Below are 112349 nucleotides of genomic sequence, written 5' to 3'. Positions count from 1 at the left end.
TGCCCGAGCATGGCGGCGTAGCTCATGCCGTGCCGGACGATGCAGCCGTTGTTGGAGACGGGCATGTCGCGTCCGCAGATCGGGCACCACTGGTCAGGGCTGTCGGGCGGCGACGGCGGAATGGCGCCACTGCCGGGGCAGGCCCGGCGCTTCAGCGCGGCCATAAGCACTGCCCCGAATGGCCGGCGGGAAGGAAGCAGTCACGCTTGCCGCGGCGCAGATGCTCGGGCTGTGGTGTTGGGTTGGGCCGGTTGACTCCGTGCACCGCGTATCCCATGCCGCAGTCGCATCCGTACGGGCAGTTCGGGGTGGGGTAACTCTTTGGCGCGAGTTGCGCTTGTGCCGCTTCCGGTTGTGCGCGTGTGGTTTTTAACTCAGCGACAAGCTCGCGGTGTAGTTGGTCGCCGTTGCCGAACTCAACGGCGTACTGCGAGCGTGAGATCAGATCAGGGTTTGCGACTGCGTCGCCTATAGTCCCCGCTCCCAGGATGTCGCCGTGCTTCAGACCCAACAGCTCTAGCTCGGTCGCGGTGAACTGCCACGTGCCATCACTCATTGCTTCTGCTCCGTTCTGTCGCCCGCTCGGGAACGCGAAGGATCGGTGCACGCTGGACGATTGCCGGGCACCTCGTCGAACAAGGTCGCTGCGGGCATGGCGCGGTTGCACCAGATGACCTCAACGCGTGCCTGTTTCGTCCCACCCTGGCCGGTGATGGTAGGTATTTCGATGCGCGACCAGCCGGCGAGCGCGCTGTCGTAGAGGTCGCTGGCATAACCGCTGAGCACCACCGATGCCCGGGCATCGAGTAAAGCCTTGATCAGCGCCGTGTGGCTGGCGTCGTCGCGCATATCGACCCGGTAGCCGCTGTTGGTGCGCGTCGATCCGAGATAGGGTGGGTCGACGTACAGGCATACTTGTTCGATTGCGCCGTACTTCTGCACCACCTCGATGCCCGGGCGGCATTCCAGGCTGACGTGATGCAACCGCTCGGCCGCCGACGCCATCCGGTCGACGTAGGCATCGAGGTAGCCAGGCATCGACTTCGACGAGCCTTTCGGGTCGACGAAGTAGCGCCACCCGGTTTTGCGGAGTGTGCCGCTGCGGCCCTGGGTGATCTTCAACCATGTCAGCCGCGCTACGTTGAGGTCGTTGAGGTCGTTGAGGTCGTTGAGGTCGTCGAGGTCGACGAGGTCGACGTCGAACGCCGTTAGGTGCTCGTTGCGTGCGTGCGGGGTCAGTGTGCATACCCGCATCAGTTCCTCTGGTTTGTTTCGGAGTACGCGCCAGAAGGTCATCAGGTGGCCGTCGAGGTCGTTGACGGTTTCCATGCGGCTGCGCGGCTTCGCGAGCAGCACGGCCAGGCTCCCCGCGAACGGTTCCACATAGTGTGCGTGTGGCGGCAGAAACGCGGCGATCCGTTCAGCGAGGAGGGTTTTGCCACCGAAATAGGTCATCGGCGGCGCGGTCATGCGCTGACCCCGAGTGATTCGGCCACGACACCCCGTACCGCCTGCCCCCCGGCGGCCCTGTCCCGCACCACCTGGCGCACCGACACCTTCAGCTCCGACGCGATCCTGGATGCCGGCAGACCCAGCCTGGTCAGCTCAACAACCCGCAGCTGCCGTTGCGCTATGTCTTCGGCAATATCCGCGCGCGACAACCGCGGCGGCCCGCTGCGGAAAGTGACCGCCCGCGGGTCGTCGATACTTTCTTCGTCCCAGTCCATGGGCAGCGGCCACCCCCGGCGCAAACCCTCATTCGTGGCCCTGGTGCTGCCGCCGGGGACCATTTGCAGCTCGCAGAACAGGGCGGCGGCCCGGCGGGCGGTACCGGCGCGCACCGTCAACAGAGCAGAGTCCATCAGGCGAGAGATGTTGCCCGAACACGATGCCCGGCCGCCCGTATAGCCCATCCGGCGGCCCAGATCGTCGCGGGAGTAGCCGAAAGCCACCAACGACTGCAACCGGCGGGCGGTGCCCACGGAATCCACCAAGTCCCCCTCAGCGACGACCGCCAGCCTGGATTCGGGAACAGGGACCGCCAGAATCTTGTCCGCGACGGTGCGGGTGATCCGCTGGGACGGCCCGGCGCCGCGGTCGCGGCGTCCACGCAGGATGTAGTGCAGTCGTTTGCGATCAACCCCGGCCATAGTGGCCAATCCCCGCAGGCTGACACCGGCAGCTACCAGAGCACGGATGTGCGCGCGCGCCGGCGCAGCATCGACGTAGCTGCATTCGTAGCCGACGCGCGACCGGCGGTTCATGTCGCACCGGTGGCAATAGCCGCGGCGCAGCGGGAAGTACTCGAGTCCGCATTTCTCGCACGGCTTCATCCGGCCAGGTTCGATAGGTCCGCTGGAAATGCGTTGCGTATGGTCATCCATGGGTCAACCCCACTGCCCGTGTTTGCCGGCGATGAGGCCAGCGCATAGGCCAAGGGTGCGCCAGGCCGAGCATCCCGCGCGGCAGTCTGTGGCGATCATGCTGCAACTCCACGCTGCCGCGGCGCCAGCGGACTTGAGCGCGCGTGGAGCTTCACTCGGCAGCCGAAGACCAACCCACTCCCCCGGTCGATGCGGGCAGCAACTCGACGTTGCAACGGTCGTGGTTGGCGACCATGATCGCGGCGACACCAGCCAACTCCATATCTGCTGTGAGGCAACCGAATCCGAAGAAACAGCGGCGCCCAAGTCGTTACGGGCGCATCGGCGTCGACGCGTGGCGCGGCGGTGGTCGACTGTGGCAGCGCAAAGGGTGGACGCCGCTCGGCGGGACCTGTTCACGCGACCTCACGCACCGGTGGTTGAGCACCGAGGATTTCGGTGAGCTGGGGCGGCAGGTCGCGGTACTGCTGTGCGATGAAGGTGCGTTGGCCGAGGAGGTGATGCAGTCCGGCGATGGCCTCGGCGCGTTGCACGGTAATGGTGTGTGGCCGCTGCGTCGGCCGGTGGAGCCGTCCACCGAGTTCGCGTGAGAGCCAGAGCTGAGGCCATCCCCGTGCGAGCATGTCATCGATCAGCCGCCAGCTGCGCTCAGCGTTCACTCTGGTTGAGGGGCCGGCGGCGAGCAAGACCGCCGCGACGGTCAGTGCGCGGATCTGGTTGTCGACAGTTATCGGGATTCGCCGGCGGTCGCCAGTGACGATTGAGGTGATCAGCGCTGTGGGTTGCCCGCAAGCCTTGGCGATCACCTCGTGGTGAGGCACTTCGGCGGCAAGTGTGACCAGGTGTGATCGCGCCTCATCGGCCAGCACCAACTCCGAACGACGAGCAGACATCTCCGCTCCTGTGCGGCCAGTGTCCCATCGCCAACCGGCGAGGGTTTCCAGCATGCGAATCCGTGCTTGAGGTAACGCGTTGTGCCGCCACAGTTTTCGTTGTTGAGCGCACCACTGGTAGATCTCGACGGAACCGTCGGTGAGGGTTTCGTGGTGCGAATAGGGGACCCGGCAATGACCGTGTCGGACAGAGAATTGTTGCAGCGCCTCGTAATGCAGCGCCCAAATAGTTTCAGATCGGTGCCATTGCAATGCTCCCGCTGCTGCGGGGGTGGGTGAGATAACGCAGATTTCGTCGAGCAAGGTCTGTGTCAACGTTCCGGTGACCCGGCGCCGCCGCACCCCGGCTAACCATTGGCCGAGTTCCAGATCGTCCTCGACGACGTCGGCCGGCGGATTGGCGTGTCCCTTCCAGGCGACGTATTCGGCCAGCAGATTGAGAGCGGCCGCATCGCGGGAAGACAAGGGATTCCAGTTCCAGCCGCTGATGTCCTCGAGTTGCTGAATCTGCCAGCCATCCAGGCGCCCCTGGCTGTGCGCCCTGCGCTGGCGGGCACACCAGCGCCCCACCGTACCAACCGAGGATCCACGAGCAGAATCCCGCAACACGGTGCGGGCGATCTGGGGGCAGTCCAGGCGCAAACCGCCCTGGGCAGTGGCGAGGTCACGCACTTGACGGCACTGATCTTCCCACCGGTGGCCGCTGATATCCCACACCCAGCCGGGCACATCGTGGAGTCGCACGGCCCGATCGGCTGCCAGTGTCCCCCACCTGTAGGCGCGGCGCTGACCTTCACACCATTGCCCCAGCGAGGTCGACCGCGCCGGTAAATGACCGTGGCCGGTCACGTAGCGGTGCAGCTCGGCGAGCGAGTCCTCCCAAGTGCGCGAAGACAAGTCCACCAGCCGCGCGTGAATGCCGTGCGGATCCCGTAGCGACCACACATCGACATCGAGCAATCGCCGCCCCACCGGCCGGCCGTTCTGGCCCTGTGATCGCCTGCCGGTGCCGGCGGCCAGCTCCACGGCGAACCGTTCGTCCATGGACCGCAAGCCCCGCAGAATGCGCCACACCGCCCGAAACGAGCCCGTCGACAACACGGTGTCGTCGTCGACTCCCGCAGGGATAACCACCGGAATCAGCACGACGCCGGTTTCTTTGCCCTCGGACCGTCGCAGTAACCGGCCGACAGCCTGCACGACGTCGACATCGGAGTACTTGGGATCAGCAAACAACACCCCGTCGACAGAAGGGATATCCACCCCTGCCCCCAGGCAACGGGCGCTGGTAATGACAACCAGCTCCCCGCACCCTGCGGAGCGCAACAGCGACAACGCCTCGGCGCGCCGGCGCGCCGGATCGGATCCAGCGACCGTCCGCGCCACCACAGTGCGCCCGTCCGCCAGGCGCAGCCCGTCCACGGCCTCGGCGAATCGGCGAGCCCTACAGACCCGGCTATGGAAACTCAATACGCGACTCACGCCCTGCTCGGCGGCTTTGATCACCGCGGCCACCGGGTCCGGCGACTGCTGATGTCCCGGCGATTCGTAGACCATGACGCGATAGTCGGCGAGCAGCTGACGCCTGATCGCTGCCGCAAAATCCAGCGTGTAGGCCACCGGGCCGAACACCGCTTCGTCTCGCATCGACAACCCACCTTGGCGGGAGTCCGTGGTCACGGGTGTGGCCGTCATGAACAGCCGCGACCGCACGAAACCGTCGCCGAACACTGCGCGGAAACCCTCCGAGGACCACCCAGCTAGCGTGTGGGCCTCATCTGCCACCAACAGATCGGCGACCATCCCGCACGCCTGAACCGCCTCTACCACAACCGATACCGAGTGATACGTCGAGAAGATCACGATCGGGCGCCGCGGACTGCGGTGAGCAACACGGGCCGCTAGCACCGCGGGGCTGGTGCTCACACGGGCCCGAAGCTGCGCCCACCACGGTGCATCAGCCTGCGCACTGGTACGGGTGCGACCCCATTCTCCCTCGGCGGTCGAGGGATCCGAGCAGGCGATCAGGGCCTCAAACGTCCATCCCCGCGCGGAGCGCCACTCGGCCAGGGTCTGGGTCACTAACGCCAATGACGGCACCACAACTACGGTCAGCGCAGCGTGACACCGCTCGGCGTACCAGCAACCCACCAACGTTTTGCCGGTACCGCACGCCATGACCAACTGCGCACGCCGATGCCCGGTCAAGGTGCGCTCCAAAGCGGCCAGGGCTTCCCGCTGATGGGCGCGCGGCCTGACCACGGCGCCGTGCTCCCCGTCGCCGGTTACCGTCGCAGCCTCGCTGCCCGCCGCGGCTGCCATTTCAGGATGCTGGTTAGCGCTGCTCATGCCGATGCCTCCTGGGCGTAATTGTCGACTGCGGCGTTGAAGTAATCGTCGGACTCCGTGTCGGCCAAACACCAATACACGCAGCCTGATTGGGCTGATTCCAACTGCTCGGTGAGCTTGCCCGCGGCGACTGCGGCGGTGATGCTCTCGGCGTTGGGGTAGTGAACGCGCTCGATGAGGCCCCGGCGTTCCAATGCCCGCAACTGCGGGTACACCGGTGGCCCCAGCGGGCCCGGGGTTGTCCAGCACCAGGCCGGGCAATGGTCATAGAAGCCACCGGATCTACCCGTCCAGTCGCGGCACTGCCCGCCGTGTGGGCCATTGCACCGGTGACCCTGATCGGCCATCCGCACCAGGATCTCCGGTGTGGGCAGCGGCTGACCGGCCTCACCAAGTATCGCGAGCAACCGCCGATGAACATCGGCGGTGTCGGCGCGGGTCATGACCACCCCGAGCACGCAGCACCCAGCCCGCCGAGCGGGATCTCAGCAACAAACCGCAATGCGCACCCGGCAACAGCATTGGCGGCGACGAAGACCTGTTGTCGCTGCCCGGCAGCCAGCGCGGCACACAGCCTGTGGTGCCAACATCGCAAATAGCCACACCCTTCATGGGCTGACACCAGCGGATCGGCGGGCATGCAGCGGGTGCTGCTGATGAGCACCGCCTCAACAGCCAGCCGATCGCGCGCCGCGCACGCCGGGGTCCCCGCAAGGTCAATAGTCAATCTCAAGGCCATCGCGGCGACCTGCACAGCCTCCACGCACGCGTGCTCAATCAGGTTGGCACGCACCGCATCCTTGAGTTCGTCAAGTTCCTCCTCGAGCACCGACGCGGCCTCATACAGAGAATGCAGCGGTGCGGGAAACAAGACACGAGAGCGCCGCAACTCGGCGAAGACATTCGCGGCCGCGGCCGCACGCGCTCGTGCGAGCCGATCGCCGGCGCAGATGTCCGTCGGTGCCGCTAAAGCCCCCATGTCAGGCCGCCCTTCGATCGAGCTGTCATTGCGGCTGCGCCAAAGTCGCTCAAGCCGCGGTAGCGAAGTGTCATGCGACGTCGTCCTGAGTTAGTGCCCCGGCCGAAAGGCCGCGGAGGTCGTGACGGTCGAGCAGGGAACGGGCCATCAACCTGGCCGCCCACCACAAAATCCGGCCGATCGCGCACCGACAGGACGCATTCGCGGACAAAATCCAGCCCGGCATGCGCCAACACCGCAGCCACCGAGCCCTGGATGTCGCACTCATGAATGCCGCGGTGCCGATAAGAATGCAGTGCCGCCACAATCCGATCGACCTGCGCATCGATAGTCGCGCCACCGACACCAGATTCGCCGACCGGATCGACTCTGGACACACCCGCGGTACCGATCTCCGCACAGCGACCGATCAGCGGCTCGTCGTTCATGCCGAGGCCCGCGACGCGACAGCGTGACCGAACAGGTCGGTCGCGGCGCCGGCCCGCACCGACCAGCCCCGCTCGCACAATTGCTGGCGCAGCGGCTGCTGTGGCTCGAATACCGCCATCGCGGCGTCGGCATCAACGGCCAGCGCCGGCCCGTACCACGCGTAGGGCAGCCCAGCAGGGTCGACAACGATCCAGCCCTGACCAGCCACTGCCGCGCCGGCCCCGCCGGTGCTCGTGATCCGCGATGACATCACGATCACTCCCCTTCCGAAATCACATGAAACAAGTTGCAACAGAACGTCAGCCGCTTCGCTGATCAGCAGAGACCGTCACAAAGCCCGATCGCATCTGATCGACACCTCAGCCGGGCAACCCCGCTGTCCCCGGCGTCGTTGGCACGATCCGACCCGGCAATCCCGCGGCGCGCCAACTGCGCATCAGCAACCACCGCGTCGCCATCGATGGGAGGAATCACCCCACACACCTGGGCGAGGGTCAGCCGCCCCAGCAGGGCGCGCCGCTCCAGGGCGTTCTCGCCGGCCCCCGCGCCGTCGTGGCGACTGCGCAGCGTCGGACCGAACGGATCGTGCCCCCTAGGATCAATGCGCCACCGACGCGTCAGATCGTGAACACTCACTGCAGACGCGAACCCCGCGTGCCGCTCCTGACACCGGCACACCAGGGCGCCGCGATGCGCCCGTTTAGGGCAACCGGCTTCAAACCGCTCGACCGCGGCCAGTAACGACGGGTGAACCGGTGTACGCAAAGCCACCGCGCAACTCACCCGCGGATCACACAGCCACCGCGCCTCGACCTGCTCACCACAGTCAGTGACCAGGTCGGCAAGATCGTTAATCTCGTTGCGGGCCAGCAGATGACGTGGCTTTCGCTCGACGCTCCATTCGGGGCGCTCCACATAGAGAAACACCGCCGCCCGCCCATCGAAACCGAGCGGAAGGAACCTCATGACGCGATTGCCGACCGACCGCAGCACCTGCCCATGTCGCGACACCAAAGCCGTCTCGGGCTGTTCAGTGTCCAACAGCCACTGCAATCCGATCAGCAACACCGGCAAATGCGCGGTGATGTCCACAGCGCGGCCGCGAGGCTGCCCGCTCATGATGCCGGCCGATAGGCCAGAGCAAAAACGTCGGGCTTGCACGGCCACGCCGCCCCGCCCGGTAGCCGCACGATGAAGTCCCCGAGAACGGCGCGCACGTCACCGATCGGTGTAGGAATCACCAGGAAACCTTCCACGTCGGATCCGGTCTCAGGATCGACGCCGTGAAGAAAGCAGCAACGCTCAGGCAGACCCAGCCACTCGACGATGCTGACCGCCGACGCCGAAGTGAACTGCAGCGCATCAGCTTCGATCGTCGCAATATACTTCTGAGGTTTCATGATGCGACTCCTGTCGGATCGGCCGAACGTGTGGGGTTGCCCGCCCCAACACCACGAGACAGTGATGCGCCGCCGCGACCGGGGCCACTGACCACCGACCCCGCAGCAGAACCGCCGAACCTGCGGCTGGCGACAATGCTGACCGCGTGGGAAAACAGCGCGACCACCTGCGCACAGTCCGTCGCGTCGTCGTTGAAGCCGGTCAACGTCGTGCCCGGCGGCAGCGCCGCGCGCAACGCGCGGATCAACAGTGTGTAGGGAACATCCATGCCGGATTGCCCCCACGCTGCGCTGATGCACTGGTAGATGCCGTACGACCGGCGCCGCCAGTGCCGGTGCGCCTCGCGGCGCCCCCCCAGCAGCGCCGAGATGACCGCTTCACTGATGTGCGGACTCCACTGGGGAGCCACGGCATCCACGCGAATCCCGGCCACGTCATAGGCCGCCTCCAAGCAGAACCGAAGATCCTGAATACTTTTGCCCGACAGGTCCTGTGGGGCAACGGTCACCAAAGCGCCGGCGATGTGCACCGTCCAACCGGCGAACTCGACGACGACCCGCCCACCTCGACGGTCGTCCGGCGACTCCTCCTGCCGCACAACCACTTCGCGATGCCGGCTCATCGCACACCCACGTGCAGCGCGTTCGGGGATGTCGCGAGCAGGTGACCAACAGCCGCCGTCTGGCGCCATTCCACCCGCACCCGCAGCTCACGGCCCACGGCGAAACTATCCGCATAGCGCACCGCAGGCAGCCGCTGGATGATCGCCCCCACCGCATCCGAGTCGACCGCCGGATCGATCACATACCAGGTGAAAATCTCAGTAGGAGTGCAGATGCGGCGCCACGTGACCGCGGCTGCAGTTTCAGCAGACAGCGCGCGGGCCAGGCGGCGCTCCCGGTGCCGCTGCAGCACATCCCAGATCGTCCACCGAGCCGACCAACGCCCAAGGCGCTGCAACCTATTCACCAGCAACCCCACTATTCGTTTCAGGGCACCACTGATCGGCCAGCACCAGACGGATCGCTGACTGCACGACACCAAAAGCCAGCTGAGGCAACATATGACCGGCGCCAGGCACGCACACATGGGAGGCGCCGGCAATGCCCGCGGCCACCTCCAGCCCATGCGCCGGAGGTGTCAGCACATCGGACTCGCCGCTGATCACCACGGTGCGCGCACGCACCCTCCCCAACATGGGGTACTGGTCGTAATCGCTAAGAGCAGGCAGGAAACCAAAAATCGTGCTCACCGAGGTGTCCGCCAACGCGTGAGCGACCACCTGCGCGAGCGCACCGCCGCCCCCCGCCGTCTGGGCCCACCGCACCTGGGATAGGCCCACGCACAACGGCTGCGCCAACATCCGCAGAGCCCCGACCGGAGTGCGACGGCCCACCCGGCACAGCAGACGCAGGCCCGGCACGGCCAACGCCCGCCCTAAACCACGCTGGCGTAACCGCCCCGCCGCGGCGCCGACGAGGACCAGCCCCGTCGGCACCACCGGCTGATACAGACGACCCATATAGGTGAGAGCGACCATCGCCCCCATCGAATGCCCGACCAGCGTTACCTCGCCCCGGACGCACAGCGTTTGCAGAATCTCCGCCAAATCCTCGGCCAGGCGCTCAATCCGATACGACGCCGCCGACCCGCCGTGCGAAAACCCATGCCCGCGATGGTCATAGCTGATCACACGCAGCCCGCTACCGTAAAACCGCAACAGCGCATCACCATGGCCCATCCACGACGCACCCGACAAACAAAAACCATGCAGAAACACCACGGTGCGCGGCGCACCCCGCTCACCGGCATCGGCGACCCTCAACTGCACGCCATCGGAGGCAACAACGCGCACAACCCGCCTGCTACACACCGGAACATGTTGCGCCACAGCCGGTGAGACACAACCCTGCGACGTCGCCGCACCAGAAACCTTTGCCACTGGAGTGCAAACCCCCCGCGCGGCACCGGACTGGACCCTGCGTCGCCCCATGCCCATGATGGTCATGCGGACCTCGACTCAGCCGGCAACGAACGCGCGTTGCGCGCCCCACCACCAAACGAGCGAGCGCTGACCAAAATCCGCTCTCCCGGTACTCGCCGATTGCGGTTGTAGGAGACCATGATCGCGATCGCCACCCGCACCGGCGCGGTACCGCTGGTAGTGACCGCGAGCTCATGAGCCATGGTCTTCAACTGGATCGGCACCGATCCCAGCAGCGTGTCCGTGAGCCGCTCGATGTCCACCCGCCCCCGCAGATGATGCAGAACCAACCCGAGACCATGCACGATGGGCGCATCAAAGGCGTCAAGGCGGGTGTCCCACACGTCGGTGATCAACGACAGCGTGGCCGCCACCAGCTCGGTTCCACCCAGCGCCGCCAGTTTCTCCAGGGTCGCCGTGCACCGCACATTGCCTTCCCGGGGCGCGCAATCGATGCTGAGCTGATGTTGTGCCACAACAGCTTCCAGAGCCACGACCGCCGGGTCGCCGGCCCGCTTGCGGGCCCGCCAATGGTCCCACGTCGAGGGACGGCGCCGCTCCCGGTTCAACCGGTCGAACAACACCGCCTCATGGGCCACCGACAACCCCTCGTGAACCGAGGCCACCAACGGCGGTACCGGGACACACAACTTCGCCGCCTCCCACCGATGCTGACCGTCGATGACCGCGTAACGCGCCCCCTCAACGAGGCCGCGGTCGGACACTTCGATGACACCAGCCAGCTTGCGATCCCACTGTTCAGCCATCCTGCGTACCCGAGCGACATCCACGGGACGCTGATAGCTGTCGTCGACGAACAACTCCTGCGCGTGCAGCACAGACACGTATCCGCCGAGCCCGGCAGCAGACGATCCGTTCACAGCGACTCCTATCCACGTAACGGGCTGGACACCAACACATCTGGTGATTCACCTTGTGCACGCAAGACGCTCACCGGACACCTTCTTGACCCGCGAACTCGCCTGCTTCAGGAACCCAGAGCAACTGCGCCCAATGACGATCAACATCGGCAAACGAGCGATGCGCCCCCGCGGTCAGACATTGCGGAATCACCGAACCGCATAATTGCCAACTCATTTCGCACGGCTGACCGCCAGGCGTCCACCCCAGCACACCCAGCGAGCCCCCACCGCGGGCGAGTGCCCGCCACAGCTGCGCAGCGACCGCACGGCTCTGATCCGGGTCAATCTGAGTGCCCCACGCCAACACGATCAGGTCGTGTTCGGCAGCCAACCGCAGCACACCCCCAAGCCCCAACACACCGGGAGCGGCAGCCGCAGCATGCGAGCTCGCTGCCGGCATGCCAAGGTCAGCCAGGGTGACCCCGGAATATCCCCAACAGCGCGCCAGTTTCGCCGCCCGCCGCAAGGTGGTGCTCCCCGCACGCGCCAGCGCGTGCGAACCGCCCGGCCCGACCACCGCAAGGCGTGGTCCCGCGCCCCAATTCTTTAGCTCCCAATCAGATCGCGCGGCACCTCTGGCTGTCCGCACACCGCGTGATGGCAGCACATCGAGCAGCATCAGAAATCTCCTCGGACCGACGAATGGGGCAGCGCCCAATAGATCAACCGCCGTCCACGAAACCGCACCGCACGCACCTGTTTTGCCGTCTCCAGGCGCCGCAACTCGCCGTACACCGCTTCGCGGCTCAGCAGCGGAAAGTCACCGCGCAACCGGGTCAGCAACTCCGCAGCGGTCATCGCCCGGTCACACTCGCCGAGCACGCCGAGCACAGCAGCCCGCAACGGTGACTCACCCATGGCGGCCGCCCATCACAGCCTGCAGACCGATCGCCTCGCGCGAGCGTGTCAGTGTGAATAGGTTCTGCCGGCTCAAGTACTCCCGCCCGCACTGAGGCAGATCGCGCAGCCGCCAGGCCAACTCGGCGCCCGCCGTCCCGTCAGGGCGCATGCCGGCCGGAAACACCGCAGCCACTTCCCCGGGAATATCGGCAACGAACCCACAGCCGGCAACAGGTGAGCCGAGATCGGTTATCTGCCAACCTAATTCACATACCAAGCTCGACAGCAGCCAATAACACTGACGCAAGGCGCGGGGCTGGGTGCCAAGCGCAGGATCGGGAATCTGCTCAGTGCGCTCGACGACGGGCTCACGACGGCCACACACCGCAGTCCAGAACCACGACAAATACTCCACGTCCTGCGGTCCGCGGCGGGCCAAGCCCGCGACACGCTGAGCCAGGCGCACCGCTGCCGCGTGCTGCGTGCCGCACGCACCCCAATCGTCACGTGACGGTACGGGCTGCGGGTGGCGGACCTCAACGATCCGATGCCGGGGAGTCTGCACCGACAACACCACCACCGCCCCGTCAGCACTGACGGCCACCCGGGTGGGGCGCCACCCCTGATCAATCAACGCCACGCCGTCCCAACACGTGCGCATCAATTCGCTGTCCCGGGAGCCACCCCTGTGCGCTGGCCGCGCCGCTGCGGAGTTCATGCTGAAACGGGGGCCGCCGCCGCGGCCTCGGGCTGATGCCAGAAACGATCACCTGGACCCGCCCGCCGCACCGTCCACCCGTCGGCGATCATCGCCCGAAACCGTGCCGGGGTGCGGCCAAACGTCTGGGCCGCTGTCGGCCAGGCGTATTGTCCCTCGACCTGGCCGTCGGCATCGATCAGCAGCCAATCCCCCTCGGCGCCGCGGCGACCGCGATGCCTGCGTTCCCAGTAGTGGCGCACCCACGGATCCCCCGACGGCGGCAAGTCGACGAGCTGGCCCCGATCATGCTGCTCCGGCGTATCGGCGGGCAGCTCCTTCGAATCAGACTGCGCGCAGGCGGGGCACAGCTGCTCGTAGCGGTGAGCGGCCGGGCTATTCCCGCATCCGGCTACATCGTGAGAATCCGAGCTGTGTGTGTCGGAGCGTGCAGCGTGGCTGGTGCCATCCTCGACGATGCGGAACCACCCCCAGCACTGGCGGCAGCGATCCAGGTCGCCAGCAATGCGGCGCAACTGATCAACAGCCTCATCAAGGCGGCCCTTATCCCGCGGCTGCATACCCGGCAGATACACCCCGGCCCACACACCGAACTTGTCACCGGCCTCAATGGCGTCGCGCGCACACCGAGACCGGCGAGACAGCGGGCATGCGGCGCACAGCGCCCGGGCGAGCTCGATGTCATCGGGATGAGTCGAAAAGTAAATCTCGGTGCTGCCGACACACGGGTCGACGGAAGTGGTTGCGGTCATCTGTGTTCTCCCCTCACAGCGTGGACAGCCCTAGAATAGACACGAGGAAAGCACGATTACAAGATGAGCGTGAAAATAATGATGTTCTGTGTGGACGAAACCACGCTAAGCAGTCGTGCCCTCCCGCCAACAGAAACCCAGCTCACGGCACCAAACCACGCCAGCGGGCCACCACAAATCGCGCCAAGACGACACGCCAGCCGCGAATCGCGTCACGATTACTCGATGGGAATCGTGCGAACAAACGTGATTCGCTATCATGACGTGCATGAATGCGTCATGGCGCGCGGGCGTGTCGTGACGCTGCAGGAAGCCGGCGAAGCGTTCCGTCGACTTCGCCAACGACGCGGGTGGACCCTCGAATACATCGAAGAACGCACCGGGATCAGAAAGATGACCCTCAGCCACCTCGAGCGCGGAAACATGACCCCTCGCCCCTCCACGCTGACTCGCCTGGACCGAGGGATGGGATGGCCAGCCGGCACCTTCTCACGCCTGGCCTCCACCCCGGGCGGCGCCGAGGCCCTCGACGCCACCCTCAACCGCCTCATGGACGACCCCTGGGCCGAATCAACGCCAGCCACGCTGCCCATCCGGCAATCCGACGAAATCGAAGTCCTCGAAAACTACGCCATCGCCTACATCGAAACCCTCGACCAGCTCATCGCTAACCTGCCCGACCCCAGCAGCCCCCGCTCAGCGGCGAGCACCCAGGCCGCCCTCGCCCAATGCGCCAAAGCCCAAGTACTCGTCGCCAACTCCTGGCGAGTCGCCGCAGCCACCGACCCCGCCAGCGCCGAACGACTACTCAAACGACTCCGCGAACTCGAACACAAACGACGCGGACTCCTCGGCCGGATACCCAATACCCTCCCCGCGCGCCTCGAACTAGCCTGCCGACGCGCCGAACTGCCCGACCCATTGATAGCCGCCATGAACGGCATCAGCAGCGAAGAACTCTGGCAGATCCGCACCGAAGGAGTCATCCCCGATGGACTCAACACCCGCATCGCGGCATTCCTGAAAGCGATAGGCACCCATGGACCCTGAGACCCTCGAACTGCTCCGGCGCGCCCACGCCGTCTTCGGCACACCCAGCGCACAACCCACCGTCAACGGCGCCGACAACCCGCCACCACTGGACCAGCGCCTCGCCGGCAACGCCGGACTCCACACCGGCGGCGGCCAACCCCAGTACCGCGCCGAACTCACCCGATTCCGCAACGCCCTAGCGGCATCCGCCGGCAACGACACCGAACTCCGTAAGATCCTCGCCCAACTCGCCGCTGACCACGCCGAAGGCCACCAACGCACCCGGACCGTCCTCGACGCCGCCGGCGCCGACCCCGCCCCAGCCGCCAACACCCCCGCCGGCCAGCGCGAGCTCCTCGCCCGCCAAGCGGCCTACACCCGACAAGGCCACGACGCCCTCCGCCAAGCGCACTCCCGCGCACGCCGCACCACCGCGGCACTGCGCGCCCTGCGGTACCGGCGCAACCGCCCGCACGAACACCGCGTCAGCCCCGAACTGCTCCGCCGACTCCCCCACACCCGGGGCGCCAAGGCTCTCAAGCACGCACTCACCCAGCTCGGCGTCAACTACGTCTGGGGAGGAACCACCCCCGGCAAAGGGCTGGACTGCAGCGGACTCGTCCAATACGCCTGGCGAGAAGCCGGCATCAACCTGCCCCGCACCAGCCAAGCCCAAATGAATTTCGGAGCAGCCGTACCCCGCGCCGACATCCAGCCCGGCGACCTCGTCTTCCCCTCCAGCGCCGCCGGCGGCCACGTCCAGATGTACGCAGGCAACGGAAAAGTCATCGAAGCGCCCTACTCGGGGGCCACCGTCCGAATCACCCAAATGCCAAGCCAAGTCATGGCAATTCGACGACCCCTGTAAAGCACGAGGAAACCCATGGACATCAGCAGCCTATTCACCAACGAAACCGACCCGCCGGCATCAAACCCCGCGACGCCGACAAACAAGGCAACAAAAGACCCCACCGCACCCGCGCTAACACCCGTGCAACGCATACGTGCATTCCGTGACGGTGCTCTGGAATTCCCCGACATCAACAAAGCCGCCGACGAACCTGCAATCGATCCACTCGATGACCAGGTCGACAATGATGACTGCGACGCCTTCTCCGATAACGAGAACGCAAGCGACGACAACATTAACGACGACAACGACACCATCATCGACGATGACGACACAACCCCCCACCATTCCACCGAGCAGTCACGCCATGCCCAATGGATAGAAAAAAGACGCAAACCCTTGGCCATCGGCGGAATCCTCATCGCCGCCGGCGCAATCATCCCCGCAATCCTGCCCAACGACCCCGCACCACCCGCCCGAACCACCGCAACCCACACCACCAGCCGCAGCACCCCGCCGCCACCACCAGCACAAGGCGCCGGCGACACCGCCGTACAGCCCACAGCCGTGGAAGTCGGACGCGACGATTGCGCCATCGGCTCCACCCCTCCCCTGGACGCCTTCAACACCACCCCCGGCGAACACCGCACCGCCTGGATCTGCCAACGCCCCTACGGGGCCCCCGGAACCACCATGACGATCACCCTGCCCACCGCCACCACCATCACCGAGATATCGGCAATCCCCGGGTTCGACGGCAAAGCCCCCGACGGCACCGACACCTGGCCCAAATACCAACTCGTCGCCGCCGTCTCCTGGTACCTCGACTACGGCACACCCACCCAACAGCGCTTCACCACCAAACGCGAAACCCAAGCCGTGACCTTCGACCCCCCCGTCGTCTCCAAAACCATCCGCCTGGTCATCAACGAAACCGTCGACGTCCCCCCAGCCCAGGTCACCTCGCCTAGCAACACAGCCACCACGCCCGGACTATTCAGCGGATTTGACGACTGGAGTCGCCAACTAGGCGGCACGACACCCAACTCCCCCACCCCCGGCGCCGGCCCCGGCCAAAGCAACTCCGCCTTCGCCATGGGCTCGATCCAAATCATCGGACACCCGTCGCGCTAGCCCCCAAGCCCTGTTATATCGATGAACTGGCACAACACCGCCCCCGTTAGCCAGCGGCACCGCAATGACCGACCAGCCAGCGCGATCGTTACGCGCCACCAAGCACGGCGAACCCCCATCACGACACCGATCACCCCAGCTCAGCCGGACTAACAACTACCACCCCGCGCCCCAGGCCCCCCAACCCACGCCAGCGCGCCCCGTCACCATGACCGCACACCCTAACAGGCCACTTTGTTAGAGCCAGTGACCAGCACATACGCACCTAACAAAACGCAAAACGCCTGATTAAAACGCATAACAACCCCACCGCCTACCTCCCGCAACGGCGCACGTTGCAGCCCCCGGCCGGGCAGCGCGATCGCCGAGCACCCCGAGTCCCCACCGCGCCGACCCCCTCCCCCGTACGCTCGGGCAGAATAGGCGGTAGAGCAGCGGCCTATCTCGTTGGCCACGAAGTCGCGGATACGTGCCCCCTGCAGCTTGCGGTAGGGCGGGATCGGGCTTGCAGTGCCACGCCGCGGCGATGCAGATCAAGCGGCGGGGCCCAGCGGTTCCAGGGTCGCGTCGAGTTCGCGCAGCCGCAACGATCATTGCCCGGCCCAGGCGACGACCGGACCTAAGAGGCCATCACCGCGGCACGATCAGTCCGCACATCACCAGCGCACTCGACCACTTCCACGGTCAGCAACCCGCCGCTGTCCCGCTCAAGACGAACCCGAGGGTGGCGTCGTAATCGGCTCAACGTCATCTCCAACGCACTGCGATCACTATCAGACGGACCCCCATAGACCTGAGCTGCCACGTCCGCCCGCGAAATAGGCCCATGCACCGCGATCACCCGAGCGACCGCTTGTAACGCCGGAGAAAGGAACTCAAAAGCCGCATCGGCCTGTTCTCGATACGCGGCCGCCGACGCTGTGTACGGCGCACCCACACGCACGAACCGATCCAAACCCGTGAAGGTCAACACCCCGTCACGCATGACCGCTTGATGTTCACCCCGGCCAGCCGAGGCAGGAGCACGCAAACCGTGCCGCGCATTCTGCAACCGCAGACACCACTGAACAGGATCTGGCAACCGCGAAATATCCACTTTCGACAAATTGATCACGATGACTCCCCCGTCGTGATCAGGCGCGACCGCAGCCCATACATTCCTGACAACGCGCCGTTGAGAAGACCACGCACACTGAGCACTCAACGACCACGCAAAATCCGGAAGCGGCGCGTGGACAGTAATCCGGGCATCCCGATCGATAACGCCGTACACACCCATATTCAGATCACACACAGGATCAGGAGTCCCCTGGAGCAATAGTGACCGTAAAATCGCGTCAACCGTCATGACAAATGCCCGTGATCCCGGTAATAGTCATCAATAAGCTCGTGCAATTCTGCGTCAGCCTCCGGGACCGCTGTGCCAGGCGCGATCACCACCGGCATAACCACAGTCACCGGCGCCGGAACATGCGAAGGCGCGCCAGCCGGCGGCGGCGGCAGATGCACATGCACCGTCGACTTGGGCCGCGAAATCCACGCGAACAGCAACTTGACCACAATCACGGCCGCAAGGCATCCAAGAATCGTTGCCGTCATCGTGTCCCGTCCTTTTCAGCCAGCGCTGGATGAGTCAAAGAAGTCGGCCAACCTGCGGGCCAGATGCCGAACAACCCGGGCACGATCAATGGATTGGCGGCAACGCGTTGCGCTACCCACCGCCGATCGGGCAAGCCGGGAATGCACGATCGGCCACGCGGCGCACTGCAGGATTCGTGGCCGGCTGTCGCTGTGAGCGCAGCGCCCAGCCTCGATCCGCGCGGCCCAAGGGCCCCGAGCGGCACGTGACATGGGCGAGGCACCGCTTAATTGTGGCAACGATCAGCGGATCAGGCCAGTCAACACGTCCTGAGCTGCGCAAATGCCCGTTTCAACGGCCGTGTTGGGCACGGAACGGCGTTGCGGCCTGTGCTGGCAGAGGGAGCACGACAAGCGTAAACGTTGGCTGGCCGTGTGCAGGATCGTTGATGTAGAGCAATGGCGCACACCAACAGCTGACCCCGACAAGTCACACCATGGCTCTAGGTTAGTAGTGCGCAACCCCGTGCCACCATGGTCTATCGAAGGGGTAGATGCACCTAAGACGGTTGGCTATTAATTACCTAACCCAGCTAAGCACAACGGGCTAAATTATTAGACGACACGTACGTTGCAGACGAACGCGCGACGCGACGGTACAGGATCAACTGTGTACATCGAGCCGGTACACTGCTGGGCAGGTACAACAGTTCACAATGACAATCAGCAGTAATAAGTAACAATGCAGGTCAGACGGCGGGACAGCATGCAGGACGAAACGCAGGACACCATGCGGGAACACATGCAGGACGGCTTATTGCGGTGGACTGCGGGATGCGGTGCTGGACGACACGCCGTGCGCCCATGTGACAGCGCAACAAGCAGGTAAGCCAGTACGATCACGCCACGACAATAATCAACATGAACCATCTGCACCGGGCACCAACTAAGCACCTCAAGACAACACAACACCAATGCTCGACAACGCAGGGGAGTGCTATGCCGAAACGCAGAGCAATACCACGTATTGACGGTGCCGCACCAAACACCCACAGAAAGGGCATCTGACGTGCTCGTTATCGGCGTCATCAACCAGAAGGGCGGTTCGGGAAAAACGACCGTCGCCATCAACCTCGCAGCGTCCTACGCATGGATGGGCAGGGTCCTGCTCGTCGACGTCGATCCGCAATCATCGGCAACATTCTGGGCCAACCGGGTGGGGGAGAAAGCCAAGTTCGACATCACCGGCAGCACCGACCCCGAGATCCTGACCCAGATCAGAAAACTGCCGTACGAAATCGTCGTCGTAGACACTCCAGGCTCCTTGGAAGGGGCCGACGTACTCAGCGCAGTCATCCCCAAATGCGACATCGCCGTCATCCCAACCGAACCCTCCGCGCTCGGCTTCGAACCGCTACAACGGACCAAGAAACTCGCCGACGAATGCAACGTCCCATGCCGCGTCGTGATTAGCCGAGTGGACCCCAGAAGTGACGGAACCGACGTGGCTGACATCCGCGAACTCCTCACCGCCGCCGACATTCCGTACCTCACAACCCACATCCGTTCGTACAAGGTTCACTCACGCGGACCCCTCGACGGCAAGGTCGTCACCGACATGGGGTGGGGCCGTTCAGCCCGCCACGCCCGCGACGATTTCCAACACCTCAGCCGAGAAATCGTCGGGTTCAACCGCACCCCCACAGCCAAGAAGGGATAAGTCATGGCCAAGGTCTCAATGACGTCACTGCTCGGTAACGCGGACACGCCCAGTCCCGCCGACACCACCGCACCACCCGCACCCCCCGAACCCGTCACAGTGACGAAACCCAGCGACCCCCCAGCCGCTGAACCCCCACAACGCCGCACGACGGACCCCAACAAGGTCGTCAAAAGACTCGCCACCGTCTACACCCGCCAAACCGTCTACAACTCCCTGAGCCGCTACGTGAAAACCCAACGCGCCCGGGGCGAACTGCTCTCCTACGGCGTCGTCGTCCTACTCGCCGTCGAAAAACACGCCACCGAACTAGCCGACCTCTGGAACCGCACAGAAGAACACACCGGCGGGGGAGGACTGTTCGACATCAAAGTCCGCAAAGCCGCACCAAAAAAGGTCCCCTGGCAACTCCACGGCGCCACCCCACAACAAATCCGAAAACTCGACGACATCGCCCACCAGTGGAACGCCCCCAACCGCTCCGTGCTCGTCGAAGAAGCGCTCGTGCGCTACCTCGGCCGCTGAGAAGCCCAAGAGATCGACACGACCAAGGTGCACGTGCGGGCGTTTGTAGAACACCACGGCACGCATGCGGACAACGGCGCGGGTGCCGTACTTGGCCAAGCAACGGCCGGGAGATACCTCCGGACTCGGAGGCGACGTGTGCGATCGGCCCGACCCGCGTCGACGCGCTCGCACAGACGGCGGCGACCGGCCGCCGGGGGAGGAAGTCATGCGCACATATGGTCGAACACCGCAGTGCGCAAGGGTTATCTGTAATCGCTTTGGGGGTGTGTAGGACTGTTACCCGCGTGCGTTTGGGGGTCGGTTTCCTTTGTTGGGGACAGTGTTATCTGTAGTGGTGTCACCGACGTGTTGTGGGTTCGTGGCGGGAACCGGATCGGCCGGCTGGGCGTCTAAACGGGGTATGGATGCTGAGGAGCGCGAAGCCTTTGTGAATGATGGGTTGGATCCGGACGACACGAGCGTTGTTGCCGCGATTGATTTGGTGCGGTGGGAGTTGTCGTTGCTTCTCGGTCAGGACGATTGACTGCTGAGCTCGTCGGCGAGGGCCTGGACGCGGGTGTTGATGTCGTCGCGGATGATTCGCATGCGCTGGATGCCGTCGATACCGCGTAGGGAGGGTTCGTCGGTATCCCAGCGTTGAATGCGGGTGCCGGGGTGGTCGGCGAGGTGGGCTTGGCTGCCGACGATGATAACCAGGTCGGCATCGTCGATCATCTGGTCGGTCAGTTGGGTGGGCTGATGGTAGGTGATGTCGACGCCAACTTCGGCCAGCACCTGCGCTGAGAGAGCGTTGACCGCGGTCTTGGCGTGCGTGCCGGCCGAGGCGATGTGGATGTTGGGTGCGGAGAGGTGGCGCATGAGTCCGGCGGCCATGACGGATTTTCCGGCGTTACTTACGCAGACGAACAACACAGATATGTCAGCCATAATGGTTGTGTCCCTTGGGGTTTTCGTCGGCTAGTTGGTGACGGGCACGTTGAGTTGGGCCAGCAGCTGGTGGATGCGTTGGTCGATCTGGTCGCGGATCGGGCGGACAGCGTCGAGGCCTTGGCGGGCCGGGTCGGGCAGTTCCCAGTTTTCGTAGCGTTTTCCGGGGAAGATCGGGCAGGCGTCGCCGCAGCCCATGGTGATGACGACGTCGGCGGCTTGCACGATTTCGTCGGTCCAGGGTTTGGGGTATTCGCCGGTGATGTCGATGCCGACTTCACGCATGGCTTCGATGGCGGCGGGGTTGATCTCGTTGCCGGGTTCGGATCCGCCCGACCAGGCGAGCGCGTTGTCGCCGGCGTAGTGGGTGAAGAACCCGAGTGCCATTTGGGAGCGGCCGGCGTTGTGGGTGCAGAGGAACAGCACGGTGGGTTTGCCGTCGCTGATCTTGCCTTCGACCCGTGCGAGGGCGTGCAGGCGTTGGCGGGCGAATCGTTCGGCCAGCAGGGGCAGGAAGTTGGCAATGGTGGCGCGGCTGGCGAATTGGTCATACGAGGAGCCGAGATACCGTTCGATGGTTTCGGTGCCGAACGTGTCGGCGAACTCAGATTCCAGCCGGGTGGCGGCAGTTTTCAGCGCGAGTTGTTGGTCGATGGAAAGGTCACCGCGTAGCTGATGGGTCACGGGGCTGTCGGTCATGGTCGATCATTCCGTTCTCGTCGAGCCGGTGGTGGGCACGTGTTGGGAGGTGTGATGGTGGAACCGTTTCCGCAGGGCTAGCGAGACATAGACCAGGGCGACCAGTACCGGAACCTCGATGAGTGGGCCGACCACCCCGGCCAGGGCTTGGCCGGAGGTGGCCCCGTAGGTGGCTATCGCCACCGCGATGGCGAGTTCGAAGTTGTTGCCGGCGGCGGTGAATGCCAGCGTTGTTGTGCGCTCGTAGCCGAGATCCAGCAGCGTGCCGAGCAGGTAGCCCCCGCCCCACATGATCGCGAAGTAGGCCAACAATGGGAGGGCGATGCGGGCTACGTCCCACGGTTGGTGGGTGATCTGATCGCCTTGCAGGGCAAAGAGAATCACGATGGTGAACAGCAGCCCGTAGAGCGCCCACGGCCCGATCCGCGGCAGGAACTTCGACTCATACCACTGGCGGCCCTTCGTCTTTTCTCCGAGGCGCCGCGAGAGGTAGCCGGCGGCCAGTGGGATGCCGAGGAAGATGAGCACGGATTTGGCGATCTGCCAGGGTGAGGTGTCGATGGTGGTTTGTTGCAGGCCGAGCCAGCCGGGCAGCACCGTGAGGTAGAACCAGCCCAGCACGGCGAACATGATGACCTGGAAGATCGAGTTCAAGGCGACCAGGACGGCGGCGGCTTCACGGTCGCCGCAGGCCAGGTCGTTCCAGATGATGACCATGGCGATGCAGCGGGCCAGGCCGACGATGATCAGGCCGGTGCGGTATTCGGGCAGATCCGGTAGCAGCAGCCAGGCCAGGGCGAACATCAGCGCCGGGCCGAGCACCCAGTTCAACACCAGTGAGGAGAGCAGCAGTTTGCGGTCGCCGGTGACGGTGTCGAGGCGGTCGTAGCGGACTTTAGCCAGCACCGGATACATCATGATCAACAACCCGAGCGCGATCGGCAGTGAAATGCCGTCGATCTGAACCTTGTCCAGCGCGCTGTTCAGGCCGGGGATCCAGCGCCCCAGCAGCAGCCCGGCGACCATCGCCGCGCCGATCCAGACCGGCAGGAACCGATCCAGGGTGGAGAGCTTGCCGACCGGTGTCGACGTCGTGGCGGTGTCGGTCATGCCGGCACCCCAGCCGAGGTGCCGAGCAGGACGGTCAGGCTGGCCAGCGCGTCGGGCACGACCGCGTAGTACACCCACGACGCTCGACGCTCCGATGTCAGCAGGCCGGCGTCGCGCAGGACTTTGAGGTGATGGCTCACCGTGGGCTGGGAGACCTCCACCCCGACCGAGATGTCACAGACGCAGGCCTCGCCGCCGGCGTGGCTGGCGATCGCCGAAAACAGCTGCAGCCGCACCGGATCGGCCAGGGCTTTGAGCTTGACCACCATATCGATGGCCTCAGCTGCTGTGAGGGGTTCGCGCAGCAGGGCCCCGGGTGGGCAGCACGTCTCGTCGTCGACCTGGACCGGTGATTTCGACATACATCAATATTGATACTCATCGAATCCATCGTCAAGTCGGGTGGTCGATCGCGGAGGGCCCACCATCATGGCGATGGTGGGCCCTTGGTGCCGCGAGTTGGGTCAGCAGCAGGACGTGGTCTTGGCCGTTTCAGGCTCGGCCTCTGCGGCAGCGGTGCCGCCACAGCAGACGCCACCACCCTGGTCAGCCTCGCCGCCGGCGAGCAGCTGGGGACTGGTGCCGAACGTCTCGGAGTCGGCCAGCACGGTGTAGACCTCCCATTTCTCGCCGGCCGGGCCGGTGACCCAGACCTTGTCCTGGGTGGCAAAACAACAGGTGGTGCCGATCTCCTCGTCGGTGAACAGGCCTTCGCCGGTCAGTCGGGCGATCTCGGCGTGCACCTTCTCGCTGGACTCGACCTCGACACCGAGGTGGTTGATGGTGCCGCCCTTGCCGGGGTTTTCCAGCAGCACCAGCTTCAGTGCCGGCTCGGTCACCGCGAAGTTGGCGTAGCCGGGCTTCACCTTGGCCGGGGAAATGCCAAACAGTTTGGTGTAGAACGTGATCGCCTCGTCGAGATCGTCGACGTTGAGCGCTAACTGAACACGGGACATGATCCACCTCCACTGAGGATGAGACATATATCGAACTGACGCGTCCCGCTCAGAATGCCACCTTTTCGATATATGTCAAGAATTGTGGCAGGATGGTTGTCATGCCCAAAGCGTTGCCCGTGATCGACATGTCCGCCCCGGTGTGCTGCGCCCCGGTGGCCGCCGGGCCGCTCAGCGACGCCGATGCCCTGGAGGTGGCGATGCGGCTGAAGGCGCTGGCCGACCCGGTACGGGTGAAGATCATGTCGCTGATGTTCAGTTCGCGCCCCGGGGGGGAGACCAGCGCGCATCTGGCCGCGGTGCTCGATCTGGCCGAATCCACCGTGAGTCATCACCTCGGGCAGCTGCGTAAGGCCGGGCTGGTGATCTCCGATCGGCGCGGCATGAACGTTTTTCACCGGGTGAAACCCGAAGCCCTGCAAGCCCTGTGCGTGGTGCTCGACCCGAACTGCTGCACGTAGCCCAAGGGGCGCTGTCGGGGTTGCTTTCGAGGGGTGCGGTCACCGTGGTGAATAGCCCCGCGGCGGGCCGTCACGAGTGGCGCGGCGAAGGGTCGGCGCAGTCGGCCGAGCAGAACCACCAATCCCGGCCGCCGTGGTGGCGGTGAGCGGGTGCGGTCGCCGGGTCGATACGCATGCCGCAGACCGGGTCACGCGGATAACGGGCCGCGGCCAGCGCGATCCGGTGCAGCGGGACCGCGGTGGTGATATTGCGCAGCACCGGCGCACCGATCGGTGTGGTGGGCAACCCGATCCCGGTGGCCGCCGGCACGATCGCGTCGGTCAGCACCGCGTCGCCGGCGCCGGCCAGGGCGGTGATGCGGGCGGCGATATTGACCGCATGCCCAAAGAAATCGCCGCCGCGGCCGATGGCGGGCCCGTGGTGGATGCCGGCCTGTATCGGCAGAAATCCGTCGGCAGCGGCCACCCGGTCGGCCAGGACGGTGATCGTGGCCATCATCTGGCTGGGGGTGGCGGCGGCCAGCATGACCGCATCCCCAATCGTCTTCACCACCTGCACCCCGGGCCCGAGGGCGGCGTGGGCGAGGTCGGCCAGCCGCGCCGCCAACTGGGCGGCCTCCCGATCGCCGCAGGCCTCGGTGAGCACGCTGTAGCCGGCCAAGTCGACGAAGGCCACCGTCACCTCCACCGTGGTGAAGTCAATGGTGGTGTCGGGCAACATCATTGGCCCCGCATCATCTGACGATCGCGGATGCGGCCGATCCACGGCAGGAAGCGGCCCACCGTAGCGGCGTAATCGGTGTAGGCGCGGCCATGGACCCGGCGCAGATAGGGTTCCTCCACCCCACGCACCTGCACCTCGATCCCTACGACCGCGATCACCAGCCCGGCGATCGCCACCAGGTTGCCCACCATCAGCGCCAGGCCGATCAAGGTGACCAGCAGCGCGGTGAAGATCGGGTTGCGCACCAGCGCGAACGGGCCGGTGGTGACCAGCTCGGTGGTTTCGGTGTCGTCGACCCCGATCCGCCACGACGCCCCCAACCCCAACTGCGCGACCAAGGTCAGCACGATCCCGCCGGCCACCACCACGACCCCGAACCCCTGCACCCATCCGCGGTCGAAAACGCCCAGGGCAGACAGGCCGGCCAGGGCGGCGGCCGGTGCCCCGACCCCCACCAGCAGATACCCCACATCGGCGACCGCCAGCGCCCACCACTCCAGCGTCGGCTCGGGGCGCCAACCGCGCCGGTTGCCGCTGTCACCGGTGCGGGCCAGCTGAATCCGGCGCCGCCACGCCCCGATCACCAGCATCAACACCACAAACAAGCCCAGCGCCGCATAGGCCATCGCGCACGCCCCCTTCCCGGCCGGCTTGACCAAACCCACCCCGGCATCGTTGCTTGGCGATGTTGCCCGGCTTGACCGATCAATGATGTGTGACGCTATCATCGTCGTGTGGCGATGAAAAGTGGTGTGGTCGAGGCCCCGGTGTGCGGGAGCTTGGATGCGGCGACGGCGTTGTTTCACAGCCTGTCCGATGGCACCCGGTTGGCGATCCTGCGGCGGCTGGCCGTGGGTGAGGCCCGGGTGGTGGATCTGACCGGCGAGCTGGGGTTGGCGCAGTCGACGGTGTCGGCGCATCTGGCCTGCCTGCGCGACTGCGGCCTGGTCGATTACCGGCCGCAGGGCCGGGCCTCGGTGTACCGGCTGGCCCGCCCGGAGCTGTTGGAGATGTTTCGCGCCGCCGAAGCGGTGCTGGAGGCCACCGGCAACGCGGTCGCGTTGTGCCCCAACTACGGCCACCCCACCACGCGGAAGAAGGCAACACGATGAGCGAAGCGTGCGGCTGCGGCAACGACCGCGACGAGGACGAACGCGAACCCGAACGGCTCTGGGAGGTCAGCGAACTACGCGCCGCCGCCGCGGCCGGGGTGCTGCTGCTGGCCGGCTACGTCGTGGGCTGGACCGACGGGCCGCGGCCGATCGAAATCGGCCTGTACGCGCTGGCGTTGGCGATCGGGGCTGCGACGTTCGTGCCCTCGACCGTGCGGCGGCTGGCCAAAGGCCAGATCGGGGTCGGCACGCTGATGACGATCGCCGCGGTCGGCGCGGTGATCCTCGGCGAGGTCGGCGAGGCCGCCATGCTGGCGTTCCTGTTCTCGATCAGCGAGGGGCTGGAAGAATACTCACTGGCCCGCACCCGCCGCGGCCTGCGCGCATTGCTGTCACTGGTGCCCGATCAGGCCACCGTCCTGCGCGACGGCACCGAAACGGTCGTTGCGCCCAACGAGTTGCGGGTCGGCGATCGGATGCTGGTCAAACCCGGCGAACGGGTCGCCACCGACGGCACCATCGTGTCGGGGCGCACCGCACTGGATGTTTCGGCGATCACCGGCGAATCCGTACCGGTGGAAGCCGGGCCCGGCGGTGAGGTGTTCGCCGGGTCGATCAACGGCACCGGCGTGCTGGAGGTCGAGGTCACCAGCACCGCCGCGGATAACTCCCTGGCCCGCATCGTGGCCATCGTGGAAGCCGAACAATCCCGTAAAGGTGAAGCCCAGCGCCTGGCCGACCGCATCGCCAAACCCCTCGTCCCGGCCATCATGATCGCCGCCGCCGCGATCGCTGCCATCGGGTCAATCCTGGGTGATCCGGTGGTGTGGATCGAACGCGCCCTGGTGGTACTGGTCGCCGCGTCGCCGTGCGCGCTGGCGATTTCGGTGCCGGTCACCGTGGTCGCGGCGATCGGCGCGGCCAGCAAGCTCGGTGTCCTGGTCAAAGGCGGCGCCGCGCTGGAAGCCCTCGGCGCGGTGCGCACCATCGCCCTGGATAAGACCGGCACCCTGACCGCCAACAAACCCACCGTCATCGACGTGGCCACCACCAACGGGGCCACCCGCGAACAGGTGCTCGACGTGGCGGCCGGGTTGGAGGCGCGCAGCGAACATCCCCTGGCCGCAGCGATCCTCGCCGCCACCGATGGCCCGGTCCGCCCGGCCGAGGATGTCGAAGCGGTCACCGGCGCCGGGCTCACCGGCCACCGTGACGGCCGCCGGCTGCGGCTCGGGAGACCCGGCTGGCTCGATGCCGGCCCGCTGGCCGACCAGGTCGCCGCGATGCAGGCCGGCGGCGCCACCGCGGTCCTCGTCGAAGACCACGACCACCTGATCGGCGCGATCGCGGTGCGTGACGAACTGCGCCCCGAAGCCGCCCACGTCGTCGCGGCGCTGCGCCGCGGCGGCTATCGGGTGGCGATGTTGACCGGCGACAACCCAGCGACCGCGACCGCCCTCGCTGAACAGGTCGGGATCGACACCGTGCATGCCGACCTGCGACCCGAAGACAAAGCCGCCCTGATCGCTCAACTGCGCCAACAACAATCGACCGCCATGGTCGGTGACGGCGTCAACGACGCTCCCGCCCTGGCGACTGCCGACCTGGGCATCGCCATGGGGGCGATGGGCACCGACGTGGCCATCGAAACCGCCGACGTCGCCCTCATGGGCGAAGACCTGCGCCACCTCACCCAAGCCCTCGATCACGCCCGCCGGGCCCGGCGCATCATGCTGCAAAACGTCGGACTCTCCTTGGGCTTGATCACCGTACTCATCCCGCTGGCCCTCACCGGAATATTGGGGTTGGCCGCCGTCGTCGCGGTGCACGAACTCGCCGAGATCGTCGTCATCGCCAACGGCGTCCGCGCTGGGCGCACCAAACCCCTCGACGAGGAGATCGCTGCCGCCCAGCCGGCCACCGCACCAGCGCCAACCGCAACGATCCGTTGACCGTCGCGCCCGAACACCGAAAAGATGGTGGTCAGGTGCTGTGGTGGGGTGCTGCCCCGGTCGAGCACGGCGTGCCAGCGTGCCTGGCCATGCAGGGTTGCATTCCGTACCTAGGTACAGGTTTATCGTCGAGCTATGGCGTTCGATGAACCCCCCGGCTGGGTGCCCGAGTCGTGTTCGTTACCGACGGCCGAGCAACCGCTGCGGGTGGCCGAGTTCGACCGGTTGTTCGGTCAAGCAGTGCTGGGTTGGGACCGACCCAGTGCCACCCGGTTGGACCTGGCCCTGGCCGCCGATGCCGAGGACGACGCCCGTGACCTGGCCGCGCGTGAAGTCGGCTGCTGCTCGTTCTTCGGCTTCGAGTTCGACTCGGACGGGTCGAATGTGGTCATGCGCATCGAGGTGCCGCCGTCGCGGGCCGAGGTGCTTGATGCCGTGACCGAGCGGGTCGCAGCAGCTGTGCGGGGCCCACGGTGAACGGGACGGGATTGCGCAGCGGGCAGGTCGCGGCCGCGGCGGGGGTGAACATTGAGACGCTGCGCTATTACGAGCGCCGCGGTCTGCTGCGTGAGCCGCAACGGTCGCTGGGTGGGCATCGGCTGTATCCGCCGGAAACGGTCACCATGATGCGGGTGATCAAAGCCGCCCAGCGTTTGGGCTTCACCCTCGACGAAGTCGCCGAATTGTTGGCCGCCACCCGCCTCGGTGGCCGTTCTGATGTGGGGCTGCAGGCACGGGCCGCGGCCAAGCTGGCCGAGGTCGACGAGAAATTGGTCGAGCTGACCGCGGTGCGCGACACGCTGCGCGCCGCGCTGGCCGCCGGCTGTGACGATCTCCTGGCATGCGTCGAGAGTCCTTGCTGCCCACTGCCATTCACTACCGGGAACGATAGCGCGATGGGAGGTGGCACCCAGGGGTGCTGCAGCCCCTCAACGTCGGGCCCGATCGCCTAGGGTCACCGATCATGGTGGTGCGTTCAATCCTGTTATTCGTGCTGGCCGCGGTAGCCGAGATCGGCGGTGCGTGGCTGGTATGGCAAGGCGTCCGCGAACAACGCGGCTGGCTGTGGGCCGGGCTGGGAGTGATCGCGCTCGGCGTCTACGGGTTTGTCGCTACCCTGCAGCCCGACGCTCACTTCGGCCGGATTCTGGCGGCCTACGGTGGGGTGTTCGTCGCGGGATCGCTGGTCTGGGGCATGGCGCTGGATGGGTTTCGGCCCGATCGCTGGGATGTGATCGGGGCCCTGGTCTGCATGGCCGGGGTGGCGGTGATCATGTACGCACCCCGCGCACACTGACACCCTCTTCACGAGGCGGTGAGGCTGTGATCGAGTTCCTGCCGGACACGACCGGCAATGTCGTCGGGATCAGTTTTCGCGGCAAGCTGTACCGAGGGAGCTACCGCGACGTGCTCGCGCCGCGCATCGAGTCGTTGTTGGAGCGCTTCGCGTCACTGCGGGTGTTGATCCTCATCGACGAATCGTTTAGGGGCTGGAGTGTTCCCGCGGCGTGGGCCAACACGGTTTTCGACGTCAAGCACCGACGGGACTTCGACAAGATCGCCATGGTGGGTGCCCCGACATGGGAGGAATGGTGCGTAAAAGCACCCGCTACGTTGCTGCTGCGCGGCGAACTGCGGACTTTCCCCCGCAGTCAACTCAACCAGGCATGGGAGTGGCTGCACTCATAGCCACCCGTTCGTCGATTCGTCGACTCGGCCACTGCCTCACCTCAGACGACAGTCGACCGACGACGATTGCGGTTCCGCAGACGGGATCGTCGAACTGAGCTCTTCCAGAAATGGCTCGACGACACCAGGCAACGTCGAACGTCAATCCGCGGCATCCGGCGACGTGGGTGAACCATCCGGTGTGGCAGCCAATTTCGCTCGCACCGGCCGCTGCCACCTCGTCAGCGGGTTGCTCGGCAATCGCCGAACTCACCCACCAGCCGCCCTGGCCGAGCAGCAGCGACAACTCCCACCGCACAACAGCAACCGCCATCACCACCTGCTCGTCATCCGGATCAACACCCTCATCCACGAGCGCCGGGCGCTCCTCAGCATCCACACCCCATCGGACAGCCAACCCGCCGCTCCGGTTGCCGACCAGACCCGCACGGCAACGGTGACGCCACTACACATCCCCGCCACCCACGGCGGTCACCAGCGAGAACGTTGACTCGCGCCCGACCGCCGACCGAGAGTTCGAAAACACCGGCAACCGACCATCAAGGACATCCCTACAGATAACACTGTCGCTCACGATCAGAACCAATCCCTTACCCCGTCAGCGACAGTCAAGGACACCGCAATACGGCCAACAGGTAACCCCGCTCCTGTTTTGCCGGGCGCAGCTCGACCATTTCGCCGGGGTTGGGCTGCCGGTGTCATCCTTGCCGGGCGGTGCCGTGCTCACCGGTGGCGCCCAGGCGGTGGATTTCACCGTGGGCGGCGGCCAGGTCGTGTTTGAGCTGTTTGATTTCGGCTTTGAGTGCGCTGATGGTGGTTTCGTAGCCGCGTTTTTGGGTGCGCAGCTGTTCACGCAGCGCTGCGGTGACACTCGAGGGCGTCGCGGCGTTGTCGGGGGCCGCGGTGCTCAGCCGTGGCGCAGGAGTGTTGGCGGCGGCTTTGACCTCGGCCAGCAGGTCGGCGTGGTTGTAGATGGTCTTGCGGGAGACATCGGCGTAGCGGGCCAGGGCGTTGGGGTTGATGGTCAGGCCTTTGCGTTGCATTTCGCGCAGCGCCTTTTTGATCTTGGCGCGGGCTTGGTTGCGGCTCTTGGTCGAAGCACGGCGCAGCCCGTCGAGGGAACGGGGCATACTCACCGCCCGCCGGGGCGTGGGCGCGGTTGGCCGGCCTTGTCGAGAGCCGACTGGTGTGCCCCGCGGGTCTGGATCTGCAGCAGCGGCAACCGAGGCGCGGTCCCCGCGCCGGCCACCGATCCGTGCCCTGGTGTCTGCCCGGGTGTGTTGAGGCGATCGATGATGGCCTGCAGCGAGGCGATTTCGCGGCGCCGCTCGATGATCCAGATGTTGTCGTCGGTCAGCTCGCGTCCGGCGCGTGCCCGGTACTGCTCACGGCGGGTGGCGATCAGTGCTTCGGTGGCGGCCAATTGCGCACGCAACTCGCCCAGATGCGTGGCGTCGGTGGCGAAATGCCCGCACGATAGACAGGCTTCTCTGAACTTGCCAGTCGAGCTCAATGTCTTGGTCATGAGGGGAACACCTTCGGCCGCAGAAGTGGGGTGCCGAGATCGACCAGACCCGCGGAGTTCAGTCGATGGTCGATTTGGGTGAGCTTGTCGTTGGCTCCGGCCAGGCTGACCTGGAGTCCCTCGACTTCTCCGAGCCAGCCGTGCAGCTTGGCCTCGGCAATCCGGTCCTGCAGGTTGTTCCGGATCTCTTCTAGGCGGTGTCGTTGTGCTGGGTCCGGCCGCAGCAGTGAGCAGCGGACACAGGCGTGCTCGTGAATGCACGGTGTGCCGAACGCCCGTCCGCACGTCCCAACGGATACTTTGCGCTTCTCGAAGTGGACGAGGAAGTCGTCCCATTCGTCGTCGGTCGGGGTCCGATATTCTTCGCTGGGTCGGGTTGCCCGCCGGCGGGCGATGAAAGCTCGATGGGCTTCGATTGCTTCCATCGGGTAGACGGCTTTGTATCCCATCGTGGTTTCAATTGTCTTGTGTCCGCAGATGATTTGGGCAATATGGGGTGGCAGACCGCTCATGATTGCGTCGGTGACAAAGATCCGTCTGAAATCGTGCGGCACGAAGGTGAGTGGTTCGCCGGTGGCGTCGGTGAGTCCACTGGCGGCGAGAGCGTCAACGAGCAGTTTCCGGATGCCCATGGCGGTGAAGGGCCGGTTTTCGTTGCCGACAGTACGCTGGAACAGCAGCGGCATCGGTGGATTCCAGATCCGCTCACGCAGGTCATAGGACGGCACGACGGGTATTACTGCGGCTGACCCTCGTAGTCGAGTGATGATGCCGCTGAGCACGTCGGCGAGTTCAGGGCTGACCAGCAGGAGCCGTTCGGCGTCGGTCTTGGACGGAGCGATCTGCAGGAGCGGTACCAGCTCGCCGGTCGACGGCAATCGATATTGAATGATGCTGTGATGGCTGAGCTCGAGCAGCTCTTCGCAACGAATACCGGTCAGGCGCAACACTTCAATGGTTGCGTGCGCCCAGAATGCGTCGTCTGCTTCGCAGGATAGGTTGCGGCGTTTGCCAGTTGCGGTCTCTTCAGCCCAGAACTGTCGGCCCTTCGACTTCGCGACGATGGCTCTGCGGAGCAGGCCGTCAGTGCCCGCAATCACCTCCCCGGGCTGGGTTTGTTGTGCGGCACTGAGATGTTGCTCGGCGGTGCGGTGACGTTCGACTGCGTTGCGCACCAGCGTCAGCAGGACAGGAAGCCGCTCGCGGGTCCGATGGTCCATGCGTGCCTTGCGGTGTTTGCGCTCCTTGACGCGGCTGATCTCGGCGTTGCTGATCGGGCATGGCGCCGCCCACTGGGCCCAGCGGGCGGGGTCGTCGACAGCCCAGTGCGCGATGTCGAGGTAGAAGGCTCGCACCTTCATCATTTCGTCCTTGACGTTGAGTCTCGGACTACAGACTTCGATCTTTTCCCCGACCGCATTAGTGACGTTGCGCTTCTTCGTGGCGATGTCCTCCTTCCATTTCCTGGCGGTGTCCAGGGGCAGGTGCAAGTTGTTGATCTCGGGGTGGATGGCCTCGATCCGTGCCCAAAACAGGCCGGCCAGCGTACGACAGGTCATGTCGAGACTGGAGTAGTCGAGCGATGCTTGGCGTTCGCGGAGGTAGTCGACGATTAGGTCGCGCACCGGCTCGCATCGTATGGGGTATCGGTCGACCATCTCCTCGATGGTCAGACGACCGGCCGCCAAACCGAAAGCCCTTAGTGTGTGCGGTGCGTCTTCGGCAAATACGCCGATCGCGCGAAGCCGTAGATAGAAGTCGAGCTTGTTCTGGCCGCCGTGCGCGTGCGCTTCGCGCATGGTGTCGACCAATTCCACGCAATCACCAACGGTAATGTCCGCGATGCGCCCGCCTTTGCAGGCCAACAGGGTCGCGACCCTTGTGGCCGCGACGCGCGCATCGGCGGCGCAGCTGGACTCGCTCATCGAGGCCACGCCTAGCCGTGCGAAGCCGTCCGGGTCTCTGGACTGTGCCATCGCGGGCGCAAGCTTGCCGTGTGTTCGGGTAAGCATCCACTTCATGCTGGGGCGGATGATGTCGCCGCAGAGCAGCATTAACAGCCCCGAGGCCAGATCGCCCGGAATGTAGCTGGCGGCTTGGCCGCGTTTGGCTAACCACTCCACCGGCAGTTGGGTCCAGGCACGGCCGGGATAGTTTTCAACTCCGCTGTTCTGCCAGCGCATTTGCCAGGTTTCGCCGGGAAATGACGCCAGCCAAGCCAGTAGGTTGGTTGCGCCGCGCCGGCGCCCGGCGTTCGTCTGGGCTGTAACCACGACGTACGGTGGCGACGTCAGTCGTCGCAGTGTGTCTTCGGCCGATTGCTCGGTCTCTGGCCAAGCGTGTTCGATCTGGCGGGGCTGGAAACGCTCACGTAGCTCCTTATTGCGTGCACCTACTTGTGCCCGCGGGGTTTTTGGTGCCGAAAGCGATTTTCGAGCAACGTGTTTGGTGCTGATCACCGTCACAGCGACCTCCCGAACAGCACGTTCAACGCCTGCGGGTCATAGCCGGGGGCAGGCGGCGGTGGTGAATCTGACTTGCCGGCCTCACGGGCGTGGTGGGCCAACACACCGGCGATCACCTCGCCAGTGGTGGGTGTCAGATAGCGTTCTGTGGTCGTCAGGTGTGCATGGCCGAGCACCCATTGCACATCGGTCAACGTCAATTGCTCGTCGCGCACCATACGCTGGGCAGCACTGTGACGTAAGTCGTGCAGAGTCCAGTCCGAACCCAACGCGGCATTGGCGCGTTCGAACATGCGGTGGGCAGCGTGATAAGACAAGGGACGCAACGGTTGTCGCCGCGTCCACCACAGGGGCCGCGCTTTTTGGTGCGGCAGGTTGTCCGGCAATTCTGCTTGATAGAGCCGCAACCAAACGAACGCATCGGGCGACGCGGGCAGTTGCTGGATCGCGCGGGATCCCTTACGCACCACAGTGATCAGCTGTTGGCCCGGGTCGATGTCACACTGGCGAGCACCCAGCAGCTCCGATGCTCGGGCTCCGGTCGAGATCCAGAACGACACCAGAGCGCGGTCACGGTTGGACGGCAGTGCCGCGAAAAGTGTGTTGAACCGTTCGTCGGGAATCGCCCGCGGAATCCGGTTCGGCACTTTGGGGCGGTAACGCCCCACCCGGTCGCGGTTCCACGCGTCCATCGGGTTGTGGTGGGCGTTAGCCCGATCGACGCGACGCGCGACATCCAGAGGAAAGGGATTGAGAATAGGCCCCGTACCGGTATCGCGCTGGAAGTCATAAAAGCCACGGAGCACCGTCTCGCTGTGGGCGATCGTTGCCGCTGCATACCCAGGTCCCAGGGCGGGCTTGCCGGTGACGGGGTTCGGCGGCTCAACCGACTCCGTTGTTGCGACATTGCGGCCCGTAACTGTGGCCGTGGCCGTGCGCCGGTGTTTGACAGCGAGCTGAATCCAACAGCTGAAGTCGCGGGCCTCTGTACGAGTCGCGCGGCGCCATCCGACGTCAACGGCGTCGAGGAAGCGCCACCACCGCAGCAGATCCATGCCGTAGGAACGCAACGTCGCCGGTGAGCGGCCGGCGGCCAGCAGCTCGCGCAGAAACATGGACACCGGTTCGACGACGACACCGGAGGCATCGACTAACTGGAATGGCTCACCGGGATCCTCGGTAGCGACGAGTCGACCTCCACGCGACACGACTAGACAGGCCACATCCCTTGCTTGCTTTCGGTCTTCAGGCATGGCCGGCAAGTTATCGGGGCTGATGCATCACGCGGCCAAACGCCACGCGAATCGGTCAGTTAGTTCAGTCAACGGGGCGTTGCCCTTGTCGCAGGTCTTCAGCGGCGGCAGCAGACACACCCCGTTGGGTAGCACCCGGTCGGTGCGCGCGGCCAGCTGAGTCATCTCGTAGATGTCGTGCGGGGCGATATCCACCTCGGCGCCATGTGCACCGATCTTTTTGTGCTTGAGGAATTCTGCTTCGGCGGTGGCTGCCAGGGTGGCCGCATACCGGGCGGTCATCTCCGGGCTCTTATGCCCGAGGTAGCGCTGAACGACGTGAAACGGGACGCCGTCGTTGAGTAGCTCGGTGGCCCGGGTATGGCGCAGCCGATGGGTTTGGGTGAACCGCAGCGGCCGGCCCGCGTGATCGGTCATCGAGTGCATTGCGTCGAGCTTTTCCAGCATCGTGCGGTAGGTGGTGTAGGGCCGCGGCCGCTGGCCGCGGTATTGGTTTTTCAGCCCCAGAAACAGATACCGCGGATTCAGTTGCGGGTAGGTGGCTTTGAGCCAGTCTTGCTGTTCGGTGATGATGTCGACGACGGCCTGCTCCACCAGGATGGTCGGGATGACCCCGTCGACTTTGGTCTGCTGATAGCGCAGCCGGGCCACGAACGCCGCACTGTCGGGTTGGCTGCCCACGGGACGGTCGTGTCCGGGAATCGCCTCAAGCGGGTCGTGGTCGAGCATGAGGATTTCGGAGGCGCGCCGCCCGGTCAGCGCTTGCAGCAGCCACACCCGCGCGGCCTGCGGATCGCCCAGGCCCGGCAGGACGGTCAGATTCCCATCCGCCCGGGTCAGCACCACCTTGGCCTTGGCATCGGCGGCCAGCACGTCCAGGTAGGTCAGCATGCGCTGCAAATCCCCGGTCGAATACCAAGTCAGGTCGCGTTCACCGCGGCGCCGGCGCGGAGCGTTCAGCGGCGACCACAACGCGGTGTGGGTCAGCGTGGCTTGGCGCCACCGGGGGTTGCCGGTGGCGGTGGCCGCTTCGGCGGCGTGATCGTGCATGAACGTGTAGAACGCCTGGGTTTGGGCTTGCAGGCTGGCCACGGTGCCCGCGGTCAAACGGTGCGAGTGGGTGGCGGCCTGCGGGGAGCGCAGATACTCCAGGTAATCGACGAACACCTGCCGCAACCGATCGGGATCGGTACTGAACAGGGGGTCGTCGAGGTGGCCGTGGCTGCGGGTGAACCGGCCCAGCTGCGATCCCAGATTGCGGCACCGGTCGGTGACCGAGGACCAGGTCAGCAGATCGTAGGTCAAGGCGCTGCGCAGCCAGAACCGCAATCCTTCACGCAGCCAGGCCGGTTCGATGCCGCGCAGCCGGACCGTCTTGTCGTGGCTGGGTTCATGATCGCGTTGCGGAATCCGCGGATCAGCACGCAGATCCCAGATGTCATGCGACCACCACGGGGCCTCGGTGCAGCGCACCGCCACGCTCAGGTGCAGATGCTCGATCAGGTGGCCGATGTTGCGCCGCGAACCGGCCGAGGGCAACCGGTGGTTGCGCCGTTCAAACACCAGCGTGGCCTGCCGCATCATCTCGGTCGGGTCCAGCTCAGCGACGCTGACCGGCGAAGACCCGGTGCGACTGGTGTGCTCGGCGATTGCGCCCGGCAGCGCGCGGGCCAGCCAGCCCAGCAGCGACGGCTCGATCTTGCGCAGCTGTTGATCCCAGCACAGCCACACCCACCAGGCGATCTCCTGGCCGAAACGCACCGGCGCACCCATCGGTGTGTAGTCGCGTTCGGTCTCGGCGTATTCGGGGCGGCGGTACTGGCTTGCGAAGACGAACACCTCGTCAAACGGGGCGGTGGCGATCCGGTAGACCGAGCGCCGCCACGGTGTGGGAACCCGAGCCCACTGCGCTTCCCACGGGTGCGCGGCCCCCAGCGGTCCCGCCCCGGTCACCGCCGCCGGCGGATCAGTCGGAGGAATCATGGTGCACGCCTTTCCATCCGGCCACGTAGTTGCGCCACTGAGCCAGGGTGCGCATCTCGGCGTCCTCGGTGACCCACCCGTAGGTCGACAGCGTGGTCTGAATGTCGGCATGACCCAGCCGGCGCATCACCACATGCGGCGGGGCGCCCGAGAGCAGCAGCGCGGTGGCATGGGTGTGGCGCAGCCAGTGCGGCGTCCACTGCCGCGGCAGCGCAGGGCACCGATAGGTCAGGGAATCGACTTTGGCGTAGACGGTTTCGGGTCGCGTCGGGGCGAACCGCTGGCCACGGACCAGGTTGACGAACACAAAATGGGTGTCCAGATCCGGCACCACCAGATCGGCCCCGCGGTCCACCAGATGCCACACATATGCCGAATACAGTGCCTCCAGGTCATCCCCGATATAGATCCGGCGGGCCCGCAGCGTCTTACCGCGCACCCCGCGCGGATGGTCCTGGCGCGCGGCCACATCGATAAACGGTGTGCCCCCGGCGCCGATATGAAAATCCTGGTGCCGCAACGACAACGCCTCACCCAGGCGCATCCCGGTCTCGGCCAGCACCGCGAACAGCAACCGGTCCCGCAACCCCGAGTCCGGCCCCGACCACTGCTGCCCACTCTGGGTGGCGCAGCCGTCGAGGATCGCGCTGACCTGGGCGGGCAACAACACCGGTGTCGCCGCCCGGTTGCCGCGGCGCACCGTGTAGACCGGTCGGTCCTTGACCCGCGGCGACCCCACCCCGGCCAGCATCGGCACATACCGTGACCGGGAGCGCTTGCCGCGACTGATGAACAGCCGCTGATACGGCCCAGCCAGGCCGTGCGCATCGGCATGGAAGCGATAGCACGCCAGCACCGCCGCCGCCCGCAACTGCGTGCTCGCCGGACTCAGCCAGCCTTGCGGTGCTCCGATGCGCGCGGTGCCCGGCAGATCGCCGGTGCGCAGATAAGCCAGAAACTGGCCGAACAATCCCGTGGAGATCTCACGCCAATCCGTGCCGGTGTGTTCCAACACCGTCCACCACGCCGCCAACCCGGCCGCATACGCCTTGACGGTGTTCGGCGAGGCCTCATCATCGCGCAGAAACTGCAAGAACTCCTCAGCCGCCCTGACCGGCAGGCCATCGGCGCCCAGCACCGTGTAGGTGTCGGGCCGATCGGTCACAGCAACCCGCTGTGTGCGTGACATCCCCCCGACCGCCCCCGACCGCTTCTCTAGGCCTGCCGGCGGGCCCGTTCAAACGGCACCACGATCTGCCCACCATCACCGGGCCCCTCGCCGTCGCCATCACCGGCACTCTTGACCCGGGCCACCCGAAGCCGAGCCCGCCCCGGGGCGTCACGCTGACCGGCCAACACATCGGCCATCAGATCCGCCGGGAAAATCAGGTTGTGCGCCATCAACGCCTCGGCCGACGCGGTGCCATAGCAGGCCTCGATCCATTTGCGCAGCAACCGCGGCCGCTCCGGCTTACGCGCATCCCAACCCGGCTCGGTCTTACCCCACGTGTGCCCGGTATCGGTGTTGATCCTGGTATACAGCTGCTTCTGCAATGTCTCCGCCCGCGCATTGTCGATCAGCTTCGACTCGCGCAAGTGCAAAATCAACGCCCCCAACGAGATCCGCCACTTCAACTTCACATCGACCAAATCGTTCAAAGTCGGGGCCACCGGAATCTCCGGTGCGATCGCCTCGGCCGGCGCCAACAACTCCGAGGCGAACCGGGAGGCCTCACGCTCCTCCGCATCGCTCACATCGCCATACCGGTGCAACACCAAATGCCCGATCTCATGGGCGATCGTCCAGCGCGTGCGCTCCCAGGAATCCAGTGCCCGCAACAACACCACCGGTCGCTCCCGGTAGGCACCGGTACGCGCCGAGCACCCCAAATGCTTCTCAGTCAACGCTCCGGCCGGATCCTCATCCTCACTGTCCCAGTCGACACTGCCCGAGATACGAGAATGCTTCATCCGCAACACCACTGGAACGCCGGCAGCCTCCAGCTCGTAGGTCAACGACTTGATCGGCACCCCCGGCTCCACGCCCAACCACTGGCGGGCCTGGGCCGCCGCGGTCACCACATCGGTACCCGCCGGCAGCGGCTCCAGACGCACCGCGGGCAACTTGGCCTGCCCGTTGAGCTGATCGAGCAGATCACCCACCACATTGGCGAACACCGCCAGGTACTCCTTCTCGGTGACCCTGGTGGATTTCGGTGCGCGAAACAGCAAGTCGTGAGCGAACACTCGCGATACCGGGGCAGTGGTGAAAAACGCCGCCGGGAACCGCAACAACGTCGCCAGCCGGTTGAACTCGGTAGCATCCAGCAGCGCGGTTTCGGCCTGCTCCAACCGGGTCTGCCGAGGCGAGCGCCACCCCATGTGATCCATCACCGCCGTGCCCGACAGTCGCCGCAACACCCGGGCCTGGCGGACCCGGACGCCGAACACCTCGACGGTTGTCATCGCCGACCACCTCGTCCCCGGTAGCCTCCGGCCGGTAGCACGCCATCGCCTAAGCCCCCGAATCCTCGCCCGCAGAAGGGTTTTCGGGCCACTGCTCGTCGAAGTCGCGGTCGTCCTCGTCGTCCTCGACGTCCTGCTGAGCAATCTCGGCCGCTGTCTTCGGTCGGATCGCCGCCGGCAGATCGACGAACGCCACAATCCGCTCGTCGGACGTGTCGATCTCCTCGACCATCGCCAGGATGCCTCCGGCCACCGACAACCGGCCCGGGGTCTCCCACCAGTACAGGACCAAATCCCAGTTCTGCCCGATCCCCGGCGGGCCCATCACCCGCTGCGACTCCGGCTCGTCGTCGTCGAGCACCATCTGCCGCCCCGGCTTCGGCGCCGGCATCGCCAACTGCTGCACCACCGCCCCGAGCGCCTCGGCCTCCTTCGGCGACATATGGCGCACCCGCGCGAACGCCATATCTGAATCGCCGAATCGCACCGAAACCCCCGGACCCGACGACATCTGCAGTGTCGAATCCGGCCCGCACGATGCGCTCCGCGACGGTGTGCGCGGCGGGTTGTCGAACCGAGAGCGCGCATCGATCGCGTTCATCGCCAACACCCTGGTCCGCACATCCGAACACAGCGTTCCGCCGTGCAACCTCATCGGATCGGGAAACTCTTCTGCCCACGAGGCCAAGGTCTTGTCGAACGCCAGCCCGATCTCGCCCAGCAGCATGGCCAACGCCACACGATGCTGGACCACCAGCCGCCTCAGCAACTCCAACGGAACCGCCATGGCAGAAATTCTGCATGGTTTTACCTACATCACCGGGTAGGCGCGCCGCGTGTCGGGGTGTCATTCTTGGTGCCTCGTCATAATTGAATTCTACATGTGTAAGACGTCAAATGCACTGCAAACACGGCACTTTCGCGCGATTCGCGTCACCAATTCGAGCTCCAAACCCGCACGTGGCCGCACCCCAGGCGGCGCGCGGAGCCTCAGCCCGATGGCGCATGGGCTGGCCGGCCGGAGCGCACCGCGCAAACACGTGTCGAGTGTGACCGATGGGGCGAATGTGACTCAGGAGGTAATCGGCGTGTCGCTCGGATCGGCAGCGGAAAGGCCGTGTGCACCTTACTGACGACCCACGCCACGGTCACAACCGGCCCGAGCGCCGCTGCCGGTCTGCGCCCGCGGTGAACGTTGACCACATGTGTACAACGCTGGGCCCGTCGCCTGGACGCCCTCTACATGTACCAGTCGTCACAACCAGCATCTATCGCGATCAACCCAAACCCTATTCCAGATAAGTTGGGAATCGACGACGAGGGCGGGAATCCGCGGACGAATAGTCCGGCATCGGTTAGACCTAGGGAGACAACGGCAATGGGATACAAGATCGACTGGACCCGGTTCGGAAAGACCGGCGATGACGACGACCGGGCCAGAAATACGATCGCAGAAAGTTTCGCACACACGCGCAATCGCAGCGAACCAGACTCAATCGACCAGGCGCAGGCTGTGCATGCCTTGACGTGCTCCCCGCCATGAATGGCGGGGATTCCCGTGCGGCTACGCCGCTGTTGGGGTGCTTCCTGCTTCGTCGCCCCGCGCCTCCCGAGTGGTGGGAGGACTTACCGAGGCTCCACCGGCGTTTCGTCTCTCTGCCCGCCCGGCAGCGAGAATGGTCTTGGCGGCGTTGTGGTCGCGGTCGTGGACCACTCGGCACTTCGGGCACGTCCACGACCGAATCTGCAGTGGCAGTTCGTCGAGTCGGTGCCCACAGTCCGAGCAGGTTTTGCTCGATGCCAGCCACCGCGACACGGTGTGCACGGTGCGGCCGTAGCGGTCGGCTTTCTCGTCGATGATCCGCACGAACTGACCCCATCCGGCATCGCTGATTGCCCGTGCCAGACGACGGTTTCTGACCATCCCCACGATGTTGAGGTCTTCGACGTGGATCACTTGATTCTCGCGAACCAACGCCAAAGCCTGCTTGTGGTGATAGTCCCGCCGAGCACGGGCAACCTTGTTGTGCGCGACGGCTACCTTGCGCCGCGACTTGTCCCTGCTGGCCGATCCTTTCTGCCGTCGAGACTTCTCCCGCTCCAACCGCCGCAGCTTCCGCAGCTTGCGACCCAAATGCTTCGGATTGACGACATCGGCCCGACGGCCATCGGTGGTGGCGGTCGTGGCCAACCGAGCGACCCCTACATCCACACCGACCTCCCGGTCCACCACGGGCAGCGGTGAGGCCCCAACGTCGACAACGAAACTGGCGTAGAAATGGCCATCGGGTTCCCGAATGATCGTGACCGACGACGGCGTGCTGGGTAGCTCGCGTGACCAGCGCACCCGCACCTCGCCGACTTTGGCCACGAACAGCCGGCCGTTGGCTTTCAGGCTGAACCCGTTGCGGGTAAGCCGAAACGACTGCCGGTGATCCTTGCGGGATTTGAACCGCGGCCGGCCCACCCGCCGACCCCGACGTTTCCCACTGGTTGAGTCGAAGAAATTGCGCCAGGCGCGGCGGGAGTCGTTGACCGACTGCACCAACGCCACACTCGGCACCTCGCACAACCAGGCTCGCTCGGTAGTGGTCTTGGCCGCGGTGATCACGCAGCGCTGAATCTCGCTGTCGGACAACTTCACCCGAGCCCCATACGCCTCGTCGCGGACTCTCAGCGCGTCGTTGAACACCACCCGGCAGCACCCGAACACCCGCGCCAGCATCTCCTGCTGGGCCGATGTCGGTTCGATGCGATACCGGTAGCGCATCTGCATCCCCCGACTGTAAAGGCCGCCTATGACAACAACCCCGAGCTATCGCCGTGCCCGGCACAGCGTGTCGCTGCTGCACGCCCACGTGGTGTTCGTGACGAAGTACCGGCGACCGGTGTTCACCGACGCCATGCTCACCCACTGCGAAAACATCATGCGCGATGCCTGCACCGAACTGGGCACCGAGTTGGTCGAGTTCAACGGCGAAGCCGACCACGTGCACCTGCTCGTCTCCTACCCGCCCACGCTGGCAGTCTCCACGCTGGTCCAGCGACTCAAGGGCCGCACCGCCCACTCCATCCGCCGCGAATACACCGGCACCTGTGTCCGCGCCCGCATGCGCGGACACCTCTGGTCGCCGTCCTACTTCGCCGTCTCCTGCGGAGGCGCACCCTTGTCGATCATCAAGCAGTACATCGACGGACAAGCCCGACCACTCTGAGCGTCGAGCAACGCCCGCCGACAGACGGGATGGGCTCACCCCGGACTGAAGTCCGGGGCTTGCGCCCAAGATTCCGGTCAACGCACTCAACAACGCGGGTGCGGTCATCATATGGCCTGGGACCGAGACACAAGGGCTGCTGTCAAACGCTGCTACCATCGTGTGATGGCACGTATCATCACCCTTCGCTTGTCGGAGTCGGCCTACGAAGCAGTCAAACGTCACGCTGAAGCCGACGAGCGCTCGATGAACGCCTGGATCGAGGAGTTGCTTGACGCCGAAGACATGCGCCGACGCTGCCTCGCGCACCACCAGTTTTTGACGAACAACCCCGAGGTCGCCGCATTCGCCGAGGACTGGGCCGACCGCAATCTCGACGACCTGGTCGGATGACCGTCCCCCGCCGAGGCGACATCTGGACTCTAGACACCGGCGCTCCAACGCGGGTGCTGATCATGTCCTCCACGGTCTATAACGAGATTCCCACAGAACCGACGGTGATCGCTGTCCCGGTTTTGACCGGCGAGCCAGACACCGGATTCGGAGTCAATCTCGGCGACGGCCATTGGGCCGCAACAGGTCTGATTACCAGCCTCCGGAAATCACGCCTCCAAGCGTTCCAGAACAACGTCGGAGTACAAGCACTCACCGACGTCAACACCATGCTTTTCCGAATCCTCGCGACACCGGAGCGATAACATCGCCGCTCAAGCACCGCGGCATGCTCGACACGAACGCGGGCGACCGGGCGACGGCCCGGAGGCCGGGACGCTGTTGGAGCGCATGCGCGCCGAGGAACGGCAATAACCTGTCTGGATAAACGGTATTGATAAATCGAGCAATAAACGGTAGTGTTAATGGCATGAGCAACGTGATCGCAAGCGCCTACTACAAAAGCAGCACCCTCACCAACCGCGCAGGCATCATCATCGTCAAAGAACGCGGCAAGTACGGCGTCGGAAACTTCCAGCACATCTCCGGAATCGGGGAGCGATACATCATCCGCAAGCGCTTCGCTACAGAAGCTCAGGCACGCGCCGCCGCCAATTGCGCATGGCTCGCCGAACACCACAACGCCATCTGACATGGGGGAACAGCCCGTGGGCCGCCCCGAAGTGGGGCGGCCCGTCAACATACGTCTAGGCGACGAGCTCCTGGCCAAGGTCGACGCCTACGCCGCCGGCGAAGGTATCAAGCGCGCCGAAGCGGTCCGCCAACTGGTACAGCGAGCGCTGCACAGTGCGCAGCGATCGAAGCTAGGTAGCGCGGCGGACCCCGGGTTTTAACCCTGGGGGTGAGCGCGTCAAGTCCCGTGCTTGTGGTGCCCGCTGCCCCGTGTGGTTCGGCGTGTTGGCGTAATTAGATAGGTATTGCCTGTCTAATGTTGTCGGTTGTGGGTGTTACGTTGCGGACGAACGCGAATATCGCGTTCCAGTGCGCGTATCACGTGGTGTGGTGCCCGAAGTACCGCCGCCGAGTGATCGGCGGGCGGATGGAGCAACGCTTGAAAGAGATCATCGCCGAGGTGATCACGGAGAAGGGGGCATGGTTGATCGAGTTGGAGACCATGCCTGATCACGTGCATCTACTGGTGGAGGTGGATCCCCAGTTCGGGGTGCACAAGTTGGTGAAGGCCATCAAGGGCCGCTCCTCGCGGGTGCTGCGTGAAGAGTTCCCGTGGCTGAAATCGCGGTTGCCGTCACTGTGGACCAACTCGTACTTCGTCGCCACCGTCGGTGGTGCACCGTTGTCGGTGATCAAGCGGTACGTCGAGACGCAGAAGGACCGCTGAATATGTTGGCGGGGAGGCGGTTTCGTATCGAGTTCACCGACGAACAAGCCGAATACGCTGAGCGGATCGGTGCAGTGTGTCGGGCGGTGTTCAACACCGGGCTGGAACAACGCCGTGAGTACCGCCGCCGTGGGGCGTGGATGAATTACGGGCCTCAAGCTCATGAGCTGGCCGAGGCCAAGGTCGAGCACCCATGGTTGAAAGACGTTCCAGGGCATTGTCTGCAGCAGACGTTGATGGACCTGGACAGGGCATGCCGTGAGCATGGCACCTTCGGTGTGCGGTGGCGTTCAGCGCGGCGGTGGTCGCCATCGTTCCGGTTTCCCGAAGGGAACAAGATGGCGGTGGAGAAGCTCAACCGCCGCCATTCTCGGGTGAAGCTGCCCAAGCTCGGGTGGGTGAAGTTCCGGCAGACCCGCAGCTTGGATGGTGAAACCATCCGCTCGGCCACCCTCAGCCGTGAGGGCCAGCACTGGTATGTCTCTTTGCTGGTCGAGGACGCGGCCGAGAAGCCGGCAACCCATGCTGCTCCCAGGTCGGCGGTGGGTGTGGACCGCGGGGTGGTGGTGGCGGTGGCCACCAGCGACGGTGAGCTGCTGGACCGGGCGTTCGTCACCACCGGCGAGCAACGCCGCACGGTGGCGTTGCAGCGGACGCTGTCACGAGCCGCGAAGGGCTCGGCTAACCGCAACAAGACTTGTGCAGCCCTGGCGAAGGTGCGGGCTCGGGAGCGTCGCCGGCGGTTGGATTTCTGCCAGAAAACTGCCCACCAGCTAGCGCAGAACAACGCGGTGGTGGTGCTGGAGAAGCTGCCGGCCAAGAACATGACCCGGCGGGCGCAGCCCGTCCCGGACCCGAACAACCCGGGCAGTTTTCTGCCGAACGGCGCCGCTGCCAAGTCGGGCCTGAACAAAGCAATCTTGTCGAAAGGCTGGTACCGGTTCGAGCAAGCGTTACGGTCTGTGTCCCGCTACACCGGGACAGAAGTGGTGAAAGTTCCGGCAGCGTTCACGTCACAACGCTGCTCGGCGTGTGGGCATGTGGACCCGAAATCCCGCGAGAGCCAAGCGGTCTTCCGTTGCACCCACTGCTCACGCCCCGCCGAGCACGCGGACATAAACGCCGCCAAAAACATCCTGGCCGCAGGGCTTGCGGTCACCGCCTGCCGAGAATCTGCGGTGCCCTCGGGTGCTGCAGAGACGCCGACGCAGGAACCAGCAGGAAACCGCGAGGAATTACTGCTCCAACCCGTCTAACAGGTTGGAATCCCCCCGGCTTCAGCCGTGGGGAGGAACGTCAAGAGACACCGCAGCAAGGCGAAGCATTCCAAACGACTTTCGCGTGTCCGTGATGGCATCTACGCTGGGAGGATAGGAAACGAGGGGGCTCTGTATGGATAACACCGCCCAGGAGGTCGGCACGCTGCTGCTGAACATGGCCCTGGACGCTCCTCCGCCTGCTACCGTCCCTGACGCGCTACCGCCAGTAGCGGGTCCCCTCGACGCCGCCTACGCCGCGCTGGTCTCCGCGATCAACAGCGACGACCAACTCAACGACGCCGCCTGCAAAGCGATGTGGCAGGCCAGGCAAACACTCACCTCCCAAGCAATCCTGGAGAAGCTATGACCACCGCAGGCGGCGGCCAGATCACCTTCGCGACCGCACCGTATCTGGGCGGCCAGTTCGCTGATGCGCCGGCACCGCCGGTCGCACCCGATGTGCCGCACCCCCCGATGGGATCGCTCGATGCCGCCTACAACGCACTGGTCAGCGCGGCCAACTCCGACGACGGCGAGAACGACGGCGACGTCGCCGAGCAACAAGGCGACCGCGCCGACCAATACGGCGACATCCTCGGCAAATTCCCCGCCAACGACGAACAATCCCAGCAAATGCTCACGCAAATGAGTCAAGCTGTGCCACAAGCACTGACCGGCATCATGGGCGGTCTGACCGGCATGCTGGGCGGCCTGGCCGCGATCCCTCAATCGATGGCGCAAGCGGGAACCCAGGCCATGCAAACCATGTTGACCTCAGCCACCAACGCCGCCGGCGACGACGGCGAATGGGACGACGACGAGGACGCCGGCTTCGACGACGCGTTCGGCGACGGCGACTTCGGCAGCGGCGGCGGTGGAGGCGACGGCGAAGGCGGAGGCGGGGGAGCAGGAGGCGAAGGCACCACACTGCCCGCCACCTACCTGGCGCCACCGCAGCTGCCGGCAGCCGCCACCTTCCCAGCCGCAGCCGCACCCCCGATCACCCCGGCACCGGCCGCCACACCAGCCGCGCAAACCGGGATGGGCATGCCGATGATGCCGATGGCACCCGGCATGGGCGGCGCCGCCGCCGGCGGCGACAAGAACCAGGTCACCAAGAAAGTGCAACCACCGACCATCGCCAACGCCAAACCCGTCGTGGGCCGCTTCGTCGCCGACCGCCTCGACGCCCCCGTCGTCAACCGGGTACGGCTCGGGCCGAAATCCGCCGCCACCGCACAAAACTCCGCCACCGCCAAAGACAAGGAGGCGAAAACAACATGACCCAAACGCATCCGGGCATCGATGTGGGCATGCCGCCACCCGCCTACGCCCAACCACACACCCCGCAGCAGCCGGCACCACCACCACCGATGCTGCCGCCACACATGCCCCCACCGCGCCGCCGCACCGGCGCGCTGACGCTGACCCTCGCAGCCCTGGCCGTGGTACTGGCCGCCGCAGCGCTGCTCGTCGCGCTACTGCGCCCGGGCCCGGCCCCCGCACCCGCGACAGCGCGACCGACCACTCCCGCAGCACCCACCTTCACCAACGATCAGGTGACAGCAGCCAAGGAGAAAGCCTGCAACGCAGCGAAAACCATCCACGAACGGCTGCTTACCGAAACAAACTGGCCACCGCCGACTGGTCCGGATGACGCGCTGGGGTGGTCGCGCCGGTCGTTGGTCGCGAGTGATTACTTGGCGGCGTCTACGTGGTTGCCGACCCGGGTCGACCCGGCTGCGCCGAGTGAGCTTCGGAACGCGGTAACAGCGTATGCAGCTGGCGCCGCGGATGCTTTCGGTAGTTCGACGGATATCGATCAGTTGGACCGGGCGCATGCGGCGATGACGACGAGTTACGGCCAAATCGAGCGGAGTTGCGCGTAATGGCGGGTGTGATGGGTGGTGCGGACTGGCGTGCGCTGCCGTATGCGACGGTGATCTCGGCGGGTAACGTCTGGAATCCGGGCAGCGAGCATGGCCAGATGCATTCGGCCAAGCGCGATAGCTTCGCCGAGATCCACACGGAGGCTGCGGCCAATCAGCAGCAGATCTTTGAGATGTTGGCAGGCGCTGATGTGGCCGGTGTGTCCGCGGACAATCTGATGCAGGCGCATCAGCGGGCACGGGTCACGCACTCTAACAACGCCGACGGCCATGACGCGAAAGCTCGCGGCTACGCCCAGGCGGCCGACATCTACACCGCGCTGGACTCCAGCGTCCGCAGAATCGTCGTCGATGCTCACCAACAGATCGCGAAGCTCAAAGGCTCTGCGGCGCAACGGGAAGCGGCGAAGGCGGTGATCCTGGCGGAGGCGACGGAAGATTATCAGCGGGTGTATGCCTGCGCTGAGGCCGAGATGTTGGCCGCCGGCCAACAGATGCTGGCTGGTATGGCGCGTGCGCACGGCCGGGAAATGCAGAGCATTCATTCGCACCTCACGCCGCACGGCAAAACACCGAAGGTCACCGCCGCCGGGTTCGGCACCGGGGGACCGCCGCCGGCCGCACCCGCCCCACCCACTCGCACACTCGGACACGAATACGTCGGTCCTTCATCCCCGCCGTTGCCGGATGGAGCTGGCGGTGGCTTGGCCGGACAGCTGGTGTCGCCCCCCGCACCTACAGCGCCCGCGCCTTCAGCGCCGGCTGCTCCGGCCGCCCCAGCAGCACCGCGGGTGCCTGCGGCGCCGATCGTGTCCGGCGCCCCGGGCGTGGCCGGCGGCGCGGCTGCCTCTGCTGAGGCCAAGGCGCCCATCCCAGCTGGTTTCAACCCCGGTGGCGCCGTGTCAGCTGCCCTGTCCGGGGCCGCGCGTGCGGTTCCGACGGTCGTCGCCCCCGTGGTGATTGCACCGCACATCGCGGCGGCAGGTGCGCCGGTCGCGCCGGCGGTGGCGCCGGTGATGGATCACGGTGGTGCGATGGTGTCCCACGCGGCGCCCGCGGCGCCGGTGACGGCTCCGCCTCCCGCTGCTGCGGCCCCCGCTGCCCCGATGACACCGATGACGCCGATGACGCCGGAACCGCATGGGCCGCTGCCGCCGTACGGCTCAGATGTGCGGATGGTCGCAGCCACGGCGCCGGCGTCTCCGCCGTTGGCGCCGACGCCTGGTCCGGTGCTGGGTTCGGCGCCGGCGGCGCCGGTGCCCGGTCCGGCGCTGGTGCGCACCGTGGCCGCGGTGACACCTGCCCCCGTGGCCGGACCGTCTGGTGGGGGAGTGGTGTTGGGTCAGGCCGCGGCGGCATCGGCGGGTGCGGCCGCCGGCAAGGTGGCGGCCGACTCGGTCGAGCAGGCCCGCTGCGATGACTTCGCGGGTGCGATGGCGGCTCAGGAGCCGCGGCTGCGGTGGGTTGCTGCGTCTCGCCCGGATGGGGTGACCATGGTGGCCACCGATCTTGGTGGCGGATGGGTGCCGCCCGGAGTCGGCGTGCCGCGGTCCGCGGACCTGCCGGCGCCCGGAGCGTTGGTGTCATTGCGGGATTTGGTGCGCGGCAGCGGGTTTCACACTGAACTGGCGCCCGGGCACGACACCTCCGGTGTGGCCGGTGTGGAGTTGTCGGATACCCCGCGCAAGTTGGCGCCGGTGTCAGATTTGGGTTGGCAGCTGCGGCAAGCCACCCAGTGGCGTGACGGGCTGCCGCGGGTGGCGCACACCCTGGCCACCGCCTGGGCCAAAGGCGGCGGCGCGTTGCCCGCCGAGCTCGTCGAGCTGCACGGGGCGATGGACGCACAACGGCAGCTGGTGCTGGCCGACTACGCCCGCAGCGACGGCGAAGTCAACGCCCACGAGCTGGGCAACTGGATGCTGCTCGCAGCGATCGACGCCGTGCACAACGATCAGCTGATGCTCGCCGACTACCACTTCCGCTGGTTCGGAACCACCGTTCGGACGTGAATTACGTTGGCGGCACCTATTTTAACACGCTGAGTGCGTCGCTGATAGAAGATATTCTCGGGCGGGCGCGTAACGGAACGTTGACTGTCACCTGGCGAGACGAGGTCTGTCTGCCGATCGGAGCGGGGGGACACACCGGCGGTGCGGTCTACAGTGACGCTGAGCAGCTGGCGCTGCACGCGATCAGGGAAATGCCTTCTGCGGCTTGGGAACCGGGTCGCGGCTTGGGTTGGCGTGAAGCCTTGAGTGCATGGTACGTGGACTCGCGGAATGTTGCGATGCAGCGTTACAGCGAGGCGACGCGTCAGCTTCTCGACCGTGAAGAGCTTGCCGTGAAGTCCCTAGCCGGGATTTTGCGGGTGCGCAGCGTCGCACCAGGTGGGCAGCAGTTGTGGGATCGAGTGGTCCTGGACAACAACGCCGAGATGAATGACCGCAGCCGGATCTTGCAGGCCAACCTGTTCATTCAAGCCCGTGACCGTCTGACCGCCTCGTACCTAGCGGGCCTGGCGGCCGGTGGCGATGATGTGGACTGGCAGGCATGGTTCACCAAGCGGGTGTCGACGTGGCCGGCCGATTCGCCGGCGACCCGTCGAGCCAGGGTCGAACTCGCGGGGCCCTCGTTCTGCACGAGCATGCAGCGGCTCCCGCAATATTGGATCGACTAACGGCAGCGCCGTCACGGTGACGAAAGGCGCCCATCAGTGCGCCCCGAGGGGTCACCGCACAGCAGTGTTCGAGCCCGGCCCCCGTCTTGTCCGGTTCGACTGTCCGGAATCAGGTTTCCGGGAAAGGTGCCCACAGACGGCGTCCAACGCAGGGATAATGCCCACAGTGGGAAAATGGGCTATGGTGATGTGGTGACCGAACTTGCATTCGTGGAAACCGATAGCCGTAGCCGCGCAGTGTTGCCCGGCCGGCCCAACCAACGCTTTTTAGTGCGCGAAAACCCCGATGGCAGCATCCTTTTGCAGCCAGCACAAGTCGTAACCAACGCCCAACATGAATTCGACACCGATCCCGAGCTGCGCGGACTCCTCGCGCGCGCCACCGCATCCCCGACGGTACGTCGCGCACGGGCCCGCAGAACGTGAGCGTGGAGGGCGATTACTCCCAGGTCGCCGACGCCCAGCTCGACGAGCTGGAGAAAGGCCCAGACCCCGACTTGTACAACAGCATCCTGGACACCATCGAGTTGATCTTCCGACTACCCGGACAGGCGCAGTCCCTCTCCACGGCGATCACCACTTCCGACGGTATTCGCATGCGGTTACCGGTCATTGGCCATCCGCCCTACAAGGTGTTCTGGTCCACGGACGGCCCGCGCATCGAGGCCATCTTCCCGCACACATAGCAGCGGGGCAGCAATCGACCGATCGAAGCTAGGTAGCGCGGCGGACCCCGGGTTTTAACCCTGGGGGTGAGCGCGTCAAGTCCCGTGCTTGTGGTGCCCGCTGCCCCGTGTGGTTCGGCGTGTTGGCGTAATTAGATAGGTATTGCCTGTCTAATGTTGTCGGTTGTGGGTGTTACGTTGCGGACGAACGCGAATATCGCGTTCCAGTGCGCGTATCACGTGGTGTGGTGCCCGAAGTACCGCCGCCGAGTGATCGGCGGGCGGATGGAGCAACGCTTGAAAGAGATCATCGCCGAGGTGATCACGGAGAAGGGGGCATGGTTGATCGAGTTGGAGACCATGCCTGATCACGTGCATCTACTGGTGGAGGTGGATCCCCAGTTCGGGGTGCACAAGTTGGTGAAGGCCATCAAGGGCCGCTCCTCGCGGGTGCTGCGTGAAGAGTTCCCGTGGCTGAAATCGCGGTTGCCGTCACTGTGGACCAACTCGTACTTCGTCGCCACCGTCGGTGGTGCACCGTTGTCGGTGATCAAGCGGTACGTCGAGACGCAGAAGGACCGCTGAATATGTTGGCGGGGAGGCGGTTTCGTATCGAGTTCACCGACGAACAAGCCGAATACGCTGAGCGGATCGGTGCAGTGTGTCGGGCGGTGTTCAACACCGGGCTGGAACAACGCCGTGAGTACCGCCGCCGTGGGGCGTGGATGAATTACGGGCCTCAAGCTCATGAGCTGGCCGAGGCCAAGGTCGAGCACCCATGGTTGAAAGACGTTCCAGGGCATTGTCTGCAGCAGACGTTGATGGACCTGGACAGGGCATGCCGTGAGCATGGCACCTTCGGTGTGCGGTGGCGTTCAGCGCGGCGGTGGTCGCCATCGTTCCGGTTTCCCGAAGGGAACAAGATGGCGGTGGAGAAGCTCAACCGCCGCCATTCTCGGGTGAAGCTGCCCAAGCTCGGGTGGGTGAAGTTCCGGCAGACCCGCAGCTTGGATGGTGAAACCATCCGCTCGGCCACCCTCAGCCGTGAGGGCCAGCACTGGTATGTCTCTTTGCTGGTCGAGGACGCGGCCGAGAAGCCGGCAACCCATGCTGCTCCCAGGTCGGCGGTGGGTGTGGACCGCGGGGTGGTGGTGGCGGTGGCCACCAGCGACGGTGAGCTGCTGGACCGGGCGTTCGTCACCACCGGCGAGCAACGCCGCACGGTGGCGTTGCAGCGGACGCTGTCACGAGCCGCGAAGGGCTCGGCTAACCGCAACAAGACTTGTGCAGCCCTGGCGAAGGTGCGGGCTCGGGAGCGTCGCCGGCGGTTGGATTTCTGCCAGAAAACTGCCCACCAGCTAGCGCAGAACAACGCGGTGGTGGTGCTGGAGAAGCTGCCGGCCAAGAACATGACCCGGCGGGCGCAGCCCGTCCCGGACCCGAACAACCCGGGCAGTTTTCTGCCGAACGGCGCCGCTGCCAAGTCGGGCCTGAACAAAGCAATCTTGTCGAAAGGCTGGTACCGGTTCGAGCAAGCGTTACGGTCTGTGTCCCGCTACACCGGGACAGAAGTGGTGAAAGTTCCGGCAGCGTTCACGTCACAACGCTGCTCGGCGTGTGGGCATGTGGACCCGAAATCCCGCGAGAGCCAAGCGGTCTTCCGTTGCACCCACTGCTCACGCCCCGCCGAGCACGCGGACATAAACGCCGCCAAAAACATCCTGGCCGCAGGGCTTGCGGTCACCGCCTGCCGAGAATCTGCGGTGCCCTCGGGTGCTGCAGAGACGCCGACGCAGGAACCAGCAGGAAACCGCGAGGAATTACTGCTCCAACCCGTCTAACAGGTTGGAATCCCCCCGGCTTCAGCCGTGGGGAGGAACGTCAATAGAGCGTATGGAAATCGCGATCGAGCAGACTGAATCGGAATACGCTCAGTTGATCCGGCAACTCGCCGTGAGTTTCGAGTAGTCGCATTCGAAGGCTGGCGGCACGGGTGCGGGTTGCGTCGGCTATAGCCAGGCGGCGTGCGTTGAGCCGGATTGTTTGTTTCCGCGCGCGTTTGATGGTTGGGTGTGCAATCTGGGAATGGTCGTGCGTCCTGTGAAGTATTAAACGAGTTGTGCGACTTGTTGCGTTTTCTGGGGTTCGTTAAAATGGTTGTATGGCGACTTTTGCAGGTGAGCATGCGGATGTGCAGGCCCAGTTGGATGAGTTTTTTGGACTGTTGCAGCGTGCGCGGGAAATTTTTCCCGATAATCCGTTGCCGCCGCCTACGGTGACGTCGGGGGTTGTGCACGACGGTAGGTGGCTTCGGTGACCACTGATTCACCGACGCTGTTCAATGATGGGTCCGGTGCGCACGACACACGCTGGATCGAGGCGAATGACAGTAATGTCACTAACAACATCTTGACGTGGCGGGCACCTGGGTCGGATCCGGGGTTTTCTATTTCGGGTTCTGACGGGTGCTGGGATCGGGTGTTGGCGGCGGCGCGGACTCAGTATGGGGATCCGAACATTACGTGGGGGTATGGGCAGAATCCGCAGGGGCATGGGCTGGAGCGTTACCTCACGTTTGGTGATGGCGCGCGGCTTCCGTCGGATGGAGCTCTGGTCTACCGCGATCATGGTCGCAATTGGCTGGCCTATCCGGATGGGCGTTTTGCGCCGGCGGGTTCTGATTTTTTGCCGACGGCGCCTGCGTTTGCTCCCGCGGGTTACGTGTTGAAGGATGGTCGTTATTTTCCGATCAATTCTCGGGGTGAGCAGATCGGTTCTCAGCAATCCGCTCTGCCGCGTCCTGATGGTTGGCATACGACTGGATCTGTGTCGACTCCGAAGAATAAGAATGGTGATTATTACGAGATCTCTGATCCGGCGACGGGTGCGCGTAAATATTTCGATAAGAATGGTCATCCGATAACCCAGCAGCAGTATGAGAATCCGCAGGCGGCACCCGGGGGATCCGGTGGTGCGCCCGGGGGGTCGCCTGATCCGCGGGCGGTGCTGACTGGCGAGCAGAATTCCGGCGCGGCGGCGGCGGCTGCCAAGAAGTTGGAAAACAGTTTGCAGGACCGTAACGATAAGGCACTTGAGGCTGACCGTCGGCTAGCTGAGGCGTTGCTGGGTGCGCATGCGACCACGGCGGAAGGGGCTGCTGCGCTTAATGCGCTGCAGCGTGACGTCGAGGAGGTCATCAATGGGAAGCCGGATCTCGACACTCCGGCGGGTAAGCAGGAGTTTCAGCGATATATCAACGCCAAGCTTGCCAAGATCGCTGAGATTCTCAGCACTGCGTCGCTGGATGCGCAATCGCAGCGTGAGGCGTTTGCGGCGTTGACTGATGCCATTGTGAACCGTCCGAACCTGCGTGAGACGGAGACGCCGGGTGGTGCGCCTGCCGGGGGCAGTCCGGCCCCGGCGGCCGCGCCCGGTGGTGTGCAGCCCGTCGCGGCGGATGCCGGTGGTGGTGGCGGGGACATCCTCGGCGGTGGTGGTGATCTTGGTGGGGATCTCGGGGGCGGTGATGTGTTGGGTGATGCGTTGGGTGGTGGCCTCGGGGGTGGGGCCAACCCGTTGTTGTCCGGGCTTGGTCCTGCGCTGGGCGGGTTGTCTGGTCTGCCGGGGGCCGCGGCGGGGATCCCGGGTTCGTTGGGTGGTGGCTTGGGGTCCGGGCTTGGGGGCCTTGGCGGGCTGGGGTCGGGCACGGGTGAGGGGTTGGGTGGTCATGGGCGGGGTCGTCATCGTAAGAGCGACCAGGACGAGGATGGGGGCGACGCGGATCTGTCTGATGCGTTCGGCGACTCGAGTCTGTTGCCGGCTGGCAATGAGCACCACGGCGAAGCGTCCCATGACACGCCGACCAGTCCGGTCGCGGGGGCTGGGGCGGCACCGGTAGCTGGGGCGCCCGGTGCGGCCACGCCGGCGGGGGCGGCGCCCGCGCCCGCCGGCGGGGCGGGTCCGACCACGATCACGCTGGCTGATGGAACCCCGGTCACGGTTGATAATCCGCAGTTGGCTGCGGCGCTGAAGGATATTCAGTCTGGTACTAACCCGGCTGAGGCGTTCCGCAATCACCAGATTGTGCTTCCGCCGACGACGGCGCCGCCGGCGACGCCGCTGTCGCCGGGACAACTGCATGTGGGGTCCTACGCCACGTACAGCAACGGTGACATTGTCGTCGCGTTCGGGCCTGATAAGGCGTGGGTTGACGGACGAATGCAACCGATAGCCGCTGCGGCGAAGCCCGGTTTCCTGGGTTGGCAGAATCCTCCGGCGCCGACCGCTGCCGCAGCTCCCGCGTTGCCGGTAGCGTCACTTCCATCGGCTGTCCCGGCTCCGGCTGCTCCGGTTGCTGGGGTTGTCCCGTCCCCGGCTTTCCCGTCCCCGATCCGGTAACGAAGGAAGATCATGGCTAATCAAGACCACATTCAGGTTTCTCCGGAAAACCAGCGTGCCGCCGGCGACGTTCACGGTGAGGTTGCTGAGTTTCTGACTGGCATCCCTACTAACCATGACGACATCATCGGGTGGGTCCGCAGTTTGGGGCCCCTCTATGCGCCGGTCATTCCCGAGATTGTCCGGCTGCTTGAGGAGCGTCACGCGGACTACACCGAGCAGGCTCACGAGCATGCTGCGTTGCACGCAGGTCTGCACGCCCTGGCCGATGCGTGGGAGAGCCATGAGCAGAGCGCTGCTACCCAAATCACCGAGTCGACCTAGCCGCTCGGATGACGCTCTTTGATGCTGTGCACCCCAGTGGGTGCATCTTGTTCCGGTCTGGACGCGGCGGGCTCATGGAGGGTGTGCAACTGACCGCTGAGGCTATGAGCGTGTTCACCAGCGCCAACGCCCTTGCCGAAGCCATTTTGCTCACCGGGCGGGTCTCGCATCTGAAGGCGCTGATGGAAGTGCGCGAGGAGTTGCTTGCCAAGAGTCAGCGGCCGAGTGCGGCGTTGCCGACCTACGACGATCTCGCGGACGCTGAAGCTGCGCTGCGCAATCACCGTTGGTGATTGCGCCTGCGGCATTGTGAATCCTGCCATTCATGGTCCCAGAGCGGGCTGTGGTGGATGTTTTTCTTTGCGTGGCTGGCTTCATAAATGGTGTTGTCCGACGCTAAAGAAGCCGATGCGATTGCCGGGTCTTCGTTTTCCCACGTAGTGGGATACAAGAAGTGTAAGAGGCTGTCCGCGACTGGGTTTCGGGGGAGAATGCCCAGTGGCGGACAGCCGGTATAGAGCATAGCAAGTTTCTGGCGGTGTTTCTTTCGGCATTGTTGGGTGAATTGATTAATGTCGGTTGCGGCGTCCATAATGTGAGTGTGGCCGATTTCGCTCTTGAGGGAGCCGACGAGCTCGATCCCGTTGTTCGGGATCTGATGGATGAGCTTCGGGCGGCCTATGAGCGTATGGAGGCCAAGCTCGCTGATCAGTTGCGCGAGCATTTCGAGGCTTCCTACGGCGGTGTTGAGGGTGTGGGGGATCGTGACGGTGGCCTGGGGTCGCTGTGGTTGAGCCCGGACTTGATGGCGTATTCGCACATCGAGATTGAGCGGCGGCTCAATGTGGTGCTCGGTAGTTTGCGGGATGCGGCTGCCGGTGCCGCCGAGGACGACGATGACGCCGAGGACGTGTCGTGACCGATCCGGAGGCGAGTCTGGATCTGCTGCAGCGGGGTCACGCTCTTTATGGTGCGCGCGGTGCGGCTGGGGATTTGCTGGGCCCTTCCGGCGATTTGCGGGCGTTGGCCGATCGGGTCGCGGGTTCTGTCGGGGTGCCGGGGATTCCGTCGGCGCGAATGTCGTTGAGCGTGCAGCGGTTACGTGAGTTGGCCGAGCATGATGAGCGGTTGCGGGGTTTGCTGACTCGGTTGGCGGCGTCACACGAGCAGGGGCATACGGGCTCTGCGGTGGTGTTGGATGCTGCCCGTGCTGATGTGGCGCCGGCCGGTGACACGCCGTTGGGGAGACGGGAGTTCTATCGGCGGATGGCGGGGCGGGTGCGGGATCAGCATGGTCATATTTCGCGGTCCCGGCGGCATGCGCGGTCACTGAGGGCGGCGCTGCGGCGCCATGCGTACGGAGGGTCGCGGCTGGGGCCGGTGGGGGGTTTGCGGCGGGATTCCTCGCAGCGCGACGTCGCGGCGACCATCGTGCGCGAAGCCCGGCGGCGGGGCTATTCGCCGGGGCAGACGATCGCGATTTTGTCTGCGGGGTTGCAGGAGAGTGGCTTGTCGCCGGCGGCGTCCGGGGGTGGCGGAGCGTGGCACGGGGTGTTCCAGCAGGATGCCGGTTACGCCGGTCGGGATGATCCGAATCAGAACATTTCAGAGTTTTTCAATCGTTTAGGGACGAAAGGCGGGCCTGCGTCACCAGATATTTGGAAATCGATCTTTTGGCTGCAGCAGCGGCCGGGGGAGGCGTCGGCTGATGCCGCGTTCGCGCATGGCCGGCAGGCGTATTTGAGGGAAATTCAGAGTCAGCTGGCTCGGGCTGGGCGTCTTTATCGGGATATTGCAGGTGCGCGTGATGTGTGACCGGAAGGGGCGTTATTGATGCCTTTGACATTGTCAAACAGGGAGCAGAATTCCGGCTATCTGTTTTATGTGCGGCGGCTGTCGGCGGCGGTGACGCGGTTCTCGGTGCGTATGCGTCACGACGATCGCCGGCAGCGGGCTGCGGTGCTGGCATCGATTGCGATCACGGTGGTGCTGTGTCTGTTGATGGTGCTGATCCGGCTCTTCAAACCGGCCGGCATGGTCGGTGAGTCGGCGATCATCGCCAATCGTGACACCGGTGCGGTGTATGTGCTGGTTGCGGGGCGGTTATATCCGGCGTTCAACCTGACTTCGGCGCGGCTGGTGACTGGTTCGCCGGCGACCCCGAAGATGGTGTCGGCGGCCGAGATCGCGAAGTATCCCACGGGGCCGCGGGTGGGTATCGCCGATGCGCCGCCGTCAGAGATGTCGGTCACCGGTGGCGGGGTCTCGGCGTGGGCTGCTTGCGATACGGCGCCCTCGCGGCGCTCCGGTGGTGGTCCGGCGTCGGTGACGGTGATCGCGGGCCGCCTGGGCGGCGGTGCGCCGGCGCTGGCCGACGGGCACGCGGTCCTCGTCAGTCACGCAGGGTCGTCATTCGTGGTGTGGGGGCATCAGCGCAGCCGGGTCGACCTGGCGGAGCGCGCGGTGACGGTGAGTTTGGGTCTTGATCCCGGTGTTGTTGCGCCAGTGCCGATTTCGAATGCGCTCTTCGATGCGTTGCCGGCGACGGAGCCGATTGTGGTGCCGGTGGTTCCTGATGCGGGTGCGGAGTCGCCGTGGCCCGGGCTCGGCGGGGCGCGGGTGGGCAGCGTGATCGAAGTGCGCGATACCGGCAGTGGCGAAGCGAAGTTCTATGCGGTGCTGATGAAGGGTCTGCAACCGGTCTCCGGGTTGACCGCAGGTTTGTTGCGGACCGCGAACTCTTATGGCGATGCGACGATGCGGGTGTTGGGGCCGGACAAGATCGTGAGCATTCCGCAGGTCGATGTGCTTAATGTGGGGTTCTATCCTAAGTCGGCGCTGACGTTTGTCGATGCGGAGGCCAACCCGGTGACCTGTGTTGGGTGGGAGAAGGGTCGCGGGGATCGTCAGGCGCAGGTGGTGGTGCATTCGGGCCGAGGGCTGCCGCTGCCGGGATCGGTCAAGCCGATTCATTTGGTGCGTGACGATCGTGATCCGTCGTCGGTGGAGGCTACCGACGCGGTGGTGTTGGCCGACGCGGCGAATCTGGCGGCGGTGACAAGTTCGGCGGAAGCTTCTGATACGCGTGAGTCGTTGTGGTGGATTTCCCCGCAGGGTGTGCGTTATGGCATCAGTACCGAGGGCCAGACACTACAGGCGTTGGGGGTGGATCCGAAGCTGGCGGTGCAGGCGCCGTGGGCCATTGTGCGGATGTTCGCCCAGGGGCCTTTGCTGAGTAAACAGAACGCGATGTCGCTGCGCGACACGGTTTTTGGTGGGCAGGTCGGGTCGTTGCCGAGGCAACCAGGTAGCTAAGTGGCGAACGAAGGGATGCAGTCGTGAGTGTGACACCGACGATGGCCAAGCGGTTCATCCGCGCGGCGCGGGTCAGGCCCAGCAAGACTAAGCCGTATCACTTGCAACCGAATGCTCCGGCGGCGGTGCCCGAGCCTGAGCCCCGCAACATGATGTTGATGATTTTTCCGGCGGTGCTCATCGTCGGTGTCGTCGGCACCGTCTTGGTGATGTTCACCCTGCGGGGATCGGGCATGGGGTTTCTGTTTCCCGGTTTCACGATGTTCGGGATGGTCGGGTTAATGGCGATGAACAGTGGGCGCTTCGGGCGTCGCCAGAAGCGCACCTGGGGCGAACGGGATAAGGGCCGGCGGCTTTATATGGATGATCTGGACCAAAAGCGTGACCGCAACCAGGAGGTGTCTGGCCGGCGGTTCGATGAGGATCGCGAGGCCAACGCGTTACCTCGGTGTTTGCCGAAAATCATTGGTGGACAGAGTATGTGGCAGCGTCGTCCCAGGGATGCGGATTTCCTTGACGTGCGGTTGGGTAACGGGGTGCAGGAGGCCGATCAGGGGATGTTCAGCTGGGAGGACATGAACATTCCCAAAGGGGAAGAGATCGAGCCCGTCGCCGGTAACGCGCTGCGGCGGTTCATGCTGGTGCAGACCAAGATCCATGGTTTGGGCAAGGTGGTGAACCTGCGTTCACAGCCCGGGTTCGCCCTCGTTGGTGACAACGAGTGTGTTGGGGGGCTGGCCCGGGCGATGCTGTGTCAGATCGCGACTTATCACAGCCCTGCCGAAGTGAAGATCGCGATCGTCAGTCAGTCGCCGCGTCAGTGGGACTGGGTCAAGTGGCTGCCGCACAATCGCCACGATGATCTCGTTGACGCGTGTGGCCGTCGGCGCATGGTCTTTGACACTCCCGACGAGATCCGCGAGGCGCTCGCTGATGACATCCACAATCGGGAGCGGTGGGAACAACCGCCCTCAGTGGCCGGCGACGAAGGGTTTTCTCGGGCGACATCGCCGCTGGAGGTTGAGTCGCCGCATGCCTCCGGGGATGCGATGGCCCGGCTTGCCGGTCTGGTGCACTGGATCATCGTCGACGACAGCAGCGGCACCGCCGCGCAATGGGACGGGATCACCGGCCAGGACGGGTTCTTGGCGGTGACGTTCTTGCGATTGGCCGAGTCACGGGGAACCGGAGTGGGTTTCGGTGATGAGCAAATATTCGAGGTGAGAAATTGAGCAGAGTGTGGCATAACGGGTCGGTGTTGGCCGAGGAGGCTGATCAGCTCAGCAGCGAGGAGGCTGAACGGATCGCGCGGTCGCTGGCGCACTGGATGCCCGATAGCGGGCAGGACGCGTCGACTGACAGCGCCGGCTCTAGCTTGTTGCGGGCCTTGGGGATTCACGACCCGCGCCAGTTGAATCTGGAGGCGCTGTGGGCGCAGCGGCGTTCGCAGGCCGACCCGAAATGGATGATGTTTCCGGTTGGGTTGCGGCGCAACGGGGAGTTGCAGCATCTGGTCGTGCGGTCCAAAGACACCGGGGGTTTCGGATTTCACGGCCTGATGCCGGGCACGACAGGGTCGGGGAAGTCGGAAACATTTCTGTCCGCCTGCTACAGCCTGTTTTTGACGCATTCGCCCGTGGTGGCCAACGTCGTGTTCATCGACATGAAATTCCAGTCGGCGGCCCAGGATCTGCAGGGCGTGCCGCACGTGCCGGCCGCGTTGTCGAATCTGGGCGATGACAAGCGGCACCTGGCCGAGCGGATGCGCATGACACTCACCGGGGAGATGGAGCGGCGTTATGCGTTGCAGACCTCGGTAGGTGCCCGTGATGTCGACGTGTACGAGCAAGTGCGCCGCAACCGTATCGCACAGGGGATCGACGATCTGCCGCCGATGCCGGTGCTGTGGATCATCGTCGATGAGTACCTGACACTGTTCCGGCTACATCCGCGATGGCAAGAACTCATCATGGAGATCGGCGAGAAGGGCCGCGGCGCGAACATGTTCTTCGTGCTGGGTGGGCAGCGGCTGGACATGACGCCGCTGCAGAAAATCGTCGACAACATCGGCTATCGCATCGCGCTGCGAGCGGAGAGTCCGAGCAGTTCTCGGGACTGGATCCAGTCCGATGCCGCCGCCCGCCTGCCGGAGAACGAGGCAGGCCATGCGCTGTTGAAAGTCGGTGAGCGCGATTTGGTGGCGTTTCGCTGCTTTTACCTGTCGGCGCCGTTTGTAATCCCCAAGCCTGAGCGACAGCGCAGCACCATCGACGTGGAGTTTGAGAAGCCCCGCCCGCTCACGGCGACGTATCAGCGGGTCGAGGGCCTCGATGAGATGTTGGCCAGCGATACCGAGGACATCCCTGATGAGTTCATCGTCGATGCGGCGACCGGGCAGCCTAAGCGTGTCCTGGATATCGTGCGTGAAGCGTTGATCGCTGCACACCCCGAGGTTCCGCCGCCGATCTGGCTGGAGCCGCTGGAGGTGCCCGAGGCCGTCGACGAGCTGGTTCTGCGGTGGCGTGGCAAACCGTGGTTCGTCGATTACGGCGACCGCGGTGATCAACCCGGACTGCCGTTGATGGTCGGAATGGTCGACATCCCGTTTGACCACAGACAGGAAGTCCACGTCCTCGACGTTGAACGGGACAACGTGATGGTGGTGGCCACGGCTGGAATGGGCAAGACGACCACGTTGATGACCTTGATCACGTCGGGCTGTCTGCTCTATCGCCCCGAGCGGGTGACGTTCTACTGCATCGGTGACGGCGCCATGTTTAAGTTGGAGGATTGGCCGCATGTCTCCGGTGTCGTGGGCCGCGCCGATGCCGAAGGAATTAGCCGGGTCATAGCCACTCTGGAGGGCATTTATGCCGCGCGTGTGGCTGCTTTCAAACAATTCAAAATCAGTGTGGAAGAATTCCGCGCCCGAAAGTTCTTCGGAGCCAGCGGACCCCTTGACGAAGCCGACCGGTTCGGTGATTTGTTCCTCGTCATCGACAACTTCACCGCGTTTCAAGATGAACACTCCGACATCGCGTTGCGGGTGGTGAAAATGGCCGATGTCGGGCGCAGCTACGGTATTCATGTGATGGTCAGTCAAAATGACTGGATTTACGGGCAATCCAACGCCCTCAAGACGGTGGCGAATGCTCGTGTGGAGCTCAAGCTCAGTGAGTGGCGCAACACCGAGATGGAACGCGAGGCCGCTGAACGGACGGCGTCACTGGATCGGCCGCTGTTCGGATGCACGAAACGCCCCAGCTCTAAGATGCCGGGACGCGAACTGTTGGTCGGTGTTCCCGAGATCAGCGATCCGGTGACCGGGCGGCGCATCGATGCCGCCGCGGCGGCAACCGTGGTACAAGACGTCGCGGGCATCAGCAAACACTTCGGTCTTCGGCGGCTACCGGCCAAGATCGAGCTGCGTTCCATCGTGGAGGCAGCCCCGCCCGGCAGGATTGTGCCCTTTGCGATCGGAGAGACCGCGCTGCAGCCGATCAGCCTGGACCTGCAGTCCTCACCGAACTTCCTTGCGGTAGGGCGTAAAGGGTGCGGCAAGGACGAACTGCTGGTGTCGCTGGGCAGGGCGGTGATGGCCCGGTTTGCCCCGAGCGAGGTGCAGATCACCATCATCGACCCGAAAGCCAGTTTGACCGGGCGCATCGACGGGCCGCATGTGGTGAAATACGCCTACGAGCAAACCGACATCGCCGAAACGCTCACAGAACTGAGTGCCATGCTGAACGCGCGGCTGCCCGAAGGAGGGCTTTCTCAGGCTGCGCTGCGCGAGCTGGCTCAACGCGGCTTTCAGGGACCGCGCCAGTTGTTGATTGTCAACGACGCGCACGCGATCGCCGAGAGTGGTCCCTACGGTGGGGAGCCGGGACTCAAGCCGATCCTGGCGCCCATGTCGCGGGCCGCTGAAATCGGTTTCCACGTTTTCGCTGCGCGCCATCCTGGCACCTGGGAAACGATTTCCGCGATGGATAAGTTCGTTCTTGCGATGCGGAACTCGCGAGCGCCTATGCTCTTTATGGATAACGACGGTGAAACCTGCAAGATCGTCGGCCGGGTGCGTGCGCAGGCACTGCCTCCAGGGCGCGGCATTCTGTTGATCGAAGATCAGCGCGAAGGAATTCTGGTGGGGTTGGGTAATGATCATTGGATTGAGGATTAGGTAAGGAGGCATGCCTATGGCGAAACACGTGTCGGTGATGTTGGTCGATGATTATGATGGCACGTCAGAAGCGCGGGAAACCGTCAATTTTGCGGTCGACGGATGCAGCTATGAGATCGATCTGAACGTCGAGCACGCGACCCAGCTGCGTGCGGATATTGGGCAGTGGGCATCGCGGGCGCGGCGCGTCAAAGGGGGGCGCGGGGGGCAGGGTCGGCCGCGGATGCCCACCGAGGAAGGGGTGGCCATCCGTCAATGGGCTCGCGGGCACGGGCATGCCGTGGCTGCGCGCGGACGGATTCCAGCGAAGGTGATCAAGGAGTACAACGCTGCGGTCGGTGCCGGCGAATGACCACTGCGGGCCGTGTTGACGTGGGTATAATTTCGATTCAGCGAAGCGCTTAACAGGGAGAGGCGGCGTGATGTTTGAGGCAACGACGGAAGTGATCGGGGCGTCTGCGGCCACCGAATCGGGGATCGCGTCGGCGATGGCGGCCGGTGCGGCGGCCAAGGCGCCGATGCTGCTGGGTGCGCTGCCGATGGGTAACGATCCTGCGTCGGTGGCATTCGCGGCAGCACTCAACGCGCGGGGTGCGACGTTCTTGGCGGCCCACGGGATGCATGCGGCCAATCGCGAGCTGTTCTCCTCGGTGCAGTCGCTCAACGCCGACACGATTGCGGCGACCGAGGCGATCCGCGCGGCGATGGCCGCGCTGTAGAGGATCGTGTGCGGTGACCTCGCCTTGGGCTGCCACTCCACCGGAGGCCAATTATCTGCTGCTGGCGCGCGGAGCGGGTGAGGCCACCACTGTGGCCGCGGGTGCGGCGTGGCAGGCCCAAACCGTGGAATCGGTTGTGCATGCGGAGGTTTCGCAGGTCAATACTGCGGTGACCGGGGTGTCGTGGGTGGGGGCGGGCGGGGGCGCTTCGGCGTTGTCGGCGACCACGATGAACGGGGTTCTGGAGGCGCTGTCGGGCTGGGCCGAGTCGACGGTGCCGATCACCGAAGCGGCGGCCATGGCTTTTCGGGCCGCGGTGACAGCGATGATCCCGGATGTGCTGTGTACCGAGAACAGGGTGGAATGCGCCAAAGATGTGGCGATCAATCCGCTGGTGTGGGGGGCGTTGACTCCGGACATCGTGCGGCTCGACGGCACCTATTACGGGCCGTACTGGACCGAGAACGCCAGTCAGGGAATCTTGTTCGAGACGTTTCTGCTGACCGCGATACCGATGCTGCAGCTGCCGCCGCCGGTGGGCCCGCTGTCGGCCTCACCTGGCGCCCCGGTTGCGGCTGCGGCACAGGTTGCGCAGGCCACCGCCGATGGGGCGATCGGCGACAGTATGCGCGAATCGACTGCCGCCGGGATGCAGATCACCGATCAGATGGGCAGCGGAGGCGGCTCGCTGGGTTCGGCGCAATCGCTGATGGAGCCGGTCATGTCGGCGGCTCAGCTGCCGATGCAGTCCTTGAGCTCGCCTGTGCAGTCGCTGCAATCGGCGACCTCACCGCTGCAGTCGATGCTGGGCATGTTCAGCATGGGCGGGGCGGGAGGCGGGGTCGAGCCCGCCGCGCTGGCCACCGGTGGCGCCGAGCCGCTGGCGGGCGCTGCCGCGCGCGGCGGGGCCGCAGCGATGGGCGGCGGATCGTCTTTGGGTGGAACGGGAGCGCTGAGCAGCTACCCGGTGAGTTCCTACACGCGCCCGGCGGGAAGTTTCTCCGAAGGCGGCGCAGCCAGCTACGCCAAACCGGGTGCCGGCGGGGTCGCCTCGGCGCCGGTGGGGCCCGGCGGCGTGGGAGCCCCGATGGGGGGAATGTTGCACTCCGGTGCCGGGGGAAAGGGGCCAGCAAAAGGCGATGGGGCGAAAGCGATGCGTTTACACCCGCCGGTGAATAGTGCTACCACCTGACATCGCAGTATAATTCTATAGAATTCCGCTGGGTGAATGGTCGCCAGGGAGTTATAACTACCGTCGTGAAAGGGCATGGTATTCCATGAGTGGAACAATTAAGCTGACGCCGCAGCAGCTGCGCAGTGAGCAGGGCATCGCAATGGGCAATGTCGAACACGTTCAGGGGCTTGCGGCCGGTGTGGTGCGGCACGCCGGCGACATTGTCGGCAGCTGGGACGGGCCGGCACGCGTCGCCGCGCAAAACTCGATCGCTGAAATCGCCAACGGCCTGAAGAAGTTCTCGGCCAACCAGACCGTCATCGCCGAAGGACTGGGCAAGCTTGCCAGCGCGCACGAGCACAACGAAGCCGACTCGGCCGGCAACATCACCGGCGCATTCGGCGCACCGACCTCGGTGTAGCCGTCCCCGTCGATCCGAACATTTCGTTCATCCTAGAAAGGACAAACCTCGTGAGCAGAATCGCTTACAACCACGCCGCCGTAGCCCAGTTAGGCAGCGACGTCATCGCCGCTTCGGCCCAACTGCAGGATGTGCGCAGCCAGTTCACCCAGCAGCGCGGCCGCCTGGATCCCGAATTCAGTGGTGCCGGCGCACAGACCTACTTCGATCGCCAGGTGATGTCGGAGCAGGGACTGGCCGAACTCGCTGACGGGCTGCACCGACTGGGGCAAGCCGTGCAGCGGGCCTTGGACGGGGCGATCGCCACCGACTTGGCCGGCCAGTCCATGTTCAGCTAGGTCCAGCGTGCTGGCGACCACCCTTGACGGGCTGTGGGCGCTGCAGGTCTTCACCGGCATTGAAGCGCTGTGCCCCGAGCTGGGCCTGCGCCCGCACCTGCCGCGCGCAGAGTTGGAACGGCCAGCGATGGCGATGCGCCATCCCGCTGTCAGCGAACTCGTCAATTGTGGGGCCGTCACCCTGGGGGGTGGTGGCCCCACAGTCGATCGGCCCATTGTTGAGGCGCTGACGGTGATTTCGCGGCGCGAGGTGGCGGTGATGATGCTCATTCACCACCCCGACGCCGACGTTCTGCCGCAACGCGTGGCACTGTCGCGGTTCGGGCAGTGGTGGGTGTCGTTGGCGCGTTTTGGTGACGACACGGTGCTGATCCGGCCGATGGGCACTGCGACGAGCCGGGAAGCGGCAGCCGTCTTGATCGCCAGAGAAATCGAGGCGGTATGCGGCGTCAACAAGATCGCATCCTTCGAGCCGATGACGGTGGCCACGGAGCGGTTGCTGGCGTTGACCTCGGCGCCCGAGGGGTTGGAACGGGTGCTGCGCGAGGAGGGCGCCAGCGCTGATCAGATGCGAGCGGGCCTGGCGCTGGCCAACGCGGGCCGCAGCGCGCAGTGTTCGGTGGTGGGCTTGCAGTCCACGCAAGCGGCGCCGGTGGTCACTGACCACGTGGTGACCGTGGGCGACACCGAGTGCGGGCGGGTCATGGTGAAGAATCTGCGGCGTCAGGGGCAGCGGTGGTCCGTCCTGGCCCCCGGCGCCACCCACCACATCAACACCGCAATTGTTGAATTATTGTCTTCTCTTCCCTCGGGGAATGACTGGTATCGCATTCAGAATTTATATGGATAAATGCAGTTAATGCATTTCAGGCATTGATGTAATGTAAGCAGCGTGGATTTTCTTCTGTTAGTCTCGGATATGTGACAGGTTCATATTCTGATCCGCGGCCGCAGCCGTCGGAAACGTCTTCTGCCGATAATTCCGACGACGCTCGCGGGGGACGGCACCACTCGCCTGAGGCGTCCTCGGTTATCCGCATTCCCGAACTCGAACGGCCGTGGAAGGCCCCACCCACGGTGGGGTGGCGCAAAGCGGTCTACAAGTCCTCATTCTCGACGCTGAATCTGGGCAAGTCGCGCCCGGAAAGGGACATGGATGGACTCATCGAACGTATCCAGCGCCCCATCCGGCACCGCTATGTCATTGCCGTCATGTCCGGGGCCAGCGCGGGTAAGACGACGCTGACCGCGGCGCTGGGTCAGACGTTCAAGCTGCATCGCACCGCCCCGGTGCTGGCGATCGACGCCGCACCCGGGTTCGGTCCGCTGGCGGCCAGGATCGCCGAGAACCCCCCGGGCGACATTGTGGCGCTACTCAAGGAGAGCGACGTGCAGGGGTATTCCGACGTGCGCCAATACCTGGGCTATCACAAGCCCACCGGGCTCGAGGTGCTCGCCGGCCACCGAGGCTCCACATCGCCGCGCACTGTGACGGCCCCGATGTTTGATGCGGTGATGGACCTGCTGACCCGCAGCGGCCATGAGATCCTGCTCGTCGATTGCGGCGATGATCCCGAACATCCGGTGATGCCTGCGGTGCTCAACAACGCACACATGCTGGTGCTGGTGTCGGGGTTGACCGCCGACGCCGCGGTGCCCGTGGAGCGCACCGTGGACTGGCTCAAAGCCGCCGGATATCACCGTCTGGTGTCACGGTTGATGATCATCCTCAACGACCGCAGCGGGCAGCCCAACGGCGAGGCGCGCGCCGTGCTGCGGGAGCGGTTCGAGAAGCTCGACGCCGTGGTCGAGGACATGCCTTTCGACCGGTTCTTGGCCCGCGGCGGCATCATCGACGTCCGCAACGAGCTGGACAAGGACACGCGGCTGCGGCTGCACCAGATCGCGGCGCTGCTGGCCGACTTGTATGTGCATGAAGCCGACCGCAGCCGCGCGCCGCGGACGGGACGCTAGTGGCCACCGCGGCATTTCCCGCGCTGTGCGAGGTGGCGGTGATCGTCGACAACACCGAAGGTGCCCACGTCGTGTCCCAGGTGTTGGCCGCCGGCGTCCCGATCATCAAGTTCATCGACGACATTCGCGACAGCATCAACGCCGAGCTGGCCGAGCGCGGCGCCGAACCATTGCCCGCCGACGACTACCGGCTGGCCCGCGTCGACGGCGTGCAGCTCGACCTCGCCCGCACCCTGGCCGAGCTGGCCATCACCAACGGACAGACCCTGGTGCTGGTGCCCGCCGGCGACGGCGATTCCTATGCCCCGCAATACGAACAGCTCTCCACAGGACTGGCCCGTGTCGGGCAGCGTCTCATCGGGCAAGTCAGCGAGCAGGTGGCAGAACGTGTTGCGGTGGTGATCCTTGCGGCGGTCACCGTGGTCATCGCCGCGCTGAGTCTGCGGATACGGACCTTCACCGACAACGTGGTGCCCGCGGGCATCACCGCCGCGGTGGGGTCGCTGCTGGTGATCATGGCCGTGCTGACCGCCCGGTGGTGGCCCCGCCGGCACCTCATCATCGATGCGTTGGCCTGGCAAGGCGCGGGCTTGATCTCGGTGGCCGCCTACATGGCGGCCCCAGGGCGGCTGGGAGCCTCCCAGCTGATGCTGGGCGGGGTGACCGCGGTGGTGGCCGCGGCCGCCATCGGCGGCTGGACCCACCGTCACATCGGGGTCAGCGCCGCCGTGATCACGATGGCCGGGATCGGTGCGCTCAGTGTCGGAGCCCGGATGTGGCGGCCTGTTCCCGGGCAGTGGCTGGGGATGATCACCCTGGCCGCACTGCTGTTAAGCATGTTCTATGCCGAGCGAATAGCGTTGCGTGTCTGCGGGATTCGGCCACCGTACTTCGGGAAGGTGACCGGCGAGGATATTTTCGCCACCGTGAAAGGGATGCCGCTGGACACGGTGATGCCGGTGGATGACATCAAGGCCGATCCGGTGCCAACCGGGCCGCAACTGGCCACTGCGGCGCTGCGCGTCCACGCCGTGCTGGCCGGGATCTGCGCGGGCATGGCCGCTCTGCTGCCGGCCGCGGTGTGGGCCACCTTGGCGCCAGGCCGCGACAAGGCGTGGGCAGCCGCTGTGGTGTGTGTGCTGTTCGTGATCATCTTCATCAGCCGAGGCAGAGCTTTCGTCGCCTGGCGACAGGCTGTGCCGCTGGTACTGGGCGCGGTCGCCGCCGTGCTGGCCGGCGCCGTCAAGTACGTCGCGCATTATCAGCCCACAAATGTGGCCGCGTTCGCGGTCGCGATCGGCGCTGTGCTCATCTTCGGGCTGTGCGGGCTGGCCGCCGCGGTGATCGTCCCCCAGGCCCGGTACCACCCGCCGGTGCGGCTGTTCGTGGAGTGGCTGGAGATCCTGGCGATCGTGTTCACCGTGCCGACGATGGCGTGGCTGTCGGGTCTGCTGGCATGGATTCGATGGCGCTGACTGATACCGATGCGCGGTCAAGAAAGGAAACTCGCCGTGAGGAAACGGCATGTGGCACGAGCGGTCACCGCGTGCACGGTGACGGTGGCGCTGATGGCGGTGGTGGGGACCGCTCCCGCCGGCGCAGTCGAACGACCCTTCTACGACCCGGGCCTGGCGCCCCCTGATGCGCCGCCGGGCCCTGCCGAGCCGATGCGCCAGTCCGCGGCATGCCTGGACCTGGTGACCCTTCCCCAACCCGACGTGATGGCGCCGGCGCCGGCATTTGAAATGCTCGGCATCGACAAAGCCTGGGCGTTCTCGACCGGTCATGGGGTGCCGGTCGCGGTCATCGACACCGGAGTCGTGCCCTCCGCGCAGCTCAGCGTGGTGCCCGGCGGCGACTACGTGATGGGTGGCGACGGGCTGTCTGACTGCGACGCGCACGGCACCGTGGTCGCCTCGATCATCGGCGCGCGCCCCCAGTGGCCCAATCCGCCGCGGCCGATGCCGCCAGCACCCGCCTACCCCGCGCCCGGTATCCCGGCGGTGTCGGCGGGAGCGCCGCCGCCGCTGGCCACGCCCGGCCCGGCCGCCCCGCCCCCGCCGCCTCCGCCGCAAACCGTCACGGTGATCGTGCCGCCGCCGCCGCCCCCGCCGCCGCCTCCGCCCGACGAGATGGTCCCCTCCTGGGGAGGCCCGTTGCCGCAGGATCCCGCCCCGACCCCGAGTCCGCCGCCGAGTCCGGGGCCGCCACCGCCACCCAACGCGCCCAACGGGGTGGCCGGGGTAGCTCCGGACGCGACAATCATCGCCATCCGGCAGTCCTCACGAGCATTCGAACCCCAACACCCCCAACCGGGCAGTGCGGCCAAAGCCGGCACCGCCGACACCCTGGCCGACGCGATCGTGCATGCCGCCGCCCTAGGAGCGAAAATCATCAACGTCAGCGTGACGGCATGCGTGGCCCCCGACGCCGTGGGCCGCCAAGGCAAACTGGGTGCCGCGATCTGGTGGGCGGCGACCGTCAAAGACGCCGTCATCGTCGCCGCAGCCGGTAACGACGGGGAAGACAATTGCACCAAGCAGAATCCGGGATCGGACCCGCTGAACCCATCGGACCCGCGTAACTGGGCGCAGGTGGCCGACGTCTCACTGCCCAGCTGGTTCAGCGACTACGTGCTGTCGGTGGGAGCGGTGGGTTCAGACGGCGTCCCGGATGGCAAAGTCAAGAGCCTGGCCGGCCCCTGGGTCGGTGTGGCCGGTCCGGGGATCGGGGTCACCGGCCTGTCACCCCAGAACGCCAAACCCGTCAACGCGCTGCCCAAGATTAACGACAATCCCCCCACGGCGTTGTGGGGAAGCAGCTTTTCGGCGGCCTATGTCTCCGGTGTCGCGGCACTGGTGCGTGCGCGGTTCCCGCAACTGAGTGCCCACCAGATCATCAACCGGATTCTGCGCACAGCCCATAATCCGGCCGGGGGAGTCGACAACGTGGTCGGGTACGGTCTGGTCGACCCGGTGGCCGCGTTGACCTTCGACATTCCGCTCGGTGACCGGCTTGCCCCCGCCGCACAGTCGCGGATCCTGGCCGCGGCCCCACCGCCACCGCCACCAGACCATCGTGCCCGCACCATCGCGCTCAGCGCGGTCGGAGCAGTCGCGGCAGCCGCCCTGCTGGTCGCCGGCGTCGGCGCGGCCCGTCGCAGGCGTAGTCGTGGCTGAGCACGCACGGAGCCGACCGGGTCGAGGCCTGCCCCGCTACATCAGCCGCCAGCCGCCCCTGACCGGTGGACTCGTCGCCGCGTTGACGGTGGCGGTCACCGTGATGTGGGGAGTGTTGGGACCGGTGTGGGGCGGTGTCTGCGGAGCAATCGTGGTCGCGGCCTACGTGGTTCCCCTCGGCGCCGGCAGGCGCAGCGTTTACCGGTGGCTGCAGGTGTACCGCTCGCACCGGCGGCGACGCTGGGAGCCGGCCGCGCCGGTCACCGCAATCAACGACCGGCAACCCGCGGGTGTGCGCTACCAGGATGGTGTTGCCGTGGCGACGGTACGGCTGCTCGGCAAGTACCTTGCGCCCACCCGGCTCACTGGTGCGGCGACGTCGCAGACCGACAACGTACTGCGCACCGAGGACCTGGCCGTGCTGTTGCATCAGCAGCTGGGACTACGGCTGGCCTCGGTGAGTGTCATCATCCACGGTGCCCGCATGCGCGCCGAAGGCGACTTCGCCCGCATCTGCGACACTTTCATCGGACCTCCGCCCTATGCGGGTCAGCGTGAGGCGTGGCTGATCTTGCGCATCGACACCGCGATGGACAACCTGGATGCGCTGCGCGTGCGCCGTAAACTGGACGAGGTGGCGGTGGCCGCAGCCCAACGGGCAGTCAATGTGTTGCGCACCAACGGGATTCGTGCCGAAGTGGCCAGCGAGACCGACATGCTGAGCCTGGACGACAAGCTTGGGGGTGCGGCCAGTCTGGAAAGCAGCAGACGCCACTGGCTGGGGGTGCGCGCAGAACGCGGGTGGCTGTCGAGTTTCTACTATCCTCCCCAGCACATCAACGACGCCGACCTGGGCGTGGTGTGGGAGCGCCGCTATGACGCGGTGACCCAGAACATCACCCTGTTCCCCGATGGCCGGTGCACGGCGACCGTGACGCTGCGCCAACCCCAAATCGTCACTCCACCACCGAGTGTGGTGCTGACCTCGATGCCCGGAGAACAGGCTGCTGCCGTGGCAGCCAACCGGGCGCTGCCCACCGAACTGGTCGGAGCGCCCGCGGCGGTGGCGGCCGGACCGCCGCGCCTTGCACTGCCCATCGGCAACTCCGGTGTGCTGATCGGCTCGCTGCCCGATGGGCAGCGCCTGATCATGCCGTTCACCGATCCGGCGACGCATCTGCGGATCAACATTGATGCCGACGCCGCGGTCTACAAGCGGCTGCTGCTGCGGGCTGCCGCGGCGGGCGAACGCGTGACCGTCCATACCACCGACCCCAGTCGTTGGCAGGCGATGGCGATGCCGGGACTGATCATCACCGGTGAGGCCAAACCGGCCGCCGGGACCACCATCAGCGTGATGGACACCACGATCATGCCCACCCCGGCTCCAGCAACGATCATCACTCTCACCGGAGGCGGCGCCGACGCGCACGTGCGGATCGTCCAGCCCGACAGTTCGCGGCGACTCACCATCACCGTCGTGGACCCCGACCTGCACAGCGACCCGGCCCTGGCCTGTCCACCCCGGTCGTGGCGCGTCGACATGGAATTCTTTGCCGTAGAAAACCCCTACCTCGACACCGAACCTGCCTTCGCCAGAGCGCCAAGCCAACCCAGCGACCTGTCCTGGGCGCCTGCACTGGCAGCCGAACCGAAATGAGATCTGCTGTCGTGCAACAAGTTTTGCGTTCAGAATCCCGCGACAACACCGGCATCTCGGCGGCACGACGGTGACGAACTGGGTCGCGGCCCGACAACTGTTCAAGGAGGCGCTGGATCTGCACCAGCGCCGGCGACACCCCGAGGCGCTGACAAAGTTCACCGCCGCGACCGACACCGATCCCTCAATGGCCGACGCCTGGCTGGGCAGGATCATCGCCGGTGACGACACCCTGGACACCCTGCGCGCCACCTATGACCAGGGAAGCCGCCTCGGCCGCGAAGCCAAACTCAACGCGATCAACCTGCAAGCCAACATCGCCGTGGGCCCCTACCTGGTCATCACCGCCACCAACCGCACCCACATCGGGATCGCCCTGGTTTCAGCGCTGATCAGCGCCGCACAATACGACGCCGCTGCCGCGTTGCTCGAGGACCCACAATTGGTAGCGGATCCGGTCGGATATCACTGGCGCCAGTACGCACGCACCTACCTCATGCACGCCACCCAGCGCTGGCCCGATGTGATCACCGAAGCAGCCGCCGAGCTCCCCGAACGCGCCGTCATCCTCCACGACATCACCGCGGCAACCTGCACGCTGGCCGCCATGGCCGCAGCCTCCATGGGACAACCCCATGTAGCTCTGCAATGGGCCGACAAAGTCCACACCCAAGACCCCACCCTGCACGCCGACCTCGCCTACACCCGAGGAATGGTGTACCGCCAACTCGGCGATACCGCCGCCGCAGCAGACCATTTCGGCAAGGCATCCATCAACGGCCAACTCATCGACGTGGCCAAGGCCGCCCTGCGCGACCCTGCCCTGCAGTTGCAGATCGTCGACGAAGCCGAGATCGCCACCCGCACCGATTACTGGGACGCCACCACCCAGCGCCGCCGCGGGCAGCGCAGCGACGACGAGCTCGCGGCGCGACGGGCCGAGTTGCTCGCCGAGGGCAAACGTGAACTGGCCGACCAAATCGGTTTGCAGGAAGTCAAGGACACGGTGCGGCGCCTCGAAGAGCAAATACCGGTGCGCGCGCTGCGGCTCAAACGTGGACTGCAGGTCGCCGGACAGACCAACCACATCCTGCTTGTCGGGCCACCGGGCACCGGCAAGACCACCACTGCGGTGGCGCTGGGCAAGATCTACGCCGGCCTCGGCGTCGTCAGAGACCCCGAGATCCGCGAAGTCCGGCGCGCCGATTTCTGCCACGAACACATCGGCGCGTCCGGACCCAAAACCACCGCCCTCATCCAAGAGTCGTTGGGCCGCATCATCTTCATGGACGAGGTGTACTCGATCATCGAGAAGCACCAAGACGGAACCCCGGACATGATCGGGATGGAAGCCGTGAACCAGCTTCTCATCGACCTGGAGAAACATCGTTTCGATTTCTGCTTCATGGGCGCCGGCTACGAGGACCGTGTCGATGAATTCCTGAAAGTCAATCCTGGGTTGGCGTCCCGATTCAACGGCCGGCTGCGGTTCACCTCCTACCAGCCCTCAGAGTTGGTGGAAATTGGCGACGTCTACGGCCGCTCCCGCGACACGTCGCTATCGATCCAGGCCCGCGAAGCATTTCTTCAGTGCTGCGCCCAATTGCAGCAATACCGAGGGCGTGACAAAGACGGAATCATGAAAAGCGGAATCGATATAGTCCAGAACGGAAGATTCGCCCGCAACGTCATCGAGAAGGCCGAGGGCTACCGCGAACCAAGGCTCTCCGTGCAGGCTGTCACCGCGCCCGACAGCCTCACCGACGACGACCTGCGCACCGTCACCGTCGCCGACATCGTTCCCGCGATCGCCAAGGTCTGCGACGAATTCCACATCGACCTCAACCGCGCCGAATTCGGGAACACGATATAAATCGTGCAATGCAGTGAAATATTTCTGCCGCCGAACGGAACCGCTACTATTCAGTGAATAGTGGCGAGAACAAGCCCGACTTATCATTGTCTGGTCAAGGATTCGCCGACAAGACGACGCGCGTTGAAGACATCCGCCGCGAGATCGATACCGCCATCGCCAAACCTCAGCACCCGTGTGCCCGCGCGGCAGCAGTAAGGAGTGCGTGCTTATGGCCGCCACATCAACCGCGCTAACCCGAGTCCGCTGCATGACCTTGGCCGCGACAGCCTCAGTCATCGTGGTCGCAGTGATGGCCTTCGTGACACCCGGCGACCTGCAGATGGGCGGCGGCGTCGGGCCGTCGGTGCCGCCGGCAGGCGCCGCCGCCGCCGGAGGCGGCGTACGTGACCTCTTGGCGCAAGCGAGCATCGTCGACGAGATCCCGGAGGTGGCCGGATACCAGCGAGGGTGCGGCAAAGGCATGGGTTGTGTCTTCGGTTACAGCGTGGAACGACCCTTCGGACCGAAGCGGATGCGACACGCCAAAATCCTGAGGAAACCCGTAATCGGTTGTTACGCCAATCATTACAACAAATCAGATTCAAGCCGGGAACCCGTGACTGCAAGGTCGTCGCGGGGCGTCTGGATCCAGACCCCTACACCGGTCAAGCCGTCGACCTGACGCGCGTGGCAGCCGATCACGTCGTACCTTTGAAAGCCGCCTGGAATGCCGGTGCCGCGCAGTGGGATCCCTTGCAGCGCCGCATCTTCGCTAACGATATGACCGAACTGGTAGCGGTCTCGAGTTCGGCTAACAGCAGTAAGGGTGACTCCACCTTGTCTGAATGGCTTCCCCGAATAAACAAGTGCTCCTATGTGATTCGATATCTGACCGTTGTTGTGAAGTACCGCCTGAGAATGACCGTAAAGGATCGTGCCGCGGCAGTCACGGCCTGCCGTGATTGACACCACCTAGGCCTCGACCCCCGGTTGGGCAGGAACCGTGTCCACGTCAGCCCGATGGTCACTTTGCACGTACGGGATCTATTCGCACGACCACATTTGTTATTTAGCGGTGGAAAATTCGCGTGACTATTGCGCTCAATCGATAGCAATTATAATTATTTGTTGTGAGTAAATTTGCTTGTCTAGGTGTAGTTTTCACCGTGCTGGCATTGTGCTCGGCGACCCTGGTTCAGGGGGTCGCCCGGGCGACCATCCCCATTCGCCCCGGCGACACCATTATCGAGGGGGGGAACAGGTGCACGTTGGGATATGTGTTCCGGAGGTCGGGGTCCACGATGGGGCTGACCGCTGGTCACTGCCAGCCGTCGGTGGATGCCCAGATCACCGATCGCGACGCGGGGATAGCGGGTTTCTCTGTCGGGGTGTCCCCGGAATTCAGTCTGCGTCAGGATTGGCAGCTCATCGACTTTGGTGACGTGGCCTGGTCACAGAATATTCGTTCCACCAACTACGAGGCGAATGCACGCGGCGTGGTGACTTTCGGTCAGGAGATGTGTCACTACGGTGTGGGGTCGGGCGCCACGTCGTGCGGGACGACCATCTCTTCGGATGGGGCCACCATCGCCGTCGCGGCCAGGAGTGCCGCCGGCGACTCTGGCGGACCCTGCTTTGTGCGAACCGGCGGACACGAGGTCGCGATCGTCGGTTTGTGGCACGGGCACGACGCGGAGATCGCCGACATGGGCTTCTGTGTCGACGTCAACGCCGCACTACGCGCGTTCCAGGGCGGGCGGTACGGCTATGCCTGAGCAGCTGCAGCGCCAACTCTCGTGGTGGATGTAACGGCATGTGGCGCTCACAAATCATGAAATCGGAGTTGCTGAACCAGCACAACAGGTACGCGTGGCTGCTGGCCTGGCCGCTGATCCTGCTTGCGGTGCTGCTGTCCTGCACTCAGTCGGGGGACGCGTCGACTCCCGACACCACAGAGCGTGACGCGGTCGCGGGGTTCGGACAGAAGGCAATCACCGCATACGTCACCGCCTCCCCGGTCGATCCCGCGGCCGCCGTCGCCCTCTATGGTGCCCTGGTCGCCACCTCGCGCGGGCAAGGCGGCTTCCCGTTCCCCGCTGAACGGGTTCTGGCCGTGATCGGGCGAACACCCAAGCTGCAAGCCACCCGCACCGACAAGACACGGGTATGGACCGTGAGCGCGGACGTGCTGACCGGCAGCGGTGCGCAGGGTTGGCAACAACAAGTGGTGATCACCGCCGAGGGCATCTACCGCGTCGAGGGTCTGCCCGGACGGATCCCCCTCACGCCGACCGCAGCACCGGATCAGAACAACGAGCAGGGTCACGAACTGACCAGAGTGGACCCCGGCTCGCCCGCATACACCACCGTGTCAGACTTCTTCGCTGCATGGCTCACCGGAAAAGGGGATTTGAGTCGTGTTGCCGACCAATCTATTGCAGCATTTACCACACCGCCCTACAGCAAGACCACACTCGAATCGGTCAGCGCATCACGCGACACGGAAAAAATTGAAAAGTCCGTAACCGTCAATGCGGTCATTTCAGTACAGAAAACAACAGTGACGAAACTGTCCTACACCTTGACGCTGGCTGCTGTCGGCGGACGGTGGGTGGTTTCTGACGTTACCGCCGCCCCCGCGGACGAATAGAACATATGAAAGTGACATCATCAAGAATGGAGCAGAAATGGATTCAGCGAAAACACCGATAGTTCTTCTTCTGGGATTCGTGCTGTTCGGCGCCGGCGCCATGCTGGCCGCCAAAGGCGCTGGCTCGCTGGCGGGCACCAGCAACAAGAACCCCAACGACGAACTCAACATCAAAGGGTGGAAAGGCCTGGCGTCGCACTGGGCCGGTTCGGCGGTCCTGATGAGCAGCGGCGGCTACATGATGTTCGGGCGGTGGATCAACACCGTGCTGACCTACATTTTCCAGCACTTCTCCTAAGCCTACCGTGCACATCTACACACCGATCAGGCGTGTCAAGAAGATCATCGGTACCACGAGTGGCGGAAACCCGTTGTGGGGCGGCCCTTATGAGTACAAGCGTGATCTCCCGATTGCGGCGCTGGCTGCCGCCATCGGGGTGGCATTGTGTGCGGCGGGTTTCGCCGCGGCGCGACTAGCCGGCGCCGTCGTCGGCGTGGTCGCAGCGGCGGTGGTCCTCGGCGGTGCGCTCTACCTGATCGGCCGCTTCCGGCGATCGCCGGAGGGCTTCAACGTGGCGCACTGGATCGGCTCGCACATCGACATGCATTTCGCGCGCAGCTCGCTGATCGACGGTCCCAACCCATTCCACCCCGCCAATGCCCCCACCGGCGCGCACAGGGGACTGAGCACCATCGACGTGATCGACGACAACATCCGCGTCACCGCCACCGGCCAGTACTGGGCGGAATACCGCATTGGCAACCCCCTGGAGATGGGGCTGGTCGACGACAGCCAGCACAACGGTGTCCTCGCTGAACATCAAGCGTTGCTGAGCAAGCTGCTGCGTCACGGAGCCTACATCGCCCAAGTCAAAGAACCGATCGGCCGAAACGAGCTCTTCGATCGGGCATTCACCCGCACCGACGCCGACGCCGAACAGCTGCCGCTGTATTCACTGATCGTGTGTGACCAGATCGATGCGCTCCACGCCGAAACCGCCGACAAAGGACCCGGACACTGGCCGCACCGGATCAACCACATCCTGGCGATCTACGTCGGCGACAACGCCGCAACCGCCGCGCGACGCCGCGACGAGATCATCGCAGACCTGCCGTTCAGCTGGCAGCTGACACCAGCTAGCGCAAGTCAGATGTACTGGACCTGGTATGCCCAATGCACCAGCGGCGTTCAAATGGTCTCCACCAGATCACCGGCACTGCCAGAAACTCTGCCCACCATCACTGTCGAGGACGGAGCGCACAGCGACAGCATGTTCGGGCAGCGCCGCAAGTTCTTTCGCCGGCGCGAGCTGCTGCCGGTCGTCAAGATCACCGTCGACGACGCGGCGCCGTCATACCAGTCGGTATTGACCGTGAAACTGCCTGATGCGCTGGACTTTCCGGGGGAGACCGATTTTCTGTCGGTGCTCTGTCACATGGGGGAGCCCATCAACTGGGCCATCAGGTGCACCCCGAAAACCCGCGAGCACGCGCTGGAGGACAACCGCAAGAACCAAGGCACCATCGATGACAACACCGACGAGATCGCACCGTTTTGGCAACAAGGCGGCGACCCCTACGACCGAGAAAACGAGCTGCTGGCCATCTACAACAACCAGCTGAAAGATCCAGCCGCTGCGGCGGTGACGTTCACTCTGTTCATCTCCATCGCCGCGGCTTCGGCCGCCGAAGTCAAACGCATCGCCAACGCGGTGCGAGATGTGTTGTCCCGGATGGGAATCATCCCCGACCCACCGCAGCCGGGAGCTCAAGAGGAACTCTGGTCGGCGCTGCAACCGGGTGCCCCGCGGTCACCGGCGATGGAGCACCACGCCGCAGAAACCACGGTATCGGAATTCGCGGAACTGGTGCCCTTCACCACCGCCTCCATCGGCCACGCTGACGGACCGGTCATCGGCCGTAACCTCACCTCTGGTTTGGGCGAACTGGTCCGCTTTGCCGCCGAGAAGCTGATCCTGGCCGGCCGAGCCGCCACGTTGGCCATTGTCGCCTCGGTAGGCGGTGGAAAATCGACCCTGGGCAAGATGCTGGCCATCTTCGCGCACCTACGTGGGGATCCGTGGGGCGCTTTCGACCGATCAGACATCACCGACGATAAACATCCCCACGGTATCGGCGAGTGGGCCAAACTGGGTGAGGTTCTCGACGATGTGCAAATTATCGATATCACCTCCCCGCCGGGATCACTCGACCCGCTCAAGGTTTGGGCCGACGAACCCCAAACCGCCTGCCGCTACACCTATAACGTGCTCATCGATCTACTCGAAGGCCTCGACGACACCCAAAAGCTGGCGCTGGCAGAGGCATTGGATCCCTCGGAGCTTCACGCGCGCGGGCTGACGTCCCTGATGGCCCTGGCGCGCTATCTCCTGGCGAGCCAGTCAGACCCTGCCGCAGTCATGGTGGGGCGCAAAATCCGCGTCTGGCGGCATCGCCCGTTTGCCGCCGCACTCTTCGACGAACAACTGCCCGCGCTGACGCTGACTGCCCGGGGCACCGTGTTCCGCACCCATGGGCTGTCCCTGCCGACGATGGACAAAGTGCTCAACAAGCACCTCTACGACAAGCTCACGCCCGAAGAGCGCTACGCTCCAGCGATTTACACGCTGGGATCGGTATTCCTCAAGAGCGCGTTCCGGGCCAGCAAATTGCGTCGCGGTGAGCGCGGGCCCGCCTATATCTTCGTCGACGAAGCCTGGACGATCACCCGCAACCCGATCGGGATGGAGATCCTGGAAGTCGACGTCCGCGACGGACGCAAACACTTCCTCGTCGTGGTCTTCATGACCCACCACGCCGCCCAGGACCTCGCACATGACGCATTCCAACTGGTCACCACCAAATTCATCGGCCGCGCCGAAGACAAGGCCCTGGCCCGATCCAACCTGGCCTGGTTTGACGCCATGCCGATCACCGATGAGCGGATCGCGGATTTGATGGCGGCTAAAGACGGGCGGTTCTACATGTCGATGATCAACGACGACGCAGACAACGACCAAGGCTCACCGGTGCGTGATGAAAAGCAACGCCGCCAGGTCGCCGAGATCCAGATCATGCGCCCCAGCGACCCGAGGATCCTCGAGGCCCTCAACACCACGCCCCAGATGGGTGCGCGCAAGGCGCGATCCATAGGGGAGGCCGCATGAGCACCCGCGGCCGGATCGCCCGGATTACCGCAATGATCGCGGCGCTGACTGCCACCGCGGTGTGCGCGGCACCGGTGTCCGCGGCGGGGGTACTCGACGACCTGGATCCGCGCGACACCTCCGGTGTGCCCATCACCGAGTACCGCTTGTCCTTCAACAACGGCGCTGGCTTCCTCGGGTCGGTGCTCACGCCTGACGTCAGCATTCCCGCGGCATTGTCCTACGTGATGTTCTGTGTGTTCATGGTGGCAGTGTGGATCGGGTTCACCACGCTGAACTTGCTGCCCCGAACCGACTGGCTCTCGCCGCTCGTGCACACCATCGACGCGATATCCAACCGGCTCTACACACAACTGGGCGTCCCGTTCATCACCATGATGATCAGCGGACTGCTGATGCTCACCACCGCGGTATATGTGCTGCGCAACAAGGGCAACCGAGCCTGGCACCACATCGCGATGACCCTGGTGTGCGTGATCGTGGGCGCCTCGATCACCTTCCCAGTCGCCGAAGCCGCGAAAATGCTCGGGATCGGCGCCCAGGCCGCCACCGCGACCGGCCAAGCCGTCGCCGGCGCCAATGCCCAAACCGCCCAACAGAACCCGACCGGGGTTCTGATCGATGAGTGGGTGCGAAAACCGGTGCAGCGGTGGACCTTCGGCGGTCAAGACATGGACTCGCTGAACTGTGGTGCGGCATGGACAGCAGCCATCCGCGCGCACAAACCCGACGAAATCAAAGACGCCCCGCTGAGCTGCCCGGGTGGCAGCACGGGTCAAGCCATGCACGACGCCGCGATGCACCCGCAGGACAGCCTGGTCGACTCGGGACTGACTACCGTATTCGGGGTTCTGCTGGGATGGGTGCTGGTACGCATCGTGCTCAAACTCATCGGCGTTTCGGTCGCCGCTCTTATCCACGCCGGAATGATCAAGATCGGGCTCATCGGCGTCGGAACCGAGACGGGACAACGGTTCCTGGTGCGCAACGCAGTCGACGCCCCCGTGGCTGCCCTCACCTTCTTCGCCGGCCTGCTCGCGATCTATGTGGGTGCTGACATCGCGAAAATCCTGGCGCAAGTCGTGCCATCCTCGCGGCAAGGCATGCTGCTGATGATCATCATGATCGTCGGCGCCCTCATCGGCGTCAAACGCGCATCGCAGTCGTGGAACCGTCGACTACGCGACAGTGCGACCGCCGCCGTCACCGGCACCGCTGCCGGCGGCGGCAGCCCCTTGATCCGCAACCAGATCTCCGGCGGCCGCACATTGGCGCTGGCCACGGCCGCACGCTATACCCTGCGTCAAGGCCGAAAGGCTGCCGCCGCCGCGGCGGTGCCCGAGCTCGCCGCGCCCACGGCCGTGGCCTCCAAGGTGCGTGCGGCCGCGCAGCGTGCGCGCGGCACGGGCCCGGGCGTGGCCACCCAGGCAGCCAGCCTCGGCTCGCTGAACGGCGCCAACACCGCACCGGCGGTCGCTAAGCAGACCGCCGGCCCACCGTCCCCTGCCGCCGCGTCGTCCGCCGCCGCACCGGCGGTGGCCGCGCCGCCCAATGTGATCACACAGAACGTCACGACCGCGCATTACGCACGGGCGGCAGCCAGCCACTACCGCGCCCAGCGTGGCGCACGATACGGGCCTCCTCCGGCTGCTGCCGCACGCCGCGCAGGACAACCGGGGGTGCCGGCCGGCGCCGCGAACCCGCCCAGCGCAGCAATGGCCGCGGCCAGCTCCGGCGACTCAGGCAACCCGCAACCGGCCGGTAGCGCAATCCGGCGCCCTAGCACCGCGGCGTCGGCAACACCACGAACAGTCAGACCGTCACGACCTGCAGACCATCACAGCGGTGCTGCGGCACGGCGCACTGGGGGTGACGCAGAGAGCGCCCGCCAGGTGGCGCGCGGCTACTTCCGCGGCCAGGGCAAGAAATGAAAGCACTCCTCAGCGCTGGCGTGGCGGCCAGCCTAGCCGCGCTCGTGCTGATCGTTGTCGTCATGGTCGCGCCTGCGACCGCGACCATGACCCACACCGGGCAGCGCATCTGTGCAGCCATGTTGGGCCAGCCGCCCGAGGCCACCGCAACCGTGGCGACGCTGCAAGACGCCCAGACCCAAGCGCTAGCCCCCGCCGGGCTCACCGGTCAGGACGCCTACCAGTTCGTGGCAACGCTGAACACTGTCATCAACTGGCGGGACCTGCCCGCCGCCCAAGTATCGGCCTGGGCCGCCAACCCAGCGGCAACCCCGCTGCCCGAGGGCGCCCAAATCGACACGCCCTGGCCCGTACCCCGCAGCAACGACCCAGCACCCGCGTTCCCGCAGTCGGTCTCGCTGTACGAATCAGCCTGCGCAACCGTCCTACACCGCGTCGACGTGCATGTCGCCAACCCGCCGCACTCCGCGACCCCGATCACACACACGACCCCGCCCGACACGGCATCGAGCCAGCAGCCGCCCATCGTCGCCGAGGTGATCAAACAACTCGGCACCCGCATCTCGCCGGAAGTGTTGTGGCAGTGGACCTCTCCTACCCCTCACCTCGACGCCAAGAGAACTCTCTTCGAACAACTCACCCGCACCGCCCCCCAGGCCGCACCGCGGCCCGGTGACCTCACGTGCTACGACTACACCGTCAATGGGCCCGCTCGCTGCGCACTCGTACTGTCCTTAGCCCCCACCCCTCTGATGGCCGCCACGACCGCCGACGGCATCCTGGCCGCCGCCCCAATCCCCGCCAACAGCACCATCATTGGACCCGAGCCCGCAGAGGTCGCACCGTGAGCGCGGTAGCCGTGCTCGCCACTATCGGATGCGCGGCAACACTGGCCACCTCCCTGGGCACCGTCATCAAACACCACGCACCGCCGCGGCCCACCCTCAAATACGTGCTGCCCGCCGCCCTGGCGACTCTGCTGCTCACCCCAGTGCTTCTCAAAGAACTCCCTCTGCTGGGCGCCGGGGCAGCATGCATCCCCGGCTACCTGTCCTACCGGCGAGCCCGCCGCTACGCCCTCGTCATTTACCCGCGGCGAAAGACTGCCCAACTGTTGGAGAACCGGCTGCGACCGGTACTCGGCGACCCCTGGAGCGGGCGGGCCATGCGCCTCGACTACGACCACCCCGACAGTGCCAAACCCTCGGAAATCATCAAGGTCGAAATCGCTGTCCCGCGATCAGTGTTACCCACCAAGATCGCCGAACGATGCAAAGAAATCGTCGCCGAAACCCTCACCGGGCCAGCAAAGAAGAAATGGAAGACCACACTCGGGGAGACCACGATCACCTTCCGGCCCAAGCAGCAGTCCCAGGATCCACCCGCGCTGAAGTACCTGAAATCGGTGCTGCAAGAACAGCGCGCACTCGGGCCGGACGCGAAAATCCAGATCGACGAATGGGACGACGCCGGCCAGATCGTCGCCTTCACCGCGCGCAGCTCCAAAGCACGTGCCTACGACGTCGCCACCCCCGGGCGTCAGATGAGTATCGAACGGCAGGTCCGCACCCGCATCCCCATCGCCGACGGATCGTGGGTGGTCACATGGGACGTTGCCGGCCTCCCAACAATGACCGTGCGCCGCTCCGCATTCCGGGCCATCATCCACAAACCACCCCCGAAACGCTTCATCGACAGCCGGGAAGCAGCCGCGGCCCAATACCCCAACGCCGTCTTCGAACTCGGCGTGCACCCCGACGGACGAATCTGCACCCGTGCACCCATCAAAGAACCCAACGCGTTAACCACTGGGTCCACCGGCAAAGGAAAAACGACCTACCTGCACAACGAAATCATCGACGCCGCCGCCTGCGGATTCATCATCATCATCGTCGACGGCAAGTTCTCCGACTCCTACGTCGGCTTCCGCGACTGGCCCGGTGTGCAGATCGTCGCCAACGACATGTACACCGCGGTGCGTACCATTTTCTACGTCGCCGAGATGCTGTCACGGCGACAAGACGGCGGCCGATCCGGTGAATTCCCCGTCGACAACAACACGCCGGTGTTGTTCATCGTCGACGAATACGCCGACCTGGTCACCCGTATGCAAACAGAAGTGTGGGACATCTACAAAGGCAAAGACAAAGACCTGCCGAACACATGCCCCGCCATCACCATCTTGGAGCGGCTTCCGCAGATGATCCGGCAGTTCAGAATCCACATGGAAACCGGAACACAGAAGCCCGACAGCAAACGCATCTCGCAGAACATCGTCTTCAACTCCGACAAGAAGTCGCAGTGGGGCGACATGAGCGGCGCCCAGTCACAGGCCTACTGGGGTGACTACAACACAGGACCTTCGGCGCCGCCGATAGCCGGGCGCGGAATCATCAAAACCATCGACGGTAAACCCGAAGCGATACAGGGCTACTACGTCCCAGACCCAGCCAAGGCAACCACCCGCGAGCAGCTCGAAATCCTTGCGAAACTCATCCCACCCACCAACCTGCACCGCCGCATCGTGTTCGAGATCCCCGATCCCGAAACCGCATCCTGGGAAGACGTCGTCACCTCACGATGGCACTTCGCTGAAGACCGACCCGATCTGGACCCGCTGTCCCCGCACTACAACCCGCCAGCATTCCTGAAATACAACACATTCGGTGAACTTAACCCCGCCACCCTCGACGTCGACAACAACCCCGACACCCACCACGCGCAGGTCGCGGACCCGCGTCTTACCCTGATCGCCGACCTGGATGACTAGACCCTCACAGCCGCCAAACAGGTGGGACTGAATGGCATCGACCCCAGCGCCCCGAGCAATGCGAATACCGCCGAACCGGCCACCCGCGTCGTTGAGGCAGATCACCGCACTGGTCAGCGTGCCAGCGCACCCATCAGCAGTTCGGGCTTTCACCGCCGATGAGGTTCGACGCGGTGACGCGGCCAGCTACGCCAACGAAACAGGTGGCACCGTGGTGGCGCTGCCGACTTCGAGCGCTGATCTCTCGAAATAGGAAAATCACAACGACAACACAGTATTTCGCGACCAGTGGGCACCGACTCGACGAACTGCCACTGCAGATTCGGTCGTGGACGTGCCCGAAGTGCCGAGTGGTCCACGACCGCGACCACAACGCCGCCAAGACCATTCTCGCTGCCGGGCGGGCAGAGAGACGAAACGCCGGTGGAGCCTCGGTAAGTCCTCCCACCACTCGGGAGGCGCGGGGCGACGAAGCAGGAAGCACCCCAACAGCGGCGTAGTCGCACGGGAATCCCCGCCATTCATGGCGGGGAGCACGTCAAACTACGCCGACGTTCCAGCTGGTCGTGTTCGTGCGCGCTGGTACGAGGCGCGGTACGTGTCCTTCGTGATGCCAAGAAGCCGTGCCAGGGTCGAGGCGTTCGCGTCGGTGAGTGTGAGTTCGGCGGATTCGATTGCGCGCAGTGTGCTGGTGGCGATCTTGGCCGCCGCCGCGAGCTGCGGTTGCGTCAGACCGCGAATCACACGCCAATCGCCGGGATAGCGATCATCAGCAGCGATGGTTACGACCTCGTCGACCGGCGCTTGGAGAAAATCCATGGCCCGTTTGAGCAGGTCCACCTGGGGGCTGCGCCGACCAGATTCCCACGCCTTGACGGTAGAGAGGCCGAGGTCGGCAAGTCGGGCCAGGTCAGATTGGCTCAGGCCGCGCCGCTGCCGTGCGTGGAGAAATGCGTCAGGACTGAACCCTCGCAGCACGCGGCGGCTCATGGCTGGTTTGCGGTCATTAGGACACCGATCCAAGCGGACCTCACCCCTGACCGTTTAATCCGAACGCGATAAAGCGCCGTTATAACGTAACCTAGTCAAACAGCAAGCGGCACCTACCGGCATCGCACCAGGTCCGCTGCCGCTTCATACCGGAACCGAAATCATCTGGGAGCGTCTATGTCGTGGGTGGTCGTCGCACCGCAGGAACTGATGTCCGCTGCTTCTGAACTCGCTCGGATCGGGGCTGCACTCGACACCGCTAACGGTGTTGCAGCTCTGCCGACAACGACCGCGCTAGGCGCCGGCGCCGACGAAGTTTCCCTCGCCATCACCGATTTGTTCAACTCGTTCGGCCAGGACTACCGCGTCGCCTGCGCGCAGGCCGCCGCCTACCACGCTCAGATCGTCACTGCCATCCATACCAGTGGCGCTCAATACGCTATAGCCGAGGCTGCATCCGCTAATCCCCTGCAGAGCCTGGGCAACGCGGTGGCCGCGCTGCCGGCAGGGCCGTACCAGGCACTCAACGATCTCCTGAGCACCCCCACCCTTGCGCCACTGGAAAGCCTGATTAACACCCCCACCAACCTGCTGCTGGGCCGGCCACTGATCGGTGACGGCGCGGCGGGAACCGTGGCCGCGCCGAACGGCCAGCCTGGAGGACTGCTATTTGGCAGCGGCGGCAACGGCTACAACGGGGCAGGCGGCGCGGGCGGGGCAGCCGGACTGATCGGCAACGGCGGACACGGTGGCACCGGCGCACCCAGCGGAACGGGCGGAAACGGCGGCGCAGGCGGCCTGCTGTGGGGGACCGGCGGCAACGGCGGAAACGGCGGCGCCGCAGCCGGACTCGGCTTCAGCGGCGGCACCGGCGGAAACGGCGGAAACGGCGGCCTGCTGTGGGGCAATGGTGGTACTGCAGGCAACGGCGGAGTGGGCGGAGCCGCAACCACGATCTACGGCAACGGAGCCAATGGGGGCGCCGGCGGCAACGGCGGGGCCGCAGGACTCCTGCTGGGCAACGGCGGCGCAGGCGGCAACGGCGGCCCCGGCGGCGCCGCCGGAGTGCTCTACGGTGCACCCGGAAGCGGAGGAGCGGGCGGCCTTGGCGGCCCCGGCAGCTTATTCGGCTATCCAGGGCCCGCTGGCATCGGCGGCCCCGTGGGCACAGCCAGCCTCGTCGGGACGATCCAAGCCAATCTCAACGGTGTCCTGGGCACCGGCTTGGCCAACATCAACATCCTGTTCACCGGCTTCGCTGATCAGATCATCGGCACCGTCGATGGCATCGTCGACGGGGCCATCGGCCAAGCCGGCGTCCTGCTGCACGGGTTTCTCGTCGACATCGAAGGCACGGTGCTCAACAGCCTCGGCCTGGGCTTCCTCAACCCGGGAGCCGGCAACCTCGGCCTGCTCAACGCCGGAACCGGCAACACCGGATTCCTCAACTTCGGTAACGGCAACAGCGGCATCGCGAACTTCGGTTCCAATAACATCGGGTCACTCAATTTCGGTACCGGGAACAGCGGCTATTTCAACTTTGGCTTCGACAACCTCGGCAGCTTCAGCTTCGGCGGATCCAACATCGGTGCTTTCAACGTCGGGTTCAGCAACATCGGCAGCTACAACCTGGGTGTCAACAACACCGGCAACTTCGACCTCGGCATCGGAAACACCGGTGACCGAGCGATCGGCTTATTCCTGACCGGCAGTGACTCCATCGGAGTCGGTCCTATCAGCATCAGGTGGTAAGCGCGACAACGCCGCTGGCGGCGATCCTTCCAGCGGTTCCTTCAGCGGTGCGTGCGCGGCGAGTTGCGGAAGTAGTCACTCACCGGCGCGCCGTTGCGCATGTGGGCACGTACCCACACCTTCCCGGGGCGCGTCGCAGGCTGGGTCGGATCGTGCCAGGCGCTGGTGCGGTGGTCCCAGAGATAGTCATCGGCCACTTTGCCGGACAAAAGCGGGTTGAGCCACGCTCCGACCGCCTCAGCGGCGATGTCGCAGTCCTGCAGCGGGGTTGGCAGTGTGGTACGTGCGGCGATCCTTTGATAGCCGTTCTGCCATTGGTCGGGAACCTCAATCTGGTTGGGGGGCTGCTGGTTTCGCCGCTGGGAGCGGCTCACCAGGGCGCGGCGCAGGTCGCCGGCTGCAACGTCGACGGCCCCGGCGTAAAGCACGAGGTCGACCAGGTCGCGGTATCGGTTGGCGCTGCGACCACGCGGGTCGCGGAACATTACGCCGACGACTTTGTCGGCGACTTGGCTGGCCAAGGGGAAGAGCGGGACCGCGGGGATGGGGGACAGACCGCGCATACCAGGCACGGCCGGATCGACGTCGCGATACTCGATCGCGCTGATGGCGACCTCGTCAACGGCGAGGTCGACGTCGAACCAGGCCGCAGATTCTGCGCCGACACTGGCGGCGATGCGGAACTTGTTGCCCGCCACTGTCCCGGTGAATGTTTGTTGCCCTGTGATTCGGTAGACGAATGGGTCCAGTTCATTGGTTCCAGTGAAAGATTCGAGATCGTTGCGAGTTCCCGTGCCGCTGCGGATCGTTGTTAAATCAAGATCTTGGGTGGCGCGGCTTCCTGGGATGCGGATCAGCGTTCCCGTGCCGCCAGCCACTACCCATGCCGCATCGGGTGCCGTGAAGACCCGGGTCATGAATCGTTGAATGACGAACTGGCGCAGCAGTTCTTGCGATTGCACGGTTGGATGGGTTTTGGCGTGGCGAGCGGCCCGGGTGCGAAGTGCCACCCAGAACGCGCGCTCGGAGGTGTATTCGTCGGACCAGCTCATCGGCGCGCGCTGAAAAGCAGCTCGTTGGCTGCCGCGATCGTCTCAGGCGCCCCGGCCGCCGCCAGCAAGTCCGCGAGGACCTCACGGCCGTGATAATCAGTGAGGGGATCAAGCGCGGCACTGATGGCGGCGACGTCGGCGGCCGCGGTCGCCAGCGCGTCAGCGAGGATCTCGCCCAGGTGTGCGGCGTCGATGCTGTCGCGGTAAAGGTCAGCGACGGTCTGCGGGATCGTGGTGACAGGCAGCCCGCTCACCAGCTCCCACGCCGCGGCCGTGTTGTCGTGCAGCGTAATTCGCCGGTTGCTGGTCCGGCGCGGGGGGCGGATGGTGAAATCCAAGCGGTCGGGGTGCAGTGTGCCCAGACGATGGACGTAGTGCGCCGCGGACAGGTGCGACACGACAGCATCTGTGCCCTGTTCATACAGCGTTCGAAGCCGCCGCCCAGCGAACTCGCTGGGGTTCAAGGAGAGCCAGGCTGCCCGTAGGTCGTCGACCCCGACGTCTTCGGGTGCGCCGGCGAAGCGGTACACACCGCGGGTCCCGGTGTGGAGGATGCGTTCGGCACCGGCCAGCTGAGCAACGCGGTCACGCGTCATGCCGAGTTTCAGTGCCTGAGCGACCGTGAACATGCCCCACTGCCCTGCAGCCTCACCTGCCACCAGAGACTCGATGGCCCGCCCCGCTCTCGACACCCCTCAATCATAGACTTATATGCCAGTAATTGTGTAGCTCGACCTGGTGGGCGTCTGGTGGAGTCGACGTACAATCACGCGCGTGATGTATCGCGTGGTCGATACCGCGGTGGGATGGCTGCTGTACGCGGGTGGCGATCAGCTCGGGACCTACGACACACCAGGCGAGGTGTTCTCTGCGGCAGCGAGAGACGAAACGCCGGTGGAGCCTCGGTAAGTCCTCCCACCACTCGGGAGGCGCGGGGCGACGAAGCAGGAAGCACCCCAACAGCGGCGTAGCCGCACGGGAATCCCCGCCATTCATGGCGGGGAGCACGTCAAATTGGTGACTCAACGCGGACAAGAAACAGCGAAGTCAGTTCTCGAAATGATCGAGACGGTCATCCTTTTGCGCATGACCGGTCCGCGATCGATCAAGGCAGCGCAGGACTGGATCGGGGTGAACGCAGACGCCAATGATGTTCAGGCCAGTAGCGTCATCGGATCGTTGCCGTCGTTGCGAACCGGTGAGGCATGGGTGTGGAGCCCGGCGTTCTTGCGCCTTCTCAAACGAGTCCACATCAGCCTGTTCGACACCTTCGATTCGCACGCCACGCCGAAAGCCGGGCAAGGTCGGATCACCCCGAAAGGGCGTGCCGATGTCGATCTCGAACTGCTGGGTGCCGAGATCGCCGCCACTGTACAGAGGGCCAAGCAGAACGACCCGAAAACGCGTTGCGCGACAGAGTGGTGTCGCTGTCGACAGAGTTGGAAGGGCAGCACGAGCGGGCGCAGGTGCTGGCCGAACGATGCGCTGAACAGCAGCGTCTGCTGGACATCAAGGACGCGGAGATCGGCCGACTCCACAATCAGCTCGCCGACCTGGAAGGGCTGCGGCACCAACTACGGAAGGTGGCGGAATGGCTGGCCGGCGCGGCAGACAAAGTGGCGGCCGCGCGCGACCTGATCGCGTCAACACCTTCCCCACTTGCCGAGGAGCCGCCCGTTGTGCTGCAGAACATCAACGATGATTCGGAGCAGCGTGAAACGTCGGTACACCAGCCTGATTCACGATCAGGAAGCGCAACAGTGTCCGCAGTTGCGGCTAGGGATGGTCAGGAGTTGAAATTCCGTGCCGGGGCCCAGCGCATGCTGGAATCGCTGGGTAGGATGGCGCCGCTGCGGCTGTCCAGAGCCCAGTGGGGCATGGTGGCCCGCATGAAACACAGGTCCGGGACGTGGAGCACCTATCTGGGTGAACTGCGACGCGCCGGCCTGCTGGATGAGAATGCGGCCGGGTTCACCCTCAGCGACAAAGGGTTTGACTACTTGGGTGGCCGTCCGGATCCGCTTACCGGCCGCGAGCTGCAGCAGCATTACCTGCATATTCTGCGTTCCGGCGCTGCTCGTATGTTGCAGGCGGTGATGGATGTTTATCCGGAAAGTCTCTCGCGCCAGGAGATCTCTGCTCGGGCAGGGATCGTAGTGGCGTCAGGCACGTTTACGACCTACCTGGGGGAGCTTGTGCGCAACGGTCTGGTCGTCTATCGCGGCAAGGCCCTTCGGGCCAGTGATGTGCTGATGTTGGGGGCAGAGCGGGCGGTTGAGTGAGACTGCTGTGCCCAATCAACCCAAGACGCCGATACGTGCGTTCCGGATACCTGATGAGCTGTATGAGCAGGCGCAGGCCAAAGCGCGGCAGTCGGGAGTGAATCTCAGCGATGTTGTCCGTGCTGCGCTGCTGGCCTTCATCGAGACAGACTGGCCGCTGCCGCCGCGGTCGTGAGGGTGACGGTTGCTTAGCGGGCGGGCTGGTAAGCAGGGCAGCGGGTTTGGGGATCTAGGTAGGGAGGGCGCAGGGCCGTCCGGATGTGCGGGCCGGTCTGTGTGTCGGGGTGGTTGGTGAGGCAGCGTGCCGGCGTGGGGCGGCCGAGGAGACCTGGTTGGTGGCAGTGGCCGGCAGTCCAGGGGGTGACGTCGGGTGTGCGGGTGATGTTCCACTGGGTGACGAGGCCTTCGCCGATGTTGCGGTGTTTGCCGATCGCGGGCAGTTCGGTTAGCAACTCGGTGATGGTGTCGGCATCGCCGACGGCGCGCCATGTCAGATGGGTGGTGGGGTGGGCGATGACGGGCAGGGCGCGGGCCTGGTAGCGGCCGGTGTGGTCGGCAACTGCGCTCTTGTTGATGGTCGGTGAGAGCTGTTGTAGTCGTTGATGATTGGTTCGTGATCTGCGCCAGCGGATGTCGGGGTCTGCGGTGCCGTGGGGATGGGGGTGAAGGTCGGCGAAGGTGGCCATCCAGTGCCAGTCGTGGTGTTGGTCGGGGTCGCCGCAGCGGGCCAGGGGGAGCTCGAGCTGTTCGGGTGGCTCGCCGGGGTGGTAGGTCAGGTGGTCGCCGTGTTCGAAGGCCGTGGTTTTGCGGCGGTGCCACAGGACGGAGGCGAGGAGGCCGTCCAGGGCGATGCCCCAGGGGCGGGATAGGACGACACCGTGGGGGGTGGTTGCGGTGATGAGGATCGTTGTCGGCGGCATGTCAGCAGGGGCCGTTCAGTGGTTGGCAGTCTTCGGAAAGCGTTGGGGCGTGGGTGGTGTGGCCGCAGGTGCGGCATGTCCAGCTGGTGTGCCCACCGGGGCAGCTGCAGACGGTGTGCCCGACCAGCACCTGGTAGGCGGCGAGCGCGTGGCCGTTGCCGCAGCGCTGCGGTGCAATGAGTATCCAGCCACCGGTGGTGCACCGCCCAAGGTGTCCGATATCTGCCATGGTCCAACGGTTCTCAGGTGAGTTGGGTGAGCGCGGCGAGGGCTTCATCGCGGCGCTCGGCGAGCTGGCTGGCCCAGTCGGCGCCGGTGTCGTCGGCGCCGCGGATGACGGTCATGGTCGACGTGGCGCTGATGCGTCCGTAGCCGGCGGCGGTGCGGCCGCCGAGGTGGCCGTTGGCGCTGAAGTCGTCGAGCACTGTGCGCAGGAACGCCAGCTGAATTGGTGTTGCGTTGTTGATGCGGATAAAGGTTTGCAAGTGGGTGCCGGCGCGCAGGGTTTCCCCCGAGTATCGGCCCAGGGGACTCGTTGTGCGGTCGGGGTCTGGCCCGGGAGGGTGCTGGATTGACCGGCGGTGATCGTTGAGGTGGGTGAAGAATTCTTCGCCCAGGGCTAGCATGGCCGGGCTGGGCGGGTTGGCCGGAGGCAGGGGCAGGATGTGGGCGAGTTCGCTAACTTCGGGGAGCACTTTGCCAACCATGAGTAGACCGGACATGATGCGCCCGCTGGCCGCGCCGCCGAAGACGGCGATGTGGGGGATGAGGTCTTTGAGGCGGCGTTCTTGCTCGTCGGTGAACGGAGTTCGTCCTTTGGCGTCGCGGGCCTTGGCCAGCCGGCCGCCGTTGCTGAGCAGGTGCGCTGCCGGCACGGGGAGCTGATTCTCGTAGTTAAGGACCGCAGCGGTCAGGGCTTCACCGGTGCGGCGCAGAATGCCGCGGAAACTGTTGCCGGAGATGATCGGTACCTGCAGTTGGCTGCCATCGGGGCCGATGATGTCTTCGCGGCGGAACAAGCTGAAGGTGTCGCTGCCGGCGGTGTTGTCATCGTCGTCGCGGTGCACGATCGCCGAGCGGGCCAGGATCTGGATGTCCCAGTGGGCGCAGATCAGCGGTGTTCTCATCGGGGGGTGCGCAGTTCGGCGACGGCTTCGGCGATGATGCGGACCTCGAGGATCAGGGCGGGCAGGTTGGTGCGCAGCTCGTCGATGACCGGCAGCGGAGGCTTGCGCAGCAGTGTGGCGAGCTCGCGGCGGCGTTCGGGTTGACGGGGCGCCAGGGCGCCGAGGCGGCCCGAGGCGTTCGACCACCAGCCGGACAGGGTGGTGTTGCGGTAGGCGGCGGTGCGCACGCGGCTGGGGAGCTGGTGGTCCCAGTAGGTTTTGCGGTGTTCGGCAACCCAGCTTGATTCCCAGTCGATCGAGTAGTGCAGCAGTAGCAGCAGCCGCAGGGCCGTGTCGTAGGGGCCCTCGGTGATGGGTAGGTCAGCCTCGACCAGTGCTTGCCATTCGCGGGTGGGACTGCGCGGCGGCGGTCGGCGTTGTGCGCCCATGTCGGCTGACAGTACCGGTGCTACCCGACGCCGGTGTGCAGCTCGGTGTTGGTGAGCCGGCGCGCGGCCGTCCACAGCGGTGGCAGGGCTCGCCACGGCGCGAGTTGCTGCCAGGAGTCAAGAATGCGGGCCCGGTGTTCGCGGGAGCGTGCGCGAAGGTGCCTGGGGTGAGGGACAGGGCGGGTCAAGGCTTGCCAGCTGATGTCGGGAATGGTGGTACGTAGCCAGGCCAGCTCGCCGAGTCGGTGTGCGGAGGCCGCGTTCCACGGGTGCACGACACCGTCGTCGGTCGCCAGGTGCTTCCACGCCGCGGCGGGCAGGATGTGCTGGCGTCGTGAGCCCGGCACGACGACAGCGTCGTGTTCGCTCAGCGGTCCGGCGGTGAGCCGGGGGAGCAGACCCGCGGTGTCGCGATGCTCGGTCACCGACATGGCGGTGATGTGCAGAGCGGGTTGGGTGTTGGGGGCGCGGCTGTAGGCCCAGGCGCACGGGGGGCACAGTCGGTGCAGGCCGTAGGGCCAGGCGTCGTAGCCGGTGAATTTGTCGGAGACGATCGCGTTGCTGGGTACGGTGGGCTCGTCGGATCCGCATCTGCCGCACAGGCCTTGAGCCGAGCGTGGCGCTGTGGGGACGGGCCGTCCGGCGGCTATCCAGGCTGAGGCGGCAGGGTCGGAAAGCATTGCCGCTCAACCTGATCGTGGGTAGGGTGGTGGGTACGAAACACACATACGGGCTGGGAGAAGGCTCACTTGCGGGGCGGCTTCGCTGAGATCGGTGGAGCCGCCCCCTCTATGTGCGGGGTGTCGGCCCGGTTGTCGAGGATGCGATAGATGGTGGACCGACTGATGCCGGTGAGACGGTGGATCCGGTTGATAGGCACCCCGGCGTCGTGGGCGTGCCGCACGAGTGGATCACGTTGGTCGAAATTGTGTCGCCAGCGCGTCAGCGCCTGCTCTGCGTTACGAGCGCCCCGGGGCATAGGACCAAACGATACATGTGTGAACTGATCCAGCGTCTGATTCGATACGTGTATCCTACGGTGCAATCCTCGCCGCTCGTGCCTCTGGCGGTCCGCAAGACTGGCGAGGAGGTCGATCAGGTTGGCGATGCCGGATCTGGTTGGGTGCTGGGCTATTTGAACAAGACAACATTGGCTGGCTGCCGGTCGTCGCCAAAGGTCAGGAGAGGGTGCTCGGTGCCCGGCACCTGTCTCAGTAGCGCTTCACCGGGTTTAGGATTGGCTCCGGCGAGTGACACAACCTCGATGACGTACGCGTTCGCGTAAGTCGAGGCTTTGTCGGGCATCTTCCAGGTTGGCTGGCGGGTGACGATCATCAGTGGTTCAGTTGCCGCCCAATTCATGACCGCGGGTAATTCGGGACTGATGTCGGCGTCGTGGAGGAGTAGGGTTCCGGCCGAAATGCTCTGGGCCGGTAAGACAGTGGCTACTTCAAAGACGGGCCCCCTGCGCTCGCCGAGGGGCCGGTTGCGGTCGGATGGATCGATTGTGATCTGCCTAGAGTGGTCGCGGGCGGCGCGAAGGCCGGATAACAGATTCGCGGCGGAGGCTGTTGGTCATCATTGGGATGGGGTCGATCGCGACACGCTCCGTGGATTTGAAGTGTCTGCCGACGCTGACGGCGCGACGGCCGGGGGATGTGGTTGACCATTGGGACACCAGTCGGTCGGTGCCCGGCGTTTCACGCCGGCCACTGAGCGCCGTCGGTAGGTCCAAGACCTGGGTGTCGACGACTGCAAGCCCGTGCCATCCCGAGATTGCATCGATAAGGCGTTCAGGTGCGAGCGTTGTCCTCAAGTGAGGGGGGAAGTCGATCACCTCGCCGGTTGCGGCGTTGTGGCCCAGTGCCCCGCGCGTCACGCGGTTGGGTTGCACTGTCGCCCAATTTTCTTGAGTTCCATGAAGGATGGTGGCCGATGTGCCGGGTGCCCATCCAAATGCGCGGTCGTACTTTTCGAGGACCGCATCGGCGAGGTCGAAGAGTTCGCCACGTTCGATGCGCGCTTGCAGTTGGCGATATGGGCCTCCGAGGTTGGCGATCTCAACTTGTGTGCGTTGCCCACGATGGTCACGAATAGCTTTGCCGAATGGCACAGAATTCAACACGACCAGCAGAATAACACTGGCTACCATCAACTACCATGCACTACCAAACGGGATGGGCATCGGCAGGCATGTAGTATTCGCTACATGTAGCGTGCGATACATAGCCAGGTTGTCGGTGCCTAGGAGAACACTTATCGAAGGAAGGAGGCGAGATGATCAGCCGAGATCTGTGGCCCGTACTGCACGAGGCGGTGACCACGTTGGCCGCGGTGTGTGACTACGCCAATGAGCGTGACTCAGCGGGTTTTTCGGCCACCGACGCCGCGGTAGGGCACTTCCTGGCCGACACGCCGCTGCAGGAATGGGCAGACGAACACGCCGCGACCGCGCGGGTGTTGCTGCCCACGTATCGTCGCCAACTCGGCGAGCAGACGACCGCCCAGATCCTGTCCATCCCCGATCCGGACGCCGAGCACGCGCGGGCAGCCCGCGAAGCTGTGCGTGGATTGCACCGCGCGGCCCGGCGCCGCCAGTATCTGCACCGGTCGAGCTACGTACACCTTGAGGATCAGCGGGTGCTGCTCGCGTTCCCGTTCGATGAGGCTTTGGTGGCGGCGGCGCGCGTCATTGCCGGGCGCCGCTACGACGGTGCCCGCAAGGTCAACAGCTACCCACTGTCGTCGTTGCCGGCAGTGGTGGGGTTGGCCACCGGGGCCGGTATCGACATCGCACCCGAGATCCTCGCGGTGGCCCGCGATGTGGTGCACAATCCGGACGCTTACCGGCCAGTCGAGGTGTCGCTGTGCGAACACGACCCCGCACTGCTCCGTATCGACACCGATTACGCTCCCGGCCTCACCGCGGCCCTGAAAGCTCTCAACGGGGGTTCCACCTGGCGTTCGGCGGCGCGGGTGCACGAGATCGCCATCACGGTGGGCGCCGCCCAGCTCCTCGACGTGTTCACCAGCCACGATCTCGTCATCGAAGCGTCAGCCGCCCGGGCGCTCGATGAGGCGATCGCGCAGCAACGCAACCAGGCCGGCGGCACCGCCGACCTGACCGGCGATCGCCGCCTGTCCATCGCCGCCGCCACACCGGCGGTCCAGTCTGCGGTCGCAGCACGACTGCGGGCACTGGCAGGCAGCTGCGTACCTCGAAAAGCGCTGCTGCCGTGGCCACTGCACGTCGAGCCCGCCGCCATCGCGGAATTGTTGCAGGCGCAGGGCATCGACGTCACACCCGCCGCCTCAGCTGCGCTCCACGATGAAATCGACCGCCAGGAAACGAATCTGGAAGTTGCATGCGCGGCGAGTGGGCCACCGATGAAGATCGCCGAACTCGGGGTCACCCTGATGGCCCATCAGTGTCCAGCCGTACGATTCGCGGCCGCGGGCCGGCGGATCCTGATCGGCGACGAGATGGGTTTGGGCAAAACGATCACCGCGCTGGCCACCGTCGCGGCAGAACATGCCTTCCCCGTCGTCGTGGCGTGCAAGCCTGACCTGACCGAGAACTGGCGTACCGAGATCACCCGGGCGCTGCCGGCCCGCAGGGTGGCGGTGGCCTCGGGTCTGACCCCCCGTGCCGTGCCGGCCGGGACAGACGTGGTGGTCATCGGCTATGCAGCCCTAGCTTCGCGCCCCCGCATGCCGACCGGTACAACGCGTCGGTTCGCATGGGTGCAGCAGCTCGCCGAGCTCGGTCCGCGGGCGCTGATCATCGACGAGGGCCACCTGGGCAAGGAGTCCACCGCGGCCCGCTCACGTGCCCTGGCGGCACTGGGCGCTGACGTGGCGGCCCGCGACGGACTGATCTTGAACCTGACCGGAACCGCCGTGGTCAACCGTCCCCGGGAGCTGGCTCAGCAGCTGATCACCCTGGGCTTACTGGCGCCCAAGGACACCGAAATCAACCCCGGCCGGCATCTGTTCGGCGGTGAATGGGACTTCCTGTTCCGCTACTGCGGACCCGAACAAAGTTCCGGCGGTTTCGGGTGGACGTTCAACGGTGCATCCCATACCCGCGAACTCAACCACCGCCTCAAAGCTTTCGGCGTCATGCTACGGCGCACCGAAGACGCACTGGACCTACCCGAGTTCTCGTGCACCGTCCTCCCGATCGAACCGGCACAACTGGACCCCGACGCCTGGGCGCAGTACCGACAGGCCGAACAGGCCGCGGCAGCCGACTTTGCCCGCGAGGCAACCGATCTCGCCGAAGCATACGGGGTAGAGGTGAGTGACGCGCGCGTCCGGGCTGCAATGCGTGCCCGCAGCGGTGCCCATCTGGTGCGCATCAACGCATTGCGTCAATTGATCGGCGCAGCCAAACAGCCTGCCATCACCGACTGGGTGTCGCGGTACGTCGCTGATGGCGAGAAGGTGATGATCGCGGCACATCACCGCGACGTCGTCGACCACTACGCCAGCCGATTCGGCGGCCTGAAGATCCAGGGCGGTCAATCGGTGGCTGCGAAAGAAGCCGACAAGCACGCGTTCCAAACATGCCCAGTCGATCAAGCGCCTGCGATCACGGTTGCGATCAGCGCCGGCGGTGTCGGGCACACCCTGACCGCCGCGCGCATCGGGGTGCAAGCGGAACTGTGTTGGACACCAGGAGAGTTGCGGCAAATGGCCAAGCGAATCCACCGGATCGGCCAAACCCGCCCGGTGCAGTACCGGGTAGCGGTGGTGCCCGCCACGATCGACGAGCAGATGTGGCAGATCATCACCAATAAACAGCGAACCCTAGATGCCGTCCTCGACGGCGTCGACATCAGCGACGTCCGCGACGACGACACTGCCGCAGCCGCCCAGCTGGCCTGGGAACTCGTCGAAGCCGGCCTCAACGCCCTTGCAGAGGTGAAATGATGACCAGCAGCACGTTGGTCGCCGCAAGCGACCGTAGACTCGCCCCAATGTGCGCCATCCCCGGTCAACGGTCGTATTCCGGGGCGGACCTACGGTGTCGACGAGGTGCACTGGGACTACCCGAACAAGACGCCGCGATGCTGCTCAACGCCCCGGTGGCCGCCCTGCGCGCATGGGAAGCCACCGCAGTACCCCAACGCGAGCTAAGTGCAGTGATCGACCGGCTCAGCCGTGTGGAGCGCACCGCAGACCACATCACCACCCATCTGAGCGCCGAAGCCACACGTACCGGCCGCATCACGACCTTCCGCACCGACACCGGCGCCGCGGCCGCCGGTGCCCCCACCGGCGTCGCAGTCCTGCACCGCATCTGCGCCGGCAGAGCGTGGGAATCGCATCGCGACGCGACACTGGTCCTAGGGGATGTCACACAGCCCGCCGTCGCCGAGCCTGACCGGCGAGCCGAACTCATGATCCGACTGACCATGCTGGCACTGACCCGCAATGACATCGAACAACGCCTCGGCCTCGGCCACCGCCGCATCCAACAGTGGATCCGCGGCGACAGCCTCATCCCCGACGGAATCTTCACAGACCTCGACACGCTCGAGCAAGCCGCCGACAAGCACACCGAAACCCTCGAGGAGACCACCGCAGACACCGGCTGTCTGCAGGTAGCCGCCACCGTCACAGACCTGCTCGCCGCCTACCCAGCCACACAGAACGTGGCCTTGAGCACCCACTGGGCTGCAGCCGGCGTTCTGCTCTCCGACGACAACCAGCTGCGCGCACACTGGATCGGATCCCGCTAGTGGGTTGTAATGCGGCGGAATTGACGAGGCGGTGATCGGGCATGAGATCAGACCGCTCGGCGCGCTCCCGTGGCCACCCGGGCTGGGCAAACTCATCGAGTACCCAAGGTTGCAGGCCCGCCTCACACGGCTTCTGGGTGAGCGCAGCGCCGATTCTGCGGTGCACGAGGATATGGTGCGCCGCCGTGATCCCGCCTATCGCGAGGTAGTGCTCACCGAGTTGTCGGCTGCCCCGTGGGCGAGTGACCTCATTGAATCAGTGGACATGGCAACGGATTTGGCACGGCGATCACCGCTGCTCAATAAGCGGTTCGACGACGCCTCAGCGCGGTGGGTGGCATGGGCAAAGCAATCTCGAGAAACCGTCGCACCGTCCGTGCGCTCCTGGCTTGAAAGCCCGGCGCGGGTGACGCGCGAATCGATCGAGAACGGTAGACACCGACTCACATTCCTGCGCCTGCACCACCCACTTGAGCACTCTGTGCTCGTTCGGGTCAACCACAGCCGCCTGTAGAACCTTTCCCTCGTTTCGGCTACATCTGCGTACGCAGCCAGTCGATCAGCCCGTCCAGCGAAGTGTCGTCCTCAGGCGGGCTCGCGCATTGCAGCCGGTCATCAGTGGCGCTATCCCACGGGCCGGCAATGACCACACATCGTCCGGTCTTTGCGTCGTGGCAATCGATTGCGTAGGCGATCAACCAGCCGTAGTCGGGTTCGTCATTGCCTCTGCCCGGGTGGGCAGGTGACCAGCCACCGACCCATGCCGAACGTCGGGTCGAGACCGCGGCCAGCAAGGTGGAAATACCAGTCACTTTCTCCGGTAAATCCTCCGGTGGGATGCTGGGTATCGAGGTTGACGTGCTCCCCGCCATGAATGGCGGGGATTCCCGTGCGGCTACGCCGCTGTTGGGGTGCTTCCTGCTTCGTCGCCCCGCGCCTCCCGAGTGGTGGGAGGACTTACCGAGGCTCCACCGGCGTTTCGTCTCTCTGCCCGCCCGGCAGCGAGAATGGTCTTGGCGGCGTTGTGGTCGCGGTCGTGGACCACTCGGCACTTCGGGCACGTCCACGACCGAATCTGCAGTGGCAGTTCGTCGAGTCGGTGCCCACAGTCCGAGCAGGTTTTGCTCGATGCCAGCCACCGCGACACGGTGTGCACGGTGCGGCCGTAGCGGTCGGCTTTCTCGTCGATGATCCGCACGAACTGACCCCATCCGGCATCGCTGATTGCCCGTGCCAGACGACGGTTTCTGACCATCCCCACGATGTTGAGGTCTTCGACGTGGATCACTTGATTCTCGCGAACCAACGCCAAAGCCTGCTTGTGGTGATAGTCCCGCCGAGCACGGGCAACCTTGTTGTGCGCGACGGCTACCTTGCGCCGCGACTTGTCCCTGCTGGCCGATCCTTTCTGCCGTCGAGACTTCTCCCGCTCCAACCGCCGCAGCTTCCGCAGCTTGCGACCCAAATGCTTCGGATTGACGACATCGGCCCGACGGCCATCGGTGGTGGCGGTCGTGGCCAACCGAGCGACCCCTACATCCACACCGACCTCCCGGTCCACCACGGGCAGCGGTGAGGCCCCAACGTCGACAACGAAACTGGCGTAGAAATGGCCATCGGGTTCCCGAATGATCGTGACCGACGACGGCGTGCTGGGTAGCTCGCGTGACCAGCGCACCCGCACCTCGCCGACTTTGGCCACGAACAGCCGGCCGTTGGCTTTCAGGCTGAACCCGTTGCGGGTAAGCCGAAACGACTGCCGGTGATCCTTGCGGGATTTGAACCGCGGCCGGCCCACCCGCCGACCCCGACGTTTCCCACTGGTTGAGTCGAAGAAATTGCGCCAGGCGCGGCGGGAGTCGTTGACCGACTGCACCAACGCCACACTCGGCACCTCGCACAACCAGGCTCGCTCGGTAGTGGTCTTGGCCGCGGTGATCACGCAGCGCTGAATCTCGCTGTCGGACAACTTCACCCGAGCCCCATACGCCTCGTCGCGGACTCTCAGCGCGTCGTTGAACACCACCCGGCAGCACCCGAACACCCGCGCCAGCATCTCCTGCTGGGCCGATGTCGGTTCGATGCGATACCGGTAGCGCATCTGCATCCCCCGACTGTAAAGGCCGCCTATGACAACAACCCCGAGCTATCGCCGTGCCCGGCACAGCGTGTCGCTGCTGCACGCCCACGTGGTGTTCGTGACGAAGTACCGGCGACCGGTGTTCACCGACGCCATGCTCACCCACTGCGAAAACATCATGCGCGATGCCTGCACCGAACTGGGCACCGAGTTGGTCGAGTTCAACGGCGAAGCCGACCACGTGCACCTGCTCGTCTCCTACCCGCCCACGCTGGCAGTCTCCACGCTGGTCCAGCGACTCAAGGGCCGCACCGCCCACTCCATCCGCCGCGAATACACCGGCACCTGTGTCCGCGCCCGCATGCGCGGACACCTCTGGTCGCCGTCCTACTTCGCCGTCTCCTGCGGAGGCGCACCCTTGTCGATCATCAAGCAGTACATCGACGGACAAGCCCGACCACTCTGAGCGTCGAGCAACGCCCGCCGACAGACGGGATGGGCTCACCCCGGACTGAAGTCCGGGGCTTGCGCCCAAGATTCCGGTCATCGAGCATCCCCGAGTGCGCAGTAGTTGACTTTCGCGCGCGCAGGATGCCACCTACCCTGAACTGAAACGCTTCGGCCGCGCTCGGACCGATGAAGGGACCAACGTCGGCGCGGATCCCGTTGGTGGAAGGTTGGCGCCGTGATCAGTCCGCCGGAAAAGAACGGTGTCTGATGGGTGCCACCAGCACCCGACCCGACCGGATCGACGTCGAAGGCGGCCCGATCAGTGCACGGGATTTCAAGGCCGCCCGCGAAGTTACCGAGGAAGTCCTCAGTGAGGCAGACCAGTTGCGGCTGAGCAACCTGATCGTCGACATGGCCCGCGATGACGATTCGACGCGTACCCGCGCCGCGCGCGACCGCGACCGCGCCACCCCGCGAGATTCGAGTCATGCGCCGTCGACACGGCTGCACCGCAGTTTGCCAGGCGACATTTCTTATCGCGGCCGGTTGAGCGCGCGGCAGCGGAAGGTTCGTTCGGCGTTGAAGAATCGGGTAATGGCTGCCGCGCCGCAATCGCAGCACCGCGCCGTCCATGCACTGCTGGGAAGTCCCGATCCGACGGACTGGCAGCGGGTGAATACTGAGCTGCACCGTGCTGCCGGCGACGTGCATGCTCTTGACGACCCAGACCGGGTGATGGTGCAGCGTCTGGATCGTGCGATTCAGTCCTACGAACGCGGCAATGACCGCACGCACGTCGTGTATGTCGCGGTGCGGCTGCCGCCGCGCACGCCGAGCGTGTTCGATGAGCGGGACCTGCCTGCAGGGCTGAGGGTGGGGACCAGGATCGCTTTTGACCAGTTCACCCCGGCGGCCCATAACCTTCATGAGTTGCCTGGACATGACGATCAGCAGGTCGTCATCCTTGAGATCGCTACCACCCGGGGGATGTACATGGGTCGCTCCGGAAGTGGCGATGACACCAGCCACATCCTGCCCCGCGGTATGCATCTGCGTCTAAGTAGTGCGGCGGTTGTTCCTTATGACATCCCCGGTGACTTTGGTGAACGGCTTGTGGTGCAGGCCCGTGACTTGTTCGATGATGCGGACCGGAAGGAGTAACGATGGGGGCGGAATGGATCATGCACCGCAGCCGGTTTGGCGCGACGGTCGCGGAACCTGGCACAGCATTTCGGGTCATCACCCGCACGGGGGCGCCGGCGGCTGGGTCATATGCGTGTGTCGCGCGAGTTCCCATGCCCGCGGATGCCGGCGGGCGCCGCGATGGAGCCGGCCGGCTGGACTTCGATGGGCCCAACTGGACCGCGGTGACCGGCTCTGCGCTGATGTTTGCCCGCCGTGCCGATCCGCAAGCCCGGTGTTTCGGTACCAAGTATCCTGGCCGCAAGGAGTTTTCGTGGTGGGATGGCACTGTCAGCGTTGACAATATCCTCGACAGCGACGCAGCAATCGAGCATGTCCGGGTGTGGCTGGAACACCTGTTCCCCCGCGCGGCTGGGCATATCGAAATCCGTGAGCAGTGAACGCTGCCCGCAATCTGGACATGCTGCGCGAAGTACGGGCGCGTCGCCGCGGCCCGCATGAGCATCGGCATCTGCTCGCGCGCATCGAAAACCACCTCGAGCAGCACGACGGATTCGTGGCCTGGAGCGGCGGTAAAGACTCGACAGTGGTGATGCACCTTGCCCGGCAGATAGATCCCAATATCCCTGTGGTGTTCTACGACTCCGGTCTGCAGTTCTCCGAGAACCTGCGCTACATCGAGAACCTCGCGGCGAGCTACCGGCTGAACCTGCAGGTAATTCCTGCCGAGCCCGACTTACTCACCATCCTGATCGCGGTCGGAGGATTCGACCATCGCGCCCCGGACCGTGAATTAGGGACGTCTTTAGCGGAGATCCTCATCAGTGCGCCCGCCGCCGTCGCGCACTCGCGCTACGGACCCGGGTCGTTGTGGGGTGTGCGCGCGGCAGAAGCTGTCGCTCGCACTCGCCTCTACCGTGCCAACCTCGCCGCGCTCAGCGCCGAGCATCCTGACCGGAGCCGGGCCCAAGCACGCGCGCAACTCGGCGGTATTGTGCGACGCGCTGACGGAACCACCACTTACGGGCCTATCTGGGACTGGCGCCGCAACCACGTCTTCGAATACCTCGCCGGCGTCGGGCTACCCCCAAACCCGCTGTACAGCAGGCTCGCCCAACTCGGTGCCCCAGCAGAGCGTATCCGTGTGGACTCCATCATCGACGCCGCCAAACTCTCCAACGGACACATCGCGTGGTTACAGAAGGGGTGGCCCGATCTGTTCGATCGTCTCTCCCAGGCGCTTCCACGGTTACCTGAGTGGACCTGAACCGACAGCAGTGCGCATCATCTTGTAGGTTCTCACGAACGGTGGCAGAATCTCACGGCAAGTGGCATTTGAGTGGCAGATCTGCCGAATTCGTGAGACACGCCAGTTCCTCAATACCGAGACCGCGCGGGGTGGCCGTGTGACGATCGGATCACCTAAGTACGCGACGCTGATTGCGCAACTTCAATCCGCGGACGTTGCGCCTGCGTGTACATGATCGAGCGGCCGCTCTCCTTGTACCGCACGCAACCGGCTGGCTCGATGAAAACCGCCCACGAATGCTGATTCATGGGCATACCTATCCGAGACCGCCCGTTGAGTGCTATGGCGAAACTCAGGTTCGGTACGTCGATGGTGCTCGGTTGCTCACTGTGTTGAGTGAGTGGCCGGCGGTCTGGGGTCGTATATCTTGTCTGCCCCGCGGCCATCTTCCCACCCCTCATGCGGGCGGGAAGATGGCCGCGGGCACCGAAAGAGCTGCACCGACGACGAACGAACCGAAGAAACAACGACCCGAAGAAGAAGAGTAGTAAGTCCCTGATCGCCGCTGCCGCAGACGTCATTGGGTACGCGGTTGTCGGTGGGGTGCGATAGGGTGGATGTTGTCGGTAAGGACGCCAACGGGGTGTTCTACAGATTTGCGAATGAGGTTGTGTAATGGCTGATTTGGCTACTTCGGTGACGGTTATGGATGCGGCGGGGCGTGCAGCGCTTCCGGTGTTGTTGTGGTCGGACCCTGGGCGTGGTAAGTCGTCGGTGGTGCGGGCTTTGGCGGCGGCGAGCGGGGTTCCGTTGGAGTTGGTGGTGGGTTCGCAGCGTGAGCCGGTGGATATCGCGGGGTGGCCGGTGGTGGTGGATGGGGCGGTGCAGACGTTGGCGTTGCCTGATTGGGCAAGGACGTTGATTGATGCGCAGGGCGGCTATTTGCTGTTGGATGAGTTGACGACGGCTAGTCACGCGGTGCAGGCGGCGATGCTGACGGTGGCGCTGGAGCGGGTGGTCGGGCGTTCACGGTTGCCGGATGAGGTTCGGATCGTCGCAGCTGCGAATCCTCCGGATCACAGTGCGGGCGGGGTGGATTTGGCGGCTCCTACGGCAAATCGATTCTTGCACATTGAGTTTGAGCCTTCTGTCGATGACTGGCTGTCGGGGATGAGGTCTGGGTTCGTGCTGCCTGCCTCGCGGGCCATTGCCGCTGACGAGCTGCGGTGCGCTGATGAGAAGGGCTTGGTGTGCGCGTTCATTGCGGCGCGACCGGAGTTGCTGCACCGCTACCCCGAGACCGATGAAGCGGCCGGTCGGGCGTGGCCGTCAGATCGTTCGTGGGATGCAGTGGCGCGGGTGTTGCCGTTCGTGCGCGCCGATGACACTGCTGCGGTGGCCGCAGTGGTGTCGGGTCTGGTCGGGGCGGGTGTGGGTGTGGAGTATCTGGCCTGGCGGGCTGCGGTGGATTTGCCTGCGGTGTCGGAGGTTATCGCAGACCCGTCGATCATGGCGTGGAACACCGCGCGCCCGGATCAGGTGTGGGCGGTGTTGTCGGCGGTGGTGGCCTGGGCTGCTGACAGGGGCACTCGTGAGGCGTGGGCGGCGGCGTGGGGGCCGTTGGCTGCGGCTGCCGCTGGTGGTGCACCCGATGTGGCTGGTGCTGCGGCGCGGGATTTGAACCGGGTGAGTCCTGCGGGGGCCAATGTTCCTGCTGTCGCGCGGGGCTTTCGTGAGTTGCTGGTTGCGGCGGGTTTGGACAGCGAGCGTGTGGCATGAGCGCGGCGGTGCGGGTTCGGGCGTTGGCCGGTGATGAGTGGCGGCTGTTGCGGTTGGCGCGGATGGCGGCGGTGGAGGCGATGCCGTACTTCGGTCGGGCGTTGTTCGCGTTGGTGCCTGTGGCCGCAGAGGGATTGGGCACCTTTGCTGTTGACCGTCATTTTCGGGTGTATGTCGATCCGGTGATGTTTGGTGGCCGGTGGAGCATCGCTGAGGCTGGTGCGGTGCTGTTGCATGAGGTCGGCCATGTGTTACGCGATCACGGCGCGCGTGGGGATGGGGTGGACATGCCGGTTGACCGGATGATGTGGAATCTGGCTGCCGACGCCGAAATCAACGATGACCTATTGGCTGCGGGACTCGGTCTACCGGGGGGTGCGGTGACCCCGGCTGAGCTGGGCTGCGCTGCGGGGTTGTCGGCTGAGACTTACTACCGCCATCTGGTGCCGCCCGGTGAGGACCGCGCTGACGCCGGCGGTGGGAACGGGTGCGACGCCGGAACGGGCTGCGGTTCGGGCTCTGGTGACTGTGCGCCAGCGTGGGAGTTGCCGGAATCGGCGGACCTGGGTAGTGGGCGCGGATTAGACTGTGCTGCCGCTAGTTTAGTGCGTAGCGCGGTCGCGCAGGCGGTGTGTGAGTCGGTTAGCCGCGCCGGTGGTGCGGGGCGGGGGACCGTTCCGGCTGGGGTGGCGTTGTGGGCGCAGCGGCAGCTTGCGCCTGCGGTGGTGCCGTGGCAGAAGGTGCTGCGTGCTGCGGTGCGTCGTCCGGTGGCCGAACAGGCTGGGCAGGTGACGCATTCGTGGCGCAGGCCCAACCGGCGCGCCCCGGCGGGTTTGTTGTTGCCGGTGCTTCGCGCGCCCAAGGTTGTAGTGGATCTGATCATCGACACGTCGGCGTCGATGGGTGCCGATGATTTGGGTGAGGCGTTGGGGCAGACGCGGGCGGTGTTGCGTCAGTCCGGTGTGGCGTTGGCGCGGGTGACCTGTTGTGATGCTGCGGCCAGTGCGCCCCGAGTGGTGCGTTCGGTGCGTGATGTGCAGTTGAGTGGTGGTGGTGGCACTGATCTGCGGGTGGGTATCGAAGCGGTGCTGGCGGCGCGCCCACCGGCCGATGTCGTGGTTGCGTTTTCCGATGGGGGTACGCCGTGGCCTGCGCGGCGGCTGCGGGTGCCGCTGGTGGTGGCGTTGATCGGTGAGCATGCGGTGGATACGGCTCCGGGGTGGGCGACAACGGTGCGGGTCGGCGCGGGGCGGGTGGCGTTGTGAGCGGCGATGTTGAGCGCGGCGATTGTGCGGCTGCGGGTTTTGTTGGCTGGGCGAATGCAGTGCTGGCCGGAAGCGGTTGGGATGCGGCCACGGTGGGTGATGTCGCGCGGAGTTCGCGTGACGATGTGCTCACCGCAGCTCTAGCCGATGGGTTGGGTGCAGCGGCGTGGGCACGGGAACGGAGGCAGCGGTAATGAGTGGGGTGTTGTTCGATCTGGGGTTGCGGGTTCGTGCGCGGCAGTGGGGTGCACCGGTGCCTCGGCTGCTGCACAATCCGTCGCCGTCGCGGCTGGTGCGGGTGGCTGTGGCGGCGCGGCTGCGGGGCCGGGGCACTCGGGTGTGGGCGATGGGTCCAGATGCGTTGGTGCACAGCGGGACCGGAGCTGCGGGGTTGGCGGCGCTAGCGCGTGCGGCAGGTTGCGCTGACGGTGATCTGCGGGGCGGGGCGACCGCCTTGGTGGACAACGCGGGCACGTTGCGGGTGCTCGCTGCGCTGGCGGCGGCGCACGCTGACCCGAGCCGATGCGCGGATCTGGCGACGGCGGCGGGGTCGAGTTTGGCCGGGTGGTGGGCCGAGCGGTCAGCGCACCCTGGTACGAGCGCGGTGACTGATCTGCTGGTCAGTTCGCGGCAGCAGATGGTGTTGGGCGTGCGGCCCGGTGAGGATACTGCGGGGTTGTGGCGGCAGGCTCTGGGGGTTTGTGACGACGGGCTGGGCGGGTTCGGGGCGTGGTGGTCCGTGCTGGCTTCTGCGCCGACGTTGCCGGGATTAGAGTTGCAGGTCGCTGATGACGATTGGCTTCTTGGCGTGCACCAGGACGCGTTGCGTCAGCGCCGTAGCTGGGACATGGGTGAGTCGCTATCGTTGGCGGCGGCGCGGCTGCGGACCCGGTGTGATGCTACTGAGTTGTATGAGGCTGCGCTGCTGGGTGATCCGATGTGGCGGGCGCGGGGCGTGCATACCGGCCATGTGTGCCACGGCGTCGTCGTTACCGGGGCAAAAGACGGGACTGGTGCGGGACCGGTCATGGTGGCATCGCAGCGGCTGGATACTCGGCTCAAGCCCGGTTCAGCGGTGTGGGGTTGGCCCGGTGACCCCATCACTGAGCGCCCGCCTGCTGATGCGGTGTTTGCCGGTGAAGTGGCGGCGACGGCGGTCGTGGACGGCGAGTTGCGGATCAGCATTGGCGGGTTGCGCCGCAGCGGGTACAGGCCCGCTGCGGGGGAGACGGTGACAGTGCTTGGCGCGCCGCCGAATCCGGCAACCATCCGTTCGGGCCGGGTGGTGCGGTCTCGGCTTTACAAGCGGCGTTTCTCGTGGTTGTCGCAGGGGCACAAGCCGGTGGCGTCGCGCCGCGATGTGCCGCTGGCCGTGCTGATCGCTGCTGCCGACGAACTTGGGTCGGGACACCAGTCTGAGGGTGGTGCGTGATGCGCACGATGCCGCAGAACCTGGTGCGCCAGCGTACACAGCAGCGATCGGTGCCGTCTACGACTACAGGTTCGGCCGTCGGACGGGTGCCGCTGTCGGTCGGGTCGGGCTGGCCGGGAGCGGAATTGATGGACACACCCATGCTGGCGCGGATTCTGTTGGCGGTCTGGCGAAATGATCCCTGCGTATGCATTCCGGCGTGTCCGGGAGCTGGTAAGTCGCGGCTGGTGTCGCGGCTTGCGCCGGCGCTCGCGGAGCGCGCCGGGTTACGGGTCGCTGTGGCAGCCCAAACCCGTGAGCAGGCACTGGAATTGGCGAGGCGCATCACGGCAATCTCGCAGCGGGCAGCGCTGATCGTCTCGGCGGCGCAGCGCCGTCGTGGCGCCTCCGGGATGGGGGTGCCCACGGTCGGTGGGCGTGACGTGCGATGGCGGCACACAAGCGGGGGGGAAATCCTGATCGGAACGGCGGCGCGCTGGCTGTATGTCAACCCGGACACCACACAGGCTGACGTTCTCGTGGTGGACGAGGCATGGCAGTGCACGTATGCAGATTTGGGTGCGCTGGGCGCGCTGGCGCCCCAGGTGGTATGCGTGGGTGACCCCGGCCAGATCGCCCCGGTGGTCACCGGATCGACCGCGCGCTGGGAGGGGCAGGCCAGTGGTCCGCACCAGCCAGCCCCCGCAGCGCTCATCGCCGCGCACGGCGATGAAGCCGTTACTGTGCACGAACTGACGAACTCATGGCGGCTGGGGCCTGCTACGTGTGCGCTGCTGTCGCGGCATTTCTACCCCACTATGCCGTTTTCGTCGCGCCGACCCGACGAAGCGGTGATAGATCCGCATGGTTGCGTGCTACCTGAAATCGACTGCCGCCGTGTTGATGTGAGACACGGCCCGAATGATCCCATGTTGCTGGAGGCGGTGGCTCAGCGAGTCCGGGAGTTGATCGGGCACAGTTGCCGCCGTCAGGGGACCGCGCGGCGACTGTCGGGTGCAGACGTCGCTGTGGTGGTGCCTCACGTGGCGCAGGCCGGGGCGGTGCGCGCCTTGCTAGCTGGTGTGCCCGACGTGTTGGTAGGGACGGCGAACAGTTTGCAGGGGCTTGAACGCGCCGCCGTGGTGGCGGTGCACCCGTTGGCGGGATACCGCAGTGCGGAGGCTTTCGCACTGGATCGCGGACGCATGTGCGTCACCTTGTCTCGGCACCGCGCGCACCTGACGCTACTTGCTGATTGCGCTACTGCACCGATGCTGACGGAGTTGGCAAAGACAGATGCAGAAGCCGAGCACGCCCTGGCGGTGTTGGCAGCGCTCTAAACGGGTGGGTGGTTGGGCCGCCGCCGCCACCCTTCATGTGGGCGCCGCAGGCCGAAGCGCAAGGGCCAAGCCCCCCTAGCGTCTAGCCTTGCCCCTCATACGGGCGGGGACAAGGCTAGAACAGGATGGTCGCGACTCTGATTGTGAGACAGCAGGTTTGATGGCGTATTTGTCGGTGGGTGGGTGTATTTTTGGAATGTCGGTAAGGACGCCGTTGGGGTGTTCTACAGGTCGGAATTGAGGTCCGTGATGTTCGATGTTGAGGCTGTTTCGGAGTTGATCGAAAGCGTGGCGCCGGTATTGGGGTTTGTCCCGGAGCGCTCGTTGGTGGTGATGCCTGCCGTTGCTGGGGCAGGTGCTGTGATGCGTGTCGATCTGGACATGATTAGCAGAGCGGGCGCGCTGGGCGAGATTGCGGCTGTAGCGGCTGCTGGGGTGCCGTTGGTGGCGTTGTTTGTTTCCGAGGATGGCGCGAACTGTGCGCTCTGCGAAAAGGAGTTTGCGGCTACGGCGGCAGCGTTGGCCGAGGTGTTGTGTCGTTGTGCCGGAAAGCTGGTGGCCGCGTACGTGGTGGATCGTTTGACTGAGGGCGGTCGTTGGCGGTGCCTTGATCGGGGCGGGGTCGGTGGAGTCTTGGGTGACCCGGCGGAGTCAAAGTGGGGTATCGCTGCGGCGGTGTCAGGGCGGTACATTTTCGGGTCGCGCCGCGAGATCGAGGAGCTGGTGACAGTCGACGCCGGTCGGGTAGCGCACTTCGAGGTGCTGCTTGGCAACGTCGGCCCTGATGGCGTGGGTGTTGCCGAGGCTATAGCTGTGGCTCGACGCGTAGCGCGCGGGTTTTTGGTCGCCGAGGGGGAATTGGCACAGGTTGCCGCCATGCTGGTAGATCGGTCGGCGCGCGATGCCATGGCGGCGTTGGCTGCGTCGGCTGCCTCGGATGAGATGGAGGCGCTGTGGTGGGCGTTGGTGCGTTCGCTGCCGGGCCGCTGGAGGGTCGAGGCACTAGTGCTGTTAGCGGTGAGCGTGTATGTGCGTGGCGATGGTGTCCTGGCGCGCGTGGCGTTGGACGCCGCTTTGGAAGTGGATTCATCGCACACCCTGGCGAGACTGCTGGACAGGGCATTAACCGCTGGCATTGAGCCAAGTGAGATTCGAGTGGTGGCAACGGAGATGTTGTCTTCGGCGGGTCTGGTCAATGGTGAGCCATTGGCTAAGTTCGTCGATGCGGCGATGGACGGAACGTGGTGATGGTGGATATTCCAGCGAGCATCGCGGAGGCGTCGGCGTGCTTGCGCGCCGATTTGAGTCGTATCCATGTGATGCATGGGTGTGATGAGAGGTGTCCGGATGACTGTGAGCGAAGCGACTACAGCGAAGCGGCCTATCGCTCTCATGACGAGCGCAACGCCGACGTACGTGAAGATATCGAACACTCAGCCGTGGAACTACTGGACGCGGTGACGGAATGGTTTGGGACAGACACCCGGCCCGACGGACGTCGGCGGCGGGTGTGTCGTGTCGAGGTGTCGCTGGGATGTCGGGGTGGGGCGGTGAACGCCCCATCCCCTCATTCCGTGTACGTTGTGCTTAGTTGATGAATTGCGGGTTTTCAGCGGTAACGCTTGAAAAGAATTGTAGTGCAGAAGCATTCAGAGATGCGGTAAAGATCCTCGGTTGCTCAGCAACCGAGGATCCGGTAATGTTTAATTATGGTGCAGCACAATGGATATCACGGCTACGGCGAAGCCGATTAGGCTGAGCTACGAAATAGGCTGTGCGGCAACAGAAGTCAGCATTAGGGCGGAGCTCGGCGAAGCCGAGCGAATAATGCCCACCGACAACGGTAATCATAAGTGGCACAACAGAAATAGAGTGCAGCAGGTTTAGCCGGCGCTCCGCGCCGGCGGTTGCCGTGCCCGGCGCCCCGCGCCGGGCAGTCTCCCATCGGCCGAAGGCCGGGGGGGGG

The 112349-nt window shown here is 65.1% G+C and carries 123 protein-coding genes and 2 pseudogenes (1 of these 125 running past the window's edge); 74 read left to right on the top strand and 51 right to left on the bottom strand.

The features are described from left to right. The 19 genes from C0J29_RS32205 to C0J29_RS32120 all read right to left on the bottom strand — a co-directional run. Positions 1-164, bottom strand: the 5' portion of a protein-coding gene (locus C0J29_RS32205; protein ID WP_120795234.1) for a hypothetical protein. 79 nt of this gene lie to the left of the window's left edge; only the first 164 of its 243 coding nucleotides appear in the window; the start codon lies at positions 162-164; the stop codon falls past the left edge of the window. Beyond that, positions 152-556 (bottom strand): hypothetical protein, encoded by a 405-nt coding sequence (locus tag C0J29_RS33170; protein ID WP_162951701.1) that lies wholly within the window; start codon positions 554-556, stop codon positions 152-154. Before C0J29_RS33170 ends, C0J29_RS32205 begins: the two co-directional genes overlap by 13 nt. Then, complete coding sequence (locus C0J29_RS32200; protein WP_242460729.1) at positions 553-1470, bottom strand: DNA adenine methylase; 918 nt, start codon at positions 1468-1470, stop codon at positions 553-555. The genes C0J29_RS33170 and C0J29_RS32200 overlap by 4 nt, the downstream gene beginning before the upstream one ends. Further along, a complete protein-coding gene (locus C0J29_RS32195) occupies positions 1467-2333 on the bottom strand; it encodes a hypothetical protein (RefSeq protein ID WP_120795233.1) in 867 nt (288 codons plus the stop codon). The genes C0J29_RS32200 and C0J29_RS32195 overlap by 4 nt, the downstream gene beginning before the upstream one ends. 446 nt (positions 2334-2779) lie before the next feature. Then, positions 2780-5626: a DEAD/DEAH box helicase gene (locus C0J29_RS32190; protein WP_120795232.1), complete on the bottom strand. Its 2847-nt coding sequence runs from the start codon at positions 5624-5626 to the stop codon at positions 2780-2782. Next, positions 5623-6069 (bottom strand): hypothetical protein, encoded by a 447-nt coding sequence (locus C0J29_RS32185; protein WP_120795253.1) that lies wholly within the window; start codon positions 6067-6069, stop codon positions 5623-5625. The genes C0J29_RS32190 and C0J29_RS32185 overlap by 4 nt, the downstream gene beginning before the upstream one ends. Further along, positions 6066-6455: a hypothetical protein gene (locus C0J29_RS32180; RefSeq protein ID WP_208659389.1), complete on the bottom strand. Its 390-nt coding sequence runs from the start codon at positions 6453-6455 to the stop codon at positions 6066-6068. Before C0J29_RS32180 ends, C0J29_RS32185 begins: the two co-directional genes overlap by 4 nt. Before the next feature lie 137 nt (positions 6456-6592). Further along, positions 6593-7033: a hypothetical protein gene (locus C0J29_RS33165; protein ID WP_162951700.1), complete on the bottom strand. Its 441-nt coding sequence runs from the start codon at positions 7031-7033 to the stop codon at positions 6593-6595. Continuing rightward, positions 7030-7284, bottom strand: a complete 255-nt coding sequence (locus tag C0J29_RS32170) for a hypothetical protein (RefSeq protein ID WP_162951699.1) — start codon at positions 7282-7284, stop codon at positions 7030-7032. The genes C0J29_RS33165 and C0J29_RS32170 overlap by 4 nt, the downstream gene beginning before the upstream one ends. 65 nt (positions 7285-7349) lie before the next feature. Further along, positions 7350-8153, bottom strand: coding sequence for a hypothetical protein (locus C0J29_RS32165; protein ID WP_162951698.1), 804 nt, complete (start codon positions 8151-8153; stop codon positions 7350-7352). Next, positions 8150-8434, bottom strand: coding sequence for a hypothetical protein (locus C0J29_RS32160; protein ID WP_120795227.1), 285 nt, complete (start codon positions 8432-8434; stop codon positions 8150-8152). The genes C0J29_RS32165 and C0J29_RS32160 overlap by 4 nt, the downstream gene beginning before the upstream one ends. Next, a complete protein-coding gene (locus tag C0J29_RS32155; protein ID WP_162951697.1) occupies positions 8431-9057 on the bottom strand; it encodes a hypothetical protein in 627 nt (208 codons plus the stop codon). The genes C0J29_RS32160 and C0J29_RS32155 overlap by 4 nt, the downstream gene beginning before the upstream one ends. After that, positions 9054-9350 (bottom strand): hypothetical protein, encoded by a 297-nt coding sequence (locus C0J29_RS32150; protein ID WP_120795225.1) that lies wholly within the window; start codon positions 9348-9350, stop codon positions 9054-9056. The genes C0J29_RS32155 and C0J29_RS32150 overlap by 4 nt, the downstream gene beginning before the upstream one ends. Before the next feature lie 46 nt (positions 9351-9396). Beyond that, positions 9397-10290 carry an alpha/beta fold hydrolase gene (locus C0J29_RS32145; RefSeq protein ID WP_162951695.1) on the bottom strand — a complete coding sequence of 298 codons (894 nt, stop codon included), beginning with the start codon at positions 10288-10290 and terminating at the stop codon, positions 9397-9399. Between the two features lie 149 nt (positions 10291-10439). Further along, positions 10440-11300 carry a DUF6551 family protein gene (locus C0J29_RS32140; protein ID WP_120795223.1) on the bottom strand — a complete coding sequence of 287 codons (861 nt, stop codon included), beginning with the start codon at positions 11298-11300 and terminating at the stop codon, positions 10440-10442. Positions 11301-11370: 70 nt separating this feature from the next. After that, a complete protein-coding gene (locus C0J29_RS32135) occupies positions 11371-11961 on the bottom strand; it encodes a DUF1643 domain-containing protein (RefSeq protein ID WP_120795222.1) in 591 nt (196 codons plus the stop codon). Further along, a complete protein-coding gene (locus C0J29_RS32130) occupies positions 11961-12200 on the bottom strand; it encodes a helix-turn-helix domain-containing protein (protein ID WP_120795221.1) in 240 nt (79 codons plus the stop codon). Before C0J29_RS32130 ends, C0J29_RS32135 begins: the two co-directional genes overlap by 1 nt. Further along, positions 12193-12597: a hypothetical protein gene (locus C0J29_RS33160; RefSeq protein WP_162951694.1), complete on the bottom strand. Its 405-nt coding sequence runs from the start codon at positions 12595-12597 to the stop codon at positions 12193-12195. The genes C0J29_RS32130 and C0J29_RS33160 overlap by 8 nt, the downstream gene beginning before the upstream one ends. Before the next feature lie 299 nt (positions 12598-12896). Continuing rightward, a complete protein-coding gene (locus tag C0J29_RS32120; RefSeq protein ID WP_120795219.1) occupies positions 12897-13652 on the bottom strand; it encodes a WhiB family transcriptional regulator in 756 nt (251 codons plus the stop codon). Positions 13653-13715: 63 nt separating this feature from the next. Between C0J29_RS32120 and C0J29_RS32115 the strand changes: the two genes are divergently transcribed. The 3 genes from C0J29_RS32115 to C0J29_RS32105 all read left to right on the top strand — a co-directional run bounded on the left by C0J29_RS32115 (position 13716) and on the right by C0J29_RS32105 (position 16668). After that, positions 13716-14702 (top strand): helix-turn-helix domain-containing protein, encoded by a 987-nt coding sequence (locus tag C0J29_RS32115; RefSeq protein WP_120795218.1) that lies wholly within the window; start codon positions 13716-13718, stop codon positions 14700-14702. Beyond that, positions 14692-15552, top strand: coding sequence for a C40 family peptidase (locus C0J29_RS32110; protein WP_120795217.1), 861 nt, complete (start codon positions 14692-14694; stop codon positions 15550-15552). Before C0J29_RS32115 ends, C0J29_RS32110 begins: the two co-directional genes overlap by 11 nt. A gap of 123 nt (positions 15553-15675) precedes the next feature. After that, on the top strand, positions 15676-16668 hold the full coding sequence (locus tag C0J29_RS32105) for a hypothetical protein (RefSeq protein ID WP_162951693.1): 993 nt from the start codon (positions 15676-15678) through the stop codon (positions 16666-16668). Between the two features lie 619 nt (positions 16669-17287). Here the strand turns inward: C0J29_RS32105 and C0J29_RS33155 are convergent. Further along, positions 17288-17782 carry a hypothetical protein gene (locus C0J29_RS33155; protein ID WP_162951692.1) on the bottom strand — a complete coding sequence of 165 codons (495 nt, stop codon included), beginning with the start codon at positions 17780-17782 and terminating at the stop codon, positions 17288-17290. A 230-nt stretch (positions 17783-18012) separates the two neighbouring features. Beyond that, positions 18013-18267: a hypothetical protein gene (locus tag C0J29_RS32100; protein WP_120795215.1), complete on the bottom strand. Its 255-nt coding sequence runs from the start codon at positions 18265-18267 to the stop codon at positions 18013-18015. Between the two features lie 1012 nt (positions 18268-19279). Here C0J29_RS32100 and C0J29_RS32095 point away from each other — a divergent pair. Both C0J29_RS32095 and C0J29_RS32090 read left to right on the top strand, forming a co-directional pair. Beyond that, complete coding sequence (locus tag C0J29_RS32095) at positions 19280-19966, top strand: ParA family protein (RefSeq protein WP_277950761.1); 687 nt, start codon at positions 19280-19282, stop codon at positions 19964-19966. A gap of 3 nt (positions 19967-19969) precedes the next feature. Beyond that, positions 19970-20491, top strand: coding sequence for a hypothetical protein (locus C0J29_RS32090; RefSeq protein ID WP_120795213.1), 522 nt, complete (start codon positions 19970-19972; stop codon positions 20489-20491). A gap of 513 nt (positions 20492-21004) precedes the next feature. Here the strand turns inward: C0J29_RS32090 and C0J29_RS32085 are convergent. The 5 genes and pseudogenes from C0J29_RS32085 to C0J29_RS32065 form a co-directional block, all read right to left on the bottom strand. After that, positions 21005-21421: an arsenate-mycothiol transferase ArsC gene (locus C0J29_RS32085; RefSeq protein WP_120795212.1), complete on the bottom strand. Its 417-nt coding sequence runs from the start codon at positions 21419-21421 to the stop codon at positions 21005-21007. A gap of 30 nt (positions 21422-21451) precedes the next feature. Continuing rightward, positions 21452-22120, bottom strand: a complete 669-nt coding sequence (locus tag C0J29_RS32080; RefSeq protein WP_120795211.1) for an arsenate reductase ArsC — start codon at positions 22118-22120, stop codon at positions 21452-21454. Positions 22121-22159: 39 nt separating this feature from the next. Then, positions 22160-23230, bottom strand: a pseudogene (gene arsB, locus C0J29_RS32075) (ACR3 family arsenite efflux transporter); the annotation flags it as partial. Further along, entirely contained in the window at positions 23227-23592 is a 366-nt protein-coding gene (locus C0J29_RS32070; RefSeq protein WP_120795209.1) for an ArsR/SmtB family transcription factor, read from the bottom strand. The gene C0J29_RS32070 and the pseudogene arsB, both read right to left, overlap by 4 nt. A gap of 102 nt (positions 23593-23694) precedes the next feature. Continuing rightward, on the bottom strand, positions 23695-24186 hold the full coding sequence (locus tag C0J29_RS32065) for an ArsI/CadI family heavy metal resistance metalloenzyme (protein WP_120795208.1): 492 nt from the start codon (positions 24184-24186) through the stop codon (positions 23695-23697). Between the two features lie 101 nt (positions 24187-24287). Between C0J29_RS32065 and C0J29_RS32060 the strand changes: the two genes are divergently transcribed. Continuing rightward, on the top strand, positions 24288-24647 hold the full coding sequence (locus C0J29_RS32060) for an Rv2640c family ArsR-like transcriptional regulator (protein ID WP_120795252.1): 360 nt from the start codon (positions 24288-24290) through the stop codon (positions 24645-24647). 70 nt (positions 24648-24717) lie between these two features. On the opposite strand, the gene C0J29_RS32055 is transcribed toward C0J29_RS32060, so the two are convergent. Further along, entirely contained in the window at positions 24718-25371 is a 654-nt protein-coding gene (locus tag C0J29_RS32055; RefSeq protein WP_120795207.1) for an adenylate/guanylate cyclase domain-containing protein, read from the bottom strand. Then, the gene (locus tag C0J29_RS32050; protein ID WP_240743954.1) at positions 25368-26036 is read right to left on the bottom strand and encodes a methyltransferase family protein; all 669 of its coding nucleotides are present in this window, start codon (positions 26034-26036) and stop codon (positions 25368-25370) included. The genes C0J29_RS32055 and C0J29_RS32050 overlap by 4 nt, the downstream gene beginning before the upstream one ends. Positions 26037-26111: 75 nt before the next feature. Here C0J29_RS32050 and C0J29_RS32045 point away from each other — a divergent pair, with 75 nt between their 5' ends. The 7 genes from C0J29_RS32045 (at position 26112) to C0J29_RS32015 (ending at position 30614) form a co-directional block, all read left to right on the top strand. After that, positions 26112-26483 carry an ArsR/SmtB family transcription factor gene (locus C0J29_RS32045; protein ID WP_120795206.1) on the top strand — a complete coding sequence of 124 codons (372 nt, stop codon included), beginning with the start codon at positions 26112-26114 and terminating at the stop codon, positions 26481-26483. Beyond that, on the top strand, positions 26480-28435 hold the full coding sequence (locus tag C0J29_RS32040) for a heavy metal translocating P-type ATPase (protein ID WP_240743953.1): 1956 nt from the start codon (positions 26480-26482) through the stop codon (positions 28433-28435). Before C0J29_RS32045 ends, C0J29_RS32040 begins: the two co-directional genes overlap by 4 nt. A 135-nt stretch (positions 28436-28570) precedes the next feature. After that, entirely contained in the window at positions 28571-28912 is a 342-nt protein-coding gene (locus tag C0J29_RS32035) for a hypothetical protein (protein ID WP_120795205.1), read from the top strand. Continuing rightward, positions 28909-29388, top strand: a complete 480-nt coding sequence (locus C0J29_RS32030; RefSeq protein WP_120795204.1) for a MerR family transcriptional regulator — start codon at positions 28909-28911, stop codon at positions 29386-29388. Before C0J29_RS32035 ends, C0J29_RS32030 begins: the two co-directional genes overlap by 4 nt. Positions 29389-29399: 11 nt before the next feature. Further along, a complete protein-coding gene (locus C0J29_RS32025) occupies positions 29400-29732 on the top strand; it encodes a YnfA family protein (protein WP_120795203.1) in 333 nt (110 codons plus the stop codon). A gap of 26 nt (positions 29733-29758) precedes the next feature. Further along, positions 29759-30124, top strand: a complete 366-nt coding sequence (locus tag C0J29_RS32020; RefSeq protein WP_120795202.1) for a SpoIIAA family protein — start codon at positions 29759-29761, stop codon at positions 30122-30124. Between the two features lie 163 nt (positions 30125-30287). Then, positions 30288-30614: a hypothetical protein gene (locus tag C0J29_RS32015; RefSeq protein ID WP_120795201.1), complete on the top strand. Its 327-nt coding sequence runs from the start codon at positions 30288-30290 to the stop codon at positions 30612-30614. Between the two features lie 208 nt (positions 30615-30822). On the opposite strand, the gene C0J29_RS32010 is transcribed toward C0J29_RS32015, so the two are convergent. The 9 genes and pseudogenes from C0J29_RS32010 to C0J29_RS31970 all read right to left on the bottom strand — a co-directional run bounded on the left by C0J29_RS32010 (position 30823) and on the right by C0J29_RS31970 (position 42592). Then, positions 30823-31254 (bottom strand): transposase, encoded by a 432-nt coding sequence (locus C0J29_RS32010; RefSeq protein ID WP_120795200.1) that lies wholly within the window; start codon positions 31252-31254, stop codon positions 30823-30825. 2 nt (positions 31255-31256) lie between these two features. After that, positions 31257-31610, bottom strand: a pseudogene (locus tag C0J29_RS32005) (tyrosine-type recombinase/integrase); the annotation flags it as partial. Between the two features lie 35 nt (positions 31611-31645). Beyond that, positions 31646-34114 (bottom strand): site-specific integrase, encoded by a 2469-nt coding sequence (locus C0J29_RS32000; protein ID WP_120795199.1) that lies wholly within the window; start codon positions 34112-34114, stop codon positions 31646-31648. Next, complete coding sequence (locus C0J29_RS31995; RefSeq protein WP_120795198.1) at positions 34111-35367, bottom strand: tyrosine-type recombinase/integrase; 1257 nt, start codon at positions 35365-35367, stop codon at positions 34111-34113. Before C0J29_RS31995 ends, C0J29_RS32000 begins: the two co-directional genes overlap by 4 nt. Positions 35368-35394: 27 nt before the next feature. Further along, positions 35395-37347 carry a tyrosine-type recombinase/integrase gene (locus C0J29_RS31990; protein WP_242460741.1) on the bottom strand — a complete coding sequence of 651 codons (1953 nt, stop codon included), beginning with the start codon at positions 37345-37347 and terminating at the stop codon, positions 35395-35397. After that, on the bottom strand, positions 37334-38539 hold the full coding sequence (locus C0J29_RS31985) for a tyrosine-type recombinase/integrase (protein ID WP_120795197.1): 1206 nt from the start codon (positions 38537-38539) through the stop codon (positions 37334-37336). Before C0J29_RS31985 ends, C0J29_RS31990 begins: the two co-directional genes overlap by 14 nt. A gap of 26 nt (positions 38540-38565) precedes the next feature. Next, entirely contained in the window at positions 38566-39816 is a 1251-nt protein-coding gene (locus tag C0J29_RS31980) for an ImmA/IrrE family metallo-endopeptidase (protein WP_120795196.1), read from the bottom strand. Between the two features lie 49 nt (positions 39817-39865). Further along, positions 39866-40603 (bottom strand): hypothetical protein, encoded by a 738-nt coding sequence (locus C0J29_RS31975; protein ID WP_011855061.1) that lies wholly within the window; start codon positions 40601-40603, stop codon positions 39866-39868. A 777-nt stretch (positions 40604-41380) separates the two neighbouring features. Further along, positions 41381-42592, bottom strand: coding sequence for an RNA-guided endonuclease InsQ/TnpB family protein (locus tag C0J29_RS31970; protein WP_120795143.1), 1212 nt, complete (start codon positions 42590-42592; stop codon positions 41381-41383). 22 nt (positions 42593-42614) lie between these two features. Between C0J29_RS31970 and tnpA (C0J29_RS31965) the strand changes: the two genes are divergently transcribed. The 19 genes from tnpA (C0J29_RS31965) to C0J29_RS31870 all read left to right on the top strand — a co-directional run bounded on the left by tnpA (C0J29_RS31965) (position 42615) and on the right by C0J29_RS31870 (position 56328). After that, positions 42615-43031: an IS200/IS605 family transposase gene (tnpA, locus tag C0J29_RS31965; protein WP_120795142.1), complete on the top strand. Its 417-nt coding sequence runs from the start codon at positions 42615-42617 to the stop codon at positions 43029-43031. A gap of 165 nt (positions 43032-43196) precedes the next feature. After that, positions 43197-43424: a hypothetical protein gene (locus C0J29_RS31960; protein ID WP_120795195.1), complete on the top strand. Its 228-nt coding sequence runs from the start codon at positions 43197-43199 to the stop codon at positions 43422-43424. Continuing rightward, complete coding sequence (locus tag C0J29_RS31955) at positions 43421-43729, top strand: type II toxin-antitoxin system PemK/MazF family toxin (protein ID WP_120795194.1); 309 nt, start codon at positions 43421-43423, stop codon at positions 43727-43729. The genes C0J29_RS31960 and C0J29_RS31955 overlap by 4 nt, the downstream gene beginning before the upstream one ends. A gap of 164 nt (positions 43730-43893) precedes the next feature. Then, positions 43894-44115 carry a hypothetical protein gene (locus C0J29_RS31950; protein ID WP_120795193.1) on the top strand — a complete coding sequence of 74 codons (222 nt, stop codon included), beginning with the start codon at positions 43894-43896 and terminating at the stop codon, positions 44113-44115. Position 44116: 1 nt separating this feature from the next. Then, entirely contained in the window at positions 44117-44317 is a 201-nt protein-coding gene (locus tag C0J29_RS31945; protein ID WP_120795192.1) for a ribbon-helix-helix domain-containing protein, read from the top strand. Between the two features lie 107 nt (positions 44318-44424). Beyond that, positions 44425-44823: an IS200/IS605 family transposase gene (tnpA, locus tag C0J29_RS31940; protein WP_082951979.1), complete on the top strand. Its 399-nt coding sequence runs from the start codon at positions 44425-44427 to the stop codon at positions 44821-44823. A gap of 2 nt (positions 44824-44825) precedes the next feature. Beyond that, the gene (locus C0J29_RS31935; RefSeq protein WP_068023044.1) at positions 44826-46079 is read left to right on the top strand and encodes an RNA-guided endonuclease InsQ/TnpB family protein; all 1254 of its coding nucleotides are present in this window, start codon (positions 44826-44828) and stop codon (positions 46077-46079) included. Positions 46080-46215: 136 nt separating this feature from the next. Continuing rightward, positions 46216-46449: a hypothetical protein gene (locus C0J29_RS33150; protein WP_162951690.1), complete on the top strand. Its 234-nt coding sequence runs from the start codon at positions 46216-46218 to the stop codon at positions 46447-46449. Then, complete coding sequence (locus tag C0J29_RS33145) at positions 46446-47366, top strand: hypothetical protein (protein ID WP_162951689.1); 921 nt, start codon at positions 46446-46448, stop codon at positions 47364-47366. The genes C0J29_RS33150 and C0J29_RS33145 overlap by 4 nt, the downstream gene beginning before the upstream one ends. Then, positions 47363-47971 (top strand): hypothetical protein, encoded by a 609-nt coding sequence (locus tag C0J29_RS31915; protein WP_120795188.1) that lies wholly within the window; start codon positions 47363-47365, stop codon positions 47969-47971. The genes C0J29_RS33145 and C0J29_RS31915 overlap by 4 nt, the downstream gene beginning before the upstream one ends. Next, the gene (locus C0J29_RS34625) at positions 47971-49980 is read left to right on the top strand and encodes a DUF5631 domain-containing protein (protein ID WP_120795187.1); all 2010 of its coding nucleotides are present in this window, start codon (positions 47971-47973) and stop codon (positions 49978-49980) included. The genes C0J29_RS31915 and C0J29_RS34625 overlap by 1 nt, the downstream gene beginning before the upstream one ends. Continuing rightward, entirely contained in the window at positions 49977-50648 is a 672-nt protein-coding gene (locus tag C0J29_RS31905; RefSeq protein WP_120795186.1) for a hypothetical protein, read from the top strand. The genes C0J29_RS34625 and C0J29_RS31905 overlap by 4 nt, the downstream gene beginning before the upstream one ends. A gap of 174 nt (positions 50649-50822) precedes the next feature. After that, positions 50823-51074: a hypothetical protein gene (locus C0J29_RS31900; protein ID WP_242460736.1), complete on the top strand. Its 252-nt coding sequence runs from the start codon at positions 50823-50825 to the stop codon at positions 51072-51074. Next, entirely contained in the window at positions 51071-51334 is a 264-nt protein-coding gene (locus C0J29_RS31895) for a hypothetical protein (RefSeq protein ID WP_120795185.1), read from the top strand. The genes C0J29_RS31900 and C0J29_RS31895 overlap by 4 nt, the downstream gene beginning before the upstream one ends. Positions 51335-51499: 165 nt before the next feature. After that, positions 51500-51898 (top strand): IS200/IS605 family transposase, encoded by a 399-nt coding sequence (gene tnpA, locus C0J29_RS31890; RefSeq protein WP_082951979.1) that lies wholly within the window; start codon positions 51500-51502, stop codon positions 51896-51898. Between the two features lie 2 nt (positions 51899-51900). Continuing rightward, the gene (locus C0J29_RS31885) at positions 51901-53154 is read left to right on the top strand and encodes an RNA-guided endonuclease InsQ/TnpB family protein (RefSeq protein ID WP_068023044.1); all 1254 of its coding nucleotides are present in this window, start codon (positions 51901-51903) and stop codon (positions 53152-53154) included. A 472-nt stretch (positions 53155-53626) separates the two neighbouring features. Continuing rightward, the gene (locus tag C0J29_RS34620; protein WP_162951688.1) at positions 53627-55711 is read left to right on the top strand and encodes a DUF4226 domain-containing protein; all 2085 of its coding nucleotides are present in this window, start codon (positions 53627-53629) and stop codon (positions 55709-55711) included. A 12-nt stretch (positions 55712-55723) separates the two neighbouring features. Next, complete coding sequence (locus C0J29_RS31875; RefSeq protein WP_120795183.1) at positions 55724-56035, top strand: type VII secretion target; 312 nt, start codon at positions 55724-55726, stop codon at positions 56033-56035. Positions 56036-56043: 8 nt separating this feature from the next. Beyond that, complete coding sequence (locus C0J29_RS31870; protein ID WP_120795182.1) at positions 56044-56328, top strand: DUF2694 family protein; 285 nt, start codon at positions 56044-56046, stop codon at positions 56326-56328. Here the strand turns inward: C0J29_RS31870 and C0J29_RS33140 are convergent. Next, positions 56316-56627: a hypothetical protein gene (locus tag C0J29_RS33140; RefSeq protein ID WP_162951687.1), complete on the bottom strand. Its 312-nt coding sequence runs from the start codon at positions 56625-56627 to the stop codon at positions 56316-56318. The genes C0J29_RS31870 and C0J29_RS33140 overlap by 13 nt on opposite strands. Positions 56628-56636: 9 nt before the next feature. On the opposite strand from C0J29_RS33140, the gene C0J29_RS31865 reads away from it, so the two are divergent. From C0J29_RS31865 to C0J29_RS34700, 26 genes are all read left to right on the top strand, one after another. After that, positions 56637-56954, top strand: coding sequence for a DUF2710 family protein (locus tag C0J29_RS31865; RefSeq protein ID WP_120795181.1), 318 nt, complete (start codon positions 56637-56639; stop codon positions 56952-56954). Then, entirely contained in the window at positions 56951-57850 is a 900-nt protein-coding gene (locus C0J29_RS31860; RefSeq protein WP_120795180.1) for a DUF4226 domain-containing protein, read from the top strand. The genes C0J29_RS31865 and C0J29_RS31860 overlap by 4 nt, the downstream gene beginning before the upstream one ends. An 18-nt stretch (positions 57851-57868) precedes the next feature. Continuing rightward, positions 57869-59350 (top strand): type VII secretion protein EccB, encoded by a 1482-nt coding sequence (eccB, locus tag C0J29_RS31855; protein ID WP_120795179.1) that lies wholly within the window; start codon positions 57869-57871, stop codon positions 59348-59350. A 23-nt stretch (positions 59351-59373) separates the two neighbouring features. After that, positions 59374-60582 carry a hypothetical protein gene (locus C0J29_RS31850; RefSeq protein WP_162951686.1) on the top strand — a complete coding sequence of 403 codons (1209 nt, stop codon included), beginning with the start codon at positions 59374-59376 and terminating at the stop codon, positions 60580-60582. Positions 60583-60608: 26 nt separating this feature from the next. Next, positions 60609-63530, top strand: coding sequence for a type VII secretion protein EccCb (eccCb, locus tag C0J29_RS31845; RefSeq protein ID WP_208659391.1), 2922 nt, complete (start codon positions 60609-60611; stop codon positions 63528-63530). Between the two features lie 16 nt (positions 63531-63546). Further along, positions 63547-63882, top strand: a complete 336-nt coding sequence (locus C0J29_RS31840) for a histone-like nucleoid-structuring protein Lsr2 (RefSeq protein WP_120795176.1) — start codon at positions 63547-63549, stop codon at positions 63880-63882. Positions 63883-63952: 70 nt separating this feature from the next. Then, positions 63953-64249 (top strand): PE domain-containing protein, encoded by a 297-nt coding sequence (locus C0J29_RS31835; RefSeq protein WP_120795175.1) that lies wholly within the window; start codon positions 63953-63955, stop codon positions 64247-64249. A gap of 13 nt (positions 64250-64262) precedes the next feature. After that, a complete protein-coding gene (locus C0J29_RS31830; protein WP_162951684.1) occupies positions 64263-65441 on the top strand; it encodes a PPE domain-containing protein in 1179 nt (392 codons plus the stop codon). Positions 65442-65526: 85 nt separating this feature from the next. After that, positions 65527-65844, top strand: coding sequence for a WXG100 family type VII secretion target (locus C0J29_RS31825; RefSeq protein ID WP_120795173.1), 318 nt, complete (start codon positions 65527-65529; stop codon positions 65842-65844). A gap of 50 nt (positions 65845-65894) precedes the next feature. Beyond that, positions 65895-66182: a WXG100 family type VII secretion target gene (locus C0J29_RS31820; protein ID WP_162951683.1), complete on the top strand. Its 288-nt coding sequence runs from the start codon at positions 65895-65897 to the stop codon at positions 66180-66182. Positions 66183-66189: 7 nt separating this feature from the next. Next, positions 66190-67032: an ESX secretion-associated protein EspG gene (locus tag C0J29_RS31815; protein ID WP_162951682.1), complete on the top strand. Its 843-nt coding sequence runs from the start codon at positions 66190-66192 to the stop codon at positions 67030-67032. A 71-nt stretch (positions 67033-67103) separates the two neighbouring features. Next, positions 67104-68156 carry a MinD/ParA family ATP-binding protein gene (locus tag C0J29_RS31810; RefSeq protein ID WP_197748264.1) on the top strand — a complete coding sequence of 351 codons (1053 nt, stop codon included), beginning with the start codon at positions 67104-67106 and terminating at the stop codon, positions 68154-68156. Then, the gene (eccD, locus tag C0J29_RS31805; protein WP_120795170.1) at positions 68156-69631 is read left to right on the top strand and encodes a type VII secretion integral membrane protein EccD; all 1476 of its coding nucleotides are present in this window, start codon (positions 68156-68158) and stop codon (positions 69629-69631) included. The genes C0J29_RS31810 and eccD overlap by 1 nt, the downstream gene beginning before the upstream one ends. A 9-nt stretch (positions 69632-69640) precedes the next feature. Continuing rightward, on the top strand, positions 69641-71335 hold the full coding sequence (locus C0J29_RS31800) for a S8 family serine peptidase (RefSeq protein WP_120795169.1): 1695 nt from the start codon (positions 69641-69643) through the stop codon (positions 71333-71335). Then, complete coding sequence (gene eccE, locus C0J29_RS31795) at positions 71328-72995, top strand: type VII secretion protein EccE (protein ID WP_120795168.1); 1668 nt, start codon at positions 71328-71330, stop codon at positions 72993-72995. The genes C0J29_RS31800 and eccE overlap by 8 nt, the downstream gene beginning before the upstream one ends. Before the next feature lie 70 nt (positions 72996-73065). Continuing rightward, complete coding sequence (eccA, locus tag C0J29_RS31790) at positions 73066-74868, top strand: type VII secretion AAA-ATPase EccA (RefSeq protein ID WP_120795167.1); 1803 nt, start codon at positions 73066-73068, stop codon at positions 74866-74868. Between the two features lie 211 nt (positions 74869-75079). Beyond that, positions 75080-75532, top strand: a complete 453-nt coding sequence (locus tag C0J29_RS34255) for a hypothetical protein (protein WP_242460744.1) — start codon at positions 75080-75082, stop codon at positions 75530-75532. Then, a complete protein-coding gene (locus C0J29_RS34250) occupies positions 75421-75816 on the top strand; it encodes an HNH endonuclease family protein (protein ID WP_242460737.1) in 396 nt (131 codons plus the stop codon). Before C0J29_RS34255 ends, C0J29_RS34250 begins: the two co-directional genes overlap by 112 nt. 335 nt (positions 75817-76151) lie before the next feature. Further along, entirely contained in the window at positions 76152-76625 is a 474-nt protein-coding gene (locus C0J29_RS31780; protein WP_162951681.1) for a chymotrypsin family serine protease, read from the top strand. 56 nt (positions 76626-76681) lie between these two features. Further along, on the top strand, positions 76682-77500 hold the full coding sequence (locus C0J29_RS31775; RefSeq protein WP_120795165.1) for a hypothetical protein: 819 nt from the start codon (positions 76682-76684) through the stop codon (positions 77498-77500). A gap of 37 nt (positions 77501-77537) precedes the next feature. Then, complete coding sequence (locus C0J29_RS31770) at positions 77538-77798, top strand: hypothetical protein (RefSeq protein ID WP_162951680.1); 261 nt, start codon at positions 77538-77540, stop codon at positions 77796-77798. A 7-nt stretch (positions 77799-77805) separates the two neighbouring features. Continuing rightward, on the top strand, positions 77806-80667 hold the full coding sequence (locus C0J29_RS31765) for an ATP-binding protein (RefSeq protein WP_120795163.1): 2862 nt from the start codon (positions 77806-77808) through the stop codon (positions 80665-80667). Then, entirely contained in the window at positions 80664-82598 is a 1935-nt protein-coding gene (locus C0J29_RS31760) for a hypothetical protein (protein ID WP_162951679.1), read from the top strand. The genes C0J29_RS31765 and C0J29_RS31760 overlap by 4 nt, the downstream gene beginning before the upstream one ends. Further along, positions 82595-83446 (top strand): hypothetical protein, encoded by an 852-nt coding sequence (locus tag C0J29_RS31755; RefSeq protein WP_120795161.1) that lies wholly within the window; start codon positions 82595-82597, stop codon positions 83444-83446. The genes C0J29_RS31760 and C0J29_RS31755 overlap by 4 nt, the downstream gene beginning before the upstream one ends. Then, the gene (locus C0J29_RS31750; protein ID WP_120795160.1) at positions 83443-85368 is read left to right on the top strand and encodes a type IV secretory system conjugative DNA transfer family protein; all 1926 of its coding nucleotides are present in this window, start codon (positions 83443-83445) and stop codon (positions 85366-85368) included. Before C0J29_RS31755 ends, C0J29_RS31750 begins: the two co-directional genes overlap by 4 nt. A 158-nt stretch (positions 85369-85526) precedes the next feature. Beyond that, on the top strand, positions 85527-85868 hold the full coding sequence (locus C0J29_RS34700; protein ID WP_341870252.1) for a zinc ribbon domain-containing protein: 342 nt from the start codon (positions 85527-85529) through the stop codon (positions 85866-85868). Positions 85869-85911: 43 nt separating this feature from the next. On the opposite strand, the gene C0J29_RS31740 is transcribed toward C0J29_RS34700, so the two are convergent. Next, positions 85912-86358 carry a helix-turn-helix domain-containing protein gene (locus C0J29_RS31740; RefSeq protein ID WP_120795159.1) on the bottom strand — a complete coding sequence of 149 codons (447 nt, stop codon included), beginning with the start codon at positions 86356-86358 and terminating at the stop codon, positions 85912-85914. A 177-nt stretch (positions 86359-86535) separates the two neighbouring features. On the opposite strand from C0J29_RS31740, the gene C0J29_RS34615 reads away from it, so the two are divergent. After that, positions 86536-88110 (top strand): PE domain-containing protein, encoded by a 1575-nt coding sequence (locus C0J29_RS34615; RefSeq protein WP_120795158.1) that lies wholly within the window; start codon positions 86536-86538, stop codon positions 88108-88110. Positions 88111-88151: 41 nt separating this feature from the next. Here C0J29_RS34615 and C0J29_RS31730 read toward each other — a convergent pair whose 3' ends face one another. After that, positions 88152-89162 carry a nucleotidyl transferase AbiEii/AbiGii toxin family protein gene (locus tag C0J29_RS31730; RefSeq protein ID WP_120795157.1) on the bottom strand — a complete coding sequence of 337 codons (1011 nt, stop codon included), beginning with the start codon at positions 89160-89162 and terminating at the stop codon, positions 88152-88154. Then, the gene (locus C0J29_RS31725) at positions 89159-89854 is read right to left on the bottom strand and encodes a hypothetical protein (RefSeq protein ID WP_242460738.1); all 696 of its coding nucleotides are present in this window, start codon (positions 89852-89854) and stop codon (positions 89159-89161) included. The genes C0J29_RS31730 and C0J29_RS31725 overlap by 4 nt, the downstream gene beginning before the upstream one ends. A gap of 82 nt (positions 89855-89936) precedes the next feature. Here C0J29_RS31725 and C0J29_RS34610 point away from each other — a divergent pair, with 82 nt between their 5' ends. The 3 genes from C0J29_RS34610 (at position 89937) to C0J29_RS31715 (ending at position 91619) form a co-directional block, all read left to right on the top strand. Further along, a complete protein-coding gene (locus tag C0J29_RS34610; protein WP_277950760.1) occupies positions 89937-90071 on the top strand; it encodes a hypothetical protein in 135 nt (44 codons plus the stop codon). 497 nt (positions 90072-90568) lie between these two features. Next, positions 90569-91444: a hypothetical protein gene (locus C0J29_RS31720; protein WP_162951678.1), complete on the top strand. Its 876-nt coding sequence runs from the start codon at positions 90569-90571 to the stop codon at positions 91442-91444. Between the two features lie 7 nt (positions 91445-91451). Continuing rightward, positions 91452-91619 carry a ribbon-helix-helix domain-containing protein gene (locus tag C0J29_RS31715; protein WP_162951677.1) on the top strand — a complete coding sequence of 56 codons (168 nt, stop codon included), beginning with the start codon at positions 91452-91454 and terminating at the stop codon, positions 91617-91619. A 13-nt stretch (positions 91620-91632) separates the two neighbouring features. On the opposite strand, the gene C0J29_RS31710 is transcribed toward C0J29_RS31715, so the two are convergent. The 8 genes from C0J29_RS31710 to C0J29_RS33130 all read right to left on the bottom strand — a co-directional run bounded on the left by C0J29_RS31710 (position 91633) and on the right by C0J29_RS33130 (position 96071). Continuing rightward, positions 91633-92364 carry a hypothetical protein gene (locus C0J29_RS31710; RefSeq protein WP_120795153.1) on the bottom strand — a complete coding sequence of 244 codons (732 nt, stop codon included), beginning with the start codon at positions 92362-92364 and terminating at the stop codon, positions 91633-91635. A 1-nt stretch (position 92365) separates the two neighbouring features. Continuing rightward, a complete protein-coding gene (locus C0J29_RS33135; protein WP_162951676.1) occupies positions 92366-92593 on the bottom strand; it encodes a hypothetical protein in 228 nt (75 codons plus the stop codon). Between the two features lie 13 nt (positions 92594-92606). Beyond that, a complete protein-coding gene (locus C0J29_RS31705; protein WP_120795152.1) occupies positions 92607-93491 on the bottom strand; it encodes an RAMP superfamily CRISPR-associated protein in 885 nt (294 codons plus the stop codon). Beyond that, positions 93488-93919: a hypothetical protein gene (locus tag C0J29_RS31700; protein WP_120795151.1), complete on the bottom strand. Its 432-nt coding sequence runs from the start codon at positions 93917-93919 to the stop codon at positions 93488-93490. The genes C0J29_RS31705 and C0J29_RS31700 overlap by 4 nt, the downstream gene beginning before the upstream one ends. A 20-nt stretch (positions 93920-93939) precedes the next feature. Beyond that, positions 93940-94599 carry a hypothetical protein gene (locus tag C0J29_RS31695; RefSeq protein ID WP_120795150.1) on the bottom strand — a complete coding sequence of 220 codons (660 nt, stop codon included), beginning with the start codon at positions 94597-94599 and terminating at the stop codon, positions 93940-93942. Between the two features lie 65 nt (positions 94600-94664). Further along, positions 94665-94898, bottom strand: coding sequence for a helix-turn-helix domain-containing protein (locus tag C0J29_RS34935; protein WP_120795149.1), 234 nt, complete (start codon positions 94896-94898; stop codon positions 94665-94667). Positions 94899-95050: 152 nt separating this feature from the next. Then, positions 95051-95254, bottom strand: coding sequence for a hypothetical protein (locus C0J29_RS31685; RefSeq protein ID WP_162951675.1), 204 nt, complete (start codon positions 95252-95254; stop codon positions 95051-95053). Positions 95255-95435: 181 nt separating this feature from the next. Further along, the gene (locus C0J29_RS33130; RefSeq protein WP_162951674.1) at positions 95436-96071 is read right to left on the bottom strand and encodes a hypothetical protein; all 636 of its coding nucleotides are present in this window, start codon (positions 96069-96071) and stop codon (positions 95436-95438) included. Positions 96072-96196: 125 nt separating this feature from the next. Here C0J29_RS33130 and C0J29_RS31680 point away from each other — a divergent pair, with 125 nt between their 5' ends. From C0J29_RS31680 to C0J29_RS31670, 3 genes are read left to right on the top strand one after another with little or no spacing between them, the layout of a single operon-like run. After that, entirely contained in the window at positions 96197-98854 is a 2658-nt protein-coding gene (locus C0J29_RS31680; protein ID WP_120795147.1) for an SNF2-related protein, read from the top strand. A 47-nt stretch (positions 98855-98901) separates the two neighbouring features. Continuing rightward, on the top strand, positions 98902-99666 hold the full coding sequence (locus C0J29_RS31675; RefSeq protein ID WP_162951673.1) for a hypothetical protein: 765 nt from the start codon (positions 98902-98904) through the stop codon (positions 99664-99666). A gap of 31 nt (positions 99667-99697) precedes the next feature. Further along, positions 99698-100180: a transcriptional regulator gene (locus C0J29_RS31670; RefSeq protein ID WP_120795145.1), complete on the top strand. Its 483-nt coding sequence runs from the start codon at positions 99698-99700 to the stop codon at positions 100178-100180. A 19-nt stretch (positions 100181-100199) separates the two neighbouring features. Here C0J29_RS31670 and C0J29_RS31665 read toward each other — a convergent pair whose 3' ends face one another. After that, on the bottom strand, positions 100200-100478 hold the full coding sequence (locus C0J29_RS31665; protein WP_120795144.1) for a hypothetical protein: 279 nt from the start codon (positions 100476-100478) through the stop codon (positions 100200-100202). Between the two features lie 83 nt (positions 100479-100561). Further along, a complete protein-coding gene (locus C0J29_RS31660) occupies positions 100562-101773 on the bottom strand; it encodes an RNA-guided endonuclease InsQ/TnpB family protein (protein ID WP_120795143.1) in 1212 nt (403 codons plus the stop codon). Between the two features lie 22 nt (positions 101774-101795). On the opposite strand from C0J29_RS31660, the gene tnpA (C0J29_RS31655) reads away from it, so the two are divergent. The 9 genes from tnpA (C0J29_RS31655) (at position 101796) to C0J29_RS31610 (ending at position 111631) form a co-directional block, all read left to right on the top strand. Beyond that, a complete protein-coding gene (gene tnpA, locus C0J29_RS31655; protein WP_120795142.1) occupies positions 101796-102212 on the top strand; it encodes an IS200/IS605 family transposase in 417 nt (138 codons plus the stop codon). 251 nt (positions 102213-102463) lie between these two features. Further along, positions 102464-103357: a hypothetical protein gene (locus C0J29_RS31650; RefSeq protein ID WP_120795248.1), complete on the top strand. Its 894-nt coding sequence runs from the start codon at positions 102464-102466 to the stop codon at positions 103355-103357. A gap of 134 nt (positions 103358-103491) precedes the next feature. Continuing rightward, a complete protein-coding gene (locus tag C0J29_RS31645) occupies positions 103492-103779 on the top strand; it encodes a hypothetical protein (protein ID WP_162951672.1) in 288 nt (95 codons plus the stop codon). Beyond that, entirely contained in the window at positions 103776-104606 is an 831-nt protein-coding gene (locus tag C0J29_RS31640; protein WP_425272137.1) for a phosphoadenosine phosphosulfate reductase family protein, read from the top strand. Before C0J29_RS31645 ends, C0J29_RS31640 begins: the two co-directional genes overlap by 4 nt. Before the next feature lie 657 nt (positions 104607-105263). Further along, complete coding sequence (locus C0J29_RS31635; RefSeq protein WP_120795140.1) at positions 105264-106367, top strand: AAA family ATPase; 1104 nt, start codon at positions 105264-105266, stop codon at positions 106365-106367. Next, positions 106364-107632, top strand: a complete 1269-nt coding sequence (locus tag C0J29_RS31630) for a vWA domain-containing protein (RefSeq protein ID WP_120795139.1) — start codon at positions 106364-106366, stop codon at positions 107630-107632. The genes C0J29_RS31635 and C0J29_RS31630 overlap by 4 nt, the downstream gene beginning before the upstream one ends. A gap of 193 nt (positions 107633-107825) precedes the next feature. Next, complete coding sequence (locus C0J29_RS31620) at positions 107826-109064, top strand: hypothetical protein (RefSeq protein ID WP_120795137.1); 1239 nt, start codon at positions 107826-107828, stop codon at positions 109062-109064. After that, complete coding sequence (locus tag C0J29_RS31615; protein WP_120795136.1) at positions 109064-110383, top strand: AAA family ATPase; 1320 nt, start codon at positions 109064-109066, stop codon at positions 110381-110383. The genes C0J29_RS31620 and C0J29_RS31615 overlap by 1 nt, the downstream gene beginning before the upstream one ends. A gap of 249 nt (positions 110384-110632) precedes the next feature. Continuing rightward, on the top strand, positions 110633-111631 hold the full coding sequence (locus C0J29_RS31610) for a DUF4192 domain-containing protein (RefSeq protein ID WP_162951671.1): 999 nt from the start codon (positions 110633-110635) through the stop codon (positions 111629-111631). The last annotated feature ends 718 nt before the right edge of the window (positions 111632-112349 follow it).

The sequence above is a fragment of the Mycobacterium paragordonae genome, assembly GCF_003614435.1.
Classification (GTDB): domain Bacteria; phylum Actinomycetota; class Actinomycetes; order Mycobacteriales; family Mycobacteriaceae; genus Mycobacterium; species Mycobacterium paragordonae.
This window is presented reverse-complemented; position numbering and strand designations above follow the sequence as displayed.

What these genes read in the sequence shown, in the direction of transcription:
- C0J29_RS33170 (WP_162951701.1), bottom strand. Translation starts at nt 556, where the DNA reads ATGAGTGATGGCACGTGGCAGTTCACCGCGACCGAGCTAGAGCTGTTG.
- C0J29_RS32200 (WP_242460729.1), bottom strand. Translation starts at nt 1,470, where the DNA reads ATGACCGCGCCGCCGATGACCTATTTCGGTGGCAAAACCCTCCTCGCT.
- C0J29_RS32195 (WP_120795233.1), bottom strand. Translation starts at nt 2,333, where the DNA reads ATGAAGCCGTGCGAGAAATGCGGACTCGAGTACTTCCCGCTGCGCCGC.
- C0J29_RS32190 (WP_120795232.1), bottom strand. Translation starts at nt 5,626, where the DNA reads ATGAGCAGCGCTAACCAGCATCCTGAAATGGCAGCCGCGGCGGGCAGC.
- C0J29_RS32185 (WP_120795253.1), bottom strand. Translation starts at nt 6,069, where the DNA reads ATGACCCGCGCCGACACCGCCGATGTTCATCGGCGGTTGCTCGCGATA.
- C0J29_RS33165 (WP_162951700.1), bottom strand. Translation starts at nt 7,033, where the DNA reads ATGAACGACGAGCCGCTGATCGGTCGCTGTGCGGAGATCGGTACCGCG.
- C0J29_RS32170 (WP_162951699.1), bottom strand. Translation starts at nt 7,284, where the DNA reads ATGTCATCGCGGATCACGAGCACCGGCGGGGCCGGCGCGGCAGTGGCT.
- C0J29_RS32165 (WP_162951698.1), bottom strand. Translation starts at nt 8,153, where the DNA reads ATGAGCGGGCAGCCTCGCGGCCGCGCTGTGGACATCACCGCGCATTTG.
- C0J29_RS32160 (WP_120795227.1), bottom strand. Translation starts at nt 8,434, where the DNA reads ATGAAACCTCAGAAGTATATTGCGACGATCGAAGCTGATGCGCTGCAG.
- C0J29_RS32155 (WP_162951697.1), bottom strand. Translation starts at nt 9,057, where the DNA reads ATGAGCCGGCATCGCGAAGTGGTTGTGCGGCAGGAGGAGTCGCCGGAC.
- C0J29_RS32135 (WP_120795222.1), bottom strand. Translation starts at nt 11,961, where the DNA reads ATGCTGCTCGATGTGCTGCCATCACGCGGTGTGCGGACAGCCAGAGGT.
- C0J29_RS32130 (WP_120795221.1), bottom strand. Translation starts at nt 12,200, where the DNA reads ATGGGTGAGTCACCGTTGCGGGCTGCTGTGCTCGGCGTGCTCGGCGAG.
- C0J29_RS32120 (WP_120795219.1), bottom strand. Translation starts at nt 13,652, where the DNA reads ATGACCGCAACCACTTCCGTCGACCCGTGTGTCGGCAGCACCGAGATT.
- C0J29_RS32115 (WP_120795218.1), top strand. Translation starts at nt 13,716, where the DNA reads ATGAGCGTGAAAATAATGATGTTCTGTGTGGACGAAACCACGCTAAGC.
- C0J29_RS32110 (WP_120795217.1), top strand. Translation starts at nt 14,692, where the DNA reads ATGGACCCTGAGACCCTCGAACTGCTCCGGCGCGCCCACGCCGTCTTC.
- C0J29_RS32100 (WP_120795215.1), bottom strand. Translation starts at nt 18,267, where the DNA reads ATGACGGCAACGATTCTTGGATGCCTTGCGGCCGTGATTGTGGTCAAG.
- C0J29_RS32090 (WP_120795213.1), top strand. Translation starts at nt 19,970, where the DNA reads ATGGCCAAGGTCTCAATGACGTCACTGCTCGGTAACGCGGACACGCCC.
- C0J29_RS32085 (WP_120795212.1), bottom strand. Translation starts at nt 21,421, where the DNA reads ATGGCTGACATATCTGTGTTGTTCGTCTGCGTAAGTAACGCCGGAAAA.
- C0J29_RS32080 (WP_120795211.1), bottom strand. Translation starts at nt 22,120, where the DNA reads ATGACCGACAGCCCCGTGACCCATCAGCTACGCGGTGACCTTTCCATC.
- C0J29_RS32070 (WP_120795209.1), bottom strand. Translation starts at nt 23,592, where the DNA reads ATGTCGAAATCACCGGTCCAGGTCGACGACGAGACGTGCTGCCCACCC.
- C0J29_RS32065 (WP_120795208.1), bottom strand. Translation starts at nt 24,186, where the DNA reads ATGTCCCGTGTTCAGTTAGCGCTCAACGTCGACGATCTCGACGAGGCG.
- C0J29_RS32060 (WP_120795252.1), top strand. Translation starts at nt 24,288, where the DNA reads ATGCCCAAAGCGTTGCCCGTGATCGACATGTCCGCCCCGGTGTGCTGC.
- C0J29_RS32055 (WP_120795207.1), bottom strand. Translation starts at nt 25,371, where the DNA reads ATGATGTTGCCCGACACCACCATTGACTTCACCACGGTGGAGGTGACG.
- C0J29_RS32045 (WP_120795206.1), top strand. Translation starts at nt 26,112, where the DNA reads ATGAAAAGTGGTGTGGTCGAGGCCCCGGTGTGCGGGAGCTTGGATGCG.
- C0J29_RS32040 (WP_240743953.1), top strand. Translation starts at nt 26,480, where the DNA reads ATGAGCGAAGCGTGCGGCTGCGGCAACGACCGCGACGAGGACGAACGC.
- C0J29_RS32035 (WP_120795205.1), top strand. Translation starts at nt 28,571, where the DNA reads ATGGCGTTCGATGAACCCCCCGGCTGGGTGCCCGAGTCGTGTTCGTTA.
- C0J29_RS32025 (WP_120795203.1), top strand. Translation starts at nt 29,400, where the DNA reads ATGGTGGTGCGTTCAATCCTGTTATTCGTGCTGGCCGCGGTAGCCGAG.
- C0J29_RS32010 (WP_120795200.1), bottom strand. Translation starts at nt 31,254, where the DNA reads ATGCCCCGTTCCCTCGACGGGCTGCGCCGTGCTTCGACCAAGAGCCGC.
- C0J29_RS31995 (WP_120795198.1), bottom strand. Translation starts at nt 35,367, where the DNA reads ATGCCTGAAGACCGAAAGCAAGCAAGGGATGTGGCCTGTCTAGTCGTG.
- C0J29_RS31985 (WP_120795197.1), bottom strand. Translation starts at nt 38,539, where the DNA reads ATGTCACGCACACAGCGGGTTGCTGTGACCGATCGGCCCGACACCTAC.
- C0J29_RS31980 (WP_120795196.1), bottom strand. Translation starts at nt 39,816, where the DNA reads ATGACAACCGTCGAGGTGTTCGGCGTCCGGGTCCGCCAGGCCCGGGTG.
- C0J29_RS31975 (WP_011855061.1), bottom strand. Translation starts at nt 40,603, where the DNA reads ATGGCGGTTCCGTTGGAGTTGCTGAGGCGGCTGGTGGTCCAGCATCGT.
- C0J29_RS31970 (WP_120795143.1), bottom strand. Translation starts at nt 42,592, where the DNA reads ATGCAGATGCGCTACCGGTATCGCATCGAACCGACATCGGCCCAGCAG.
- tnpA (WP_120795142.1), top strand. Translation starts at nt 42,615, where the DNA reads ATGACAACAACCCCGAGCTATCGCCGTGCCCGGCACAGCGTGTCGCTG.
- C0J29_RS31960 (WP_120795195.1), top strand. Translation starts at nt 43,197, where the DNA reads ATGGCACGTATCATCACCCTTCGCTTGTCGGAGTCGGCCTACGAAGCA.
- C0J29_RS31955 (WP_120795194.1), top strand. Translation starts at nt 43,421, where the DNA reads ATGACCGTCCCCCGCCGAGGCGACATCTGGACTCTAGACACCGGCGCT.
- C0J29_RS31950 (WP_120795193.1), top strand. Translation starts at nt 43,894, where the DNA reads ATGAGCAACGTGATCGCAAGCGCCTACTACAAAAGCAGCACCCTCACC.
- C0J29_RS31945 (WP_120795192.1), top strand. Translation starts at nt 44,117, where the DNA reads ATGGGGGAACAGCCCGTGGGCCGCCCCGAAGTGGGGCGGCCCGTCAAC.
- C0J29_RS31935 (WP_068023044.1), top strand. Translation starts at nt 44,826, where the DNA reads ATGTTGGCGGGGAGGCGGTTTCGTATCGAGTTCACCGACGAACAAGCC.
- C0J29_RS33150 (WP_162951690.1), top strand. Translation starts at nt 46,216, where the DNA reads ATGGATAACACCGCCCAGGAGGTCGGCACGCTGCTGCTGAACATGGCC.
- C0J29_RS33145 (WP_162951689.1), top strand. Translation starts at nt 46,446, where the DNA reads ATGACCACCGCAGGCGGCGGCCAGATCACCTTCGCGACCGCACCGTAT.
- C0J29_RS31915 (WP_120795188.1), top strand. Translation starts at nt 47,363, where the DNA reads ATGACCCAAACGCATCCGGGCATCGATGTGGGCATGCCGCCACCCGCC.
- C0J29_RS34625 (WP_120795187.1), top strand. Translation starts at nt 47,971, where the DNA reads ATGGCGGGTGTGATGGGTGGTGCGGACTGGCGTGCGCTGCCGTATGCG.
- C0J29_RS31900 (WP_242460736.1), top strand. Translation starts at nt 50,823, where the DNA reads ATGGGCTATGGTGATGTGGTGACCGAACTTGCATTCGTGGAAACCGAT.
- C0J29_RS31885 (WP_068023044.1), top strand. Translation starts at nt 51,901, where the DNA reads ATGTTGGCGGGGAGGCGGTTTCGTATCGAGTTCACCGACGAACAAGCC.
- C0J29_RS31875 (WP_120795183.1), top strand. Translation starts at nt 55,724, where the DNA reads ATGGCTAATCAAGACCACATTCAGGTTTCTCCGGAAAACCAGCGTGCC.
- C0J29_RS31870 (WP_120795182.1), top strand. Translation starts at nt 56,044, where the DNA reads ATGACGCTCTTTGATGCTGTGCACCCCAGTGGGTGCATCTTGTTCCGG.
- C0J29_RS33140 (WP_162951687.1), bottom strand. Translation starts at nt 56,627, where the DNA reads ATGGACGCCGCAACCGACATTAATCAATTCACCCAACAATGCCGAAAG.
- eccB (WP_120795179.1), top strand. Translation starts at nt 57,869, where the DNA reads ATGCCTTTGACATTGTCAAACAGGGAGCAGAATTCCGGCTATCTGTTT.
- C0J29_RS31840 (WP_120795176.1), top strand. Translation starts at nt 63,547, where the DNA reads ATGGCGAAACACGTGTCGGTGATGTTGGTCGATGATTATGATGGCACG.
- C0J29_RS31835 (WP_120795175.1), top strand. Translation starts at nt 63,953, where the DNA reads ATGTTTGAGGCAACGACGGAAGTGATCGGGGCGTCTGCGGCCACCGAA.
- C0J29_RS31825 (WP_120795173.1), top strand. Translation starts at nt 65,527, where the DNA reads ATGAGTGGAACAATTAAGCTGACGCCGCAGCAGCTGCGCAGTGAGCAG.
- C0J29_RS31800 (WP_120795169.1), top strand. Translation starts at nt 69,641, where the DNA reads ATGCGCGGTCAAGAAAGGAAACTCGCCGTGAGGAAACGGCATGTGGCA.
- C0J29_RS34255 (WP_242460744.1), top strand. Translation starts at nt 75,080, where the DNA reads ATGGCCGCCACATCAACCGCGCTAACCCGAGTCCGCTGCATGACCTTG.
- C0J29_RS31780 (WP_162951681.1), top strand. Translation starts at nt 76,152, where the DNA reads ATGGGGCTGACCGCTGGTCACTGCCAGCCGTCGGTGGATGCCCAGATC.
- C0J29_RS31775 (WP_120795165.1), top strand. Translation starts at nt 76,682, where the DNA reads ATGAAATCGGAGTTGCTGAACCAGCACAACAGGTACGCGTGGCTGCTG.
- C0J29_RS31770 (WP_162951680.1), top strand. Translation starts at nt 77,538, where the DNA reads ATGGATTCAGCGAAAACACCGATAGTTCTTCTTCTGGGATTCGTGCTG.
- C0J29_RS31760 (WP_162951679.1), top strand. Translation starts at nt 80,664, where the DNA reads ATGAGCACCCGCGGCCGGATCGCCCGGATTACCGCAATGATCGCGGCG.
- C0J29_RS31755 (WP_120795161.1), top strand. Translation starts at nt 82,595, where the DNA reads ATGAAAGCACTCCTCAGCGCTGGCGTGGCGGCCAGCCTAGCCGCGCTC.
- C0J29_RS34700 (WP_341870252.1), top strand. Translation starts at nt 85,527, where the DNA reads ATGAGGTTCGACGCGGTGACGCGGCCAGCTACGCCAACGAAACAGGTG.
- C0J29_RS31740 (WP_120795159.1), bottom strand. Translation starts at nt 86,358, where the DNA reads ATGAGCCGCCGCGTGCTGCGAGGGTTCAGTCCTGACGCATTTCTCCAC.
- C0J29_RS34615 (WP_120795158.1), top strand. Translation starts at nt 86,536, where the DNA reads ATGTCGTGGGTGGTCGTCGCACCGCAGGAACTGATGTCCGCTGCTTCT.
- C0J29_RS31730 (WP_120795157.1), bottom strand. Translation starts at nt 89,162, where the DNA reads ATGAGCTGGTCCGACGAATACACCTCCGAGCGCGCGTTCTGGGTGGCA.
- C0J29_RS31710 (WP_120795153.1), bottom strand. Translation starts at nt 92,364, where the DNA reads ATGCCGCCGACAACGATCCTCATCACCGCAACCACCCCCCACGGTGTC.
- C0J29_RS33135 (WP_162951676.1), bottom strand. Translation starts at nt 92,593, where the DNA reads ATGGCAGATATCGGACACCTTGGGCGGTGCACCACCGGTGGCTGGATA.
- C0J29_RS31705 (WP_120795152.1), bottom strand. Translation starts at nt 93,491, where the DNA reads ATGAGAACACCGCTGATCTGCGCCCACTGGGACATCCAGATCCTGGCC.
- C0J29_RS31700 (WP_120795151.1), bottom strand. Translation starts at nt 93,919, where the DNA reads ATGGGCGCACAACGCCGACCGCCGCCGCGCAGTCCCACCCGCGAATGG.
- C0J29_RS31695 (WP_120795150.1), bottom strand. Translation starts at nt 94,599, where the DNA reads ATGCTTTCCGACCCTGCCGCCTCAGCCTGGATAGCCGCCGGACGGCCC.
- C0J29_RS34935 (WP_120795149.1), bottom strand. Translation starts at nt 94,898, where the DNA reads ATGCCCCGGGGCGCTCGTAACGCAGAGCAGGCGCTGACGCGCTGGCGA.
- C0J29_RS31685 (WP_162951675.1), bottom strand. Translation starts at nt 95,254, where the DNA reads ATGATCGTCACCCGCCAGCCAACCTGGAAGATGCCCGACAAAGCCTCG.
- C0J29_RS33130 (WP_162951674.1), bottom strand. Translation starts at nt 96,071, where the DNA reads ATGGTAGCCAGTGTTATTCTGCTGGTCGTGTTGAATTCTGTGCCATTC.
- C0J29_RS31680 (WP_120795147.1), top strand. Translation starts at nt 96,197, where the DNA reads ATGATCAGCCGAGATCTGTGGCCCGTACTGCACGAGGCGGTGACCACG.
- C0J29_RS31675 (WP_162951673.1), top strand. Translation starts at nt 98,902, where the DNA reads ATGTGCGCCATCCCCGGTCAACGGTCGTATTCCGGGGCGGACCTACGG.
- C0J29_RS31660 (WP_120795143.1), bottom strand. Translation starts at nt 101,773, where the DNA reads ATGCAGATGCGCTACCGGTATCGCATCGAACCGACATCGGCCCAGCAG.
- tnpA (WP_120795142.1), top strand. Translation starts at nt 101,796, where the DNA reads ATGACAACAACCCCGAGCTATCGCCGTGCCCGGCACAGCGTGTCGCTG.
- C0J29_RS31650 (WP_120795248.1), top strand. Translation starts at nt 102,464, where the DNA reads ATGGGTGCCACCAGCACCCGACCCGACCGGATCGACGTCGAAGGCGGC.
- C0J29_RS31645 (WP_162951672.1), top strand. Translation starts at nt 103,492, where the DNA reads ATGCCCGCGGATGCCGGCGGGCGCCGCGATGGAGCCGGCCGGCTGGAC.
- C0J29_RS31635 (WP_120795140.1), top strand. Translation starts at nt 105,264, where the DNA reads ATGGCTGATTTGGCTACTTCGGTGACGGTTATGGATGCGGCGGGGCGT.
- C0J29_RS31630 (WP_120795139.1), top strand. Translation starts at nt 106,364, where the DNA reads ATGAGCGCGGCGGTGCGGGTTCGGGCGTTGGCCGGTGATGAGTGGCGG.
- C0J29_RS31620 (WP_120795137.1), top strand. Translation starts at nt 107,826, where the DNA reads ATGAGTGGGGTGTTGTTCGATCTGGGGTTGCGGGTTCGTGCGCGGCAG.
- C0J29_RS31615 (WP_120795136.1), top strand. Translation starts at nt 109,064, where the DNA reads ATGCGCACGATGCCGCAGAACCTGGTGCGCCAGCGTACACAGCAGCGA.
- C0J29_RS31610 (WP_162951671.1), top strand. Translation starts at nt 110,633, where the DNA reads ATGTTCGATGTTGAGGCTGTTTCGGAGTTGATCGAAAGCGTGGCGCCG.